Here is a 115343-nt window from a genome sequence, read left to right on the forward strand (position 1 = left end):
TTCAAGCCACTCTTGCGGCGTTGCACCTTGAAATTGAAGGCCATTTAACCCCAATTGAACATCAACACGGCTATTGGCGACAAATTTGCTGTCGGCTCTTATTAGGTGACGATATTCATCATAAACCGCAATATTGAAGTCAACTTTATCAGCATTTAAGTGACGTTGTAACACTTCACCTATTTGTATGCCACGATAAACAACAGGTTGCCCTTGGTTGACGCCAAAAGTGTCATGAGCCCATAAGGTTAAATTCAGTGGTGATTTGGTGTTTTGCTTCGCTTCACTTGCCACCGCAGCACTACTTTGTAAAACAAACGATTGACCTTCTTCTGCCTGAGGACTGCCTTCCGGGGAGTCAAATGCCACTGCGCCATTAATCACTGCAGAAAGGCTTTCCATTTTAACATTTGCGCCAGATTTTAGGTCGAAGCTACCTTGTAAACCTGAGACATTCCAAAACTGGCTGTCTTTGCGAACTAAATTCACATAGCGCTTTTGCACGATAGCTGAGATGGACACGCCTTGGTTATCAGGTAAAACGGTATAGCCGGAAATATGACCAACAGGGACTTTGCGATAATAAATAGGCGAATTTTCATTTAATGAGCCTAAATCAGGAGCCGCAAGGTGTATGAGCAACTCTCCTTGGTCAATATTTTGCTGCGGAGGCGTGTCTTGTGCGACAAAAGAAAACTGCTCAGCCCCAGTACTTGGTAGCATACCAATATAGTTCCCACCAACAAGGGCATCGAGCCCTGAAACGCCGGCGAGAGAGGCTTTGGGTGTTACCAACCAAAATTTAGTGCCTGAATTCAATGCAGAACGCATATCTTTGTTAATGCTGGCAGTGACAATGATATTTTTCATATCTTTGCTGATTGCCACTGATTGAACTAAACCAACCTCAACACCTTGGTAACGAATAGGGGTACGATTCGCTACCACACCGGGGGCCGACGTAAATTCAATCGTGATATCCGTGCCACGCTCGACCCAATGTTGGAATAATAACCACCCTGCGATAAAAATAGCGACCAAGGGTAACAACCAAAAAGGCGAAATACGCGCACGTCGGCGTTGTATGGCTTCTGCAGCATCATCAGAAGGCTCATTTTGCGGGTTTTGTTTTTCCATAAGAATCCCAAATTAAACGGCTGTCTAACCATTCAACGGCTAAAATTGTTAGAATCACGGCAGTGCCAAAATAAAGCGCGGCAGGCCCCATGGTAAAGGACATTAATTGTTCTCGGTTAACGAGCGTCATCATCAGTGCAATGACAAACAAATCTAACATTGACCAACGGCCAATCCATGAAACAAACTTCAGCAGTTTCATGCGTAAGACGGGGTCAGTATTGCTGTTAAGATGAATCGAAAACAGCAATAAAATCATGATAATAATTTTAATAAACGGGACTAAGATACTGGCAATGAAAACAATAATTGCAATTGGCCAGTTACCCGAGTCGATTAGTGAGACGACACCCGAGTAAATGGTGTCCTCTAGCCGTTGCCCATTTAAGTAAAAAATAGAAATTGGCATTAGGTTAGCAGGAAACAGCAACACCATGGCAGCAATCAGTGCGGCCCACGTTTTTTGTAAACTATAAGGATCCCGATATTGCACAGGGCGATGACAGCGTTGGCACTTACCGTGTTTATTTGGCGGTGCGCTGTAGTGGCAAGCTGTACAGGTAATTGCGTTGGCCTGCGAACCTTTTTCCTCGATGGGGTAAAAGTTTTTCCATAGCACATCAAGATTCATGTGGATGAGGATCAACAGGCTTAAAACAGACATTGTGATAAAGGCAATCAACCCGTGGCCGATAAATACGCTGGCATAATCTTGCATTTTGATCGCAGCGATACCCAGTGCAATTAGATAAACATCCAGCATAACCCATTCTTTAATATGGCTTAGTACCAATAAAATAGGCCGGAGGTTCAATCCGATTTTTTGGCCAATCAGTAACGATAAAATTAAAATAGGCAGCAGTAAAGGGGCGGCAATCGCACAAAAAGCCACTATACTGGCAGTAATGGGGTCACCTTGCTGATTAATTAAGCGGATACCTTCTATAACGTTGGCATTGATTTGACTGCCTAATAGATGAATCGATATCAGGGGTTGCCAAAATGCAATGGGTGCAAGCATTAACAAGGTAATAGCAAGAATAGACAGCCGACTTAATGACCATGAACGGCCGTCATTGAGTTGAGAGGTGCACCGTGGGCAAATAATCACCTGCCGCGGGCTAAATGGCGGCGCATGAATTTTTTGATTGCAGTGACTACAACGTTGCAAAATCAAGTCAGTATGATTAATGTGATTCATATTTGCTCATTTTTGGGTTTCGCCTAGATGTAATCTAGTGTAAAAAAATTTACCTCAAAGTGACAACTTGGTAACCTTAGCATTACTCTTACATATGTGTATTTTAATTACTTGATTATTACTAGAAATAATTATGGATAAAAAGAAGTATTATCTCGAACTTTCAGATAATCTCTCTGCATTATTGGCGGGAGAATATGATTTAATTGCGACCTTGGCAAATACCAGTGCGTTATTATATGAACGTTTAGATGGTGTTAACTGGGTGGGCTTTTACTTGAGCAATGGCCAAGAGCTTGTTTTAGGCCCATTCCAAGGAAAAGTTGCATGTGTTCGAATTCCGTTCAGCAAAGGGGTCTGTGGTACGGCATTTAGTGAAAACCAAGTTCAGCGTGTTGAAGATGTTCACGCTTTTCCTGGTCATATTGCTTGTGACGCTGCAAGTAATGCTGAAATTGTCTTTCCGTTGGTGGTAAATGGTCAAAATATCGGTGTTTTAGATATTGATAGTCCAAATATTAGCCAGTTCGACCAAGAAGATGAAAAAGGGTTACAACACCTTGTAAACCAGTTGTGTCAACATCTGGCAATGTGTTCTATGCCAAAATATTACTAAATATTGGGCTGTAAAATTAATAGTAACGTGGCAATTGTCAGCAACACGATTATAATGTCGGCTTGTTCATGCCCGTGAGGTTGGCAAAATCGTTGTTATCAGGAAATTTCATGGAAAATCAACCTAAGTTGAATAGTAGTAAAGAAGTTATCGCATTTCTAGCAGAGCGTTTTCCACGCTGTTTTATCGCTGAAGGCGAAGCACGTCCGTTAAAAGTCGGAATTTTTCAAGATATCGTAGGGTGCTTGACAGAAGAAGATGGTATTAGCAAAACGCAATTGCGTTCTGCGTTACGTATGTATACTTCAAGCTGGCGCTACCTTTACGGTGTTAAAGAAGGCGCAAAACGCGTTGACCTAAATGGCGAAGATTGTGGTGAGCTAGACGCAGAGCACATTGCTCATGCTCGTCAGCAATTAACTGAGGCGAAAGCGCGCGTTCAAGCACAGCGTGCTGAACAAAAAGCGCAAAAACGCCCAGCAGCAAAAAAAACGGGTGACAAACCTGCTCGTAATCCAGATGCTGCAAAAGACAAAGCACCACGTCGTCGCCCGTCAGACAATAAAGAACGCCCGCAAAATACATCAGCGAAAACTCCACGTCGTAACAATCCAGAACCTGAGCAAAATCTGAAATCAGTGACTGATATCAACGCACTTTCAATAGGTCAAACCTTGAAAGTGAAAGTCGGTAGCAGCTTGATGGACGCATCTGTTCTGGAAATTGCGAAAGACGGTGTGAGAGTTCAATTGCCAACTGGACTGGCAATGATTGTACGCGCGGAACATTTAAAGTTCTGATACGGAGGTCAATCAGGTCATGAACAAACTTCTTAAAGTTGCACTTGTCGTTAGTCTGGCGACTTTTGGTAGTGCAATCGCTAATACTCAAGCAGTGACTCCGGTCACTGCTGCTCAGTTACCTGTCTTAAAACAGAGCGCACAGCACGGCACAGTCAGTGAAAGGGTAACCTCACGGTTTACGCGTTCACATTACCGCCAATTTGATTTAGACAAAGCGTTTTCTGGGAAAATATTTGACCGTTATCTCAATATGTTAGATTTCGGCCATAATGTTTTGCTTCAATCCGATGTTGACCAATATACCAAAGATAAAGGAAAAGTGGGTCAATGGCTTGAAGATGGCAAATTAGATACGTTTTATGACCTGTATAACCTGTCTCAGGAAAGACGTTTCGAACGTTTTAAATATGCATTAGCGCGTTTAGAACAACCGATTGATTTAAATGCGACGGATTCGATTGAAGTTGACCGTTCAAAATCACCTTGGCCGAAAGACAAGCAAGAGCTTGACCATCTTTGGGATCAAAAAGTGCGTTATGATTGGTTAAATTTAAAGCTTTCAGGCAAAGATGACAAAGAAATCAAAGAAAAGCTCACTAAGCGCTATAATTTCGCGTTACGTCGCTTAACCCAAGCGCAAAGTGAAGACGTTTTTCAATTGATTGTGAACTCATTTGCGCGTGAAATCGATCCGCACACCAGTTATCTTTCCCCTCGTAATACAGAGCAATTTAATTCTGAAATGAGCCTTTCATTAGAAGGAATTGGTGCTGTTTTACAGCAAGATGACGAAAATACGGTGATTAACTCACTGGTAGCAGGCGGCCCAGCGGCTAAAAGTAAAGAGTTAAAAGTCGGTGATAAAATTATCGGAGTTGGTCAAACGGGTAAACCGATTGTTGACGTGGTTGGTTGGCGTCTGGATGATGTTGTTGCGTTGATCAAAGGGCCAAAAGGAAGTCAGGTTCGTTTGGAAGTCGTTTCTGATACTAAAGGGGCGAAGCCACATATCGTTACCATAGTTCGGGAGCAGATCCGACTGGAAGATCGCGCAGTAAAACTGACGATTAAACAGCAAGGTAAAGATAAAGTTGCTGTTTTAGATATCCCAGGTTTTTATGTGGGTCTAACCAATGACGTAAAAACTCAACTGCAAAACATGGTGAAAGACAATGTTTCTGCATTAATCATTGACCTTCGTGGCAATGGTGGTGGGGCACTGACAGAAGCCGTTTCATTATCAGGCTTGTTTATTCCAAAAGGGCCAATTGTTCAAGTTCGTGATAACAATGGTCAAGTGCGCCAAGATGTCGATGATGATGATGTGATTTACTATAAAGGGCCATTGGTCGTTTTAGTGGATCGTTTTAGTGCATCAGCGTCTGAAATTTTTGCCGCGGCAATGCAAGATTATGGTCGAGCGTTAATTGTAGGCGAACCAACTTTTGGTAAAGGAACTGTTCAGCAACACCGTAGCTTAAGTCGTGTGTATGACCAGATGCTGAAACCGGAATGGCCATCATTAGGTTCTGTGCAGTATACCATTCAGAAGTTTTATCGTGTAAACGGTGGCAGTACGCAACGTGAAGGGGTAACCCCTGATGTGGTGATGCCAACGGGGCAAGACCCTGCTGAAACAGGTGAAAGCTTTGAAGATAATGCGCTGCCGTGGGATAGCATTCCTGCTGCGAATTATAGCAAAGTTGGTGATATTTCACCTGATTTGTCTGCCATTAAAACTAAACACCTCGATAGAATCAGTCAGGATCGTGAATTCAATTATATCGATGAAGATATCGCGCGCTATAAAGTGAGTAAAGAAAGTAAAAATCTGATTTCATTAAATTATGCAGAGCGTAAGAAAGAAGATGATGAAATCGAAGCGACGAAACTAAAACGAATAAATGAACGTAATGCTAAAGAAGGTAAACCACTCCTCAAGAAGTTGGATGATTTACCAAAGGATTACGAAGCACCAGACCCATATTTGGATGAAACGGTGAAGATGGCGGTTGATTTGTCAAAACAAAACACCAAAATGCTATCAGGTAACCAGTAGTTTGAAATACATCAAAAAGCCAGCGTAAGCTGGCTTTTTTTTATGTATGTTGATATGGGGAAAAATGTATTGGTTTAGCTTAGCCTCTTGCTAATTAAATTTAATAAACACTTAACCCCATTGGGATCAGTTTGGTTATTCGATTTTTTGCCTATATCTACAGGAAAAAAATTACCTGAATTTATATCATAGAGAAAATTGTTTTCAGACAAATCAGTTGGTGGACAATCTTTTTCTTTCATTTGTTTTATGAGTTCTAATAATTTCAATGGCGCATCAGATTTGAAAGAAGAAACTTCAGATAAGGGAATACCCTCAATTTTTTTCATTAAAATGGCCCTATTTCCAATGACAATTGCTGATTTTTGGCCATAAAATCGGTTAAATGAGTCTGCTTGTTCATGTATTTCATGGATTTTTGATTCATCGAAGAATATTTTAAAAGCTAAATGTGGATTTTTTTTATCACTTACAACAATCGCCTCTCCACCTTGCCCTAAGATTTCGCCAATTCTTTGATAGTTAGCCTCAGTAAATTCTGTAAAGCTTGGTGAATTCTTTCTGGAAGTGTCTTTTAATTGGGCTCTAGGTAAAATTGGCATTTCGCATTGTTGGATCCAAGATTGTATTTTTGACTCAATAGCAGGAGATATTATCTGATAAGAAATTGCTTTTAGTTGATTTGCAAGATTATGTGATTTTTCACTAAACGCAATATTTTTATTATTAATCATTAGATTATGGAGTTCACCTTTACTAATACCTAGCTGCTTATTAGTTATAGCAATGAGCTTATGTAATGTTTTATTTGAAAAATCTTTATTGTGCGCCTTTTTCGTCAGAGCAGAAGACAAATTGTCATGAGTGACGCTGATACGATTAAAAATAGAAAACATATTCCCTCCTAAAAATATACAATGATTTTATATTGATTTAGCTTATGCTTTCTTGCAAAAAATGATTATTGAATATAATCGATATAATATTTCAATTAAAACTTCATCCTGTAGGCATTAGTTTTCTTTACCTTTGCTTAATTTATCCTAAACTTTTGGTGTAGCTCCCTTAAATATGAGGCAATACCATGCGTAAATTACTTTTAGGATTAATGGCTGTTAGTGTCATTATGGTGTCTGCGGTCAACAGCGCCAGTGCAAGAAATTACCCTTGCTCGGGCAGTAAAGGTGGGATAGACCGCTGTGAGGATGGTAAATTTATTTGTAACGATGGTTCAACAAGCCGTTCAGAGCAAGTGTGTACCATTGAATTAAAAAACGATATAAACAGCAAAGCGGGGGCAGCTGGTGCTGTAATCGGTGCGGGAGTTGCGAAACAATCCAGCAAGCCTTCTGTTTCTGATTCAATTAAATCGACAGGGGATAAAGCCAGTAAAACTGCGAGTGAAAAAGCCACTAAAGCGTCAGATACAGCAAAAACAGTCAAAGAGAAAGCCTCCAAAGCCGCAGATAAAGATGTTGTGAAGGAAACAAAGGAAAAAGCGTCCAAAGCAGCGGATAAAGAATCTGCAAAAGCAGTAAAAGAAAAAGCGTCTAAAGCGGCGGATAAAGATGTCGTGAAAGAGACAAAAGAAAAAGCTTCAAAAGCCGCAGATAAAAAAGATGCAGTGAAAGAAACAAAAGAAAAGGCAAGCAAAGCAGCAGATAAAGAAAAAGCAGTGAAAGAAAAAGCAACTAAGGCAACAGATAAAGAACCCGCTAAAGCTGCTAAAGAAAAAGCCACCAAAGCAGCAGATAAAGAATCAGCTAAAGCAACAAAAGAAAAAGCGGCAAAAGCCGCCAAAGAGAAAGCCAATTAGGACACGCGTTTTTCGCTGTTTTCCTATGATTATATTGTGATGATAATGCCACCGCTGTGTGGCATTATTTTTTGTAAACGAAACCTTAAATATTGCTTATCAGGCTAAGAAAGAGATCAAAAGAGCAGATAAATACATTATTAAGATTCATACCCTTCAATAATTAGCTTTCTCGATTCAATTAAAAAGAAGTTTAAATTGAAATAGTTATGAATTGACCCTTTTAAAACAAATATTTAAAAATTGGATGCTAAATAAAATGAAAGGCATAGGGAGTGCTTTCCCATTTTTTAACCTCTTAGTGTAAAGTTATGTTATTTTTTACTGTTTTCGTGTTAATTGACTTGAAATAGTGTGAAAAAACCTTATTTATAAAGTAAATTCTACGTGATCTTAGTTTTTACCAAGGAATACAAAAAAATGATGAGAATTGCTTTATTCTTGCTCACAAACTTAGCGGTTATGTTTGTGTTTGGAATAATATTGAGTTTAACCGGTATTCGCGGAAGCAGCGTTCAAGGCTTGTTAATTATGGCAGGCTTATTTGGTTTTGGTGGCGCCTTTATCTCACTGTTAATGTCTAAATGGATGGCACTAAAATCGGTGGGTGGTGAAGTTATCGAAAACCCACGTAACCAAACTGAACAGTGGCTAATGACAACAGTTCAGCGCCAAGCGCAGCAAGTGGGCATTCAAATGCCACAAGTGGCGATTTACCATGCGCCTGATATTAATGCTTTTGCAACGGGGGCTCGTCGTGATGCCTCTCTAGTCGCAGTGAGCACAGGGTTACTTGAAAACATGAGCCGCGATGAAGCAGAAGCGGTTATTGCCCATGAAATTAGCCATATCGCCAATGGTGATATGGTGACAATGACGTTACTGCAAGGCGTTGTGAATACCTTTGTTATCTTTATTTCTCGTATCATTGCCCAGTTAGCAGCAGGCTTTATGTCAAACAATGATAACGAAAGTGAAAGCAGCAACGGCAACCCAATGGTTTACTTTGCGGTTTCAATGGTATTGGAAATTGTATTTGGTATCTTAGCGAGTATTATTACCATGTGGTTCTCTCGCTACCGCGAGTTCCATGCTGATGCAGGCTCTGCAAAATTAGTGGGGCGTGAAAAAATGATCGCGGCGCTGCAAAGGCTGAAAACCAGTTATGAGCCGCAAGAAGAAGGGCGTTTGATGGCATTTTGTATTAATGGTCGTGGTAAGGCGTTCAGTGAATTATTCCTGTCTCACCCACCGTTAGACAAACGAATTGAAGCACTTCGCTCAGGTGAATATTTGAAATAGTACAGAAAGCCACTTCAAATGAAGTGGCTTTTTTTATGGAATAGTTATAGGGATAGCAATGAAACTTTCACAGAGTGTTAGTGGTGCGTTGAGAACCTTCGCATATTTTATGACCAGTGGTAGTCACTATATGTTAAGTGGGGTTGATTATGTTGAATTGTGTGCGGACAATCCCAGTTTGGTTGAGCAAGTGTATGCCATTTTACTCAATACCCTAGAGCTTGATGAAAATGGAGATGTCACTAACTTCAAGCACGCGCAAAAACGCGCTACCGACTATATTCGTTGGTATGATGACAATTCATATGCTATTGACCCGCCATATGAGGATTGGGAAACCGAGTTGCATTGTATGCCAGCAAATTAAAGCAAGGGATTGAACTTTTCAAAACTAGCCAAACTGACGTATTATTTTTTTCTTTGTTACGTAATAACACTAAGTTATTTGATAACAAGGCATGAATATATCCTAATATAAGCTATATTAACACTAACTATAGGTAATTTTGCCTGTGTTCAATTTCATATGGGAGCAGTTCATGGACATACTTGTTAAGACAATACTCTTTGGTAATTCATTTCAAACTGAGTCCAACCCTGCAAGGCTTATCCCCATTAAATTTGAAATTTATCAATCAAACCAAGGTTTTTACCATCGGATATACAAAGAAGTTGGGATGTCTGGGGCAAATCTAGGCCAGGTATTTCGAGTTTGGGCTTTTGAAGAGCAAAAAAGTTGGGATAAGCAAACGAAGAACACAACATTAGATGAGTATGCGAATTACTGTAATGACTTGTATGCGCAAGCAAGGTAATAATTAATGGCAAAAAAAAGCCCCCTTCATAGGGTTTTGAAGGGGGAGCTAAATGAATAAAGAATGGTTTAATTCGTAAATAAAGATAGATGATTTTGATAACAAAAACTTAGTTATTTGTGCAGTTAATCCATTCTTGAATGCTTTTATGCTTTAAATAGCATTTATCGCTAAATAATCTATTGGCGATAGCCTGTTTTAATTTGTTCTAAGATGCTTGTATAAGTTTCTGCTTGTTTTTCGTCTTCCATTTGAGCAACTTCACGTTGCATTTTGATCAAAATCTTACCTGCATCAGCTTGGCCAATTGCTTTAAGCATATGAGTGACTAAGTTTTTTAAGCAGGTCACTTCATCTGCAAGTGCGTTGACATCAGGCTCAGTAGGAAAATGGGTTTTCATTGAATCGATCCTTTAAGATAAAAAGTAATTTTATGGATTGTAGCATAGAAAAAATAATATGTGCTTTCAGATAAATAAGATGTATGCAATCGAATATAAAGCATGCAGGCTATGATCCATTTGATTAATTTTCAGAAAACATTGGTGATATTTGCATCGTAATGTTTTTTTGGGGAAAGATTAATTTTGGGGTTTAGTAGTTTGCTGTTGATTATCAATATCAAGAGCGAGCTTTAAAATAGCTAAATAGTTGTGATACAATTCACAAAAATACGGTGTGTAGAACAATAAAACACCGTTTAATCGTTCAGTTTAGTTCTAAACATATATTTCCCATGTGCCATCGTCATAAGTCGGTAACCGATTTATGTCATTAGCTTATGGAAAACTGAAGGCAAGATAAATAATGACACAAGTATCGAGAAAAACCGCTTGGATCCGCGTTTTAGCGCTAGCGGTTGCTGCATTTGTTTTTAATACAACAGAGTTCGTCCCTGTTGCATTATTAAGTGATATTGCGGCCAGTTTTGACATGACGGTAGCGCATACAGGGTTGATGATCACCATATATGCGTGGGTGGTAGCGTTGATGTCATTACCATTAATGTTATTAACCAGTAAAATAGAACGTCGTAAGTTACTGGGCTTCTTGTTTGTTATTTTTATTATTAGCCATATTGTTACAGGTTTTGCGTGGAACTTTGACGTGCTGATTATTGGACGTGTGGGTGTCGCGCTGTCTCATGCGGTCTTCTGGTCGATTACTGCTTCTTTGGCTATTCGTGTTGCCCCCGCAGGAAAAAAAGCACAGGCATTAGGGTTACTCGCAACGGGGACCGCATTAGCCACTGTTTTAGGTCTGCCAATTGGTCGCGTTATTGGCCAGTTTTTAGGCTGGCGAGTGACGTTTTTGTGTATTGGTGTCGTGGCGCTGTTCACGATGATTGCACTGATCCGCTTTTTACCTCGCTTACCCAGTGAACATTCAGGTTCTTTAAAAAGTCTCCCTGTGTTATTTAAACGCCCAGCACTAGTCGGGATGTTCGCATTGACGGTATTAGTGGTGACGGCACACTTTGCCGCCTACAGCTATATTGAGCCTTTTGTTCGTGATGTGGCGCATCAAAGCCAAAACTTTGCCACGGTATTGCTGCTAATTTTCGGCGCTGCGGGTATTATTGGCAGTATCATCTTTAGCCGTTATAGCACAAAACTTTCATTAATATTCCTGCCTTCAGCGATAGCTTTAATGACACTGTGCCTATTGTTGCTGTTACCGATGGGGGGCAATGCCTGGTCACTGATTATCTTGTCTGTGTTCTGGGGAATTGCGATGATGTGCATTAGTTTAGGCATGCAGGTGAAAGTGATTGATTTGGCACCTGATGCAACGGACTTAGCGATGGCTATTTTCTCCGGAATTTTTAATATTGGGATCGGCGGTGGTGCGTTGTTAGGGAATCAAGTGATTGTACATATGGGAATGACGCGAATTGGTTATGTGGGCGCAGTGATTGGTGTAATAGCGTTTGTTTTGTGCCTTTATTTATTTAGACGTTATAGCCAAACATTGAGTGATAAACTGACTCCAGCCGCACAACATTAAGACGTTAAATTAATAGGTTGTTAAATAAGCTCTGTAGTGCTTTTAAAGCATGCGGAGCTTTTTTCTGTTTTATCGTTATATTTTATCTTTTAATACAACAATAAGGATCACCCATGAAAGGCCTTAGCTTTCTCTTGATGTCTATTATTGCCGAAGTGATTGCAACTACCACGTTAAAAGCTTCCGATGGTTTTAGCCGTTTTTGGCCGTCTTTAATTGTGATTATTGGCTATGGGGTGTCTTTCTGGGGGTTATCACAGGTAGTGAAAGTGATGCCATTGGGGATCGCCTATGCTATCTGGTCTGGCTTAGGGATTGTGTTAGTTTCAGTCGCTGCAATTTTTATTTACAACCAAAAACTCGATTTACCTGCAATTATTGGTATGCTATTAATTATTATTGGTGTTTTAGTCATCAATTTATTTTCAAAAAGTAGCACGCATTAAGTGCAAAGGATGACAGCGGTTTTATAGGAGACAAAGAGCATGGGGCGTAAGGTCAGCCAGTTATTAAAACCTGTGATGGCTGTTGCTGTGGCGGGTGTAATGTCAGTGATGTTATCGGCTTGTGGAAGCTCAGAAGTGAATAAAACCGTTGATAACTCTGCAACTCAGTATGCGAAGCAAGTGGTTAATTTAGGGCCTGGGATCCAAGAAGCTTGTGTTTCTGCAGGGGGATTACCTGCATTAACACTTGAACTCAATGGCGATGAAACAGCAGTTTGTCAATTTGCGAATGGCAAACGCTGCGCCGCAAATGTGATTCAAAGCGGTGCTTGTATTTAATATTTATTCAAAATTCACAAAAGAAAAGCCCCTTCAAATAAGGGGCTTTTTGCATTGACTCAATTCATTTGTAATTAAAAGGATTTTTTAGCAGGGAAAAATTGGCTAATTAACACAATAACGGCTACTAAAATATAAGCAGCAAAAATACCAATCAACCACTGTGGCATATCAAGGCCTAAAAACGCCCACTGCCTAGCCGCACAGTCACCCGATGCTTCAAACATCGCAGGAACCCACTCTTGCAGTGGCAACCAGTCAGGGAAATTGACAAAGAAATCACAAGAAGCAAATGGCGAAGGGTAAAGTTGCAGCATGGTATGTTCCCATGCAAGATCCAAACCGCGCCACGCGGCGTAAATCCAGACAACAATGGCGACCCAACGAATGATGATATTGCGCGGGGCGATAGCACCAATTAAACCTGCAAACATAACACCCAGCAATGCGACGCGTTCATAAATACACATTACGCAGGGTTGTAGCTTCATAACATGTTGAAAATATAATGCCGCACACTCTAACATAAAGGCTGTAAAGGCCATCAATAGCCATGCGCCTCGTCCTTGTGAGCAGTAGTTAAAAAATCGGAACATACTTGAGATATCCTAATTGAGTGATGCGCACATTTTGCCCCTATCTGCCTGATAAAAAAAGCGCCTAAAGCAAAATAAATGCCATTTCGAGTTGGGTTTTACCTAACATTACAATCAGGCGATGACAAAAACGCCTGATTGATGTTGAGTATAATCCCTATCCAAACGTAATTAAACCGATGGACTCCATCCAATGGGTTATTGGTACGAGCCAGTATTCAACACCTAATAAGCCCACAATGGTCATGACAATGGTATAAGGCAGAGCCATCCAGACCATTCGACCATATGATAAACGAATTAATGGTGAGAGTGCGGAGGTGAGTAAGAACAAGAATGCCGCTTGACCATTCGGTGTTGCAACAGAAGGGAGGTTTGTCCCTGTATTGATAGCCACTGCTAAAAACTGGTATTGCTCAGATGAAATAAGCCCTTCATTCGCTGCCTTCATTGCTTCCGTGATGTACACAGTGCCCACAAAGACGTTATCTGATACTGCTGATAGCAAGCCGTTAAACAGGTAAAATAGCGATAACTGAGAAGATTCAGATGATTGCAAAACAAACTGAATAAAAGGCGTGAATAGCTGTTGATCAATAATAACGGCAACAATACTGAAAAAGACGGTTAACAATGCAGTGAATGGTAGCGCTTCTTCAAAGGCTTTACCCAGTGCGTGTTCTTCGGTGATACCGCAAAATGCGGTCGCTAACACAATCACAGATAAACCGATCAGCCCAACTTCTGCTAAATGGAACGCTAATGCAGTAATTAACCATACCCCAATCAGTCCTTGTACCCACAGCTGCGCTTGTTCCTTTTTTGTACGCTTAGCTGTCATTTTTTTGTCGTGGTCGGTTAAAATTTGGCGAACGCTGTCAGGAAGTTCTGCACCGTAGCCAAATAATTTGAATTTTTCAACGACAAAACAAACGATTAACCCACACAGAAAAACAGGGATAGTGACAGGCGCCATACGAATGTAGAAGGTGATGAAATCCCAATTAACATGTTTTGCAATGATTAAGTTTTGCGGTTCACCGACCATAGTCATCACGCCGCCTAGTGCCGTACCAATCCCTGCATGCATCATTAAGCTACGCAAAAACGCGCGAAATTGTTCTAAAGTTTGTTTTTGTTCGCAACTATCGATGAACCCATCATTTTGCAGGTCAATATCACTGTGCTGATTGGAGGCATATTGATGATAAATAGAATAGAAACCAATGGAAACGCTGATCACGACAGCTATAACGGTTAATGCATCTAAAAAAGCAGATAAAAACGCACTTGCTAAGCAAAAGGCTAATGACAGAATTCGTTTAGAACGGACGTTTATCAGTAATTTGGTGAAAACAAATAACAAAAGCTGCTTCATAAAGTAGATGCCTGCCACCATGAAGATCAGCAGTAAAACCACTTCAAGGTTGTTACTGATTTCATGGGAAATCTGTGCAGGGCTTGTCATGCCAATAATCACCGCTTCGAGAGCAAGTAGGCCACCAGGTTGTAATGGGTAGCACTTTAATGCCATTGCTAGAGTGAATATAAATTCAATCACCAAGAGCCATCCCGCAACGAATGGGCTGGCAAAATAGAAAACCAGTGGGTTGATTATCAGGAATATAATAATGGCAAGTTTGTACCAATCTGGTGAATTTCCCAGAAAGTTTTTCAAAAATGCGCTTTTTAAACTAAAATCCATTATGGTTCGTTATCCTCTTATTGGATGTTATGTCACGTTCTACAACATACTACTCTTATCTTTTAAGGATTTTAAGTCTATTTGCTAATTGATAATGTATGAATTATATGGAAATTCTATGATTTGCTTCACTCTTTATTTTGAGTCTAACTATATCAGGAGACGACAATCTGGTATGATTTCCTCAATATCCGTTTAAAAGGTTTGGAATAATAAAAATATGGTTATTAAAGCTCAAAGCCCGGCAGGTTTTGCGGAAGAGTACATTATTGAAAGTATATGGAACAACCGTTTTCCACCAGGTTCAATCTTGCCTGCTGAGCGCGAACTGTCTGAGTTAATTGGTGTGACACGCACCACGTTACGTGAGGTGTTACAGCGTTTGGCTCGTGATGGTTGGTTAACCATCCAACATGGTAAGCCAACTAAGGTGAATAACTATTGGGAAACGTCGGGATTAAATATTTTAGAAACACTCGCCCGTTTAGATCACGATAGGGTTCCACAACTGATTGATAATTTACTGGCGGTACGGACAAATATTGCCGCGATTTTTATCCGAACAGCATTTCGGAACAACCCAGAAAAGTCTTTAGAAGTATTAGCGGGCAGAGAAAAAGTGGAAGACAATTCAGATGCATTTAGCGATTTGGATTATAACATTTTCCGCGGCCTCGCTTTCGCGTCAGGTAACCCAATTTATGGGCTGATTATTAATGGGTTAAGGGGGTTATACACGCGTGTTGGGCGGTATTACTTTTCTAATCCTGAAGCAAGGCGCTTAGCGTTAAGCTTTTACCAGCAACTGAGCCACCTTTGTCGTGAGCAAGCCTATGACCGCATTATGGAATGTGTACGTAATTACGGTAAAGAAAGTGGCCTGATTTGGCATTCCATGCAAGGCAATATGCCATCTGATTTAGCGCATATCCGTTAATCAAAATTTCAATGATTAGAGCCAGCATTCAACGATGATAGCTGGCTTTTTTATTGCAAGTCATTCTAAGTCTCTCGTTTTATCAGTTATTACTGAAAATGTGCTATATAACAATCGACATGAAGTATTTGATAAGATAATAAACTGCTAATTTTATCTTTTGCAACGTATAACTTCATGGGGGTGAGGTTTGGTTAATATAAATGTAATTAAGGATAAGTTCTAGTTATTTGATAGATTCTACTGAAAAAGATTGTATTGATTTTCGAGATAGTTTCTTATTATTGGGTAATCTGTTGATAATTAAAGTTTAAATAAAATTAACCAATTTCACCCATTAGAATAAAAATCTATTTTGTAAATATATTGTGACAATAACTGAATTTTTTATCTGAATTGTTAAAAGTGTTAATTCACTGCATTGGCAAAAGAATACTAGAATATTATTCTAATGAATAAGTTATTATTTTTCGGCTGAGGGCCCTATGAAAATTCTAGTGTTAGGTGCAGGTGTTATTGGTGTGACAACCGCATGGTATTTGGCGCAAGAAGGCCATGAAGTTATTGTTGTGGATAGACAGCACGGTGTTGCTGAAGAAACCAGTGCAGGTAATGCAGGGCAAGTTTCACCCGGGTATGCAACGCCATGGGGTGCGCCGGGTATTCCCCTGAAAGCCGTGAAGTGGATGTTTGAAAAGCATGCACCACTGGCGATCCGCCCAGATGGCTCATTGTTCCAGCTGCGTTGGATGTGGCAAATGCTCAAAAACTGTGATATTCAGCATTACGCAATGAACAAAAGCCGTATGGTGCGTATTGCGGAATATAGTCGCGACTGCATGCGCGAACTTAGAAATGACATTGGCATTCACTATGAGGAGCGCCAAGGGGGCACTCTGCAACTGTTTCGTACCGCAAAGCAATTTGATAATGCCGCGAACGATATCGCAGTGCTGCAACAAGAAGGCGTGCCGTATGAGCTCTTAACCTCTGATGAATTGGTGAAAGCGGAGCCTGCGCTCGAATTTGTAAAGCACAAATTAACAGGTGGATTGCGTTTACCGAATGATGAAACGGGTGATTGCCAGCAATTCACCAAAAAACTGGCGCAGATGGCAAGAAATGCAGGGGTAAAATTCCAATTTGGTGTGCAAGTTGAACACATTTTAACGCAAGGGCGGCGTGTGAGTGGCGTACTTATTGATGGCCAAATTCTGCAAGCTGATCAATATGTGGTGGCTATGGGGTCTTATTCCACTGCCATATTACAAAAACTGGTTAAAATCCCGGTTTATCCACTTAAAGGCTACTCATTGACGATGCCAATTATTGACGCACAAAGAGCGCCAACCTCCACCATTTTAGATGAAACCTATAAAATTGCAGTGACACGCTTTGATGAACGTATACGTGTCGGTGGGATGGCAGAAGTGGTTGGTTTTAATTTAAATATCCTGAAAAAACGCTGTGAAACACTAAAAATGGTGGTACAAGACTTGTATCAAGGTGGTGGTGATATCGCTCAAGCACAATTTTGGACAGGGCTTAGACCAATGACGCCAGATGGCACGCCGATTGTCGGGCCAACAGCGTATAGCAATTTATATTTGAATACGGGTCACGGCACGTTAGGCTGGACGATGGCATGCGGAGCGGGGAAATTGCTGGCGGATTTAATTTCAGGAAATACACCTGATATTGCCTCCGATGATTTATCCGTATCACGGTATTTAGATGGGTTTAATACGAAATTAGTAGCTGGTGGGCATTTAAACCCCGCGCGTTAATTTATTTAGGTTAGATAACCGATGTGCTGACATAAAAATAGACATGTATTTAAGGAATTAAGATGCCACGCCCAATTAGTGCTGTTATTCATTTAGACAATTTACAACATAATTTATCGGTTGTGCGTCAGCACTCAGGGCAGGCAAAAATATGGTCAGTCATGAAGGCGGATGGTTATGGTCATGGTATCAAACACATTTGGCCCGCACTAAAAGCCACTGATGGCTTTGCGGTGTTAGATCTTCAAGAAGCTATTTTGTTGCGTGAGGAAGGCTGGAAAGGGCCAATCTTGCTGCTAGAAGGATTTTTTCAGCCACAAGATTTAGGCGCAATCGACCAGTATCATTTAACCACTAGCGTACACAGTGAATGGCAACTTTATGCGATTGAAAATGTACAGCTATCTTCGCCTATTTCTGTGTATGTAAAACTCAATAGTGGGATGAACCGCTTAGGTTTTTCTGCCTCGGAGTATCAAGTGGTTGTTCAACGATTGGTGAGTATGCCAAATGTTGCCTCCGTGACAATAATGAGCCACTTTGCTAATTCAGATTCGCATACAGGTGTTACTGAGCCATTTGCGCAAATTAAGCAATTTAGCCACTTGTCACTACAAACGTGTATTGCCAATTCGGGGGCAACACTTTGGCATAAAGATACGCAATATGATTGGATACGAACGGGAATATTACTGTATGGCGCATCGCCTAGTGGTAAATCAGCGGATATTCGTCAATATTCGCTAAAAGCCGCGATGACGCTGCAATCAGAAGTGATAGCGATACACAATATTGCGGCTGGAGAGTCGATTGGCTATGGTAGCCGATTCACTTCATCAAAACCTATGCGTATTGCGACAGTGGCTTGTGGCTATGCGGATGGTTATCCTCGCCATGCACCGAATGGTACGCCTGTTTGGTGCAACGGAACGCGTTGTGGTTTACTCGGTGCAGTTTCTATGGATATGTTAACGATTGATATTACCCACTGTGATGATGTGAAGTTAGGAACGAAAGTCGAATTGTGGGGGCAAAACTTACCGGTAGATGACGTAGCGCAAGCCGCGGGGACGATCGGCTATGAATTAATGTGCGCCCTTGCAAAAAGAGTTCCTGTTCGTTACGAAAACAGCGTAGAATAATTGTTAACCAATGCTGTTGATAAACTCACAAATTTAGCTTTAAATGTGATTTGGATTATGAATATTGGGAATCCTTTCATATTGATATAACATACAACGTTGATCCGTCTCTCATTATTTTTAGGTTTACGATATGTCTAAAACAATTAAATTAACCACACTTGCTGTGGCGTTGAGCGTGTTATCCAGTGCAGCTTTAGCTGGGACATGGTCTGTAGGTGGCTCAGTATTGGCGCAGTCTACTCCGTATAAAGGCATTAAGTCTCGTGACTATATTACGCCAGTACCGATTGTGAATTATGACAGTGAAAACTTTTACTTTCATACGTTAGCTGCGGGTTACTACCTGTGGAATGACACGCAAGATCAACTGTCTTTAGATGCGTTCTATTACCCTCAATTTTTCAAGCCTAAAGACAATGATGATAAAGCGATGCGCGAATTAAATCGCCGTCGTGATACCGTTATGACAGGTTTAACTTATCGTCATAAAGCGGATTGGGGAACACTACGTACCAATATTTCAGGGGATATCCTTGGAATTAGCAACGGTATTCGTGGTGAGTTTGCTTACCTATACGGCTTCGAAGGCGATAAGTGGTCTATCACTCCTGGCTTGGGTATCAAATGGGATAGCAAAAACCAAAACCGTTATGAGTACGGCGTTTCTTCAAAAGAATCCCGTAATAGCGGTTTGAAACGTTATAGCCCAGGCTCAAGCTGGACGCCGTATATGGAAGTCACGGGTAACTACCGTTTCGACGAAAATTGGACTGTATTTGCGATGGGGCGTGTTGACCGTCTGCCAAGTGAAGTCAAAGACAGCCCAATGGTTAACAAATCCGTTTCTGCAATTATGTGGACGGGTGTAACTTACACATTCTAATGTGTGGTTGAGAGTCATAAACCCCCAGTAGGGTCTCATCCTGCTGGGGGTTTATTTTGCGACACGATTAATCTTGCGGTTTATTATCGCGAGCCACCATTACTAAAGATAGACGAGCAGGGTGCTGTGCATCGCTTTTCATTGGCACATTAATACTGGCCGTTTCAACACAGACCATCTGTTTGTAACCATTATTTGGCATATCTTGCATGCTGCATGACAATTCCGCCCAAGGGTTCCAGCACACCACATCACTATTATGGTAATGATGCAGTTCAATCGTGCGGTTCCAGCCATCATCGCGCAGTAAGCTGTACTCTTCAGGTTCTGAATAGATGCGGTCAGTGTGTTTATTGAATTTCAACGGTTCAGATTCATACACTTCTTTATCGGCGACTTTATCGAAATAATGACCACCAAGGCCATAAACTGTCGCTTTGTGAATATCACTGATATTGAAATAGGTATGCAATGCCGCCGTCGTTTCAAAGTCGCCATAGCTTTCGAGCTCGAGCTCACAGGTTTCACCGAGTTTCATTCGTAAAATCAAGGTGAACTCATGGGGCCACAGTTTACGGGTATATTCAGTGTCGGTGAGTGTGAAGGTTAAAATCACACCATCATCATGTTCATTATGGGCCGTAAATTGCCAAGGCAAAATACGCGCAAAGCCATGACTAGGACTTGCAACTGGGCCAAACCATGGCCAACAGATAGGAACGCCACCACGGATAGCTACACCGTCTTTAAACGCACTTTCTGAACTCAGCCAAAGGCATGGTTTTTGCCCTGCGGGCTGCCAGTCAATAAGATGTGCACCTTGTAAGCTAACCGCACCACGCACTTTTGGGTGAGAAACCACAATCAGTGGAAGGTCACCTAATTGGCGTTGGGTGATATAGGCAGAGAGTTGTTTAATAACAGGTAAAGCAAAAATTTTTTCGTGCATGGTATCGGCCTGTGTTAGTGGAGACAGAGTAAATATGCATTATACGTTTTGCGAGTGGTTGATTTGTGCGATGAGTGGCACTTATCTTAAGTCTTACTTATACAGTATCGAATAATGGATTAAAGATAAATGAAGTGAGAGAAAATGTTAACGCAGTATTCGATATGATACAAAAGAGCCGCCAATAGGCGGCTCAGTCAGACTCATTACTTAGCAACTCTTATTTAGAGATGTGAGCAATCAGGTCTAATACTTTGTTTGAGTAACCAGTTTCGTTGTCATACCAAGAAACTAATTTAACAAAGTTATCGTTCAGTGCGATACCCGCTTTAGCATCAAACACAGAAGTCAGTTTTTCACCGTTGAAGTCAGTTGATACAACGTCATCTTCAGTGTAACCCAGAACACCTTTCAGCTCACCTGCTGCCGCATCTTTGATAGCGTCACAGATTTGTGCGTAAGTTGCTGGTTTTTCCAGACGAACAGTTAAGTCAACAACTGAAACGTTTGGAGTAGGAACACGGAAAGACATACCAGTCAGTTTACCGTTCAGCTCAGGAATAACTTTACCTACAGCTTTAGCAGCACCAGTTGATGATGGGATGATGTTTTGAGCAGCACCACGACCACCACGCCAGTCTTTGTGAGAAGGGCCATCAACAGTTTTCTGAGTTGCCGTTGTTGCGTGGACAGTAGTCATCAGACCTTCAACGATACCGAATTTATCGTTGATAACTTTAGCCAGTGGCGCTAAGCAGTTAGTTGTGCAAGATGCGTTAGAAACGATTTCTTGACCTGCGTAAGCTTTGTGGTTAACGCCCATAACGAACATTGGGGTGTCATCTTTAGAAGGACCCGTCAGGACAACTTTTTTCGCGCCTGCTTGGATGTGTTTACGTGCAGTTTCGTCAGTCAGGAAGATACCTGTAGCTTCAGCAACCACGTCAACACCGACTTCGTTCCATTTCAGGTTTGCAGGATCTTTTTCTGCAGTAACACGGATTTTTTTACCGTTTACAACCAGGTGACCATCTTTAACTTCAACAGTACCGTTGAAACGACCGTGAGTTGAATCGTATTTCAGCATGTAAGCCATGTATTCTGCATCGAGCAGGTCGTTGATAGCAACGATTTCGATATCAGAACGCTCTTGTGCAGCACGGAAAACGATACGGCCAATACGACCAAAACCATTAATACCTACTTTGATAGTCATAGTATTTCCACCAGCTATTTATTCGTGAATTAAGTTGTAGTTAAAGTTACCAAAACCTTGCCAGCCGTCAAGCGGAATCGTGTCAATTATTGAAAAAAATCAATTCTGATACCACTAACTGCTTATTTGTCCGCCATTTCAGCGGCAAATACAGCCGCACGTATTATCGGGATTGTACGGCATAATGAAACCATCTATCAGTGATATATGTGATACGCTTCACAAATCAAAACGGAAAGTAAGATGCTTCTTAGTTTAGAATAGTTTTATAAAAATTGTTGTTAATTTTTTGTTGCTAAAAATTGCGGTGTGATAGTCATCAACCGAACAAATTATTTAAATATGTGGGTAAGTTATGTCAGATAAAGATAAACAACACGTTGATATTTCAGACTTAAATGAGATGCAGCGCTATGTTACACAGCAAGCGGGCACTGAACCGCCATTCAGTGGTCAATTATTGCATAACCGTAAAGAGGGTGTGTATGAATGCCTGTGCTGTGGTACACCTTTATTTATGTCTGAGACTAAATTTGATGCAGGTTGCGGGTGGCCAAGTTTTTATGAAGCAGTGAACGACCATGCTATCAAATACATCGAAGATTTCTCTCATGGAATGCACCGTATTGAAGTTCGTTGCCAAAATTGCGATGCACACTTAGGGCATGTGTTTCCTGATGGCCCCATGCCAACAGGTCAACGTTACTGTATTAATTCAGCATCCTTAAGCTTTTTGGATGAAGGATCAGGTGAGAAGACGCGTGGATAGGCAGCTGAAAGGTGCTGAAGTTTATTTTTTACTTTCAGCTTTTGCGGGCAATAACGATTCAGCTAAAAATAAAAAAGTAGTTTAATTGAAAGTTAGTTTATATTTTCGAAGGAGCGTGCCGTGAACGTAGAAGTCGACCCAAAACATATTGAACAATTACTTGCCGTGATGACCCCTGAAATTTATGAACGCCTCGTCACAGCCGTTGAGTTAGGAAAATGGCCAGATGGCGTTCCTTTAACGGCAGAGCAGAAAGAACATAGCTTACAGATGGTAATGCTGTGGCAATCACGGAACAACCATAATCCTGAGCACATGACGGTGGGGACAAATGGTGAGATCACCATGAAGAGCAAACAAGAACTTAAAACGATGTTCCAAGGGGAAATGCTCGTCACACTCAAACCGCAAAATAACGATTGATATCAAACAGCAGTATTTTTAATGAGGTTTGAAAGGGCAATATTTTCTCACAGAATGTAAAACATGAGAAAATATTGCTGTAGGAAATAGGCGGTTAGCCAATATCATCTAATGTGATAAGTTTGGCACCTTGTTGTTCCATCTCGATTAACGCATTTTGGCTGTCATTGGCGGCTAAGTTAACCCCACGGCAGCCATCTACTAACACATCGACGCTGTAGCCCAAATTTAAGGCATCAAGCACCGTAAATTTAACACAATAATCGGTTGCAATTCCCATAATAATTAAGTGAGTGACCCCTTTAGCTTGTAGCCATGTATGTAAGCGTGTTTGGCTCACTTTATCGTTATCAAAGAAAGCACTATAGCTATCAACTTGCGGGTTTTCGCCTTTGGTAAACGCTTCTTGGATAGCTTGCATGTTTAATCGGGGATGAAAACTCGCACCTTGTTTGCCTTGAACACAATGGACTGGCCACCACACTTGTGGCAATCCATTAAGTTCACCGATATCGCCAATTTGTGTGCCTGAATTTTCAGCAAAACTTAAATGATCAGCAGGGTGCCAATCTTGACTTGCAATGACGGTGATATTTTTTTGTTGGCAGACCGTGATTGCCTTATTAGCTACGTCTATAACGTGTTCACTTTCATTCACGGCGAGCGTGCCGCCAGTACAGAAATCATTTTGTAAATCGACTAACAATAAGGCCGTTTTCATCATTTCCTCAGTTATTCATCAGCGTAGCTCAATTCACCACGTAAATTATTTTGCATTAATTCGCGGATCAGTGCAGGTGTGTAATCTTGACTTAGTAAGTAATGTAATTTACTCAAGGCCGCTTCAAAAGTCATGTCATAACCGCTAATTACCCCGGATTCTGCAAGGGCATGCCCTGTAGCGTAGCCTTCCATATTCACACGCCCAGAGATGCACTGCGTTAGGTTGACCACAATAATCCCACGATTTGTGGCTTCACGTAGGATACGCAGTAACTCAGGTTGCTGAGGTGCGTTTCCAACGCCATAAGAGCGCAGAATTAACGCTTTGACGGGCTGCTGAAGAATATTACGGACAATATCAATCGATAAACCAGGGTAGAGTGTGACAACGCCAATAGGCTGCGGGGTGATGTGATGGGTTTTAAACTCACCTACACCAATAGGTGCAGGGCAAGCATTGAAAGTGCGAATATGAATGCCAGCTTCCATCAACGGTGAGCAGTTCGGTGAGCTAAAAGCATCGAAACCATCGGCATGTGCTTTAACGGTGCGGTTACCGCGGTACAACTTATTATTGAAAAATAGCCCGACTTCATTAATCGGGTAATTCGCCGCTAAATACAACGCATTCAATAGGTTGGTTTGCCCATCAGAACGTAACGCTTCCAATGGTATTTGTGACCCTGTCACTATAACGGGCTTCTTTAGGTTTTCAAACATAAAAGAGAGTGCAGATGCTGTAAACGCCATGGTATCTGTGCCATGCAAGATGACAAAACCATCATATTGTTCATAGTGTTGGCGAATATCTTCTGCGATGATTTGCCAATCTTCAGGCGTAATATCAGAGGAATCAATTAGCGGTTGGTGCTCACGAATAGTGAACTCAGGCATTTCTGGACGGTGGAATTCAGGCATCTGAGCCAATTGCGCTTGTAAATGGCCTGAGACAGGAATGTAACCTTGTGGTGAGTGGCGCATGCCGATGGTACCGCCCGTATAGACAACATAAATAGATTTCTTCTGCATTTGGTTACCTAATTTATTCGCGCATGGAGAAGTGAAAATAATTATCTGAATTTTGACGTAATTACAGGTGTATTACTATCGTTAAATTGCGAATTGGCAGATTGAAATGAGGTAATTTGAGTATACTGTGAGAGAAATCCCCTCCCAAAAGTGAGAGGGGGATGTTGATTAATTAATTTCAGCGCAATTTAAGCAGAATGCATAACGATTTTGTGGGTCGTTCATTTTTAAGAAAAATTGAGCTTGCTGGCGAATATCGGTCGCCACAGCGGGTGGTAAAAATACTTGCAGAACATCTGGCATTGCCGCTTGAACATTGCTGGTTAACTCAAGCAGTAGTTGATCCATAAAGGATAATTCTGGCTTCATCCAATCTAGCTGTACATCGGACAGTTTAGCCAATTCTGCAGCTTTATCCACCGCATCATCAAAATCACCCAGTTGGTCGACAAGGCCATTTTTTAGCGCATCTTGACCTATCCAAACACGGCCTTGGGCAATCTTGTCAATTTGCTCTGGGGTTTTGTTTCGCGCTTTCGCAACAAGGTTAATAAAGGTGTCATAGCCATTTTCAATGGTAATCTGCATCATATCGGCAAATTGTGGGTTAATCCCTTTTGTGAGGGAAATATCAGCCAGTGGAGATGTAGAAACCCCATCAGTGTATACACCAATAGAATCCAATGATTTCTCAAAGGTATTAATCACGCCAAAGATACCAATTGAGCCAGTTAGTGTACTTGGGCTGGCAATAATATAATCCGCAGGCGTGGAAACCCAGTAACCACCCGATGCTGCCATGCCACCCATAGAAACAACAACAGGTTTGCCTGCTGCATGGGCAGAGGCCAATTCACTGCGAATAAGGTCAGACGCACTGACGCTGCCCCCTGGGCTATTCACGCGTAGAACAATCGCTTTAATGTTATCATCAAGGCGAGCATCACGTATTTGTGCTGCAATGGTGTCACCACCGGCAATTCCCGGTGTTTGCGGGCCATCCATAATCGCGCCTTGCACCACGATCACCGCAATATTGCCACCTTGGTTTGCTGTGGTGTCTGCAATTTTCGCGGAATAATCATAGATACTGATGTTATTGAATTGCTTAGCGTCTTTATTCCAACCAAAGTGCTTACTAAGGAGCTCTTCAACTTGCTCATTAGTATAGATTTTATCCACTAATTTTTGGTTTAATGCGTATTGGGCGCTATCCCCTTTGACAGCACGTAATTGGTTAAGAATGGCATCTGCACCTGGGAAAATTTGTGCAGTAGTCATTTTACGGTTAGCTGCTAATGTATCTAAGTAGTTGTTCCATAGTGCATTTAACCACTGTTGATTCGCTAGGCGCGCTTCAGGGGACATATCATCACGCATCATCGGTTCAACCGCAGATTTATACGTTCCGACACGGAAAATATGGCTACTAATTTTCAGTTTTTCTAGCAGGGACTTATAGTAAATACTGTTTGTCGCGAAACCATATAAGCCAACGGAGCCTTGCGGGGTGAGGTAAATATCATCCGCAAAACTTGCAAGGTAATATTGTGGCTGAGAAAAATGGCTGCCTACAGCGTAAACTTGTTTACCCTTGCTCTTAAATTGTGCAATCGCTTTACCTATGTACGCGAGGGAAGGTTGATCCGCGCCTACTAGGTTATCAAGGCGCAAAACCATTCCCGTAATGCGGTCATCATCGGCGGCAGTGCGTATGGTATCCACAATATCGAATAGGGAGTTTTCTTGCATACGGTTATTTGAGGTGCCTAATAATTCACGGCTCATACGCCCAAATGGGTCAGGGGCTGAAACTTGGTCAACGACCACCCCTTGCAAGTCCACATACAACGCACCATAGTAATTTTTTTCAGGCTCAGATTCTGACTGATAAAGGGCAAAAGACCCGATCACAATGAAGAACAGCACTAGGAAAATCGCGTTGAAAACAAATTCCCGAATAAAGTTAAGTGCCTTCCAACTGATTTTAAAGATGGTGGCGAGGATGTCCCATATTTGACGCATTTTTTCTCCTATCCTGCATATTTTGCACCACTGGTTGGCTTCGCTCGTCCGCCACTTTTGTGCCACAAATTATATTTGGATACTGCTTTCTAATTCATTCATTAGCAATACAGTTATTTGCTAATGAATCATTTTTTATGCATAACAAATCCGTTATGCGCGTTATACAATGTCACAATGATATTTTTCACTCATGACAAATGATATAATTCAATGAATTAATAATCTAATTAATACAACAGAGGTTAATCGTCAAGCAAAGTCACAGTTTAACGATAAGCTTACTATAACAATAGGTTGTATGGGTATAATTACCTGATTGAATGATTATCAAATCAGTCTACTCTTAATCGGAGACAAATATGGATGCTTTAACCCTTTTGTTGAACCGTCGTTCAGCTTCCAGACTCACTACACCTGCGCCACAAGGTGAAGAACTCAATACTATCCTTGCGGCAGGCATGAGAGCGCCAGATCACGGTGCATTGCGCCCATGGCATTTTGTTATCATGCAAGATGAGGGGATCAAACGCTTTAGCCAATTGCTAGAAAAAGCAGCAATTGAAGGCAAGCTAGGAACTGAAGTTGAAGAAAAAGCACGTAATGCACCTTTTCGGGCACCATTAATTATTACGGTGATCGCGAAAATTAAAGATCACCCTAAAATACCACAGTGGGAACAATTAGTTGCTGCAAGCTGTACGGTTCAAGCGATGCAAATGGCCGCGGTTGCACAAGGTTTTGGTGGAATTTGGCGTTCAGGTTCATGGACAGAGGATGAAATTGTACGTGCAGGGTTAGGCTGTGAAGAAAATGACCGTATCGTGGGTTTTCTCTATTTAGGCACGCCAGAACTTAAAGCACCAACAAAAGTTCAAATGCCAGATATGGACGGTTTTATCACACATTTTTAAGGGAACAATAATGACTGAGAAAATTAGACTAACGCAATACAGTCACGGTGCGGGTTGCGGCTGTAAAATAGCCCCAAAAGTATTAGAACAAATTTTGCACACAGAACACGCTAAATTTCATGACCCACATTTGCTGGTTGGGAATGAAACCAAAGATGATGCCGCCGTTTACGATCTAGGTAATGGTATTGGGATCATCAGTACCACAGATTTCTTTATGCCTATCGTTGACTCCCCATTTGAATTTGGGCGCATTGCGGCAACCAATGCCATTAGCGATATTTTTGCGATGGGTGGTAAGCCGATTATGGCGATTGCGATTTTAGGATGGCCGATCGCCAAATTACCGCCAGAGGTTGCTCGTGAAGTGATTGAAGGTGGTCGAGCTGCTTGTGCAGATGCGGGAATTTCCCTTGCTGGCGGCCACTCGATTGATGCGCCTGAGCCAATTTTTGGTTTAGCGGTCACTGGGGTGGTGAATACAGAATATGTGAAGAAAAACAGTGCTGCAACCGCGGACTGCGAGTTATTTTTGACTAAACCACTGGGTATTGGTGTGTTAACAACAGCAGAGAAAAAAGGTTTACTCAAAGAAGAGCACCAGCACCTTGCCGCAGAAACTATGTGCCAGCTGAATAAACTCGGGGCAGTGATTGCTCCAATTGAAGGTATTACCGCAATGACGGATGTGACGGGTTTTGGTCTGCTTGGCCACTTAAGCGAAATTTGCGAAGGGTCTGGCGTTCGTGCTCAAGTATCGTTCACAAAAGTACCTAAACTTGCTGATGTGGAAAAATACATTGAAGCAGGGTGTGTACCAGGTGGAACATCACGTAACTTTGATAGTTATGGTCATCTTATTGGCCCGATGAGTGATATGCAGCGCCAGTTATTGTGCGACCCGCAAACCTCGGGAGGATTATTGATTGCTGTAAAACCGTCTGAAGTGGCTAAAATTAAAGAGATTGCACAGCAGCAAGGTGTTTTGTTACAGTCTATCGGCAAATTGCTCCCCCATCAGGACAATGTCCCATTAGTTGAAGTGATAGATTAATTCATGCGTTTGTTTATTGCGGAAAAACCGAGTCTCGCTAGGGCGATTGCCGATGTATTGCCAAAACCTCATCAACGAGGGGATGGCTTTATAAAATGCGGTGATGGCCAAACGGTCACATGGTGCATTGGTCACCTTCTTGAACAGGCTGAGCCCGATGCTTATGAGCCTCGCTATGCGCGTTGGAATTTACAAGACTTGCCGATTATTCCTGAAAAATGGCAGTTAAAACCGCGTCCCTCAGTAACCAAACAGCTGAAAACCATCGAAGCACTGCTCAAACAAGCAACTGTCGTTATCCATGCAGGAGACCCTGATAGAGAAGGACAGTTGCTGGTGGATGAAGTGCTCGATTATCTAAAACTTGATGCAGAAAAACGAAAAACAGTAAAACGTTGCCTTATCAACGACCTTAATCCTCAAGCGGTAGAGCGTGCTATCGAGAGATTAAGGGAAAATCGTGAGTTTATCCCACTGTGTGTTTCGGCGCTTGCCAGAGCAAGAGCAGATTGGCTGTATGGCATTAATATGACACGCGCTTACACGTTGCTTGGTCAGCGTGGTGGCTATCAAGGCGTTCTTTCTGTGGGCCGCGTACAAACCCCAGTATTAGGGTTGGTGGTGAGGCGTGATGAAGAAATAGAACACTTTGTGCCGAAAGATTTTTTTGAAGTGAAAGCGCACATTGTTACCCCAAAAGATGAACGCTTTGTGGCGACTTGGCAACCGAGCGAGTCCTGCATTGATTATCAGGATGAAGAAGGGCGTTTATTTCATCGACCACTCGCTGAGCATGTGGTGTCCCGAATTGAAGGAAAACCCGCAATTGTCACGTTGTATCAAGATAAGCGTGAGTCTGAAATTGCACCACTGCCTTTTTCATTATCTGCACTGCAAATTGAAGCCGCCAAAAAATATGCCTTAAGTGCTCAAGAAGTGTTAGATATCTGCCAGCGCTTATATGAAACCCACAAATTGATCACTTATCCGCGTTCAGATAGCCGTTATTTACCAGATGAACATTTTGCGGGTCGACATAGCGTATTAAATGCGATTGCGGTTCATCAGCCGGATCTCACCGAATTTGAATTGCCTGAATTAGATAAGAAAAACCGTTGTTGGGATGACAAAAAAGTTGATGCTCACCACGCCATCATTCCTACAGCGAAAACGGCCTCTGTAAAATTAACGGAAAATGAAAGTAATATTTATCAGTTAATTGCACGCCAATATATTATCCAATTTATGTCTGATGCGGTTTTTCGTAAATGCACGATTGAGCTAGACATTGAAAATGGCAAATTTATTGCCAAAGCGCGATTCTTGGCTGAAGCAGGCTGGCGGGTTGTTTTAGGTGGCAAAGAGCGTGATGCTGAAAATGATGGTATGCCGTTACCTGTTGTTGCCAAAGATGATGAGCTTTTGTGTGAAAAAGGGGAAGTGGTTGAAAGGCAAACTCAGCCACCGAGGCCTTTTACCGATGCAACGTTATTATCAGCAATGACGGGTATTGCCCGATTTGTTCAAGACAAAGCATTAAAAAAAGTATTGCGAGAAACGGACGGTTTGGGCACAGAAGCAACCCGAGCTGGGATCATCGATTTATTGTTTAAACGCCAGTTTCTGTATAAAAAAGGGCGTTATATTCATTCATCACCTGCAGGAAGAGCCTTAATTCATGTATTACCTGATATGGCGACCTTGCCTGATATGACAGCGCACTGGGAGTCTGTTTTAACGCAAATCAGTGAAAAGCAAACTCGTTATGACGATTTTATGCATCCATTAAGCGAAACATTGATACAGCTTATCCACCATGCGCGCCAGTTTACTAATTTACGGGCTTTTAGAGAGTTACCGCCGCCACCAAGCAAAGGCGGCAAGAAAAATACTAAAACTGCAAAGAAAACTAAAAAGAAATCTGATTAATCAAACCGAAAAGGCACTCATGTGAGTGCCTTTTTATATAGGGGATATCAGCTATTTACTTAAGTTAAACTCAGACCAAACAGGGGCATGGTCAGACGGTTTTTCCATGCCACGGATTTCATAATCAATCCCTGTCGCAATACAGCGTTCAGCCAGCTTATTTGATGCTAGCAATAAATCGATGCGTAACCCGCGATTATCATCAAAACCTTTTGAGCGGTAATCAAACCATGAATAGCAGTCATCAACATCAGGGTTTTTTGCGCGGTAAGTATCAACTAAGCCCCAACCTAAAAGTTTATCTAGCCATTCGCGTTCTTCAGGCAAAAATGAACATTTGCCTGTTTTTAGCCAGCGCTTACGGTTGATATCGCCAATACCAATATCCAAGTCTGTTGGACTGATATTCATATCGCCCATAATTAGCAGTTGAGAATCTGCGGTTTGTGTTGAGGTAACATAACTTTGTAAGTCACGATAAAATTTTTCTTTTGCTGGAAATTTCGTTGGGTGGTCACGGCTTTCTCCTTGAGGGAAGTAGCCATTAACAACGGTTAGCGGCCCACGTTCAGTTTGAATATCAGCCATAATAATTCGACGTTGGGCATCTTCATCATCGGTCGGGAAGCCTTTTCGGACAGCGATAGGCTCATTTTTAGTGAGTAGAGCAACACCATAGTGTGCTTTTTGGCCGTGATAAAAAACATGATAACCGAGCTTGCTAACTTCTTCATACGGAAACATATCATCATGCACTTTGGTTTCTTGTAAGCCGATGACTTCAGGTTGATGTTTTTCGATGATGGCAGCAAGTTGATGTGGGCGAGCACGAAGACCATTAATGTTAAACGATATGAATTTCATGGATTTTTTATCACCTATTTTTAGTATTCTTACCGCTAATTCTAGCAGATGCAACCGCCACTGTAACCCATATGATACCGATTACTGGCTAATCCTCATACAAAATAGTCATTCATTAAAAAAATGCATCAAGATTGCAATACTAGATAGCTATAATAAAAATAAATAAGAATATATTTAATTATTTATAATCTATTTTGTCTGATTAAATTATTTGTAATATAAAATTATAGTTGATGATTAAAAAATGGTTATTAATTATTTAAAATAGCCATCGTTAATTCCATTTAAAGTCAATTGGTTATTTGTATTTTAATGTGATTTAATAGTGGTGGCATAAAAAATAATCAAAAGAAACAGTATAATATATTGCTTTGCTATGTTGGAAATTATAAAAATACTTTTATGAAATATTGTTACTCATTCAATAAAAAATTAAATTTTATTTTTTATTGAATGATTTTGGTTATGGGCTAATCAATCTATTATCTATGTGATAATAATTTTATTGATTAACATATTAATAAATAGAATGGGGTCATAGATATGTTCTTTTCAAGAAAATTAGAGGCGTTTATGGCGGTTGTTGAGAATGGCTCGTTAAGCAAAGCTGCGAGAGTGATGAACCGAACGACGCCTCCTATCGCTAAGTCTATCAAGGACTTCGAAACAAGCCTAGGTAAACGGCTTTTTAAACGAGAAAAATTTGGAATGACATTAACTAAGGATGGCCAGGAACTTTATAATGATCTTAGAGATCTTTATTTGCAGGAGAAGGAAATCACTAAAAAACATTTTTCGGGTTATATTGTCAATGAAGCGAATATTTATTATGACTGGGGGAAGGAAAATCATTTGATTAATCTTTATCAAGCAGCCCATCAAAATAATGTACAAGTAAATATATTAAGGTTTAACTATGATGAAGTGGATGAAATAGTTGATTATGATGGTAATACACTTATTTTAAGTTCTGAGCAAGTTATCAGTGAACGGTTTTCATTACAAAAGAAAATAGAGAATTCCCCTTTAGGTATTTATTGCCGTAAAGAGCTTTATGAAAAATTTAATCATGAACTTGTCGCACTATTACAAGAAAGTACGTGGCTTTGTGATCCTGCATTTTATAAAAGTTCATTGATGAGTGATTTACTTGAAAAAATTGAAACACTTGATAATAAAGTGAGCGTGCGGCAAATGGATAATATTGGTTGTTGCCAGAGTTTTATTCAAGATGGTGATTTTATTGGCATTATCGATCACTATCCTGAAGAAGAATTAATTGATAAGTCGTTAATATACATACCATTGAATAAATTGTTGGGGCAGAGTGAATGTTATGTTTATAAGTCAAAGGCACATTCAAGTGTATTAAATCGTTTTATGGGGGTCGTTGATAAACTGGATGCTGAGTGTCTTTAGATGGTGGTGGGAGAAGGATTCGAACCTTCGAAGTCTGTGACGGCAGATTTACAGTCTGCTCCCTTTGGCCGCTTGGGTATCCCACCAGATTTTGAATCGCTGTAATCGTTCACAGCGGGCGGCATCATATCAAATGACGCGCCGCTGTAAAGCATTAATTTTCAATAAAACATTCGTTTGCTGTTTTTTTGTTCTTAATGCTTGTAAATACAACAAATTACTGCTGAAAAAGGGCTTGCGTGTATTTGTTTATAAAATGATAGTACGGTTGCCATATACAAATACACGTTGCGCTAAGACCCAATACAGCGCATGGCTTAAGACATTTTTTTCGACGTCACGGCCTGCACGCATCATATCGTCAGCTGAAAATGTATGGTCAACGTTAATCACGTTCTGCGTGATAATCGGGCCTTCATCTAAGTTGTCATTCACAAAGTGCGCTGTGGCGCCAATAATTTTCACACCGCGCTCATAGGCTTGGTGATATGGGCGAGCACCAATAAAAGCAGGTAAAAATGAATGGTGAATATTAATGATTTGGTTAGGGTAATGCTGGACAAACTCAGGTGTTAAAACACGCATGTATTTTGCGAGTACCACATAATCAGGCTGATACTGATCAATCTGCGCCGTCATTTTCTCATCATGTTGTTCACGGGTTAAGCCTTCATGGCTAATATGATGGAATGGAATGCCAAACTGCTCAACTAAGTTTTTTAATGTGTCGTGATTACCAATAACGGCTGCAATTTCAACATCTAGTCCGTCATAAGCACTCTTCATTAATAAGTCACCTAAACAATGCGCTTCTTTAGTCACCATGATGACAATACGGCGGCGACCAGATACATTAAGCTCACGTTTTGAACCTGCTGGTAGTGCATCATCAAGGTCGGCTAGGAGGGTTTCATCATTAAAAATGCCCTCAAGCTCGGTACGCATAAAAAAACGGCCCGTATGGTGATCCACAAATTCATTATTTTGCACAATATTGAGTTGGTGCTTGTAACAAATATTAGTGATTTTTGCGATTAATCCTTTCGCGTCAGGGCAAATGGTCCTGAGGATTTTTTTTTGTACAATTTTGTGTTGCATGAAACTGTCTAATCCTTAACTAACAAAGCCTTTTTTTTAGGCTAATAACATACGGTGCAATGAGCTCGCGTAGGTAGATGGTGCTGATAACGAAAAGTATTAGTTTTGGTCACAGCATTTTTTATATTTTTTGCCAGAACCACAGGGGCACATATCGTTACGTCCAACTTTGGGCGTAATACCATCGAGATAATACCAACGCGAATTCAAACGAATGAAGCGGGAACGTTCATGAATAAGCTGTTTATGATCAGCTTTTTCATCAATAAAGCAAGCCGAAAATTCGACATAGCCCTCATCTGGATTTTTAGCATAAGAAGAACTAATAACACGAAGACCTAACCATTGTGTTTGTTCGAAGCTATTTATGATCTCTTGCTGCCAGTTTTGTGCATTGCAATCTGGGTGCCATGTTTCAATCAGATAACTGGCATTATGCTGTACATAGGCGCTATAACGTGAGCGCATAAGCTGCTCAGGCGTCTCGGGGGTAGATTCATTGCGTAAGAATGGAGCACAGCAATGTTCAAATTGTGCTCTGTTACCACAATGGCACTTACTTTCTTCTTGTTGATACATAATACTCTCGATAAAAATAAGTAGAAGGTTGAAAAATCACTATACTTGAATGATGGGTGAAAAATGATTTTATAATATGAATAATAATATTGTTAATTAAACAGGGTTATTGCGGTAGGTATCAAATGAAAAATAGAAAAATATTGATAATAGAAGACGAAATCACCTTCTGTACTATCTTGAAGACGTACTTAGAAAGTTTAGAGATAGAGATCTATACCGCAAGCAATGGTCAACAAGCTATGGAGATGTTGACGGTTGAGAAAATTGACCCTGATATTATTCTTTGTGATCTTAATATGCCTGTGATGAATGGGGAAGACTTCATGCGTGAATTAGTTGCTAGGAATATCACGACGCCTGTGATTGTTATTTCGGCAACGACAGATTTTACTCAGCTTGACCGTATGTTTCGTCTTGGCGCAAAGGATGCCCTGCTTAAGCCAATAAAAAATTTAGATGAAGTAAAAATTACAATTTTGTCTGCGCTTTACCCCGAAAAAGATGACATTAGTGCTCAAATTGGTGATGAAATACACCACATTTCCGCTCTGATGCAAAGTAATACGCAAGATATGTTAGCCGTTTTAAAGCAATTGCAGCCGCCAGTGCATCAAATTATTAATAGTTACCGAATTAATTATCGCCAATTAAATGAAGCCAATCGGTTCGGATTGTTGCTTGATTTAGCCCCAATTTCAGAAACCCAAATCGGTTTTTATTGTATTGATACAGAGCGTTCTGCACAAGAGGGGATCATGGCAGCGTTTTTGATCCGTGTTGTCTTCAATGATTTATTGAAAAATGCGGTGAGCTACCCAGATAAAAAATTACCTAATATTGATAAAATTATTAACCAAATAAATCATTTACTAGAAGACTCAGGGTTTACTGGTCATTTTCCTCTACTTCTTGGGTATTTTAATACCCAAAATAAAGCCATTATTATGGCAAGTGCAGGCTTAGAGGCGGAAGTGACTACAGAAGAATCTCATTATAAATTAGACCGGAGCATTCCATTGGGTGCGCTAAAATTCTACCATCCAAACCATTTAGAAATAAAAGGAACGGCTTGGCAGTGTTTAATTCGCAATAATAGCCAGAAAATAAAACTTATGTTTAATCCTGAAAATTAGCATTATCTTAAAAAGAGCTATTACCAAGGGTTAAATAAATTCAATCAGACTCATCGCTATTTATTCATTAACAATTCCTGATATACTCCTGCGCACTTAATAAGCCTCATTTACTTTTTTGAAAAATGAGGCAAAGGTGTATAGACATTTTCTGGAGTATAAAATGACACAACGTAAGGTGCGTAAAGCGGTGATCCCCGTTGCGGGATTAGGAACAAGGATGCTACCTGCAACGAAAGCGATCCCAAAAGAGATGCTGCCAATCGTTGATAAGCCGTTGATCCAATATGTTGTTAATGAATGTATTGCGGCGGGTATTAATGAGATAGTTCTTGTTACACACTCTTCTAAAAATTCAATTGAAAACCACTTTGATACAAGCTTTGAGTTAGAGGCTATTTTAGAAGCTCGTGTTAAACGCCAATTACTGGATGAAGTCCAATCTATTTGCCCAAGTCATGTCACGATTATGCAAACACGCCAAGGAATTGCAAAAGGGTTAGGCCATGCAATTTTATGTGCTAAGCCTCTGGTTGGCGAAGAACCATTTGCTGTTATTTTGCCTGATGTAATTTTAGACCGTTACAGTACAGATTTAAGCAAGTTTAATTTACGTGAGATGCTTGAACATTTTGAGGAAACAGGTGCCAGTCAAATTTTGGTTGAGCCTGTCCCTGAAGATGAGGTTTCTAATTACGGTATTGTGGACTGTAACGGTGAAAACCTTCAACCTGGTGACAGTAAAAAGATTTTACGTATGGTTGAAAAACCAAAGAAAGACGAAGCGCCATCTAATTTATCCATTGTTGGTCGTTATGTATTATCAGAGAAAATTTGGGATGCATTAGCAAAAACTGCCCCTGGTGCTGGCGATGAAATCCAATTAACTGATGCAATTGCATTAATGATGGAAAATAATGAACCCGTTGAAGCCTACCACTTATGTGGTAAAAGCCATGATTGCGGAAATAAATTAGGCTACATGAAAGCTTTTGTTGAATATGGAATGCAACACGACACATTGGGCGATGACTTTACTCACTGGGTGAAAGAATTATCATCAACATTAAATAAATCTAAATAGTCCCAATCTGTCAATTTTCATTAAAGGCTAACTTTATCTGTTAGCCTTTTTTATGTAAGTAAATCGGCTATATTAATGCGAGTGGCAGAGTGTTAAGTGGTATATCTGACATTGTAAATGAAACATTGTAGAACTTGATTTTTTGTGACTTAAGTATTGAAAATATGCTTACAGGGCAGGCCAATAAACACTTGTCTATACACCTGTTATTTCTAATTAAGATTACATTTCTTTACTATTATAATATTTTATTTAATTTTTTAGGTCGTTGAGTAACGAAGAATACACATTTTAAGCGAGTAGATGTGAAGTGATTGAAATAAAAATGCTGGTTTTATATGCATGAACGCATTTTTAACACTGGGCTAATATAAAATAATATATAGGGCTACAAACAAAAACACCCTTTTAAAAAGGGTGTTTAGAATTAGCTTTTAAGCGATTAGATTAAGAAATCGTCTAAAGATTTACCTGCATCAATAGCAACTTTGATCACAGCTGGTGTACGGCCTTGGCCTGTCCACGTTTTTGTTTCGCCGTTTTCATCAACATACTTATATTTAGCAGGGCGTGCAGCACGTTTAGCACGAGTGCTTGTCGTTTTACCTGAATCCATAGTTTGCAGAAGGTCGTTTAAATCTACGCCTTGCTCTAGGATCATTTCACGAACTTTTTCTAACTTACGGTTACGTTCTTCTAATTCAGCGCGTGCTTGGCTTTCTTCATCACGACGTTCATCAACAACGACCGTTAATTTTTCCAGCATTTCTTCTAAAGATTCTAAAGTAACTTCGCGAGCTTGAGCACGAAGAGTACGGATGTTATTTAACGCTTTTAATGATTCGCTCATTTTCCTGGTCTCAAATTATTTGTTGGCATGTGTACAGTAATAATAGAATGCTATTTTAAATTCTGCAATAGCTAAATTACACCCCTAGTTTAAAAGTAATCTTTAACGAATGCAATTTTTTTACAGAAGAAATATAAACTTTTCGTAGATATATATACCACTATTATCAATAACTGAACTAATGAAAAAAATAGCAATAAGAAAAAGTTTTACTAACTTAATATTCTGTAAAATGAGTAAAAAGTCTTTTTTACTTTTACTCAAAATGAACTGATGTCAGGGATTAACTTAAATTTTCTTTTTATGATGAGGTTTTTTGTCGTAATGTGCTTCAGTAAAAACGTTTATTGTTAATATCAGATTGGTTTTTATTGCATATAAGATAATCATTATAAGTATAAAATACAGATATGTTTACGTAAAAAGAGTTAAATTTTCAATAAGTAAAGTAAGGTGGAGTGGTTATTGTTAATCTGAGGATATGTTTTATGATAAAATTATTATGAATATAATTTTTGAGGAAACAGCGAGATGGCTCAGCTTTATTTTTATTATTCAGCGATGAATGCGGGTAAATCGACGTCTTTGTTACAGTCATCGTATAATTATAACGAAAGAGGGATGCAGACGTTGATATTCACAGCAGAAATTGATAATCGCTTTGCTTTGGGGAAGGTATCTTCACGCATCGGGCTATCAGCTGAAGCGTTATTATTCTCGCCATCAACCAATATGGCGGAGGTGATTAAACGTGAAAATAATGAACAAAAAGTACATTGTGTGCTTATTGATGAGTGTCAGTTTTTAACAAAAGAACAAGTAGAACAATTATGCGATGTCGTCGATAACTGTGATATTCCTGTTTTATGTTATGGGTTACGTACTGATTTTGCAGGTCAGTTATTTGAAGGAAGCCAATATTTACTTGCTTGGGCAGATAAGCTGGTTGAGCTTAAAACGGTTTGTTACTGCGGTCGTAAAGCGAATAAGGTCTTACGTGTAGGAAGTGATGGGATCCCTGTATACGAGGGCGCTCAAGTGGATATAGGCGGAAATGAGAAGTATATCTCCGTGTGCCGCAAGCATTATTCAGATGCGATTGAACAGGCTAAATTAATGAACTCAGGGAGTATTCCTAAAAAAGCGATTCACTTCAATTAAACAAAAAATAAGTAGGATGGTTAACGATACGCTATTTCTAGAATAGGTGAGTGACATTTTAATGAGTGCTTTGGTGTTTAGCGCTCATCTTATATATGATTGCTTCTAATATCATTATTTAACATGTAAAACATTAAAGGCACTGCATTAACAGTGCCTTTATTATTTAATCATCCAAAAAATTATTTTTTAGATGTTTTCTTCTCTGTCACTTTTTTAGTTGCTGCTTTTTTTTCAACAACTTTCTTTTCTACTTTAACTTCAGCAGATGGTGTGCCTGTGTGCTCTACAAAGTCACGACCATAATACGAATCCAGTAATAGCTGTTTAATTTCAGAAATTAAAGGATAACGTGGGTTAGCACCTGTACACTGGTCATCAAAAGCATCTTCTGACAGTTTATCTACGCGGGCTAAGAAGTCAGCTTCAGAAACCCCCGTTTCACGGATAGATTTAGGAATGCCTAAGTCAGCTTTAATTTCATCTAACCACGCTAATAATTTCTCAATTTTAACACCAGTACGGTCATCTGTATTTGTAAGACCCAAATGATCTGCAATCTCAGCATATTGACGACGTGCATGAGGGCGATCGTATTGGCTAAATGCTGTTTGCTTGGTTGGGTTATCATTCGCATTGAAACGAATAACATTACAAATTAACAGCGCATTTGCCAGACCATGAGGGATGTGGAACTCAGAGCCCAGTTTGTGTGCCATTGAGTGACAAACACCCAAGAAGGCGTTAGCAAAGGCAATACCTGCTAAGGTTGCACCATTGTGTACTCGCTCACGTGCCACTGGGTTTTTAGCCCCTTCATGATAACTTGCTGGCAGGTAATCTTTTAATAAGCTTAGCGCTTTTAAAGCTTGGCCATCGGTAAACTCATTGGCTAACACGGAGACATAAGCCTCTAATGCGTGAGTGACGGCATCTAAACCACCAAAAGCAGTTAACGATTTTGGCATGTTCATCACGAGGTTAGCATCGACAATTGCCATATTAGGCGTTAGTGCATAATCTGCTAATGGGTATTTTTGACCTGTTTTGTCATCAGTTACAACCGCAAAAGGTGTAACTTCAGAACCTGTACCTGATGTGGTTGTGATAGCCACTAATTTTGCTTTCACGCCCATTTTTGGGAAACGGTGAATACGTTTACGGATATCCATAAAACGTAATGCCAGTTCTTCAAAATGCGTTTCAGGGTGTTCGTACATGACCCACATGATCTTCGCGGCATCCATTGGGGAACCACCACCTAATGCGATAATGACATCAGGTTGGAAAGCTTGCATTTGTGCCGCACCTTTACGAACAACTGTTAACGTTGGGTCAGCTTCGACTTCAAAGAAAACATCAGTTTCAATATGGTGTTTTTTAAGGACATTAACTACTTCATCCACATAGCCGTTATTAAATAAGTAGCCATCGGTGACGATAAATGCACGTTTCGCACCATCAGTTGCAATCTCTTCAAGGGCAATAGGCAAACAGCCACGGCGGAAGTAGATTGAATTTGGAAGTTTATGCCACAACATATTTTCAGCTCTCTTCGCCACAGTTTTGGTGTTAATCAAATGTTTAGGACCAACGTTTTCAGAGATGGAGTTACCACCCCAAGAACCGCAGCCGAGTGTGAGAGATGGGGCTAATTTAAAGTTATACAAGTCACCAATCCCACCTTGTGAAGCAGGGGTGTTGATCAGAATACGTGCTGTTTTCATTTTTTGACCGAAATAATTTACACGTTCATGTTCATTATCTTGGTCTGTATATAAGCAAGAGGTGTGGCCAATACCACCCATCTCAACCAATTGTTCTGCTTTTGATACTGCATCTTCAAAGTTTTTGCCGCGGTACATCGCTAACAGTGGCGACAGTTTTTCATGGGCAAAAGGTTCTGATTCATCAATCAGTTTCACTTCACCAATTAAAATCTTTGTATTCATTGGTACGGTAATGCCAGCCATCTCTGCGATTTTATAGGCAGGCTGGCCGACGATGGCTGCATTTAAGTTACCATTTTTTAATATGATATCTTGAACGGCTTTGAGCTCTTTACCTTGCAGTAAGTAACCACCGTGATTTGCAAAACGTTCGCGTACTTGGTTATAAATTTCATCGACAACAACAACAGACTGCTCAGATGCACAGATAACGCCGTTATCAAAGGTTTTGGACATTAAAATAGAGGCTACAGCACGTTTAATATCAGCAGTTTCATCAATAACGACAGGGGTATTACCTGCACCCACACCAATAGCCGGTTTGCCTGAGCTGTAAGCGGCTTTTACCATACCTGGGCCACCTGTCGCTAAGATCAGGTTAACATCAGGGTGGTGCATTAATGCGTTAGATAATTCAACGGATGGGGAATCAATCCAGCCAATAATATCTTTTGGTGCACCCGCAGCGATAGCAGCATTAAGAACAATTTCTGCTGCACGGTTAGTTGCTACTTTTGCACGTGGGTGCGGAGAAAAGATAATGGCATTACGGGTTTTTAAGCTAATCAGTGACTTAAAGATAGCCGTTGATGTTGGGTTTGTGGTTGGTACGATACCGCAGATAATTCCAATAGGTTCGGCGATTGTAATTGTGCCGAATGTTGGGTCTTCAGAAAGTACACCGCAGGTCTTTTCGTCTTTGTATGCATTATAGATATATTCCGAAGCAAAGTGGTTTTTGATCACTTTATCTTCAATAATACCCATTCCAGACTCTTCTACAGCGAGTTTTGCCAGAGGGATACGTGCATCAGCAGCAGCAAGGGCAGCAGCGCGGAAGATTTCATCTACTTTTTCTTGCGAAAAACTAGCAAATTCGCGTTGAGCTTTTTTGACACGAGCAACGAGTTCATTGAGTTCGGTAACGTTAGTTACGGACATATAGATTACTCCTGATAAATGTTAAACTTTTTAAGCCAATGAGCAATGTATCTATAAATAGGTTTAAAAAAGACCACCTAAAAAAGAAAGTATAGATAATATTAATAATAACGTAGCTCATCATCGCCTATTGGCTTAAAAACCTTGTTAAAACGTGAATTATTGATGAATAGTTTATCAATAGCTCGGTCTATCAGTTAAGGATAGATTAACAAAACAGGAATTAAATAAAGTGATCTAAGTCACGAAAACTGCAAGCTGACACCTTTCAGCATGACTATTTTTGTTCTGTTTGAAAAAGTGTTGGTGCGGTATTAATTAATGTTTACATAAGTAAGCTAAATAAGTCGAAATTGAAAATAAAGCTAACAAAAAATGGGGTAAAAAGAGACATTGATAGAAAATAGTGCTTTGCTCAAGGAAATTTGCTACATCAGTGATAAAATTATAAAAGACATCAATACATCTCTAACTAGAGTTATTTAAGGAAATGAATGAGTGAGCGCCGCATTACTTGATTTATCGGGCTATATTAAATTTTTTATTGGTTTGTTTGCATTGGTAAACCCTGTGGGTATTTTACCTGTATTTATCAGTATGACTAACTATCAAAGTAATGCAGGGAGGAATAAAACCAATACCATTGCGAACACTTCCGTTGCTATTATTTTATGTACCTCATTATTAATTGGCGATTCAATCTTACAGCTATTTGGGATTTCTATTGATTCGTTCCGTATCGCAGGGGGGATATTGATTGTCACCATTGCGATGTCGATGATTAGCGGGAAAATTGGTGAAGATAAACAGAATAAACAAGAAAAAACGGAAACGGCGGTTCGTGACAGTATCGGTGTTGTGCCTTTAGCATTACCACTGATGGCGGGGCCGGGGGCAATAAGTTCTTGTATTGTTTGGTCTTCAAGATGGCATGGTTGGCAGAATTTTTTAGGTTTAGCCCTAACCAGTATTTTCTTTGCTTTTTGCTGTTGGTTATTGTTTCGTTCTGCTTCGTTACTCGTGCGTTATTTAGGACAAACAGGGATCAACGTTGTTACACGGATCATGGGCTTATTATTGATGTCATTGGGCATCGAATTTATCGTCACTGGTGTGAAAGCACTCTTCCCTGGTTTACTCTAAATCATTTCTTCCCAATGTCGCTGCCATGCAGCGGCATTGAGATGAATTAGCGCCTTTCAAATACAGTCTCAAGGTATCCAACAGCAGGATATGTCGTAAATTCACTCCTTTTTCAATAAACAATCAGCAATAACAAAAGTCATATCTGTAATTAAATGTCGCATTTTTTGCTAAATCAGGGATAAAAAGTAAGGAATTGTGAGCTGCGTAAATTTATTCACTATTTTAATTGATGTTTGTTAATGATATGTTTGGAAGTGTGAAGCGGAGTTGTTCTGGGTTATATAACGAAAATATCTTTATCTCGTTGATTTTAATGTTTTAACTGTCATTATCGTAAGTTTATTTTAAAATTAACATAAAATTTTTAACTAACAAATGTTAATTAATTGTTTTGATTATTTGTATTCAACGGATAAATTTGGCTATGTTTGGCCAGCGAAAAGATTTAATTAATCACGGTGAAGTTTGCTAATCATGAGGGATAAAATGATAAGAACGACAATGGGCTTGGGAGCACTGTCATTGTTTCTTACTGCATCATCAATGAGTGCCAATCTCGTTAAACCTGTACAGTCAATTGTGATTAACAATGGTTCAGAAGTGGCTTCCCTTGACCCCCACAAAGTAGAGGGCGTTCCCGAAAGTAATATCATTTTAAATCTGTTAGAAGGTTTGGTTTATACCGATGTCGATGGGAAAGTGGCACCGGGAGTGGCAAAAAGCTGGGAAAATAATAATTACATAACTTGGATTTTTACGCTCAGAGATGATGTGAAATGGAGTGATGGAACGCCTGTCACCGCAGGCGATTTTGTGTATAGCTGGCAACGCCTTGCTGACCCTGCAACAGGCTCACCTTATTCAAGTTACCTACAAAATGCTTATATTTTAAATGCTGATGAGATCCTTGCAGGCAAAAAGCCTGTCAATGAACTTGGTGTAAAAGCCTTAGACTCTCATCATTTACAAGTCACACTAAGCCACCCAGTACCTTACCTTGTTGATATGTTATCCCATACCGCCATGAAACCTGTTCATAAACAAACGGTTGAAAAATATGGCGACAAATGGACTCAACCACAAAATTTTGTAGGCAATGGGGCATATGTACTCGATAAATGGGTGGTTAATGAACGCATTATTATAAAACGTAACCCGTTATATTGGAATAACGCACAAAGCCAGATAGACCAAGCGACATTCCTTTCTATTACGTCAGAAGTTAGTGATATCAACCGATACCGCAGTGGTGAAACCGATATCAGCAATTCCGCTATTCCGCCTGCGCTTTATCAAAAAATGAAGCAAGAAAAGCCCAATGAGTTATATGTAAGACCCTATTTGTGTACTTTTTATTATGAAATCAATAATAAACGCCCACCGTTTAATGACTCGCGAGTCAGGGAAGCTATCAAATTAGGGTTAGATAGGGAAACCATTACGAATAAAATTATCAACCAAGGGCAAACTGTGGCTTACGGTTTTACACCAATATATATTAATAATGGGAATTTTGTTCCGCCGCAATGGGCTAGTTTACCTGCTGAACAGCGTTATCAACGAGCGAGAGAACTGTTGGCACAAGCAGGCTACACCAAAGAGAACCCCCTGAAATTTTCGTTGTTATACAACACGTCAGATCAAAATAAACAGCAAGCTATTGTCGCGGCTTCTATGTGGCAAAAAAATATCGGTGCTAAAGTTACATTGCAAAACCAGGAATGGAAAACGTCCCTACAAAGCCGCCATGAAGGGCAATACGATGTTGCAAGGGCAACTTGGTGTGCCGATTACAATGAACCAACCGCATTTTTAAATATGATGCTAACGGACAATAGCAATAATACGGGTTTCTATTCAAATACCGCGTTTGATGCATTACTTATGCAAGCATTAACTGCGCCAAATGAACAAGCGCGCCATCAGATTTATCAACAAGCTGAAGCCTTGCTAGACAAGGACTCTGCATTAGTTCCTGTCTATTATCGCGTCAGCGCACGTATGGTAAAACCCACCGTTGGTGGATTTAAAGGTAAAGACCCCCTTGATTATACGGATATTAAGCGGTTATATATAAGTGAACCTAATAAATAATATCCAAATAATTATAAAAAGTGTTTATCTCTCAGATAAACCTGCATCGACACACAATCATAATAAATATGTATGGGAGTAACCGATAAGATGAGTAAACTAATCAATAAATCGATTATTGCACTTAGCGTAACCGCTGGGTTAGCGATGGGGTCAATGGCAAGCAGTTTTGCTGCGACGGTTCCAGCAGGTGTTGAACTTGCTGAAAAACAAGTGATGGTGAGAAATAATGGCTCAGAGCCACAATCTTTAGATCCACACAAAATCGAAGGGGTACCTGAATCTGCTTTAGCGAGGGATCTGTTTGAAGGTATCACCATTGTTGGGCCAGACGGGGACATTTTACCCGGCTCAGCAACCAGCTGGGAAAATAAAGGTTTTACCGAATGGACGTTTAAAATTCGCGATGGGGCAAAATGGTCAAATGGTGACCCTGTCACGGCAGATGACTTTGTTTACAGCTGGCAGCGCTTAGCGGATCCAGATACCGCATCCCCATATGCAAGCTACCTACAATATGCCCATATCAAAAATGTTGACGATATTATCGCTGGCAAGAAAAAACCAGAAGAACTGGGTGTTAAAGCCCTTGATGATAAAACATTAGTGATTTCTCTCAGTGAAGCTGTGCCTTATATTCCTAAATTATTAGCGCACTCATCCATGTCGCCAGTAAACAAAAAAGTAATTGAAAAAAATGGTGCGAAATGGACACAACCGCAAAATTTTGTTGGTAACGGTGCGTATAAACTGAAAGATTGGACTGTTAATGAGCGTATTGTATTAGAGCGCAGCCCAACCTACTGGGACAATGCAAATACAGTTATTGATCAAGTGACTTTCCTGCCAATTTCCTCTGAAGTGACTGATGTAAACCGCTACCGAAGTGGTGAAATTGATATGACATACAGTAACTTACCGATTGAGCAGTTTAAAAGCTTACAACAAAATATGCCCAATGAGTTACGCGTAAATCCTTATCTGTGTATTTACTACTATGAAATTAATAACGAAAAACCGCCATTTAACGACCCGCGTGTTCGTGAAGCGTTAAAACTGTCGATGGACAGAGACACAATTACCTATAAAGTGAAAGCGCAGGGGGATATCCCCGCTTATGGTTTTACTCCACCATTCACCAGTGGTATGAAAACTGAGAAACCAGATTGGTACGCCAATATGACTCAGGAACAGCGCAATGAAAAAGCCAAACAATTGCTGGAAGAGGCGGGATACAACAAAGCAAACCCATTAAAATTCAATTTACTGTATAACACTTCAGACTTACATAAGCGCATTGCGATTGCCGCGTCTTCTATGTGGAAGAAAAACATTGGTGCAGACGTTAAACTCGAAAACCAAGAGTGGAAAACCTTCTTGGATAGCCGACATCAAGGTAACTATGATGTTGCCCGTGCAGGCTGGTGCGCAGACTATAACGAACCTTCCTCGTTCCTGAACATGCTGCTTTCTTACAGCAGTAATAATACTGTTCACTATAAAAACACCGACTTTGACGCAGTAATGAAGAAAACATTACAAGTGAAAACGGACGAAGAACGTGCGGCCTTATATCAACAAGCTGAAAAATTACTCGATAAAGACTCAGGAATTGTTCCGCTTTACTACTACGTTAATACCCGTTTGGTGAAACCGTATGTGGGTGGTTATAGCGGTAAAGACCCATTAGATAATTTACATACTAAAGATTTGTATATTATCAAACACTAATAACAATGCTCTGGCTCCGAAAGGGGCCAGATATTAGCCTAATGGGCAATAGAAGTAGGAACGAGCAATGCTGAAATTCATTTTGCGTCGGGTGCTTGAGGCTATCCCGACTCTTTTAATTCTCATTACCATCTCATTTTTTATGATGCGCTTAGCGCCGGGTAGCCCGTTTACCGGTGAACGTAAGCTACCACCTGAGGTCATGGCAAATATTGAAGCCAAATACCATTTAAATGACCCAATGTATAAGCAGTACTTCAACTACCTTATTCAACTCTCACAAGGTGATTTTGGACCTTCATTTAAGTATAAAGACTATAGCGTCAATGACTTAGTGGCGAAAGCGTTCCCAGTTTCCGCAAAACTAGGGGCAACCGCCTTTGTGGTCGCTGTTTTATTTGGTGTGACGGCAGGGGTTATCGCCGCCCTTAACCAAAATACAAAATGGGATTTTACAGTCATGGGGTTTGCCATGACAGGGGTTGTCATCCCAAGCTTTGTTGTGGCACCACTTTTGGTGCTGATATTTGCCATTCATTTGAAATGGCTCCCCGGCGGTGGCTGGGATGGTGGTAATTTGAAACATATGATCTTGCCGATGGTGGCACTGTCATTAGCCTATATTGCCAGTATTTCCCGTATTACTCGCGGTTCAATGATAGAAATTATGCATTCCAACTTTATCCGTACCGCACGTGCTAAAGGCTTACCGCTAAGAACTATCATTCTACGCCATGCATTAAAACCGGCGTTGCTCCCAGTGCTTTCCTATATGGGGCCAGCATTTGTGGGGATTATTACTGGCTCGATGGTAATTGAAACCATTTTTGGTTTACCAGGAATTGGCCAGCTATTCGTTAATGGTGCGCTTAACCGTGATTATTCCTTGGTGCTGAGCTTAACCATTTTAGTTGGGATATTAACCATTACGTTTAATGCCATTGTCGATGTGCTGTATGCTGTCATCGACCCGAAAATTCGCTACTAATCGGAGAAACGCTATGATTTCGAATCAAAAAAATAGTGAAGCTCTGGCGAATTTTTCAGAGCAACTGGATATTGAAGGGCGCAGTTTATGGCAGGATGCTCGTCGCCGTTTTATGCATAACCGCGCCGCGATTTTTAGCCTATGTGTATTGTTTTTAATCACGTTATTTGTGATTTTTGCACCGATGCTATCACCATTTTTATATGACGATACCGACTGGGAGATGATGTCTATGCCGCCAGATATGGCGACAGGCCATTATTTTGGTACCGATGCTTCAGGGCGTGACTTGCTAGTGCGTGTTGCAATTGGTGGTCGCATTTCGCTGATGGTCGGTGTTGCTGCTGCGCTGGTGGCAGTAGTGGTTGGGACGTTATATGGCTCACTGGCAGGCTATGTCGGTGGCAAAGTCGACTCAATCATGATGCGCTTATTGGAAATTCTAAATTCATTTCCATTTATGTTCTTCGTTATCCTCTTAGTGACCTTATTTGGTACTAATATCTTATTGATTTTCGTCGCAATTGGTATGGTGTCTTGGTTGGATATGGCACGTATTGTACGTGGTCAAACACTGGGGTTAAAACGTAAAGAGTTTATTGAAGCGGCATTAGTTTGCGGTGTCAGCACACGGCATATTATTTTACGTCATATCGTGCCAAACGTATTGGGTGTGGTGGTGGTGTATGCATCGTTATTAGTACCAAGCATGATCTTGTTTGAATCATTCCTGAGCTTTCTGGGATTGGGCACACAAGAGCCACTTAGTAGCTGGGGCGCTTTACTCAGCGATGGGGCAAACTCAATGGAAGTGACACCGTGGTTATTATTGATCCCAGCTGGCTTTCTGGTTATCACGTTGTTTTGTTTTAATTTTATCGGCGATGGCTTACGTGATGCCCTCGACCCGAAAGACCGATAGGGGGAAATGTTATGTCAATGAATTCAACCAAAAGCCCTCTATTATCGGTTAAAGATTTGAGTGTGACGTTTTCCACTCAAGATGGTGATGTTACGGCGGTCAATAAACTAAATTTTGACTTACGAGCTGGCGAAACCTTGGGAATTGTAGGGGAGTCGGGTTCAGGGAAGTCACAAACGGCATTTGCTTTAATGGGGCTACTGGCCAAAAATGGTCGAATTAATGGCTCGACGATGTTTAATGGCCGTGAAATTCTTAATTTAAAAGAAAAAGAATTAAACCGGATGCGGGCGGAAGAAATTTCGATGATCTTCCAAGACCCAATGACGTCATTAAACCCTTACTTAAAAATAGGCACGCAGCTATCTGAAGTGTTGATGCTCCATAAGGGCATGGGGAAAAGTGAGGCATTTGAAGCTTCAGTGAAAATGTTGGATGCAGTCAAAATGCCAGAAGCGCGTAAGCGCATGAATATGTATCCCCATGAATTTTCAGGTGGAATGCGTCAACGGGTGATGATTGCCATGGCACTATTGTGCCAACCAAAATTACTGATTGCGGATGAACCGACAACGGCGTTAGATGTGACGGTACAAGCGCAAATCATGACGTTGCTGAATGAATTGAAAGATGAGTTTGATACGGCGATTATTTTGATCACCCATGACTTGGGTGTTGTAGCGGGTGTCTGTGATAAAGTACTGGTGATGTATGCGGGACGTACCATGGAATATGGTACCGCAAAAGATATCTTTTATCAGCCATCCCATCCCTATTCTCTGGGATTGTTAGCAGCGGTTCCACGGCTTGATGGGGACGATGAAAGCCTTGCAACCATACCAGGTAATCCACCAAATTTATTAAGATTACCAAAAGGTTGCCCATTTTCACCGCGCTGCCAATATGCAACCCAACAATGTGTAGAGAGTGAACCTGCCTTATCCTCTTTCGCACAAACCCGTCTGCGTGCCTGCTTTAAGCCTATGGAGGAATTAGTATGACCACTCATGAAAATAGGCCTGTTTTATTGGAAGTGAATGACTTAAAAGTGCATTTTTCCATTAGGGATAAAAAACAGTGGTTTTGGCAACCCGATAAAAGTTTAAAAGCGGTGGATGGGGTGACACTTCGTTTATACGAAGGGGAAACCTTAGGTGTGGTTGGGGAGTCTGGCTGTGGTAAATCCACCTTTGCTCGTGCCTTAATTGGCTTAGTCAAAGCAACAGATGGTACGGTCAGCTGGTTAGGTCAAAATCTATTAGGTAAAAGCGATAAAGAATGGCGCAGTGTGCGCAGTGATATCCAAATGATTTTCCAAGATCCTTTGGCATCATTGAACCCTCGAATGACCATTGGCGACATTATTGCTGAACCGTTAAAAACCTATCACCCAAAAATGCCACAATCGCAAATCACCGAAAAAGTGAAAGCGATGATGATGCGTGTGGGGTTATTACCGAACTTGATTAACCGCTATCCCCATGAGTTTTCTGGGGGACAGTGCCAGCGAATTGGTATTGCTAGGGCGTTGATATTAGAGCCAAAACTGGTTATTTGTGATGAGCCGGTTTCTGCTCTGGACGTATCTATTCAGGCGCAAGTTGTGAATTTACTGCAAGAATTACAGCGCGAAATGAAATTATCGCTGATATTTATTGCCCATGACTTAGCAGTGGTTAAGCATATTTCGGACCGAGTATTAGTGATGTACTTAGGGCATGCCGTGGAATTAGGGACTTATGATGAGGTCTATAATAACCCGTTACACCCGTATACTCGGGCGCTCATGTCAGCTGTTCCTGTGCCAGACCCTGACAAGGAAAAAAATAAAACCATTGAATTACTAGAGGGGGAATTGCCATCACCGATTAACCCGCCTTCAGGTTGTGTTTTCAGAACTCGCTGCCCATTGGCAGATGAAGGGTGTGCCAAAACACGCCCACTATTAGAGGGCAGTTTTAAACATGCGGTATCTTGTTTGAAAATCGATCCACTATAATGTTTTTAAAGCACAATTAACTTAAAAAGCAGAGTCGATTGGCTCTGCTTTTTTGTTATTAATCTTAAAAATAACGTTTTTAGCCGTGTTCAGATAATTGTTAATGAACAATGGATGTAAAATATGTTAATAAATTAGTTATTCATATAAATAATTAAATAAGGGCTTAAAAATCAATGGTGACTGATTTTTCTCAGGACGAAGAGGCGATTTTACGCCAATGGCAGCAGATTAATGAACAGTATCCGGACGACGTATTAGCTCGAATTCGAGAAAAAATCCCACTGGTTAAACAAGTGGATAGCGAGTTAGACCTATTTGGTGCAGACAGTCATGAATATGAACTAAACCCTGTCATTGCTTTAGCTGATATTGAAAAATGGCAAAAGCGAACAGGGGCGACATTACCACAAGATTTTGTGCAGTTTTTAACACAAATTGGTAATGGGGGGCTAGGGCCTTATTACGGCATTGTCCGTTTTGAAGACAGTGAAAGCCGCTTTGATCAAACAGCGGCTTTACCTTCTATTTTAAGCCCTGATATGAGTGAAGAGGAATGGCAAAAACTGACTTTCCTTGATGAGGATTGCAGTGATGAAGAATTCGATGAAAGAGAAAATTATATTCACCAAGGTATTTTTTACCTTGGAACCTGTGGATGTGAATATGATTTATTATTAGTGATTACTGGGGAATATGCAGGGCGAGTGATATACACAAATGGTTGGTGTGACTCACCAAAGCCTTATATTTTCTCTCATGAAAAGAGTTTTACGCAATGGTATGAACGTTGGTTAGATGAAGTTATTCAAGGCTATGAAACCAGTTGGTTTGGTCATCGATTGGGAGGTAATGAACAAACACTTCTTGCTTTATATTCGCAAGGGGATAGTGATATTAAAAATATTGATGTTCTCAATGGATTAACCAAGTTGCCTCGATTATCAAATGATGGTGCTTTATTTTTAGAATCAATCATTAAGAGTGGAAATGGTGAATTAAGCCAAAAAGCATTAAGCGTGCTGGCGAAGTTTTCTTTTGATGTATCAAAACCCTATTTAATGGATGCATTGAAGAGTGAGGATCGTGAACTTAATAAGCTCGCTGTTCAATCTATCTTTTGGTACCAAAAAAACCAATTTACAGGTTATCAATCACTGATATTATCACGGTTAGCACAGACTGACTGTGCTGATTTTGTGAGTTTCTCAGGGTATATTCTCAAAGAAATCAAGGATGTAAAAGTCGAGAGCTTTCAACATCTTTTTTGCCATAATAACCCAGATATTACGGTTGCTGCACTTTATGCCGCCGCCGCAGACACTCAATTGGCGACAAAAATAAGTCAGTATTTTTCCGCAATGATTTCTGATAACCCTCGAGTAGCGTTAATCGCAGTCCAAGCTTTTATTCGTACTGAGACCGTAACCCCAGAGGGGATTGCTTATTTAGAAATGGCGTGGCAGAAATACCCGAAAGAAAAAGATGAATATATTCGAAATAACATTTTTCGATTTGTTAAGAAATTTGCTATTGAAGGTGATTTTACTTAGCAATAAAAGAGGGGCGAATGCCCCTCAATTGCTTGCTATTTTTTCCACAGAATATGATGGAAAGGCTCTGTGGGATGGCGGCTAATTAAGACACGAGCAAAAATATCGTCAAGTTCGTCATCGGGACTTTTTGCTAACCCAATAATCACTTCACTGAACTGGGATAAATTTACGTCATTCGCCAGAATACCTTGCCAACTATCCGTTAAATCCACAATTTCAGCCGCACCCAACTCTTCAAACTGTAAGGCAAAAATCAGTTGGTCAGCAGGCTCTAGGTTATCCATTGCACCATCGAGGAAAAGGTCATAAGCCATTTCAATGATATCGTCTTCATCGATTAAATGTGTATTGTGTTTCTCAGTCATGACCTTTCCTAATTCATTTACGCTATAACAATGGGCTAAAGAAATAACAAACACGCTCAACCACACGGTTCCAGAATGGGCGTTGTTCCCATTCTTCAATTTCTAAACGTGTCGAGCGAGCCATATAATCATACTGAACTAACGTCAGATCGCTACCAAAACTTTTATCATCGATAACGACAGTGATTTCAAAGTTGAGCCATAAACTGCGCATATCGAGGTTAACAGAGCCCACTAAACTGAGTTCGCCATCAACTAAAACACTTTTGGTGTGCAATAAGCCATCTTCAAATTGATAAATTTTTACGCCAGCTTCGAGTAATTCACTGTAAAATGAACGGCTTGCCCAGCGAACGAGGAACGAATCATTCTGCCTTGGCATGATAATACTGACATCCACACCTCGCATGGCAGCGGTACAAATCGCATGCAGTAAATCATCGCTAGGGACAAAATAAGGCGTCGTCATGATCAGCTGCTTACGAGCAGAAAACATGGCGGTCATCAGCGATTGTTGAATGAGTTCATCAGGGAAGCCAGGGCCAGATGCGATAGTTTGAGTTGTGTGCCCATTGGCTTGCTCAAACGGCATAATATTGCTGTCAGGCGGCGGTGGCAAAATACGTTGGCCTGTTTCCATTTCCCAGTCAAAGGCATATACAATCCCTAATGTAGTACTCACAGGGCCTTCCATACGCACTAAAATATCAATCCACTCGCCGACGCCAGAGTCTTGTTTAAAATAGCGAGGATCGACCATATTCATACTTCCCGTGTATGAAATATAGTTATCTATAATGACGATTTTGCGGTGTTGACGTAAATCCATTCGGCGTAAAAAGAAACGCATTAAATTGACTTTTAGCGACTCGACAAACTCAATACCTGCTGCACGCATTTTTGCAGGGTAATCACTGCGAAAAAAGTGCCAACTCCCTGCAGAGTCAACCATAATACGACACTTAACACCTCGTTTAGCCGCATTTAACAGAGCTTCCGTCACGCCATCGACTAAACCACCAGGTTGCCAAATATAGAACACCATTTCGATAGAATGTTGTGCATTATTAATGTCATTTACAATGGCTTTTAATGAATCTTCGCAAGTGGTTAATAGCTGGATGCGATTTCCTTTAACCCCAGCGATGCCTTGGCGTTTTTCGATAAGTTGAAAAAGTGGTTCTGCTACTGAACTGTTTTCACTAGAAAAAATATGTTTTGAATGACGTAAGTTTTCGAGCCATGTCGCGACAGAGGGCCACATATGGTGGGCTTTATCAACACGGCGTTTCCCTAAATGAAGTTCACCAAAGGCGACATAGGCAATGATCCCAACTAAAGGAAGGATATAAATAATCAACAGCCATGTCATTGCGGAGGTCACCGGCCTTCTTTTTACTAAAATGCGAACAGTGATCGCTGCAATAAGTAGCCAGTAAAGGAAAAATAGAAGCCAACTCATAAGGGTATAAACAGTTGCCATAATGGATTAAATGCCTCTCGCTAATAGGGAAATACCATCAAAAAAAGAAGTTTTACCTGAAAAAATAGTGAGCAATATATTAACTTAATAGAATTTAGCAAAATTTTGCAGTAAAAGCTTTGTGTAATAGACAATTCATAAGGAAATAATAGTTTCGTTCATTAATAGTTCATGATTGAGACTAAGCTGCGGTCCTGAAAGGGCTATCTACAAGTTCTTCTTGGCTCTTTTTTTCAAAGGAATATAATATTTTTCTCGCATGATTTTTTCATAAAAAAGGGCAAAAAAAAAATGAGACGTAGTAGGCATGAAGTCGGTCGCTGGAGAATGTTAAGGCAAGTGCAACGTCGTCGCCGACGCTGGCTAGAAGGGCATTCAAGACGCAATATGCACATTTATGCGATGCGCAAAATCGACATTTATCGCCGTCGACACTCACTGCTTTTTACTCAATGGGTTGAGTAAGGTTATTAAGGCGCACATTCACATTTTTCACTTTGTATGACAAACCTTATTGAATATGATTGCTATTTGCATTTAAACTAGCGACTATATTCTTTTAGGTAGACAGGTGTAGGGTAGAAATTGCATATGCGTTGGATCCGTTGGAGTTTAATAATCGTCATCTCGTTATCTATTCATGCTGGCCTTGCGATGGCATGGATTTTTAATCAACCTAATTTGGCGAGGGACCCTGAGCCAATGACGATTGCGATGGTTGCTTTTGCTGCCCCTGAACCTGCTTCAGAGCCTGTTCAGGAAGTTGAAACGCCTGCCGAGCCTGAGCCAGAGCCGATTATCGAACCTGAACCCGAACCTGTGGTTGAACCGGCAATTGTATTACCAAAGAAAAAACCTGAAGTGAAGAAAAAGCCAAAACCAAAACAGGAAGAAAAGAAAAAAATTAAAGAAGATGTGAAGCCAGTTGAAAAACAACTTGCGATGAATAACATCAAATCAGATGCAACGGCACCGAAAACCAACAATAACCCTGTCACGACGGCGAAAAATACCGGGGCGAGCAATAGCCAGTCTACTGCGAAAAGTGGCCCAAGGGCGTTACATAAACAAGCTCCTGTTTATCCTGAACGCGCGCGCCGCTTAGGGAAAGAAGGCTATGTTAAAGTGCGTTATGATATTGATGATGGTGGTCGTGTGACGAATATTGAGTTTGTTGAAGTGTCACCTAAAGGCTTGTTTGAGCGAGATGTTAAACGTGCAATGAACCGTTGGACATTCGAAAAACAACCAGCAAAAGGCTATGTCACAGAAATTTACTTCAAACTTGATGGTACGGTTAGTCAAGTATAATTTACTGATTAAGATAATAAAAAAGCACCTTATATTAGGTGCTTTTTTATTTGAGAATGAATAAGATGATTATTCAGTGATTTGTTCAGAACTGGCTAATTGAAAATGCTGTTTTTCGGTTGGTAACTCGCGCGGAGTATTGTCATCATTAACCGCCACATAGGTAAAGACCGCATCGGTAGCGCGGTAACGCTGGCCTACAGGTTGAGTTGCCACTTTTTTCACCCACACTTCAATATTAATCGTAATTGAGCTTTTACCCGTTTTTAAGCAACGCGCATAGCAACAGACAACATCGCCAACGGCGACAGGTTTTTGAAATTTTATGCCATTCACTGCGACGGTAACAACACGGCCGAGCGCAATTTCTTTTGCAAGAATAGCACCGCCAATATCCATTTGTGACATTAACCAGCCACCAAAAATATCACCATTGGCATTTGTGTCTGCTGGCATGGCTAGGGTTCGTAAAACCAATTCACCGTTTGGTAATTGCATATTTGACTCTTATTAAAAAAGGGAATAAAAACGTCTAGTTAGCTTTATAGCAAATTACCGATACTCAAGTAAACTCTAAGTACTGACTTATTACTCAAGTATTATCAATAAAACGTATTTAGCCAGTAAAACACAATAAATAGAGCAAAACATCGGCGTGCAGTGTTTAATTTCGACTGAAAGTTAGAGTTATGCAAAGAAAACGCTAGAAGTGTTTTTTATATTTAGTCAATTGATTAGATTACCTATACTTAAACCATAAACCTTTGATGAGTATTTGAGGAGAATTTATGAGACTCATTTTGGCAATATTATTACCGTGGTTGCAATTTTTTACGATTGGACGTCCGTTTGCCGGAATAATTTGTTTGATTTTACAACTGACGTTAATTGGTTGGTTACCCGCTGCTATCTGGTCTGTATATGCATTATCACAGTACAGTACGGATAAGAAGATTGAAAAAGCGTTTGGACAAAACCGAGATTAGTTTAAAAACAAAAAAACCTGCTAATCAGATTAAGCAGGTTTTTTAATTCAACGAAATGATTATTCTTCGTGCTTTTCAACCGCTTCTTTGGTCATATTTTTGAAAATATACACCACACTTAATACAGTAAAAATCAGCGTACCCGCTGTTAGCCCAAACACCTTGAAATTGACCCAAATGTCTTGTGCCATCCAAAAGGCGACATAGATATTTAATACCGCACAAAAAATAAAGAAGATAGCCCAAGCACTATTTAGTTTGTTCCAGTAACTGTCAGCTAATTTAATTTCTTGGTTACTTCCCAGCATGCGTTGAATTAAGGGTTTTTCAGTAAACCACTGGCTAAATAATAACGCGATTGCGAATGCACCATAAATAATAGTGACTTTCCATTTAATGAATGCATCACTGTGGAAAATCAGCGTTAAGGCAGCAAACCCCATCACAATAGCACAGGTAATTTTAGCGACTTTTTCGACTTTTTTATAAATAAGATAAGTAGCTAACAACGCGAGTGGCGTCGTGACCATTAAGGCCCCACTGGCGTAAAAAATGTCATATCGCTTATACACGATGAAAAAGATAATCAGAGGGATAAAATCAATAAGTTGTTTCATAACAGTGAATACAGCGCCTCAACGTCAAGATAATAGAGTAGTTTAACCGATATTGGCATTAATTGTTAAAAGTTTGCACCTTTTTACCAATAAACATGCCTTGTTACCAATCATATTTGCACAATTTTACTATTATTTGACTTACTTCTAGATAAACTTTATTAGTTCGGATATAAATAAGGTTTTGGATAATTTAACTTACTAATTTATAGGTGTTTTTCCTCGATGATAAAGGCGAAGCTATTTGTCTGGATGCCCGGTTTAGAAACGCTGTTTAACTATCAGCTTTCAGACTTAGGCCCTGATGTGAAAGCAGGATTGTCTGTTGCGGCAGTGGCATTACCTGTTGCGATTGCTTATGCCGAATTAATGGGGGTAAACGCCATTGTTGGCTTGTATGCTTGTATCCTTCCGATGTTTTTTTATGCACTGTTTGGTACATCGAAGCAACTAATCATCGGCCCCGACGCGGCGACCTGTGCGGTGATAGCAGCTGCGGTTGCGCCGCTTGCGATGGGGGATGAGAATGTTCGCTGGCAGTTAATCATCGTCATGAGTTTGATGACAGGCATTTGGTGCTTAATTGCCGCGCGATTTCGCTTAGGAACCTTTGCCGATTTTCTCTCTCGCCCGATACTACAGGGCTTGCTAAATGGTGTAGCACTAACCATCGTGGTGAGCCAAATGGGTAAAATTTTTGGTATTACCACATTACCTGCGGGTTTTATTGAGCGCCTTATTGCGTTTCCTCAATCGATAACACAAACACATATACCAACTTTATTGGTTGCAGCGGCAACATTAGCAATCACATTAGTTATCAAACGAGTGCGCAGTAAGTGGCCATCATTATTGATAGCGATGGTTCTCGCAACGCTTGCCAGTATTGTTTTTAATCTTGAGCAGTATGGTATTAGCATTGTTGGGGATCTCGGCGAAGGGCTACCTTCTATACCCATGCCTGAGTTTCCTCCGGGGCTGTTACGAGACTTAGTTATCCCCTCAATGAACTTGGCGGTCATTAGCTTTGTGAGTTTCATGATGACGGCGCGTAGTTTCGCCAGTAAAAATGGCTATGCCATTGATGCGGATCAGGAACTTCGCGCGTTAGGGATAGCCAATATTGCCTCTGCATTCTCCCAAGGTTTTGCGGTGAGCGCGGCAAGTAGCCGTACTGCGGTTAACGATATGATGGGCGGTAAAACACAGCTAGTCTCTATTGTTGCGGCCTTAACGATTTTAGCTGTATTGTTATTTTCTATGGATTTATTGGAATATATTCCGATGCCTGCATTGGGAATGGTACTGGTTGTTTCGACTTTCTCTCTAATTAGTTTTCGCAGCATTTTATCCATGCGTAAGCGTAATAGAGAAGCTTTCTTCTTATGTGTCTTTACGTTAGTGGCTGTACTGCTCGTTGGGCTAATTAGTGGAGTGGGCTTAGCGGTATTATTAGGTTTATTGCAGTTTATCCGAGTGATATTTAGGCCGACTGACCAACAACTTGGTGTGGATGAGCAAGGAATGCTACATTCGATAACATCAGATAATGATATTCAACCAATTGAAGGCGTATTAATTTACCGTTTTAACTCTCCGCTGACCTACTTTAATGTGAATTACTTTAAAGAACGGCTGAATAAGCATTTAGATAACCAATTAAAGAGGCCTGCTTGGGTTATCGTCGATGCCGCGGTGAGCTTTACCCATAATGATGTAAGCGTATTTTCAACCCTTAATGACATTGTCACGTCTTTGAAAGCGAAAGGCGTCACATTGGTGTTGGCAGGTCGCCGTACCTCAATTAAACGTTGGCTAGAACAAAATAAAATTAGACGCTCAGATGATGACTTATTAGTTGTTCCTGATATTTATTTTGCAATTCGCTTGATTCAAAGTAAGCAACAAATTCAAATCAAATGTGTCGAAGACAGAAAAATGCAAGAAGAGAAGTGTAATGTAGAACAACAAGGGGATGGTGAAGATGTAGCTGAGTCGCTTACCTAAAAATAAAGCCACATTGAGACATATCCGAATTAATTAAATTGGAAATTAAAAGGGAGCCATTTGGCTCCCTTTTAAAATAGACATTATTAAGCGTTTTTATTGACTAGCATGTATAAGCGATAGAAATAAATTAAGGCGAAGGCAGCAACGATATTATTTAGGAGGAATGAAATACCGTTAAGGACAATGTGGTTCATTTGTAAGCTGCTTAATAACACACTCACCAGCATCTGTGTCGCCATCCAAATTAAAATCATTGGCAGGGCAACACGCCAGTTTGCATAAGCCATTTTCCAGCTTTTGCCCATCGCGCTAAACGGGTTTGTACGCTCATTAATTAAGATTGCTGGGGCTAAAGAAAAACCAATTGCGAGGACAATACCAGGAAGCACCATAATCGTGATGCCGAGTTGAACGAGGAGAGAGCAAACAACCAGTAGCAAAAGCATCGAAGGGGCTTTGCCTAATGAAGCGCTAAGTGCTTGTGTCGCATTCATCGCTTCACCGCGGGACATTCCTGCAATATAGGATAAAGTACCACAGATAAGCACTAAGCTGCCTAGCGTGACAGATAGAATTAACCCAAAGGAAACACGCAGGATGCTGCTTTTGTCTTGTTCTGAAAGGCCTAATATCCAATCTTGTAAACCTGCATTCCCTGACTCAATCATTTGGTTCTGTGCTTGAGCAAGCACACCAATCATTTGTTCATTCGGGATCATCATTGCGTAAATCACGAGGCTCACCGCCGTTGCTAATACAACAATGGTGAAAAGGCCACTCAGTTGATTTTTGAAAAAATTAACGCTGTCACTGATGAGTGAGTTGGCCGAAATGGACATTTAACTGCTCCTATCTACAAACGGGATCAAAATTTTAATGCAATTGTAACCGAGTATCAGACATAGAGGTAGAGAAAGATAAGAAAATTCGGGAAGTTAACGTCAGTATGTAAAGTGAATCATTCTCAATATTTAACCAAATTAATTGAAAGGGCTAATTAAAATTACTTAAATTGCATTTTAAATATATGTTTAATGTATGGAGAAAATATATAAATTTAAGGATCAAGTTTTTATTTTATTAGTTATTTTCCAAAAATTGATTTAAATCAAAATTAAAAAAAGAATAGATGGAATAATAAAACCATATTTATTGGATTACCTATAAATTGGTAAAAGATGTGATCTTGATTTGAACATCAATTTATATAATGCGATATATTTTACTAAAATAAAAACACAGGAATGGGATTGATAATGAAAAAACTCACTGCGCTTGTATTAGCGGCTGCAACTTTAGCTCCAGCTGCTTCTATTGCTCATGAAGCTGGCGATTTTATTTTCCGTACGGGGACAGCTACAGTTCGCCCAAATGCGGGATCTGAAAACGTATTAGGCTTAGGTTCATTTGATGTTAATAATAATACGCAATTAGGTTTAACCTTTGGGTATATGATTACTGATAATATCGGTGTGGAATTATTAGCGGCAACGCCATTTGAACATAAGGTAGGCGTTGGCCCATTAGGTAATATTGCAACTGTTAAACATTTACCACCGACATTAATGGCACAATATTATTTTGGTAGCAAACAAGATAAACTGCGTCCTTATTTAGGTGCAGGTGTTAACTATACCTTCTTCTTTGATGAAAAATTTAACTCAACAGGCAAAGCTAATGGCTTGTCTGACTTAGATTTATCAAGCTCATGGGGCTTTGCGGCACAAGCAGGTATGGACTATATGTTGACTGATAACTGGATGTTGAACGCATCAGTTTGGTGGATGAATATAGAGACTGATGTGAAATTTAAGCATGAAACATTAGGCCAGCAAAAAATTGACACTCGTTTAGACCCATTTGTATTTATGTTTGGGGCAGGTTATCGCTTCTAATAAATTTGATAGGATGCAATACAGGTTAATACCTGAATTCTGATGGAATAGAGTGCAGTAGGAAATCCGGGGATATTTATATTCCCGGATTTTTCGTTTTTTCATTTTATTAAAAATTAAAACACACAATTCTGTAACAATTAAGTCACATAAGTGGGTTTTAAACTAAGTTTGAATTATTCTTATTTAAGAAATTAATCTAATAAAATTGTAAAGAGCGAAATGATAAGTCTATTTAATAAAGTGCGGTAACAGTCACGAAATTAAATAGAAAACCAAATGCGAAGTAAGCAGCATTTGGTTTTAAGTATCAGAGTTTAATTATTTTTTACCAAAACCATTGAACATTTAACCCTGCGTTGACGCTATTGGTTTCATATTCGTCAGGCTTATACAGAGGGGCGCCTAAAAATAAGTCATAACTGAAGATATTCACATTTCCACGCATACCAATTGCCGTTCCTAATAGTTGGTCATCGGAATAAAGACCAAGAGGGTATACACCGCCAAATACACGGCCATAGTCGAGCGCATAATAAGGATAGAAAGAAAAACCTGGAATATAAAAGTTAAATTCATTTCTTAAATAGAAGCCTTTATCGCCAATGAGCGAATACTCTTCATCAAAACCACGCACTGTCCAGCGATTACCCAACGAAAACTGATCTTGAATGGTTAACCTATCCTTAGTGTATTGTAAAAAGAATTGCGGGTTGTAGCTCATCACGAAATCATCAAAAACGATTGGGATCATACCTGAAACATCGAGCGTATATACACGAGCCATATGGCTTGCGTCTCCATATTTCATATCCCAACTTTGCTCGGCGCCTAGCCAAGGAACATTTAGCTGATAATTAAGGGAAGCATCCAACGTGGCGTTATCAATGTTTTGTCGATGGTTTACGCCAGCCTTAAACGTGGTTAAGTTACGCTCTTGAGATAAGAGTTTAACATCTTCCAGCTTGTATTCTGATTTTCGCTTAATTAACTGAATTGATGCGGTATCTTTGAATGTTTGCCCACGTAGGAAAACATTACTGGCGGTGGCATTGTAATATTTGCTGTCACCGTAATATTTATAACTAACGACGTCTTTAATAGTTTGCTTGTAATCACTTTTGCTGGCATAGAGAGAAAAAAGCCAATAATTGTAGGGAACAGCATAGTAAATTGCAGCATTACTTGTACTGTATCGCTCTTGGTTTTTCAGGTTTTTTCCTGCGGAGATATATACGGTGTCATTCAGACTGGTCAGATTATTACCATAGATTGTCACACCGACTTGGTCTTTACCCGTTTGGCGGCTGCCTGAGTTATTGTAATAACCCCCGACGTTAACATGGGGGGATTTTTCCCTTTGGATAGTAATATCGGATGTTGAAAACTCTTTGCCCGGAGATAATTCAATATTTGCTTTAGCGCCAGGGATACGTTCCAAGTTTTCCAAACCCTGTTCAATATCGCGAATATTCAGAATATCGCCTTCTTTTGCTGGCATGATAGCACCCAGCGTAATATAGGTATCACTATCTTCAGATAATTTTACGTTAGCAACTTTGCCCGGAATAATTTCTAACGTCAAAATACCTTCGCTGATATTTTGCTCGGGGATATTCACTCGGGTGGTGACATAACCTGATTTAATGATGTTATCTTGCAAGCCTTTAGCGAGTATTTCGACACCTTTAATGCCAATGCAGACACCGACCACTTGGTTTGCATAAGCTTCAAGAGGGCGCATTGATGGTAATTTTGGTTCAGAGACGAGAATAACTTTTTTCATATCAAAACAGTGTTCTTCATCGTCAAACAACAAAATATTGTTTGCCCGTTCTTGTTTTTTTCCTAAGACATCTTTAGCGTCTAACTGAGTTTGTTGTTGACGAGATTTATCTTGGCTAATCTGGTTATTAATTTGCTGATTAACAGCCTGTGAGGGATCGCCTGCAACATAAAATGGAAATGTGAGCAGAGTACCGGATAAAAAAAGAAAACGAAAATTCATGTTCACCACTTTTATTCTTGAATGAAAACTAAAAAATGAAATTAATAATATTTCTTAGATAAAAACATATTATTTATTAAATGAGATTTTTCTTATTTCATCTATTCTGACTGAAAAGGCCTTTCATCTACATATCCCTATGTTGTTTTTTTTAATTAAAATAAAAAGCCCATTAAATTATTAACTGCTAAATTATGCGATAAAATAGATCTTAATAAAAATTAATTATATTTATTAAGGTTGAAGGCTAAATAAAAGCGCTTAGTGTTGATTAAATTAAAATAGCAACGCAATCTTTTGTTTTTAAATTAATATGTGATTATATCAAAGGGTTAAGTAAAATCCTAAAATGGAGTAATTAGGTGTTTTTACTTGATTTTATTTTTTTAAATAGTGATTTTAAATGGTGAGTGTTAAATGAATTTAACTAAATATCATTTTCACTGACTACTTTTTAGTTATTTTTTGTTATTTTAAATAACTCTGAGTTAGGATGGAAAAGAGGCCGATTTAGGCCTCTTTAGGTTGATGATTAGTAATAATTAGGCGTATTCAAAATAATAGTCGAACCCAAAATCTGTCCAGATGGGCTATTATAAATTACAGGGCTTGTGATTTTAGTCGTTCCATTGGAACTTAAGCGACCACCATTATTATCAACGCGAGAGAATGCATCAATAATTAAGTCTTTACCTGCGGTAACTAAACCAGAACAGATGTTATTTAATTTGTTAACATCCAATTTCACCGTATTTGCACCTTGAATTTTACCATAACGGTTGTCTAAATCATTTCTCAGTTTAATATTGATATTACCTTTAGTACCTGTTCTTTCGCTCAGGTTTGCAGTGATAACACCAGAATAGTTATTTAAGCTATTTGCATTAATGGTCACTGCACCATCTTCCGCATTAATACCACCTGTTTTACCTGCGACACCGAATTTACTTGCATAGCCGTTAAAGCCGCTTGCATAGCTATTATCGAGTGAGTTTGTGTTGATAACAACATTGTTGTCAGCGGTAATCAAACCACGGTTGTTTGTAACATTAGTTGCTTTAATATCTAAGTTAGTTCCTTTGATATAGCCGTATTGGTTGACTAAGCTATAAACATCAAATTTAGATTTACCAGCACGGGAGACTAAAGAACCTTGGTTATTAACGATATTGGCTTTAATATTTAACGCTTTCCCACTATCTATTGCTGCATAAGCATTGTTCATTAGAGTATGAGATAGCGTGATATTTGTTTGGCCATTAGTGGTTTTGATGAGTGAATTCGTGTTTTGTAATGTTTCAGCATCCATATCAATACGGCGTTTTGCCGCAATTTCACTGCCTCCATCATTAACAATTGCGGTACGTGCATTAATTGCAATATCACGACCTGAAATTGTTGAGTTACTGTTTACAACTTTACCCGCATTGATGGTTACGTTATTGCCTGAACGGATCCCTCGGTTATCTGTATTAATAACGTTATTACGTAAGTTGTAATAGTTCTCAATGGTACCCGTTGCACGAACATCAATATCGCCACGGTTAGTTTTGATTGAGCCGTTGGTATTATACAGGTTAGCGGACACAAGCTTGATATCTTGTTGTGCTTCAACAATAGCACTTCGGTTATCAATATTTGCCCCTGTTGTTAACGCAATACTGCCGCCATTGGATTTAATCTGGCCATTAACATTACTTAAAATGCTATTGTTAGTGTTGATATCAATATCACTGTTACTCACGATTTGTGAGTTGTTGTATAACCCTGAGTTAGTTTTGATATTGATTTTACCGTTAGCATTCATTTTGGCATTTTGATTATAAACAAGGCCTTTTGAATCGATATTAATCCCGCCAGTACCTGCAACCATGGTGCCATAGTTGGATACGCCAGTACCACTTTCAGTTGAAACTAACGTGATTTTATCCGCATACATACCACCTAATGCGGACACATCAATTCCAATACGTGCTGCAGAACCTATACCTTGAACGTTGGTGACATAATTGCCTTTTGCATCAACAAAGTTATTACCTGCAACAATGTTGATTTCTTTAGCATTGATGTCGCCACGGATCACTGCTGAACGCGCAATGATATCGGTTGGTGAATCTGATTGCAGGCGACTATTGATGATGATCTGGCCTTTTTCTACGTTATAACCAAGCACATCACCACCCGCGACAATCGTTTTACCTGTTGTCAGAGTGACGCGGTCTGTATTAATAAAACCACAGTTATTACACGTAATACCTGATGCGTTAGCGACAATAACTTGGGCTTTCTGACCTGCAACTTCAACCATGCCGTTGAGGGTACTTGCTTGGTTAGAGTTAACTTCATTGAGAATAACTTTAGCAGGGCCGTTACCGTTATTTAGATTGAGGTTACCATTGATTTGACCACCTAGAGTGGTATTCGTATTGTTAGCACTGTTATTCAGAATAACGCCTTTCTGATCAACATCAAATTGGCTATAGATGTTATGAGAAACGCCTTTATCGCTTGCACCTTTGATATGAACGATGGTAGGGCCGTTATTTTGGTTCATCACACCCGCACCATTAATATTGGTGATAGCAGCTTGGGCGACTGAAACTGATCCTAAAATAACACATACACTTAAAAACAGAGGTTTAATCTTCAGCGCAGGTTGGCTGATAGCTTCATAATTAAGTTGTTTCATAAATATCCCTAAAATTGACTATAGATAAAATTAAAAATAGCTAATTAAAATTCCATTAAAGCGTAAGGATTATGCGTTATTATTATTTGTAATAAAATTTAATTGTACTTAAGTTGATTGGGGTGAATATTAAAAGAATAAAGTGGTCTTATGTATGGCATGAAAGTTTTTTATATTAAAATAAATTGAAATTTATTATAATTCAATGAGTTGAGGTTACTCTGAAACGGACGCTATAAGGGTTGTTACTCGGGTATTAACACGTAATCATGATGTTGGTTAATAAACCAATAATTCAATGTTATTTATGTTTATTAAGAAAAAGTGCGTAAATTTATAATTGAAATTAATAATGTTGATGTTTGTAAAAATTAATTATAAAAAATACTGTAATAAATAAAAACAATTTAGATAAATAAATGAACAATCAATCCGAATATAGAGTATTAAATAATTAAAAAAGCCATCCAGTAAATTGGATGGCTAAAGTTTTAAATATATTATTTTTGAGTGGCTGCTTTCATTTTAATCACAAACTCCGTCAATGTTTTAAGCATGACATCTGGCCTATCAAGGTTATTTTCAATGATTTTAACCACCGCCGAACCTGAAATCGCACCCGCTGCGCCATTTCTGATTGCTTCAGCGACTTGAGGGGGCTCTGAAATACCAAAACCTTGTAGCGCAGGCGCAGCTTGATATTGTTTCAGTTTATCGACCAAATGTGTTAATGGCATCTGAGCGCGTTGTTCAGTACCCGTCACGCCTGCTCTTGATAACAAATAGGTATAGCCACGGCTATGTTCGCCAATTCGTTGTAATAACGCATCGTCGCCGTTAGGAGGGCAGATAAAAATAGGCGCAATATTATGGGAGAGGGCAGCATCACGAAAGGGTTTGGATTCACTCATCGGAACATCTGCAACTAAAACGGAATCAACACCCGCTTTTTGGCAACGAATATAAAAGTTTTCGATGCCATTTGTGAACACAAGGTTTGCATACACTAATAAACCAATCGGTATGGTCGGGTGTTTTGCGCGAATACGGCTGAGTAATTCAAAGCAAATTGTCGGTGTAATTTCGCTTTTAAATGCGCGTAAATTTGCATTTTGAATAGTCGGGCCATCCGCCAACGGGTCTGAGAATGGAATACCAATCTCCAATGCATCAGCGCCACCTTCAATTAAAGCATCAACAATTTTTAGCGAGAGTTCAGCATCGGGGTCACCTAAAGTGACAAAGGGAACGAAAGCACCCTGATTTAGGCTATTTAGACGTTCAAAAAGTTGGTTGTAACGTTCCATTAGATTTCCCCTTTGCTAGCTAAAATATCATGCACAGTAAAAATATCTTTATCGCCGCGGCCCGATAAATTGACAATTAATAATTGCTCTTTATTGGGTTCTTGCTCTGCCATTTTTAACGCATAAGCCAAAGCGTGTGAGGATTCTAATGCAGGGATAATGCCTTCTTTACGAGACAATAGCTTAAATGCATTTAACGCTTCATCATCCGTAATAGAGACATATTCTGCGCGACCAATACTGTTTAAATGTGCGTGCTGTGGCCCAACAGAAGGAAAATCTAAACCTGCTGAAATTGAATACGATTCTTCTATTTGCCCCTCGCTGGTTTGCATCATTGGAGACTTCATTCCAAAGTAGATGCCAACGCGACCGTGTTTTAACGGCGCGCCATGCTGACCTGATTCAATCCCTAAACCCGCAGGTTCAACGCCAATGAGATTGACATTTTCTTCAGGGATAAAAGACGCAAACATACCAATTGCATTAGAACCACCACCAATGCATGCAATGACGGCATCGGGTAAACGGCCTTCTTTTTCAATAATTTGCTGCTTTGCTTCATCCCCAATCATGCGTTGGAATTCGCGCACGATGGTTGGGTAAGGGTGCGGGCCTGCTGCGGTGCCCAGTAGGTAGTGCGCTTTATCGTAGCTACCAGACCAGTCTCTCAGCGCTTCGTTACAGGCATCTTTCAGAGTGGCGGAACCACTGTGGACAGGAATAACCTCTGCGCCCATCAGTTTCATACGAAATACGTTAGGAGATTGACGTTCAACGTCTTTAGCCCCCATGTAAATACGGCATTTCATGTTGAGAAGTGCACAGGCTAAGGCTGTTGCAACACCGTGTTGGCCAGCACCTGTTTCAGCGATAATTTCTGTTTTACCCATGCGTTTAGCCAGTAGTGCTTGGCCTAATACTTGATTCGTTTTATGTGCGCCGCCATGAAGAAGGTCTTCACGCTTTAAATACAACTTCGTTTTGGTGCCAACGGTGAGGTTTTTGCACAGAGTCAATGCTGTCGGGCGACCGGCGTAATTTTTAAGGAGATCGTGGAACTCTTTGATAAATTCGGCGTCATTTTGTGCGGTAATAAAGGCATCTTCTAATTGATTGAGTGCAGGGATTAAAATCTCTGGCACATATTGCCCACCAAACTCACCGAAATACGGATCTAATTTGCTCATTATTTGTTATCCATCTCATCAGTTAAAACGTTATTTATTGGTTTAGTCTTATCTTTTCACTTTATTGGACTGTAGATTCAGCCTGTAACGTTGATAACACTAACTTAATTTTTTGCTCACTCTTAATGCCTGGTTCAATTTCGACACCAGAGTTAAAATCGAGGCCATTGCACAGCAATTTAGCGGCTTGAAGGCAGTTTTGAGGATTTAATCCGCCCGCTATCATTAGTTTTTGTTTTGCTGTTGTTGGAATCGCTGACCAATCGAAGCTTTTCCCCGTTCCACCTTGGCCGTTATCAAGTAACAGCACATCGATGCCTTGAGTCTCATATTCAGCGAGGTTAGTTTGCGACATATCCAGCGCTTTCCATACCTCACAATAACTTGGTAGGTGGGTGCGAATTTCCTGAATATATTGCAGATCTTCATTGCCGTGTAATTGCACGGCTGACAGAGCTAACTTTTTCGCAATGTGGGCGACAAAATCGACGGATTGGTTACGGAATACGCCAACATATTTTAATGGTGCCGAATGAACGATACGCTCAGCCTGTGACAGCGTCACTTTTCGGGGGGAAGATTCAGCAAAGATCAACCCGCCAAAACAAGCGCCGGCTTCAAAAGCTGTTTTGGCATCTTGCTCACGCGTTAAACCACACACTTTATGTTCACCAACCAGCAATTTTTGTAACGCTTTTGTGAGATCGTCTTGTTCCATCAACGCGCTACCAATCAAAAAACCGTTAGCATATTGGCTAAGGGATTGAATATGCTGATGTAAATGAATGCCAGACTCACTGATAACAATGGTTTCTGGCGCTAAACGCGGCGCTAATTCCCGAGTGCGATTTAAATCAATGGATAAATCGCGTAAGTCACGGTTATTAATTCCCACCACTTTAGATTTTAATTTGATGGCGCGTTCTAGCTCTTCTTCATTGCTCACTTCGGTTAATACCCCCATATTTAATTGGTGGGCAACATCCGCTAAAGCAACATATTCTTCATCATTTAATACCGATAACATCAATAAGATAGCATCGGCCTGATAATGGCGAGCAAGGTAAATTTGGTATGGGTCGATAATAAAATCTTTGCATAAAACAGGTTGCTTAACGGTATTACTGACAATCGTTAGGTATTCCATATTACCCTGAAAATATTTTTCGTCAGTGAGAACCGAAATCGCAGATGCATAGGGTGCATAGGTTTTTGCAATCACTTCAGGGTCGAAATCTTCACGAATTAACCCTTTTGATGGAGACGCCTTTTTACATTCCAAAATAAAGACAGGGCGTTTAGCGCTTAAAGCCTCATAAAAACGACGTTGGCTTGGCTGTAATGTGGAAAAAAAGCTGTTTAAGGGTTGTTTTGCTTTGCGTTCAACAAGGTAAACGGCTTTATCATCAACAATTTTCTGTAATACTGTCGCTTTCATTTTATGGGTTCCTTGCTGCGAGCGCAGTGACTCGGCCGAATGATTTACCACTGCGAATAATCGCAAGCGCGTGTTCGCTATTTTGTTTTAAATCTTCATGACCATTAATTCGCATTAACATTGCCACATTAGCCGCAACCGCAGCTTCGTGAGCAGCTTTACCATGGCCTTGTAGTAACTGAGTCAATAGAACACGATTTTCATCCGGTGTGCCACCTTCTAAATCGCGTAATTGATAAGGCGTTAAGCCAAAATCATCAGCCGTTAATTGGTAATGATATAGCACACCGTCTTTTAATTCAGCAACTTGGGTTGTAGCATGAAGTGAAACTTCATCCATCCCTCCACTGTGTACCACAGCTGCACGAGTAAAACCAAGCATATCTAGAGTTTCTGCCACCGGTTTGACGAGTGATTCTTGATAAACACCAATTAACGCGATAGGTGGGCGAGCTGGGTTGATCAACGGCCCAAGGACGTTAAATAATGTCCGTGTTTTCAGTTGTGAGCGAACAGGTGCGGCATGGCGAAAACCACTGTGGTACTGCGGTGCGAATAAAAAACACACACCTAAATCGTCTAAGGTATCGCGAGCACTCTGGGCGCTTAAATCCAGCGCGATACCAAAAGCGGCTAATAAATCTGATGACCCAGAGCGGCTGGATACGCTGCGGTTACCATGCTTAGCGACTTTAATTCCAGCTTCAGCAGCAACAAATGCGCTCGCTGTTGAGATATTAATACTGTTTGCACCATCACCACCGGTACCCACGATATCACTGAACTGATAGTCAGGGCGCGGGAATGGCTGAGCATTTTCTAAGCAGGCAAGGGCAGCACCTGCAATTTCTTGTGGTTGTTCACCGCGCATTTTCATGCTGATGAGTACGGCAGCAAGTTGTGGCTCAGTTAATTCACCTTGAATAATGGCATTAAATAAATACTGGCTTTCTTGTTGTGTCAGTGGCTGCGCTTTGAATAATTTATCATAAATGTTTTGCATAATTGGCTCTCTATATCCCGTTAGTGCGAATGAGTAGTGGTGCTTGCATTGGGTGTAGAAAGAGCCCACGCCACGGTGTTTTCTAACAACTGTTTACCTAGCGTTGTTAAAATAGATTCAGGGTGAAATTGGAACCCACATACTCTGTCTTGCTCATTTCGCACGGCCATGACCATTCCGTTGGATTGCGCATTAATTATCAGTGTTTCAGGAATTTGGCTCCCGACTAAAGAGTGGTAACGCGCGACTGAAACGGGGTTTTCGAGATCAGCAAACATCGCTTGCCCGTCATGGGTGGCGAGGGATGCCTTACCATGTAGAATTTCACCTGCGGAAGAAACAACCCCACCGTATGCTTCAACAATGGCTTGATGACCTAAGCAAATCCCAATCACAGGAATTTTGCCGATAACCTGTTTTAAAACGTCAGGCATAGAGCCTGCTTCGCTCGGTTTTCCAGGTCCTGGTGATAATACTAAAATCGGCGAGCTCATCTGGTTTAATACGGATAAAATATGTTCTGAGCTCACGGTATTACGGTAAATAACCACTTGGTGGCCACTCGCCCGCAGCTGATCGACCAAGTTGTAAGTGAAAGAATCCACATTATCGAGCAGTAAGATATTCGCCATTAGAATAACTCCTTCACTTGGTGGGCTTGGGCAATTGCGCGGATCACTGCGCGGGCTTTATTGCGTGTTTCATCGGCTTCTGCTTGAGGCGATGAATCCAATACGACACCACCACCTGCTTGTACAGTCGCAATGCCGTTTTCGACATATGCAGAACGGATGACGATACAGGTATCGAAATCACCTCTGCCGTTGAAATAACCCACCGCACCACCATAGGAGCCACGACGCTGTTGTTCATATTGCGCAATTAATTGCATGGCTTTCACTTTTGGTGCTCCCGTTAATGTGCCCATATTCATACAGGCTTGATAAGCATGAAAAACGTCTAAATCGTGGCGCAGCGTCCCGACGACATGGGAAACTAAATGCATCACAAAGGAATAACGATCCACCTTGGTTAAGTCTGCGACGTAGCGACTACCTGCCTCACAGATACGGGCGAGGTCATTGCGAGCAAGGTCAACTAGCATGATGTGCTCAGCGAGCTCTTTCACATCGGTACGCATTGAAAGTTCGATACGGCTGTCTAAATCGAGGTCGATATCGCCTTGAGTATTACGACCGCGAGGGCGAGTACCAGCGATAGGGTAAATTTCCACTTTTCGGTCGCTGGTGGCATATTTTAATGCACTTTCTGGCGATGCACCAAACAGCGTAAAATCCTGATCTTGCATATAAAACATATAAGGGCTTGGGTTTTGCGCCTTAAGTTTTTGATACGCAATCAGCGGGTGTGAACATGGCATAGTGAATTTACGAGATGGCACCACTTGGAAGATATCCCCACAATAAATCGCTTCTTTTAGAGAGGTGACAATGGCGCAATATTCTTGGTCATTTTTGCTCAAGGTAACTTGGAAGTTTGGTTCACTTTGCAAAGGCAGCGCAGGTAAAAATGGGCGGCAAGATGCAATAATTTCATTGTGACGATGTTTAACCACATCCAGCGTTTGCTCGTCTTGGCTGAAAACACAGCTTTTAATACGAGCAGCTTGGTTTTGATGGTCGATCACTAAATAGTGTTCTGCCACAAAGAAACAGTAGTCAGGGCACTGATTGACCGCCTTAACGTCAGGAATAGATTCAAAGTTGGCCACGAGGTCATAGGCAAACAACCCACCCACAAATACTGTTTCTGGCTTCGTAGAATAAGTTTGCGCTAAGGCAGGTAATGCACGTAACACGTCTAAGCATGATGCTGCTTTTAAACGATTATCTTCATCTAAAGCCGCGTTAGGTTGTTCAAAAGTGACAACCAATAACGTGGTTTCAATCGTGTGGGTGGATATCAATCCAGAAAGCTGTTCTAACATCAAGGGTAATAAGGCTTGGCCGTTTAATGTTAACGCTTCAACTTCGACGCGTTGGCCAAAAGCGCGAATACGCAGTGCGCTATTAACAATTAATAAACTTTGCAAGTTAGCTTTATTGTTGATTTCTGCAGACTCCAACAACATCGTTGACGGAACCGCATGGCATAAGTGGTTGAATAACAGTGTAGGATCTGGTTGGTAGTTAATTGGGCTATCCAGATACGTAAAATGTGCTAATGTGGTGTTTTGTTTGTTCATTTTGTTGCCTTAAGCTAATTTTAGACATTAAAAAACCCGCCGTATGAAGGGCGGGTTTGGCACTGAGGCATGATTTAACTATGCACGTGCGGCTTCCGCCCAATTTGGGAAGTCACGCCACCAACGATTTGTTAAGTTAATTAAAGCCATAGTGCGCCTCACTGGATAAACTGAATAATTTTGGCTACAAGCCATCTTGCGTACTAGTAAACTGGATCACCTTGAAAGTGTCAAGTACTTTGTTAATTTTTTAGGAAAAAATAGCTATTTATGGAAATTGGAGACGATATCACCTTGCAACCTGCGTCTACACCGTTACTGACTCGCTACGACTTACATAGCCATACGACCGCTTCTGATGGGGAGTTAACGCCAGAGGCGTTAATTGAGCGTGCGATTGAAAGAGGTGTCAACGTATTAGCTATCACTGATCACGATACGTGTGAGGGTTTGCTGCAAGCGAGGCAATATTTACGCGATAACGAAAAGCCGATTGAGCTGGTTAATGGTGTTGAGATTTCAACACTATGGGAAAACATTGAAATCCATATTGTGGGTTTAAACTTTTCCCCTGAACATCCAGCCATGCTTGCGTTACTTGCTGAGCAATCAGCGCTGCGTGAAGAGCGTGGTATTGAGATGGGGCGGCGCTTGCAAAAAGCAGGTATTGAAGACGCATGGGAAAACGCTCGAAGCATATCAGGTGGTGGGCAGGTGACACGTGCTCATTTTGCGCAATATATCGTGAAAATCGGCAAAGAAAAAACTATCAATAATGTATTTAAACGCTATTTATCTAAAGGCAAAACCGGTTATGTGCCTGCAACATGGTGCAGTATTGAGGCTGCCATTGAGGCTGTCCACGCCGCTGGTGGCGTGGCAGTGTTAGCACACCCGTCTAAATACCAGCTTTCAAACAAATGGTTAAAACGTGTCATTGCCTATTTCAAAGAACATGGAGGCGATGCGATGGAAGTTTCCCACTGTCAGCAACCGCCGAATGAAAAACAATATTTAGCGGAATTGGCAAAAGTCGCCGATTTGCGAACATCTGTTGGATCTGACTTTCACCGTCCTTGTTCTTGGATTGAATTGGGTCGAAACCTGTGGTTACCAAATGACGACCAAGCGGTTTGGACATTGTGGGATGAGGTAAAAAACAGCTAATTCGTTGATGTATTAGCAGGTCGGTGTAAAATAATAGGATACAGAGAGTGATTAGCTTAAAACTAACCATTCCATTGAACAAAGAGATAGTGCCATTTTTAGGTGTTTTGCCGGGTGATGCTGTCGATACCAAATTGTTGAGGTATATATGAGCCAGTTTTTTTATGTCCATCCGGATAACCCGCAAGCTCGGTTAATCAGCCAAAGTGTTGAGATCCTAAATAAAGGCGGTGTGGTGGTTTATCCTACAGATTCAGGGTATGCCATCGGCTGTCGTTTAGAAGAAAAAGACGCATTGCAGCGAATTTGCCGTATCCGCCAGTTAGATGCTAACCACAATTTTACGTTAATGTGCCGTGATCTTTCTGAGCTTTCTAACTATGCACACGTGGATAATACGGTATTTCGTTTAATTAAGAATAATACCCCAGGTAATTACACGTTTATCTTAAAAGCGACCAAAGAAGTGCCTCGCCGTTTGATGAATGAAAAACGTAAAACAATCGGTTTGCGTGTCCCATCAAACCCGATTGCACGAGACCTATTGGAAGCCGTTGGTGAGCCACTGATGTCAACGAGTTTGATTATGCCAGGTGATGATTTTACTCAGTCGGATCCAGAAGAAATTCGTGATTTATTAGATAAACAAGTGGACTTAGTGATCCACGGTGGCTATATCGGCCAGAAACCGACCACAGTCATTGATTTCACTGATGACACGCCTGTTGTTGCACGTGTTGGCACTGGCGATCCATCGCCATTTGAATAAAACAGGCCGTTTAGGCATCGAAAGTGCGATAACGTGATAAATGGTAGGGGTTCAGGGGAAACCTGTGTATAATGCGCGGGTTTTCAAATTCATGACTTTTTGCACACGTTTTTGTACTTGGCAGAAAGTTATTTGACGCCTGTGAAGGCGACAGTAGAGGGTTACATGAGCGCTAAACCGCAAAATACAGAGAAATTACAAAAAATCCTTGCTCGTTCTGGGCATGGTTCACGTCGTGAAATCGAAACCTTCCTGCAAGCAGGTCGGATCAGCGTAGACGGTAAAATCGCCACATTGGGTGACCGTGTCGAAGTCAAAGCATCAACCAAAATTCGCTTAGATGGCCGTTTATTGGCTATCAAAGAAGCTGAAAAAGAAATTTGCCGTGTAATGGCCTATTACAAGCCTGAAGGTGAGTTGTGTACTCGTCACGACCCTGAAGGGCGCCCAACGGTCTTTACGCGTTTGCCAAAATTGACAGGGGCAAGATGGATTGCTGTTGGTCGTCTTGATGTGAATACCAGTGGATTGCTGTTATTTACCACTGACGGTGAGTTAGCGAACCGTTTAATGCACCCAAGCCGTGAAGTTGAGCGTGAATACGCAGTACGTATTTTTGGTGAAGTTAACGATGCTAAAATCCGTCAGTTGACTCAAGGTGTTCAACTTGAAGATGGCCCAGCATCCTTTAAAACTGTCTCTTACCGCGGCGGTGAAGGGATAAACCAATGGTTCAATGTTACTTTGACAGAAGGGCGTAACCGTGAGGTTCGTCGTTTATGGGAGTCGGTTGGTGTACAAGTTAGCCGTTTGATCCGTGTGCGTTACGGTGACATCGATTTACCAAAAGGATTACCGCGTGGTGGATGGACTGAGTTAGGTTTAGAGCAAACTAACTACCTGCGTGAATTAGTTGAATTGCCAGTTGAAACCGAAAGTAAAGTGGCAGTTGAGCGTGACCAACGTAGAATCAAAGCGAACCAAATTCGTCGAGCGGTGAAACGTCACACGCAAGTGGCTTCACGCCCTGCATCTAAGCGCCAATCTTCAGGCCCGACGGCGAAGCGCCGTACACGCATCTAATTTACTGCGTTGTAATTTGTCATTATTTAAGAAGCGATGGTATAACTCCATCGCTTTTTTTTATCTCTAAAAATAATGAGTTACCTTTTGTGTTTATGCGTAAATTGCTGGCTCAGTTCACAGAATCACGATGCCTGCCTGTAATAGATAATTAAAATGAGACGTGTATCTCATTTTAATGTAACAAAAAAACTTAACATCAAGCCCAGTGTGAGATTTAACTCACATAATTGCTGCAAAACGTACTTATAAACTCCTGAACACTATAAGCAGCAACGTCTATTACTTACACGTATAAATGTGGTTTATCCAAATAAATAAAGAATGGTTTTTACGTGGATAAACTCGATAAGGATAAAAGATGAAAAAAATAACACTGACGCTGAGTGCGGTTGCATTAGCTTTAACGTTTACGGCAACATCTCAAGCCAAAATTCCAATGCCAGAAACCGTCAGCCCGGGCGTTACTGTTGTTGAACTAGCACAACAGCAACCTGTTCATTGGGTTTCTATTGAACAAATTAAGCAAAGCCTAGAAGGCAAAGCGCCAATGGCCGTTGGTTTTGATATCGACGATACAGTGTTATTTTCTAGCCCTGGGTTTTACCGTGGTAAAATTGAGTTCTCCCCAAATGATTTCAGCTATCTGAAAAATCAACAGTTTTGGGAAAAAATGAATAATGAGTGGGACAAATTCAGTATGCCAAAACAAGTGGGTATTGATTTAGTCAAAATGCACTTAGACCGTGGTGATACCGTTTATTTCATTACAGGGCGTACTAAGACGAAAACTGAAACTGTCACTAAATATGTTCAAGAAGGTTTAGCTATCCCTGCGGATAAAATGCAACCAGTTATTTTTGCTGGCGATGAACCAGGTCAAAATAATAAAGTCAGTTGGATGCGTGACCATAAACTGACCATTTATTATGGTGATGCAGATGCGGATATTGCAGCGGCTCATGAGCTAGGCATTCGTGGCGTTCGTATTTTACGTGCAGCAAACTCATCTTACCAGCCGCTGCCAAAAGCAGGGCGTTTTGGTGAAGAAGTGGTGATTAATTCAGAATTTTAATTAAGTTTTGAATATGGAAAAGGCGACTTAAGTGTCGCCTTTTTAATACAAAAATAAGTATTAGTTATTTACAATTGCATCAATAACAACACGGTTACCTGTGATAGTTCCTGTTGTACCACTTGTCACAATTGGGCTCGTGACTTTCGTTGTACCGTTAGAACTGATGGTTCCAGACTGGTTATTCACACGATTTTTTGAATTAATTGTCATATTTTTGCCAGCAACCATTTTTCCTGCATAGTTTTCTAGCGTACCCACATCTACTTTTTGGCTATTGATACCTGTGATTTGGCCATAGTTATTATTCAGTGATGCTTTTAATTTAATATCAACATCATTACGTGCAGCTGCATTGTTGTTCACGTTAGCGGCAATTGAACCATATACGTTATAAAGGTTATCACCTTTAATTTTGATGGTGCCGTCATTGGTTTGTAAACCGCCATTTTGATCTGTTAAGCCAAACTGAGCGTTGACGTTTTTAAAATCACCACTGTAGTTATTGTTTAAATGGCTAGTTTCAATATCAAGGTTATTTTCTACATTGATTAAACCCGCTTGGTTATCAATGGTGTGTGCAGTTACTGTTAAGTTTTTACCTTTGATATACCCGGAGCGGTTACTCAGCGTATTGGTTTTGATTTCCGTTTTACCGTTATCAGAAACAATTGAGCCTGAGTTAGTCAGTTGGTTGGCATTGATGTTCATTAATCGACCACTGTGGATCTTAGATGATGCATCATTGGTTAGAGTCATGGATGCATCAATATCCATACGGCCATTAATTGCATTCAGTTCGGAGTTTGATTGCGTTAAATACATGGTATTCACGTCAGCGCGACGCTGCGCCACAATCTTACTGTTTGCCATATTTTCAATTGAATTTTGTACGTTTAAGGTAACATCACGGCCCGCAGTAATATTGGAGTTTTCATTCACTATACGAACGGCATCAATCGTGACATCTTGGCCTGCAACAAAGCCTTTCGATGGGTTATTTGGATTACCCGTATTGTCGCGGTTATAAATTACATTGGTGGAGTGAACGTTGAGATTACCTTTGGCCGCTCTAAATGTCCCATTATCATTGATGATGGTATCAGATAAGGTGGTCACATTTTGTTGGGCTCCAATGGTTCCACTGTTATTAGATAGTGTTCCTAATGTGGTTAAATTCACATCGTTATTCAAGGATGAAATGCGTCCTCGGTCATTATTTATTGCACCAGTACCTGCGGCTTGAATGTTAACGCTTTTTTCTGCCGAAATCGTACCGCTATTTGTTAACCCAGCCGCATTAATTGTGAGGGTATTTGCTGAATTAATATTACCGTTAATATTATTGACAGTTCCAGCACTATTAATCGTCATGGCACCATTACGTGAAACGATATCGCCAGCGTTAGAAACACCCACGCCAGTTTCAGTTGCTGTCAACGAAATTTTATTCGCATACATGCCACCTAATGCAGAAACATCAATACCGATACTGGGTTTTGCTCCAATAGCAGTTGTCGTGCCCACAACATTGCCAGCAGCATTCACTCGGTTATTCCCTGCAACAATATTTAAACGTTGGGCGTTTACAGCACCGTTGATTGCAACAGAGCGTGCAATGATGTCAGTAGGTGAGTTGGCATTGAAGCTACCATTGATGGCTATTTGTCCTTGTTGCACATTGTAGTCATTGACTAATCCATTGCCATCTAAGGAAACTTTACCTGTGGTTAATGTGGCGCGATTGGTATTAATAAACCCGCAATTATTACAGGTGATACCAGATGCATTCGCGACAATAACTTGTGCTTTACCGCCAGCGACTTCAATCATACCGTTTAAGGTTGTTGCTGTATTTGAGTTAACCTCATTTAAGATCACTTTAGCGCGTTTACCTGCAACGTTCCCATTACCGCCAATTTTGCCGCCTAGCGTAGTATTAGAAAGCCCAGCACTGTTATTTAAAATAACGCCTTTTTGGTCGACATCAAATTGGCTATAAATATTGTGAGATACACCATTTTCAGAAGGTCGATTAATATAAACAACAGTTGGGCCATTTCCTTGGACCATAACACCGGCACCATTTGTTGGGGTAATTGCGGCTTGAGCAATTGTTGTTGAGCCGATAATCATTGATACACACAGAAATAAAGGTTTGAACTTCAATGTGGGTACATTGAAGTTATTAATTGAAACGTTTTGCATATATATCCCTTAAATTAAAATAGACAATATCTAAGATAACTATCAATCCATTATTGCAATTTAATTATGCAGAAATATAAATTTAAATAAATTTAATAATATTAACATGAGTCCAAATGTTATTGGATGTTGAATAATGTCTGAATACGAATAAAGCTAGAGTAAATGTGTGGAGTATTAATTAAACTCAATTAAATCAATTAATTATTTTATTGTTGACATTGCGATTTACAGTGAATTCACTCAAGTGGTAACACGTAGTAATTTATATTAAAGAGAAGAGATCTAGGCATAAACGTTAGGAAAACTGATGATGTAATTAATTTTATAAAATAATTTATATAATTTAACACTGAAATCGGAATAAATGTGAATTATAAAATTTATCATGCGAAAATGGTAAACTTAGCAATCGCTTTATTTAAGCTTATTATTGCTAAGTTAATTTTAATCGCTTACCAATCAATGCCTTTTTGCGCTTTAATTCCAACATCAAACGCATGTTTGATAGGGCGCATTTCAGTGACTGTATCCGCTAAATCAATTAAATCACGGTGGCATCCTCTACCAGTAATAATAACCGATTGATTGGTTGGGCGGCTCTGTAATGCTTGCATAACCTCGTCTAGCCCAAGGTAGTGATAGCTAAGCATATAGGTTAGCTCATCTAACACAACCAAATCATATTGAGGATCACTTAGCAGCCGCTTGGCATGATGCCAGGTTTCAAGACAGGCAAGGGTGTCGGTTTCTTTATTTTGCGTTTCCCACGTAAAACCCGTGGACATGACAAAAAAAGGTGCGCCGAGTGGTTCTAAGAGTTCCCGTTCACCGTTATCCCAGCCCCCTTTAATGAATTGAACCACCGCGGCTTTTTTACCATGGCCGATGGCGCGACAGACGGTACCAAATGCGGCGGTGGTTTTACCTTTACCATTGCCAGTGAAGACAATGATAATCCCGCGTTCAATTTGGGCTGCTTCAATACGCGCATCCACTTTTTCTTTTAAGCGTTGTTGGCGTTCTTCATGCCGGCTTTGTGACATAGTCGATTACTCCGCTGCGCCCGGTTTACGACCCGGCTGTGCATCATAGCTGCTTCCTGTTTTTCGGATACTGTCATCGCCCATTAAGTAAACATAAATCGGCATAATATCCGCAGGGGTTTTGAGTTTTTGTGGGTCTTCTTCAGGGAATGCACTAGCACGCATACTGGTTCGAGTGCCTCCCGGATTAATGCAGTTTACGCGCAAATGGCTATTTTTATATTCTTCAGCAAGTACTTGCATTAGGCCTTCTGTCGCGAATTTAGAGACAGCGTAAGCTCCCCAACCCGTGCGACCTTGTTTTCCAACACTTGAACTGGTGAAAACTAATGACGCATTTGGCGCTTTCAATAATAAAGGGAGTAGGGATTGCGTGAGCATAAAGGTCGCATTCACGTTGATTTGCATGACATCATGCCAAAGCTGGGTTGGTTGTTCTGAAATTGGTGCGATAACGCCAAGGATCCCCGCATTGTGCAAAACACCATCTAGATAAGGGGCACTCTTAGATATTTGCGTCGCTAATGATTGGCAATTTTCTTCGGTTGCCGTTAATAAATCCAAAACATAGCATGGGGATTTTTTGCCAGAAATCGCGGTGATTTCAAGGCTGACGGTATCTAATTTATGTTGTGTTCTTCCGACAAGGATCAATGATGCACCGAATCGGGCATAGGTCAGGGCGGCTTCACGACCTATGCCATCACCTGCGCCAGTGATGAGTATCGTTTTGCCTTTCAATAGGTCTTGTCTAGGCTGATATTGAAGCATATTCTTTCCTATATTTGTGAAGTAAATGTAACAGTATCATCGCACTGATTCGAGTTTTTGGCTAATCTAACATAGATATCTACGTAGTTTATGGCGTCAAATACGTTTTTTTCTGGTTGTTTAGCCATAATCGTGAGATTATTTTTGCGTTGAAGATAAATATCAGAAGGATCATGTTGTGGAGTATTTCTCTTTGTATGGATTATTTTTAGCAAAAGTTGTCACTATCGTGGTGGCGATTATTTTGCTAGCTGTTTTTGTTTTTGGTGTAGGCATGCGTCGTCAAGGTGCTAAAGGTTCACTAAAACTCACTGATTTAGGTGAAAATTATCGTGAACGTCAACGTCAAATGCAGCAAGTAAAAATGAATGAATCTGAGCACAAAGCTTGGCTCAAGGCATTCAAAAAGCAGCAAAAAGCAAAATCAAAAAGTGAGAAATCTGGGGCAAAACTTGGGCAAACTTCCGTTAAAAAGCCTTGTTTATATGTCTTAGACTTTAAAGGTAGTATGGATGCGCGTGAAGTTGCGTCTTTAAGAGAAGAAATCAGTGCAGTTCTAGCGGTTGCTGATACGCAAGATGAAGTTTTACTTCGTTTGGAAAGCCCAGGTGGCATGGTTCATGGTTATGGGCTTGCTGCATCACAGTTACGTCGCTTAAAAGAAAAAAATATTCCGCTCACGGTTGCGGTTGATAAAGTGGCTGCAAGTGGTGGCTATATGATGGCTTGTATTGCGGATAAAATTATTGCTGCACCATTTTCGATTATCGGCTCAATAGGGGTTGTGGCACAAATCCCCAACATTCATCGACTATTAAAGAAACACGATGTGGATGTTGAACTTCATACCGCGGGTGAATATAAAAGAACGCTTACCTTGTTAGGTGAAAATACCGAGCAAGGCCGTAAAAAGTTTGTAGAAGACTTAAATTCAACGCATGATCTTTTCAAACAGTTTGTTCACCAAAATCGGCCTTCATTAGATATTGATAAGGTTGCAACGGGTGAATACTGGTATGGGGCACAGGCGCTGGAAAAAGGGCTAGTGGATAGCATTGGCGTGAGTGATGACATTATTATTGATGCCATTGACACGAAAGAAATTGTCAGTGTTCGTTATGTTCTAAGTAAAAAAATGATGGACAAAGTTATGGGCAGTGCCGCAAACAGTGTCGATAACCTTTTATTACGTTGGTGGCAGCGTGGTCAAAAACCAATGTTATAAATGAATAGTCGCCTCGCAAATATTCTGTTTTAATTCTACTATTAATTACCGGCACAAAGGCCGGTAATTTTTTATCAATTATTGAAGATCAATTAGTTATTTTCACGTAATTGGTATTGTTCAGACAGAACATGCGCAAGATGTTTGTACATATTAAAAGCAGCGGTACTTTTTAATGTTGGGATACCATTTTCATCGAGAAAAAACTCCCCTTTAAAAACCAAAGTGCCACGATGCTGCTCGACGGTGTCGACAAACATCCCGTGAATATATTCATCATGTTTCTTTATGATATCGTTAGCTTTTTCAAGTAACTCTGTTTTTGTAATGTACTGAAGATTGTCTTGCATAATAGGGCTCCCTTGAAAAAATAATTGGTTGCTTCTAGCATTTTATCAGGTAGAGTGTGTGGTTTTCAATTATGGCTTAATGCCTTTATATGGTTAAAATCAGTCAGCTAGAAGACTTTTATAGCTTGTAGAATAACGTGACTGAGATTATAAGTTTTGTTTCAACACAAATAATTGATTGAAAATATATTGATATATTGTGATTGTATCGCAATATAAAAAAACAGATTCTCATTTTGCGCATTTTTATGTAAAAGTGCGTCATAGTTGATATTTAGGTAAAGGTAAATATGGGTAAAGCTCTTGTTATCGTGGAGTCCCCGGCAAAAGCCAAGACAATTAACAAGTATCTTGGCAGTGGCTACGTTGTAAAAAGCAGCGTCGGCCATATTCGTGATCTGCCGAAAAGCGGCTCTGGTTCACAAACCGGCTCACAAAAGAGTACAGGCTCATCTACCGAGAAAACAAAGAAAGTTAAAAAAGACCCACGTGATGCATTAGTGAATCGCATGGGTATCGACCCTTATCACGGTTGGAAGGCGAATTATCAAATTCTACCGGGTAAGGAAAAGGTGGTTTCGGAGCTTAAATCTTTGGCTGCGGATGCCGATCATATCTATCTCGCAACGGACTTGGACCGCGAGGGAGAAGCGATCGCATGGCATTTGCGTGAAGTGATTGGCGGTGATGATTCGCGTTTTAGTCGTGTAGTGTTTAACGAAATCACGAAAAATGCCATCACCCAAGCATTTGATAGTCCTGGTGAGCTAAATATTGACCGGGTTAACGCCCAGCAAGCGCGTCGCTTTATGGACCGTGTTGTGGGGTATATGGTATCCCCATTATTGTGGAAAAAAGTGGCGAGAGGTTTGTCTGCGGGACGTGTTCAATCTGTTGCCGTAAAACTAATTGTCGAGCGCGAACGAGAAATCAAAGCGTTTGTTCCTGAAGAATATTGGGAATTGCATGCAGATTTAGCAGACAAAGACATTGCTAATTTACGCATGGAAGTGACATCACAAGCCGGTAAATCGTTCAAGCCTGTCAATAAGGCGCAAACGACTGCGGCAGTGAAGCTACTTGAAAAAGCGCGCTTTGAGGTCATTGACCGCGAAGATAGACCAACATCAAGTAAACCAAGTGCACCTTATATCACTTCAACATTGCAACAAGCGGCAAGTACACGTTTAGGTTTTGGAGTGAAGAAAACCATGATGATGGCTCAGCGTCTATATGAAGCGGGTTACATCACGTATATGCGTACTGACTCAACGAACTTGAGCCAAGATGCGTTAGACATGGTTCGCGGCTATATTAATGACAATTTTGGGGCGAAATACCTGCCGAAAGATGTCAATGTATATAGCAGTAAAGATAACTCTCAAGAGGCCCATGAGGCCATCCGTCCTTCTAGTGTTGATGTCTTACCTGATTCACTAAAAGATATGGAAAATGACGCAAAACGATTGTACCAATTAATTTGGAACCAGTTTGTTGCGTGTCAGATGACGCCTGCGAAATATGACTCGACGACCTTAACCGTGAAAGCGGGAGACTTTGAACTGAAAGCCAAAGGGCGCACGTTGCGTTTCGATGGTTGGACGAAAGTGATGCCTGCGCTGCGCAAAAACGATGAAGATAAGACCTTGCCACCGATCCAAGTAGGCACGGAGTTATCATTAATCGAATTATTGCCAAGTCAGCACTTTACTAAGCCGCCAGCGCGTTTTAGTGAAGCGTCACTGGTTAAAGAACTCGAAAAACGTGGCATTGGCCGTCCTTCAACTTATGCAGCCATTATTTCGACTATCCAAGATAGAGGGTATGTCAAAGTTGAAAATCGCCGTTTCTATGCAGAAAAAATGGGTGAAATCGTTACAGATCGTCTAGAAGAAAACTTCAACGACTTGATGAACTACGATTTTACTGCACGAATGGAAAACCAACTCGACCATGTCGCAAACCATGATGCCGAGTGGAAAGCGGTTCTCGATGAATTCTTCTCTGATTTTAGTACCCAACTTGATGTTGCGGAAAAAGACCCTGAAGAAGGTGGGATGCGCACCAATCCAATGGTTATTACTTCAATAACCTGTCCTGATTGTGAGCGCCATATGGGTATCCGTACGGCATCTACAGGGGTATTCTTGGGTTGTAGCGGCTATGCATTACCACCGAAAGAACGCTGTAAGAAAACCATCAATCTGATCCCTGAAGATGAAGTACTTAACGTACTGGAAGGGGATGATGCGGAAACTAACGCGCTGAGAGCGAAACGTCGTTGCCCGAAATGTGGTACAGCGATGGATAGCTACTTGATTGATAACCAACGTAAATTACATGTATGTGGTAATAACCCTGCGTGTGAAGGTTATGAGATCGAAGAAGGCGAATTCCGTATTAAGGGTTATGATGGCCCTGTCATTGAATGTGACAAATGTGGCTCTGAAATGCACCTGAAAATGGGGCGTTTTGGTAAATACATGGGTTGCACCAATGAAGAGTGTAAAAACACACGTAAGATCTTAAGAAGTGGCGAAGTTGCGCCACCGAAAGAAGATCCCGTTCCGCTACCTGAATTACCGTGTGAAAAATCTGACGCTTACTTTGTATTGCGTGATGGTGCAGCTGGGGTGTTCCTTGCAGCCAATACCTTCCCGAAATCCAGAGAAACACGTGCGCCATTAGTGGCTGAGTTACAACGCTTTAAGGATAGACTACCTGAAAAGCTTGCTTATTTAGCTGAAGCGCCAGCGGAAGACGGTGAAGGTAACCCGACCGTCGTTCGTTTTAGCCGTAAAACTAAGCAACAATATGTTTCTTCGGAAAAAGACGGTAAAGCAACAGGTTGGAGCGCTTTTTACGTAGATGGTAAGTGGGAAGTGAAAGAGAAGTAATTCGTTAAGGTTACTTTTTAGATTAAAAATAGAAATGCCAATCAATTATTGATTGGCATTTTTTTATGTATTAAGCAGATTGTAATTGATTCAGTTTAATCGTTTTCTTTGCTAAATCTTTATCAATAAAATCAAAAATTAAGATGCCTTTTGGCGTGGGCTGATCTAACGTAGTTAATTCATCGCGAATAATCGGGTTAATGATATCTGCATACGCCATGGGGCTGCCCAGCTGACCATTCGTCGCACTGATATGATTGAGTCTGAGTTGCTGCCTATTGATATCATCATCACTATGAATCAACGCCAAGATGTCATCAATTTTTTCCTGAACCTCAGGACCATTCCAGTTATCTTGCAATGAAATTAGGGGGTTTTGGTGCCAATTATGTGCCCAACGAGTGCCATTCCCTAACGTTGAAACATGTAACTCAGGAGGCGCACATTCAATTACTAAAATTTTACCCCTTAGTTGCTTTACGCATGGCCACTTGAATGTGTTTTCATCAATTTGTTCAGGTAACAAAAGGTGTTTTAGGTAAGGCTCAATAAATGGGATAAGAGCCTGTTTATAGGCATCAAAATCATCTTTTTTCTCATTGGCATTTTGAATGCGTAAAATAACAAATTCAGTGGGGTGTGTCTCAAGGAAAGAAATAAAGCAGTGAAGAAGGTCTTTTGCCATGATGTCACTATGCCATTCACGGTGCGCAATATTCAGGTTGCGAGTTAGTCTTAAGTCAAAAAAACGAACGCCGCAGCTAAGCTGCTCAGCGAGCGATAATGTCTGGGTTTGATAATAGGGCTGATCACAGGTTGATGTGATGGCATCGTGAGTCCCTGGGATCAATAAATCCGTTATGGATAATTCATCCGCAACATATTTGAGCCAATCAATATCATTATTATTTTGCATAGTGCTTACCTAGTCCATTTCCTAAATAGACAGTGAGCCGTTATTGTAACGGCTCATGTCATTATAATATCAATGTGTTATTGCGCTTTTTTCATTTTGATCACGGTCCAAGATAGTAAAGCGGCGATTAGCGTTAAGACAGATAACCCAATAAAAACATGACCAATAATATTTGTTGGTGTGAGAATTTCTTTGACGACTTGCCCTTGTTCATTTAATTGTGGGCTAAAAATGATTTTACCTAAAATTAATGGTGCCAGTAGTGCAGGGAGGTAGCCAATTGTGATAGCCAAAGACATTGCTGCAGAAGCATGCTTTTTATCAATCCCAAACTCACCGATTGGGGCATAGTAGACGCCTCGGATCATAAAGCAGCATGCAGAGGCACATAACATTAGGATCATTATGGAGTTACGAACCGCTGGGCTAATGATATTGTCAGGTGCTTGACCCGCCATAAACTCCGTGATTGAGGCGGGGTTCATGTAGAACAAAATACCAATAGCGGCGAGTAAAATCACCAGAACAAACGACATGAAACGCATAAAATGGGCGGTAGATTTAAACGCTAAAGTGACCAGCAATGTGGATAATAACGGTAACATTCGCAGCGCAATTACCACGGATACAAATACCGCAGCGACGGTTGCGGATGCACCATAGCCTGCTTGTAAGAAACGGGCAAAGTAAGTGCCAGCTGCCACAAAGGTGCCGTAAATACAAAAAACGTTAAGGCCAGTTACCCAAACAATCGGCAACTTAATGACTTTTAATACACCAAGCAGGGCTTCTTTTACTGAGCTTACGGTATCCGCATCTTCACTGACTCGGGCATCTTTCGGTACAGCCAAGAAAATGAGTATCGCAGTAGCGAGCACAATAATCGATGACGTGATCATCATGGTGCGGCTACTGGCTTCGTAGTAAACCATAGCAGCCCATAATAGACTCATCAAAAATGCCAATAAACCACGACCAAACTCAAACATACCAAAAGCAACGCCTTGGTGTTCTTTGGTGGTTGATAAGCTGACGGCTTTAAAGTTGGCGGGTTTAAATAATACTTCGCTGAGTAATAACATAGAGAAAAAGCACAATAATAAAGTTGGCATGCTTAAACCTGGCGAGTTTAAGGCGATGAAGAGAGAAATAAAGCCAACGCCGAGTGTAGTGATTAACATAATCATACGGACTTTAAACCTGTCACCGACCCAACCGAGTGCCAGTGTGCCCAGTAAAATAACTAATCCTTGCATTGAATAGAGTTGGCCTGCTTGTGCGTCAGAAATTCCCATTGCAACAGGGAAGCCAAGAGGTAAGGAATTACGTAAATCCCAAAAGGCGTATAGCAGTTGGGCATTTGCGGTAATAAAAATAAGCTGAATAATGGTGTGTGCTGAAAAACCAAATTTTTTGGCAAGAGTATTCATAATCTATTTTCCACTTATTATAAAAGTTTAAGAAAACATAGTGTTATTTTTTGATAGCTCGTTTTATTTGTAAGGCACAACTCTTCTTTTTTATTTAAGTTGCTTTTAATTTGGTGGGGTTTTATGAAATTTTTGTTTCCTATTTATTTCATGTGAAATGAATAATCTGAAATGTAGGCGAAATAAAAATAATATACTGTGATCGTTTTCACAGCATGTTAACATTTTTTATCAAAGGGTTATTTTACGTAAATATACTGAAATAAAATTTTTACTATAAAGTCATATTGACACAATTGTTTCTACTAGCGGTGTGGTGAAGAATAATATGGCACTCCTGATTGTGATATAACCACCATTTCTTAACTAAAGCTAAATGCAGCACCAAAGTGATAACAAATTTATGTTAGTTTAAGTACAGTTGTTGACACTAATCTAGCAACAGTAACAGTTCTTGCTTTGATTAACTTAAGGTAAGTCGATGGAATGATTATAAATGTTATCTACTGGAGGCAATATGAAGTTAAAAATGTGTTTACTCGCCGCTTTACTGACTGCGGGCACAGCTTATGCGGCTCAATCCACAGTGGTATTAAAAGAAGCAACGCCAACCGGTGAAGGTAAAACAATTGGTGAGGTGGTTATATCTGAAACTGAGTATGGATTACTGTTCACACCAAAACTTTCAGGTTTACAATCCGGTATTCATGGTTTCCATATTCACGAAAATCCAAGCTGTGAGCCAGGGGAAAAAGACGGTAAACCCGTTCCGGCACTTAAAGCTGGCGGGCATTTAGACCCAGCAAAAACAGGTGTCCACAAAGGGCCATATGATAATTCAGGGCACTTGGGGGATTTACCGGGTCTGGTTGCCGATAGCCAAGGTAATGCTGATTATGCGGTTTTAGCGCCACGCTTAAAAACATTGAAAGATGTGCAAGACCGCGCGCTAATGGTGCATGTGGGTGGCGATAATTATTCAGATAATCCAGAAGCGTTAGGTGGTGGTGGGGCTAGGATGGCCTGTGGCGTCATCAAATAACTTTGCTCGTCATATTTTACGCTGTGGCGTTGTTGGCTGCGCTTGCTAACCCTAGTCACATACTGGTGTATGCTCCTAGGGCTTAGCTTCACTTGCCGCCTAGCCACAACGCAAACTATTTAGAGCAAGGTCTAAACTGTTAAGGGGAAGTCCTTAACTGACCATATTTTACGCTTTGGTGTTGTTGGCTGCGCTTGCTAACCCTAGTCACATACTGGTGTATGCTCCTAGGGCTTAGCTTCACTTGCCGCCTAGCCACAACGCAAACTATTTAGAGCAAGGTCTAAACTGTTAAGGGGAAGTCCTTAACTGACCTACACGGTTTAAAAGCTCGGAAAATATACCGAGCTTTTTTTCACCCATCACCAAATACGAATACGTTTTTCAGGTTCTAAGTAGAGGGCGTTGTCTTTATCGACACCAAAGGTTTGGTACCAATCATCGATATTACGTACAACGCCATTGGCGCGGAATTGGTTTGGACTGTGCGGGTCAGTCATAATTTTATTACGCTCAGACTCTTTATTCGACAGCTCTTGCCATGTACGTGCCCATGCGATGAAAAAGCGCTGTAAGCCAGTTGTGCCGTCAATAATTGGTGGTTCGCCATTAGGGTAATTCTCTTTAGCAAACTGCTTATAAGCACTCAATGCGATATTTAGCCCGCCTAAGTCCCCAATATTTTCGCCTAGAGTTAATTGCCCATTAACTTTCAGACCATCGACGTCAAACGCATTGTATTGTTCGACCAACTTCTCAGTTTTTTCTTTGAAGTGCGTTTTGGCGCTTTCACTCCACCAATTGCGTAGCTGGCCTGTACCGTCGTATAAACTGCCTTGGTCATCAAAGCCATGGCCCATTTCATGACCAATAACGGCACCGATAGCGCCATAGTTATAAGCAGGGTCAACATTTGGGTCGAAGAATGGCGCTTGTAAAATGGCAGCTGGGAAGACTATTTCATTTTGTACAGGGTTGAAATAGGCATTCACCGTTTGCGGTGTCATTCCCCATTCCCACTTGCGTACAGGTTGCCCCATTTTGCTCAACATATCATTGTACGACCATGCAACGACTTGTTTGTAGTTATCCAGAAGGGAATCTGGTTTTAAATTAATGCGACTGAAATCATTCCATTGGTCTGGATAGCCCACTTTTACGGTGAATTGTTCCAATTTTTTCAGGGCTTCTTGGCGGGTGTTTTCATCCATCCAATCGTTATCTTTCAAACGTGAATTAAATGTTCCTCGAACATAACTGACTAAATCTTTTATTTTTTCTTTGGATTGTGGGTCAAAATATTTTTCGACATAGATTTGCCCCAATGCTTCGCCCTGAAGGGAGTTTACCGTTTGTAATGCGCGTTCTTGACGAGTTCGTTGTTTCTCTACACCGTTGAGTTTTTTCGAATAAAAATCAAAATTCGCATCAGAAACGGCTTTGTTTAAATAGCGTGCATGGTCGCTAATATATTGAAACGTTAAATAATCCTTTAAGGTTGAAACGGGGGTTTTCGCGAAAATTTTTGCAGTTTGCTCAACGGCGCTATCTGTTTCTACCACCACTTTTTCAAGTTGTTTGTCGGTAAGATTGTAGCGATTAATAAAGCCATTCCAATCAAAACCTTGAGTGAAGTTTTTCATTTCAGGCAGTGACATCGCATGGTAGTTTTTGATAGTGTCACGGCGTGCTTCAGGGCTCCAATGCACTGTTGCAATGGCTTTTTCTAACTCGAAGATTTGTTGCGCTTTTTGTTCAACGTCTTTCTCGCCCGCCAGTTTCAACATTGTTGCGATATAGGCGATATAACTTTTTCGTATATCTTGCATCTGCGGGGTGTCATCGAGGTAATAAGTTCGATTTGGTAACCCTAAGCCCCCTTGGCCAACATACAAAACATACGTTTCAGGGGCTTTTGCATCTAAATCGACCCAGTAAGAAATCAATGAATTGAAATCTGGGTCAGTCATTAGCTGGCTGATATCCTGATGGTTTTTTGCTTTTGCAATCTCAGCTAAATCCTGTTTGATAGGGGAAAGGCCTGCTTTCTCTATGGCGTCTTCGTTTAGGAAGCTTTGGTATAAGTTACGGATATTTTGTTGATTATGGTTTAATTCATTTTTAGGTTTTTTTTGCAGTTCATCAATGATGGCTTGAGTTTGTTTTTCGGTATTTAAGTATAAATCAACGAAAGAGTTAATGCGGAGCATGCCCGTTGGGATTTTTGCTTTGCTTATCCAGTCTTCATTTACATAACGGTAGAAATCATTTCCAGGATTAATCGTATCGGATAACACAATTTTTTGTTGCCCGTAAGCCACTTCTTTAGCTAGTAATTGCGGGGCAAATGAAACCGTTGACATACCAATCAGCAGTGCTAAAACATTTATACGCATGTAAAAACCTCTCTTCGTTGAGAATCTATAACTCCACTTTATTCAGTTTATCTTGAAGTGGAAATCCTTCAAATTACGTTTATTCATTGAAACATATCACGAATTAAAGATAACCCGTCTTTGCAATATCTTACGTCATTGTATTGTGAATAGCTGACCTTAGATGAAATTTTGTCATCATGCTGTTTATTCTCGTTAGAATAATGTTATATTGGTTATATCGATTCTATTGTATATAATTTTTAGTTATAACTAATGTTTTTTAGCTATAGCGATTATCTCGTGATCCAGTAAGGGGTAGGCAGAAATATGAAATTGCAGCAATTACGTTATATTGTTGAAGTCGTTAACCATGACTTAAATGTCTCCTCTACGGCGGAGGGGCTTTTTACTTCGCAACCGGGTATCAGTAAGCAAGTGCGGATGTTGGAAGATGAGCTAGGCATCCAAATTTTTGCTCGTAGTGGTAAGCACCTAACGCATGTCACACCTGCGGGGGAAGAGGTTGTCCGTATTTCAAGAGAAGTACTGTCGAAAATTGAAGCGATACGCTCAGTCGCAGGGGAGCATACTTACCCAGATCGCGGTACCTTGAATATTGCAACTACTCATACGCAAGCTCGTTATGCGTTACCCCCGGTCATTAAAGGCTTTATTGAGCGCTACCCTCATGTGTCTTTGCATATGCAGCAAGGTACGCCAACCCAAATCGCAGAAGAGGTATGCAAGGGTAACAGTGATTTTGCTATAGCCACTGAAGCGCTTCATCTGTATAGCGACTTGATTATGTTGCCTTGCTACCATTGGAACCGCTGTGTGGTCGTGCAAAAGGACCATCCGCTAGCGACGAAAAAGAATGTGACCATTGAAGATCTCGCGGAATATCAAATTGTGACTTATACCCATGGGTTTACAGGCCGCTCAGAACTGGATGTCGCTTTCCAAAAAATAGGCTTAGAGCCGAAAATTATTTTTACAGCGACAGACGCGGATGTCATTAAAACTTACGTTAGACTGGGGCTGGGTATTGGTATCATCGCCAGTATGGCGGTCGATGCGGTAAATGATTCTGACCTTGTTGTCATTGATATGCGTGATAAGTTCAGCTATAGCACCACCAAAATTGGCTTTAAACGCACCAGTTTCTTGCGTAGCTATATGTATGATTTCTTATGGCGTTTTGCCCCACATTTAACTCGTGATGTGGTGGATAAGGCGATTGCCATTCGTAACAATGATGAAATTGAAGCATTTTTTAAAGATATTCAGTTACCGATTATTTGATTTTTGTATTATTGCCTGCTTATCTTTTGGTAGCCACATTATTAACAGTGGCTACCATTAATAACTTAATTATTTGTAATATTGAATTTTTTACCCTTATTCACGCTTATCCTTTCCCTTCTTATCTTAAATTTCCTATGATTAATAGGTCTAAACTGCAAATTTGGCACAAAAGCTATAAATCAAATTTATAAAGCAACTATGATTACAATTGGTTAACAAAAAATAATGGTGGTAAATAAACATTATTGCCATAGCCATAAAAACCAAGGAGGAGTTATGTCGTTGAGTCTAAAAACAACGAGTGCCTCAACACTCGCTGTCGGAAACAAGCAGTATAATTACTTCAGTTTGGCGCTTGCCGCGAAAAAAATCGGTGACGGTTCAAAGCTGCCAAAATCCCTCAAAGTGTTACTCGAAAATTTGTTACGCCATGTCGATGGCACATCTGTTGTTGAACAAGACCTACAAGCCATTATTGATTGGCAAAAAAATGCCCATGCAGATAGGGAAATTGCCTATCGACCCGCCCGTGTACTGATGCAAGATTTTACAGGTGTTCCTGCTGTTGTTGACCTTGCAGCAATGCGTGAAGCAGTGAAATCATTAGGGGGGAATGTCAATCAAGTTAATCCATTATCGCCTGTTGATTTGGTTATTGACCATTCGGTGATGGTGGATGAATTTGCCACACAATCTGCATTTGGTGAAAACGTCGAAATTGAAATGGCGCGTAACCACGAGCGTTATTTATTTCTGCGTTGGGGGCAAAAAGCCTTTAACCGTTTTCAAGTTGTGCCACCAGGCACAGGGATTTGCCATCAGGTTAACTTAGAATACCTCGGTAAAGCGGTTTGGCATGAGGAAATTGACGGAAAGCTATATGCTTACCCAGATACCCTTGTCGGTACTGACTCCCATACCACTATGATCAACGGGCTCGGCGTGTTGGGTTGGGGAGTGGGGGGAATTGAAGCTGAGGCTGCAATGTTAGGCCAGCCAGTCTCCATGCTGATCCCTGATGTGGTTGGGTTTAAGTTAACGGGTAAATTATCGGAAGGTATTACGGCAACTGACCTTGTTTTAACCGTTACTCAAATGTTACGTAAACATGGTGTTGTCGGTAAATTTGTGGAATTCTACGGTGATGGTTTGGCGGATTTGCCCTTAGCTGACCGTGCAACCATTGCAAATATGTCACCAGAATATGGTGCAACCTGTGGTTTCTTCCCAATCGATGACATTACGTTGTCTTATATGCGATTAACAGGGCGCAGTGACGATGAAGTGTCGCTGGTGGAAGCGTATAGTAAAGAGCAGGGGTTATGGCGCCATGCAGGCGATGAACCTATCTTTACCAGTACCCTTGAATTGGATATGTCGACCGTTGAATCCAGCCTTGCTGGCCCGAAACGTCCACAAGATAGAGTAGAACTGAGCCAAGTGCCAAAAGCATTCCGTGGTGCCGTTGAGCTTGAAGTGAACAAACAAGATAAAAACGCGCACCCAGAAGTGAAATACCAAAATAAAACGTTTGAACTCACCGATGGCGCAGTCGTGATTGCTGCGATTACATCTTGTACCAATACCTCAAACCCGAGTGTCCTGATGGCGGCGGGGCTGTTAGCGAAAAAAGCCGTTGAAAAAGGATTATCTCGCCAACCATGGGTTAAATCATCCCTTGCTCCGGGTTCTAAAGTGGTCACGGATTACTTGGCTGTAGCGGGGTTAACGCCTTATTTAGATAAACTCGGTTTTAACCTTGTCGGGTATGGATGTACTACCTGTATCGGTAACTCAGGCCCATTACCAGAACCAATTGAAACGGCGATTAAACAAACCGATTTAACTGTGGGTGCTGTGCTTTCGGGGAACCGAAACTTTGAAGGGCGGATCCATCCTCTGGTAAAAACCAACTGGCTGGCGTCACCACCGCTCGTTGTAGCATATGCCCTTGCGGGTAATATGAATATTAATTTGAAAAATGAACCACTGGGCGTGGATAAACAAGGTAATGATGTTTATCTGAAAGACATTTGGCCGACCAGTGCTGAAATTGCTCAAGCAGTGCAGCAAGTTAAAACGGATATGTTCCGCAAAGAATACAATGCCGTATTTGAAGGTGATGATGCGTGGCGAGCGCTCGAAGTTGAAAGCTCGTCAACCTATCATTGGCAGGGGGACTCAACTTATATTCGTCATCCACCATTTTTTGAAGGTATGAACGCTCAACCTGCGCCAGTTAAAGATATTCACGGTGCCAATATTTTGGCCATTCTTGGTGATTCGGTGACCACTGACCATATTTCTCCTGCGGGGAATATTAAGAAAGATAGCCCAGCGGGGCGCTACCTTCAAGAGCACGGTGTCGCGGTTGCAGATTTTAACTCTTACGGTTCACGTCGGGGTAACCATGAAGTGATGATGCGCGGGACGTTTGCCAATATTCGCATTCGTAATGAAATGGTACCAGGTGTTGAAGGCGGCTATACCTTGCATATTCCTACAGGACAGCAAATGGCGATTTACGATGCTGCTATGTTGTACCAGCAAGAAAAACGCACATTAGCTATTATTGCAGGTAAGGAATATGGTTCAGGCTCAAGCCGTGACTGGGCGGCAAAAGGAACCAATTTATTAGGCGTTCGTGTGGTGATTGCAGAATCCTATGAGCGTATTCACCGTTCAAACTTAATCGGTATGGGCGTCGTGCCTCTGGAGTTTAAAGAGGGTATGTCCCGTAAAACCCTTGGGTTAAAAGGGGATGAGCGCATTGATGTAGTTGGCTTACAATCACTGACTCCGGGGCAAGACTTAAAAGTGAAAATCACGTTTGGAAACGGTGAAGTGAAAGAGATTACTACGCGCTGTCGTATCGACACAGGCACCGAAATGGAGTATTACCGCCATGGCGGTATCTTGCATTATGTCATCCGACAAATGCTTCACTAACTCGCACTAACGAAAAACGTCTGTTTGGTTAATCCTACAGGCGTTTTTTTATTTCTGTCTTATTTCTTAATCTTGTTTTTTCTCAATATTTTCGATGTTGATCTACGTTATGGTGTGAGGTAGATGGTTAAATATGAGGGAGAAAACCATTCTTTATCCAATCAGCACTGGGTGAAGTTCGCCATAAATCAGTTTCTTTGTTTGAATTAATATCCATGTAATGGATTCGGAACCGCTAAATTTATCGAAAACAACGTAAAGGAAATATATATGGCAGATATCAATGAAACCGATTTCTATAAAGGGGCATTGTGGGCAGCAGATATCTTATTAACAACTTCTCATTTTGATGGTTCGAATGAAGAAGTTCGCGATATTTTAGAACATATTCCTAATTTGTATTCTATTGTGATGAGAACACCTGAAACGGAAGTTCATGACTTACGTCTCTATGCGGACAAAGAATTCCCACTTGGCTTAAATGCAGATTACACTGCAATTACTATCGCACCATTAAAAGAGTATTTTGATATTGTTCCAATGCCGGATCAAAACCCGGAGAGTATTACTTTCGAGGTGGAGTTTTGGGGCGTTGTCGCTAAAACAACAGCGGGTAAAGACGATTTATTGATTGCGGGCTTACCTTCGGCAGAAGTCGCTCAGCATTATGCGAAAACGTTAACCCATCAGCTTGATATTCAGCGTGGAAAATAACTGGTTGGTTTGTTTTTAGTCTTTTTTGGGTTATTTTTCAATCACAAATGCCAAAAAACCGTGATACTGTGTTTATATCCAGTATCACGGTTTTGTTATAAGCTTAAAGACTATAAGACCTTACTTTCAGCCAGTTGTAAGGCAAAATAAGTGAAGATTAGGTCAGCACCTGCACGTTTAATTGAGCCTAATGTTTCCAGTGCCACACGTGTTTCATCAATCGCGCCTGCTTGCGCTGCAAATTTGATTTGTGCGTATTCACCACTGACTTGATAGGCCCCAATAGGTAATTGCGTGTGCTCACGTAAGTCGCGGATAATATCGAGATAAGCCCCAGCGGGTTTGATCATCAGTGCATCGGCACCTTCACGTTCGTCAATCAACGACTCATGCAGGGCTTCACGACGGTTCATTGGGTTCATTTGGTAGGTTTTACGGTCACCTTTTAAACAGGAACCCGCTGCATCGCGGAATGGGCCATACAGTGCGGATGCGAATTTTGTGGAATAGGACATAATGGCGGTATCCGTAAATCCAGCTTCATCCAGTGCATGACGAATAGCAGCAACTTGGCCATCCATTGCCGCAGAAGGGGCAATAAAGTCTGCACCAGCACGAGCAGCTGCAACTGCTTGTAAACCTAAATTGTGAATAGTGGCATCATTATCAACGACATGATTGTGCATTACACCACAATGGCCGTGAGAGGTGTATTCGCAAAAACAGGTATCAGACATGACAATCATTTCAGGAACAGTGTCTTTACAGATACGGGACATACGGGCAACTAAGCCATTCTCCTGCCACGCATCACTGCCGTTATCATCAAGGTGATGGGAAACACCAAAGGTCATAACGGATTTAATCCCTGCGTTTGCGATACGCTCAATTTCATACGCCAAACGTTTTTCAGGAATACGCATCACACCGGGCATGCTATTGATTGGCATGTAGTCGTCGAGCTCTTCCTCAACGAAAATTGGCAAACAAAGGTCATTTACTGACAGATGAGTTTCTTGGAATAAAGTGCGGAGTTTTTCAGTTTTACGCAGCCTTCTCATGCGTTGAATAGAATGCAGGTTGTTCACAATATCTCCTTGTAGTTTGATGAATAAGCAAAAAATTTGGGGCTATTCATCAAGGTAATAATATTGAGAACAGTATAAACCTTATAGAAAGAAAGTGAATATAGCCATTAAGAAATGGCACACATTGAACGAAGATGAGTGGAGAAAAGGGAAGAGCGCAGGCACTCTTCCTTTGCAACGAGCTTACTGGTGCTTAAATAGCAGATGGCCCATTTTTTGAGCTTTAACATCAAGATAGTGTTCATTACTCGGGTTTCGACCCACAATCAGTGGCACACGTTCAACCACATTAATACCTGCTTCTCGCATGATATCGATTTTTTTCGGGTTATTTGTCAACAAGCGAACTTCGTTGATCCCCAGTAATTTATACATATCTGAGCACAGCGTAAAGTCACGTTCATCCGCTTTAAAACCTAATTTTAGATTGGCTTCAACGGTGTCTAAACCTTGATCTTGCAAAGCATACGCACGAATTTTATTGAGCAAGCCAATATTTCGGCCTTCTTGGCGATGGTATAGGAGTACCCCACGACCTTCTTGACTAATTTGAGAAAGCGCCGCTTCTAATTGGAAACCACAATCGCAACGTAAGCTAAATAGCGCATCACCTGTTAAACATTCAGAGTGAATACGGCTGAGAACGGGGGTATCCCCAGAGATGTCACCAAAGATTAAAGCGACATGGTCGTGACCAGTTGCAATTTCTTCAAAACCCACCATCAGAAACTCACCGAAAGGTGTTGGGAGTTTTGCTTGAGCAACACGTTTTAGCTGCATATTTTCATTCATTAGTTAAAGTAACTCTTGCTTAATGTAGTAACGTAAATCGATATAAGGGACATTGAGTATAATATATCGATGCTATATGACGTTTTGCATATAGGGGGCTGGCAATCTTTGCACACGACCAACACTGTATTACTATAACAGAGTTACTCATAAGTGAATGGAATATTTATTTATAAGACCAAATTAATATTTATGGAATGCATTGAATGAGAAAGACTATTTTAGTTGTTGGCCTGTTTGCTATTTTATTGGTATTACCACCAATGATAATGTTGATTTTAGGGTGGCAATGGGCGCCAGAAAGCCAATTTAAATCAATGAAATGGTTGCTATGGCTAACCGATACGGCGGGGGCACCATACAGTATTATTACGTCATTAGCACTTATGGTTATTATCATCTTCAGATTACGTGCAGAAAAAGGCATTGTATTGAAAATCGTGATTATTATTGCTAGTGCTTTGCTACTTCAACAAGGTACTAAAACATTACTTAAAAACCATTTTCAAGAGCCACGGCCTTATGTAGCTTGGCTTGAACAGCAATATGATGTGACGCATTCGGATTTTTATGAATTAACACGAGCTGCTCGGGCCAAGCTGATTAAAACCGTGGTTAAACAACATGAAGATATCGCTAAGTGGCAACGAAAGCATTGGCAAGCTGAAACGGGGTACTCATTTCCATCAGGGCATATGTTATTTGCCGCAGGTTGGGCATTGTTGTTTATTGCCTTTTTTTGGCAAAGAGGCGATTACGGCCTGTCAATTGGGTTAGCGCTATGGGCCGAAGGGATCGCATTTAGCCGCATGCTATTAGGGATGCATTGGCCAATTGATGTCATCACGTCTGTATTTATCAGCGCGTTTTTTGCCATATTGGCTTATGGTGTATTTCTGTTGTTAAAACGAAAGAAAAAGTCGGTCAATCTTTCATCGATAGGGTGATTATTGTGTCAAATCGTATGAAATTTCGGATTTGTATAAAATAAATTGCTTTGTCTGGATGCGTGGGAAATGCTACCTTATCAGGTAGATATTATTGAATGGATAAGAACTGATAACGGGAACAAATGTGAAATACTTTCTGATTTTATTACTGGCGGTCGCGTTTTTTATTATCTCGATTACGCTAGGTTCAAGCAATGATCAGGTTATTACATTTAACTACCTGATAGCAAAAGGGGATTTTTCTTTATCAACCCTTCTTGCATCACTTTTTGGTGTCGGTTTTGTGCTGGGATGGCTGGTATGTGCGGCATTTTATTTACGTACAATTGTTAGCCTGAAAAATGCACGTCGTAAAATTAGACGTTTAGAATCACAATTAGGTGCTGGGGAAAGTAATCTTTCTGACTCTACCTCATTAGTGACGACTCAGAACAAGGAATAATCCTGTATGTTCGAGTTGCTGTTTCTGTTGCTTCCTGTGGCTGCCGCTTATGGTTGGTATATGGGGCGCAGAAGTGCTCAACAAGATAAGCAACTGCATGCTAACCGCTTGTCTCGCGATTATGTGACAGGTGTGAATTTCTTGTTGTCAAATCAACAAGATAAAGCTGTCGATTTATTTTTAGATATGCTTAAAAATTATGACAGCTCTGCATTTGAAGCGCATTTAACCTTAGGGAATTTATTTCGTTCTCGTGGTGAGGTTGAACGCGCCATCCGTATCCACCAATCGCTGGTGGAAAGTGCATCGTTATCCTTCGAACAACGCCTACTCGCAACTCAACAGCTTGGTCGTGATTATATGACCGCAGGGGTGTACGACCGCGCCGAAAATATGTTCCAACAACTCACGGATGAAGTGGACTTCAAGCAAAGTGCTTTGCAATCTTTGCTGAATATTTACCAGTTAACCAGTGAATGGACGAAAGCTATCGATGTTGCGGGTAAGTTGGTTAAACTTGGTCATCACGAATTACGCGAGCAAATTGCCCATTTTTATTGCGAGCTCGCGACCCAACAATTGGCAAGTGATGACCTTGATGATGCTCAAACCTTACTAAATAAGGCTGAACAAGCCGATAAAAACTGTGCGCGGGTTTCGATTATGAAAGGCCGTATTTTTATTGAGCAAGCCGCGTATGAAAAGGCCATTCATGTTTTAAAACAAGTGTATGAGCAAGATAGGGAATTGGTTACGGAAACACTGCCACTGCTCCATGATTGCTATCAACGCACTGGCCAATTGGATGCATGGGAAGATTACTTACGTCAATGTGTAGCGGGTAATTCGGGCGCGATTGCCGAGCTGTATCTAGCAGATATTATTGTTGAAAAACAAAATCATGAAGCTGCTGCAAATTATATTAATGACCAAATTCAACGTCATCCAACCATGCGTCTGTTTTATCGTTTAATGGATTATCACCTTGAAGAAGCGGAAGAAGGCCGAGCAAAAGAAAGTTTGATTTTGCTAAGAAAAATGGTGGGTGAGCAAATCCGTACAAAACCTGATTACCGTTGCCATAAATGTGGCTTTACTTCTCGTTCATTATATTGGCATTGCCCATCATGTCGTTCTTGGGATACGATCAAACCCATTCGCGGGTTAGATGGTCAGTGACAGCGTCACTTTTTAACCTCATAACAACTCACTAAAGGCTATGAAATGATTTCCTCAACTGAGAACCAGACACACTCGCCAATCATTGTGGCACTTGATTACGAAGATGCTAATGATGCACTGGCGTTTGTTGACCGTATTGACCCGCGTGATTGTCGCCTTAAAGTGGGCAAGGAAATGTTCACGTTCAATGGTCCTCAATTTGTCAAATCGCTCCATGACCGTGGCTTCGATATCTTCTTAGATTTAAAATTTCACGATATTCCAAATACCGTTGCCCGCGCTGTTGCTGCCTCCGCTGAAATGGGCGTATGGATGGTCAACGTGCATGCAGGCGGTGGGGCTCGAATGATGGAAGCTGCTCGCCAAGCGCTTGAAGCTTACGGTAAAGATGCGCCTTTATTAACCGCAGTAACAGTTTTGACTAGTATGGATGAAACCGATTTAGTGGGCGTGGGGATCCACGATTCACCTGCAGTTCATGCTGAGCGTCTTGCGTTGCTGACTAAGCAATGCGGCCTTGATGGTGTTGTGTGCTCGGCGCATGAAGCACTGCGCTTAAAAAGCTTATGTGGTAAAGATTTTAAATTAGTCACACCAGGCATTCGCCCTGAAGGCAGTGATGTTGGCGATCAGCGCCGTATCATGACACCACAAGATGCCGTTAAAGCGGGGGTAGATTATATGGTCATTGGTCGCCCGATCACCCGTAGCGAAAACCCAGCGTTAACCTTGCAACAAATCAATCAATCTATTAAAGGCCTCGTATGAGTGATTCAAATAGCCGTCTCGTGTATAGCACAGACATTGGCCGTATTGATGAAGAAAAACCGACGGTAGAAAGGCCAAAAGGTGACGGTATCGTCCGAATTCGCCGGGAAACATCAGGCCGTAAAGGCAAGGGAGTTTGTGTTGTTACAGGGCTTGACCTCGATGATGCTGAACTCACAAAACTTGCGGCTGAACTGAAAAAGAAATGTGGTTGTGGCGGTGCAGTGAAGGATGGAAATATTGAAATTCAAGGGGATAAGCGAGATGTCATTAAGCAACTTCTTGAAGTAAAAGGCATGCAAGTTAAATTAGCTGGTGGCTGATTAAAATAATTAAAGAAAAAACGGTGATTGCAGATGTAATCACCGTTTTTTTATGGTTTAAATTGCAGCGAGTTCTTTGAATAATTCAGGGTTTCTTTTTATCGCCACTAACACTTTTGCCGCTAGCCCAGTTGGGTTACGTCGCTTTAATTCCCAGCTTTTAATGGTATCAACGCTAGTCCCTAATGCGTTAGCCAATTCGCTTTGTGAAACATTGAGTTGTTCTCTAATCGCTTTGACATCAGCCACTTCATAACGGGTGATCTTAGCGGCTTTTTTTGTGCCGTTTTTGATTTCAACCGCTTCTTCTAAAGAGGCTTTTAATTCATTGAAAATACTCATGTTATACCTCTCCTTTAAGTATTGTTGTGAGTTTTTTTAATTCTGCTTTTTCTTTGTCAGTGAGTGTGTCTTTTTCACTTTTAGGATAAGCCATTATAAAATATATAATTTCTTTAGTCGCTAAAAAATAAATGCCCCTTGCACTGCCACTTTTTCCTTGATTACCCAGCGTCATTCTAATTTTGCGTAGCCCACCCGTTCCTTGGGTGAGGTCGCCTTTATCTGGCCATGCAATAAGTTGATTTTGTCGTGCTCTAAGTTCTTCTGTTGTGGCAATGGTTTGTATTTGTTTGGTGAAAAAAGTGGTTTCAATAAATTCAATAGCATGGCTCATAGGGCTCCCTCCCTAAAATAGATTTGATAAGCGTACAGTGTACACCTCTAGTGGTCAAGTATTATCTCTGATAAGACTAGTTTTAGGTAACTTAAGATAAAATAGCGCCAAAAGAATGGCGCTATTTAGAGAATGTGGGGAGAGTTTATTGTGAGTTATTTGCCAACTTGGTGACCTATGATCCCACCAATGGCAGCACCGCCTACCGTACCAATTGAACTGCCCCCTGTAAGCACAGCACCACCGACGGCACCGACACCAGCACCAATGGCCGTATTTTTATCGCGCTTAGACATGTTGGAACACGCACTTACGCTTACAGCGACGGTTGCAATAACCATAAATGATAAAATGCGTTTGCTGACAGTATTCATTTTTCAATCCTTAACACGTATTAAACAAATCATAAATTAGCATGATAGGTAAATTTACGAATAAGAATAATCAGGAAAAAATAGCGAATAAGGGTTCAAGTTTAACGTTAAATGCGAATTAATCGCTACTGATTAGATTACAAGCAAAGAAAAGACCATAAGCATTCACTTATGGCCTTTTAAAGATAGCATAGAAAGTATTATTCTGCTGGGCGTGCAACGATATTACGTGTTTCCATACGAACTTCCGCAATGGTGACATTAATAATATCATTGAGTTGATATGCTTTTTCACCTTTAACCAGAACGCTACCAGTTTCTTGGCTACACTGAATTTCATCACGAACACTGTGAATAAATGGTGCTGGGACGAACGCGACAGCACCGTTATCGACTAAGCGAACACGTATACCACCGCGGGTGATATCAATAATTTCCGCTGGGAATTTTGTATCTGTACCTTCAAATGGTTTTAGGTAGCGAGAATAGAGCCAGTCACCCACATCACGTTCAGCCATTCGGTTTGCACGGCGGCGTTCTGCCAATTTAATGGAAAGCTCTTCAGTAGGTTTATCCGTTGAAGGCTTGCCAGCAATAATGGATTTTAATAACCGATGGTTAACGATATCGGTGTATTTACGAATTGGTGATGTCCATGTTGCGTAGGCATCAAAACCGAGACCAAAGTGGGGGCCTGGATCGGCTTTAACTTCCGCAAAAGTTTGGTAACGGCGAATTCGACTATCTAAGAACTGAGTAGGCTGTGCATCAAGCTTACGGCGTAACTGACGGAAACCTTCCAGCGATAACAACGATTCTGCGGTAGTTTCAATACCATTGTCTTTTAAGGTTTGAACAACTTGTTCAATCTGCAGTGGCTCAAAGCCCATATGCACGTTGAAAACCCCGAAACCTAATTTTTCTTTTAATACGCTGGCAGCGCAAAGGTTAGCGGTGATCATCGCTTCTTCAACTATGCGGTTAGAACTGCGACGGCTTTCTGAGACGATATCAATGACATTACCTTTATCATCGAGCACAAAGCGGTAATCAGGGCGGTCTTTAAAGACTAACGCATTGGTTTCGCGCCAGTGTAAGCGTCTATCCGCCATTTCTTTTAACAGCAATATTTGCTGTTTGTCTGTGTCATTGGCGGGTTGCCAGTTTCCAGTTTCTTCAAGCCAATCAGAAACTTCGTCATACACTAATTTAGTTTTTGACTCGACCCAAGCACTGAAGAACTCAATATTGTCATCAATACGGCCATCAGCATGAATTTGAGTTACACACACTAAAGCAGGGCGGCGTTCATTCGGGCGCAAAGAACATAAATCATCTGACAATTGACGCGGTAACATTGGAATATTGAAACCGGGTAAATAGTTGGTATAAGAACGAGCAAGGGCCAGTTTGTCTAATTCACTGCCTTCGCGGATATAACTGGTAGGGTCTGCGATAGCGATAAATAACTTAAGATTACCATCAGCGGTTTTTTCAGCATACAGAGCATCATCCATATCTTCAGTGCTAGCGCTGTCGATAGTCACAAAATGTAAGTCAGTTAAATCAACGCGTTCAATGCCTTGATCATCCCGCTCACTTTCCACCATTTGCGGTTCATCACGGTCTAATTGGTGACGGCGTAACGTTACCCACCATGGCGCAAAGTGGTCATCGCCTTCAGTGATGTATTCAGTGATATCTGCGTAAAAGCTTTTATCCCCTTTTAAGGGGTGACGGCGCATTTGAGCAACGACCCAATCATTTTGCTTAAATTCGTGGGTAATACCATTTACAGGACGACATAAAATCATGTCTTTGAGTAACGGGTGATCGGGGATAACAAATAAACGATTGTCGTTTTCTTTTTTCTGAATTTTACCAACAAACCTATCTAAAAAAGGCTCGACAAGTTCTTCTGGCTCAGCAAATTCACGGTCTTTATCTGTATGAACTGCAGCGATGACACGGTCACCATGCATCACTTTTTTCATTTGCGGAGGCGGAATAAAATAGCTTTTTTGGCCATCAACTTCTAAAAAGCCAAAACCTTTTTCAGTGCTTTTTACCAACCCTTCAACACGAGGTGTTTGGGCGTGTAATGTCTGTTTAAGTTGTGCGAGCAGTGGGTTGTCTTGAAACATACTTACCGTTTTATTAAGTTTGAGTTTGGCTCTATTGTTACGTAAGACAAAGTCTTAGAGCAAGGAAAAAATGCGTTGTGCTTATGATTAGCACGATGACCTATCTTTTTCGTTAGCGAAAGCACGATATCGTTAATCTTCTGGGTAGACTTTATCTTTAAATTCACAGAGGTCTTCGATAATACATGAGCCACAGCGCGGCTTGCGTGCGATACAAGTATAACGCCCATGGAGAATAAACCAGTGATGGCAATCAACTTTAAATTCAGCAGGGACGACTTTGATTAATTTTTCTTCAACGGCTACAACGTCTTTACCTGGGGCAAAGTTGGTACGGTTGCACACGCGAAATATGTGGGTATCAACGGCGATGGTTGGCCAGCCAAAGGCCGTATTAAGAACGACATTGGCAGTTTTACGACCAACACCAGGAAGGGCTTCAAGGGCTTCACGGTTTTCGGGGACTTGGCTATTGTGTTTTTCAATCAGTATCTTACAGGTTTTGTAGACACTTTCGGCTTTGGTATTAAATAGGCCAATGGTTTTAATGTATTCTTTGATGCCATCAACACCGAGCGCCATGATTGTTTCTGGGGTATTTGCCACAGGATAAAGCTTGGCGGTCGCTTTATTAACACTGACATCCGTCGCTTGGGCGGATAACAACACAGAGATCAATAGCTCAAACGGGGAGCTAAATTCTAGCTCCGTCGTTGGGTGCGGGTTGTTGTCCCGTAAGCGAGTTAAAATTTCAATACGTTTTGATTTATTCATTGCTCACATTAATTTGTTGATTAAGAAAGATGACCGCCACAACCTTGTTGTTTTTCATATTCACGTGCGGGCTGATGATCGGCTTGCAACGCCGCTCTTTTTTTCATTTTTTCATCAATTAAATATTTTGCTGCTAACAATAGGGCAAGGCCAATAAAGGCACCTGGTGGTAGCATAGCGAGTAAAAATGGAGAATCAAGGTGAATAACTTCAATGCGTAATGAGGTTGCCCATGAGCCTAACAGTAAATCAGCCCCATCAAATAAGGTTCCGTTACCTAAAATCTCACGGATTGACCCTAAAACAAACAAGGTTGCAGTTGCCCCTAAGCCCATCGCAAAGCCATCAATTGCAGATAACGAAACGGGATTGCGGGATGCATAAGCTTCCGCACGGCCAATAACAATACAGTTAGTCACAATCAACGGAATAAAAATCCCCAGTGATTCATATAATCCAAAGGCATAAGCATTGATTAACATCTGCACAGCACTCACGACTGAGGCTATGATCATCACATAAATTGGGATGCGAATTTCGGAGGGTACCCAGCGTCGCAGGGCTGAAACCGCCACATTAGTACATATCAGCACCAATGTGGTTGCAAGGCCAAGCCCGAGCGCATTGGTTGCTGTTGATGAAACCGCTAATAGTGGGCAGAGCCCTAATAGTTGTACCAATGCAGAGTTATTTTTCCATAACCCTTGGACTAATAAATCTTTAGATTCACTCATTATTCTTCCCCACAAGTTGGGTAAGTTGCTAATTCTTGCGGAATAGTTTGCATAAAGACCGCAGTTCGTTTAGTGGCATTGACCACTGCTCTTGGTGTGATGGTGGCGCCAGTGAATTGGTCAAACTCACCTCCATCTTTTTTGACTGCCCATTTCGGGTCATTTGGTGATTCGATTTTCTTCCCGCTTAAATGTGTGATCCAATCTGAAATACGTGTTTCAATTTTATCACCAAGCCCTGGCGTTTCATGGTGTTCAGTCACACGGACACCTAAAACGGTACCGTTAAAATCGGCACCTACCAACAAGTGAATGGCGCCTGAATAACCATCCAATGCCGTGGTTTCTAACGCTGCGGCAACAGGCTCACCATTTTTACGGGCAATGTACAAACGCCGTGGCTGTTTATTGCCTAATATCGCTTCATTAGTGACTAGATAACATTCTTTTGTTAAATCATTATCATAGAGGTCACTGGGGACGACTTGGTCAAGCAATTTTTTCTGCACAATCGCCGCTTGTTCAGCAATAATATCTTTCGTTAAAGTATAGACCGCTGCACTTAATGCCGTGGTTCCTGCGGCAAATATAGCAAGGATTGTTCCGTGACGTCGCATTGTATTTAACATGTTGGCTCCTTATTTATGCCCATATGCACGCGGTTGAGTGTAATAATCAATTAACGGCACGGTGATGTTGGCCAACAATACAGCGAAGGCAACGGCATCAGGGTAACCTCCATAAACGCGGATCACCCACACTAAGAAACCAATAATTACACCAAAAATAATCCGTCCTTTTGGTGTTGTCGAGGCAGTAACTGGGTCGGTTGCGATAAAGAACGCACCCAACATGGTGGCACCTGACAATAAATGAACGAGTGGTGGCGCATAACGGCTATCATCAATTAGATAACTGATTACTGCGAAAACAGCCAGTGTGCCTAAGAATGATAGCGGAATATGCCAGCTAATAATACGGCGGTTAATCATGATCAAACCACCAATAAGATACGCAATATTTACCCACTGCCAGCCAATACCCGCTAATGAACCTTGCAATATAGGTTGTTGCAATACGTCAGAAATAGGGTGTGTTAGCAAACCCGTTTTAAAGCTATCCAACGGTGTGGCTTGGCTCATGCCATCTATGCCTGTTCGCAACTGATCAAGCGTTACTCCCGAAGCGGTGTGTCCACTGAAGATAACGGACAAGCTATCAATAGCGGAGATATGCATGTTTTGCAATTCTTGCGGTGGTAGCCAGTTGGTCATATGCACGGGGAATGATATCAATAATACAACATAACCAACCATAGCTGGGTTGAATGGGTTCTGTCCCAATCCCCCATAACATTGCTTGGCGATGGTAATTGCAAAGAATGTCCCTAATACAATTAACCACCAAGGTGATAATGGCGGTAGGCTGATCCCCAGCAATAGGGCGGTGACAATGGCAGAATTATCTTTAAGCACCGGAACAACAGGCTGTTTGCGTAAGCGTATGGAAACAGCTTCAGTCACAACCGCCGTGAGCATCGCTAAAACAATTTGATAGAGTGTACCGATACCAAAAAAGTAAATTTGTGCCGCAATTCCCGGAATGGCGGCAAGAAGTACCCAAAACATCACTAAGCTGGTGCTTTGGTTATTATGAGTAAATGGTGCGCTTGCAATTTTTAGTCGGCGATTTTTCGCATCAATTGGCCTAAATTTCATTTCGTTATCACTTACTCTGTTATCGTTTGTTCATTGTGCTTTTCAGCTTGTTTCGCTTTGACGCGAGCAATCGCAGCTGCAACCGCAATTTTGCGAGGGTCGGTCTCTTCCTCAATAGGTTGCTCAGCTGCAGGCGATAATTCATCAACTGCCGCTTGCGCCTGCGCCGCTTTTTTGGCTTTCGCACGGGCAATTGCCGCCGCAACAGCCGCTTTGTGTGGGTCAACTTCGGTTTCGACTGGAGCTTCAACCGCAGGCGCAGTTTGCTCCTGTGCGGCTTTTTTGGCTTTTGCACGGGCAATGGCAGCAGCTACAGCCGCTTTGCGCGGGTCGACATCGGTTTCGATTGGAGTTTCAACCGCAGGCTCAGTTTGCGCCTGCGCCGCTTTTTTAGCTTTCGCACGGGCAATTGCAGCAGCTACAGCCGCTTTGCGCGGGTCAACTTCGGTTTCGATTGGAGCTTCAACCACAGGCGCAGTTTGCTCCTGCGCCGCTTTTTTAGCTTTCGCACGGGCAATTGCCGCCGCAACAGCGGCTTTGCGCGGGTCAACTTCGGTTTCGATTGGAGTTTCAACCGCAGGCGCAGTTTGCTGCTGCGCGGCTTTTTTAGCTTTCGCACGGGCAATTGCAGCAGCTACAGCCGCTTTGCGCGGGTCAACTTCGGTTTCGATTGGAGCTTCAACCGCAGGCGCAGTTTGCTCCTGTGCGGCTTTTTTGGCTTTCGCACGGGCAATTGCTGCCGCTACAGCCGCTTTGCGCGGGTCAACTTCGGTTTCGATTGGAGCTTCAACCGCAGGCGCAGTTTGCTCCTGCGTGGCCTTTTTGGCTTTCGCACGGGCAATTGCCGCCGCAACAGCCGCTTTGCGTGGGTCATCATTAGGTTCACTAACTGGAGCATTAACTTGCTCATCAGCCAGTTTTTCAGCCTGTTTGGCTCGAGCTTGTGCTTTTCGCGCTTCACGAGCGGCAATAACTGCACTGTTATCTGGTAATTCGCCAGAAACAATTTTGATTGGCTCTTGGCTGGCTGTTTGTTTTGCTTTGACTCGTGCTAATGCCGCATTTACAGCGTCTTTATCTGCACTTTCAACTTGAACCGCTGCTTTCTTATGGCGTTCTTCGCGGGCAAGTTTGTCACGTTCCATTCGTTGTTGTTTGGCTTCAAAGCGTAACTTCGCTTCTGCCGCACGGCGCTCTTCTTGTGCGATTTCACGAATTTCTGCTTTTTCTTGGCGATAGTACTGGACTAGCGGAATATTACTTGGGCAAACATAGGCGCAAGCACCACACTCAATGCAATCGAACAAATTATGTTTTTGCGCTTTTTCATGCTCATCACCTTTGCTGAACCAGTATAATTGCTGGGGTAATAAAGCCGCAGGGCAGGCATCAACACATAACCCACAACGGATACAGGCCTCTTCAAGGGCTTTTGGCCCCATTTCTTCCATTGTTGGCACTAAAAGGCAATTACAAATTTTGACTACGGGGACATTGAGGTCGGGTAGGGTAAAGCCCATCAATGGGCCACCCATGATCACCATTTGTTCCGGTTCAGGGTTAAATCCCGACTGTTGCAGTAAGTGTTTCACTGGCGTACCTAAACGCGCCCAGAAATTACCCGGTTGGGAAATGGCTTCACCCGTCACTGTCACAACACGCTCAATTAATGGCTGACCATCAATCACGGCCCGTTTAATGGCGACAACTGTCCCCACGTTTTGCATCAATACCCCAATTTGGGATGAACGAGCGCCAGATGGCACTTCTTTACCCGTTAAAATTTTCGTTAGCTGTTTAGCACCCCCTGAAGGGTATTTCGTGGGGATCACGCGAACAAAAATTTTGGCGTCTTGCCTTGTAATGGCCTTATTTAGAGCTTGGATAGCTTCTGGTTTATTATCTTCAATACCAATCAAGACTTGGTCTGGGTTCAACAAATGCTGTAAGACACGGCAGCCTTCAATCACCTCATGGGCATGCTCTTGCATTAACCTATCATCAGCGGTGATATAAGGCTCACATTCAGCGGCATTGATAATTAATGTTTTAATTGCATCTTTACCGCCGGCTAATTTAGATGCCGTCGGGAAGCCCGCACCACCTAAACCCGCAATCCCAGCTTGCTCAATTTTATGCAGCAATTCTGGTTTGGTTAACTGTTGGTAATTTGGAACTGGTGTTAATGGGCACCAAGCATCTTGGCCATCAGATTTAATGCGTACACATAATTCTTTTAAGCCTGAAGGGTGTGCTGTCACCATTGGTTCAATTGCGGTAATCGTTCCTGAGGTTGAAGCGTGAACAGGTACCGTACGGCCAAGGCCGCGTGTTAACGGCTGGCCTTTAAGCACGGTATCACCCACTTGCACAATAAGCTCGCCTTCAGGGCCTAAATGCTGTTGCAACGGGATAATCAGCTCATTAGGTACGGTTGCAATACGCATAGGGGTACGGCTAGATTGCAGCTTCATTTCAGGCGGGTGAATACCCCCGTCAAAATCCCAGATATTGTCTTTTTTCAACCAGTTGAATAATTTACGCATGGGAATTCTCCCTTGCTGGCATCACAGGTTGCTCAATAGGGTCAACCGAAATATTCTTCACCGGAATGGTATTTAAGTCCCACTTCCAATTTGCAGTCGTTGTTTTCACGGGCACAAGTTCAATACAGTCAGTTGGGCAGGGCGCGACACACAAATCGCACCCTGTACATAAATCTTCAATTACGGTATGCATGGCGCGTGTGGCACCAACAATGGCGTCAACAGGGCAGGCTTGGATGCATTTTGTGCAGCCGATACAATTTTCTTCATCGATAATGGCGACTTTACGCACAGGGTTCTGTGCTGCTTCATCACCATCAATAGGCTGCGGGTCGACATTCAGCAATTCTGCTATTTTTAGCATAACTTGCTCGCCACCAGGGGCACACTTGTTGATCATTTCACCATTGTTCGCTACCGCTTCCGCGTAAGGGCGGCAACCAGGGTAGCTACATTGACCACATTGGCTTTGAGGTAAAATGGCTTCAACTTGCTCGACAATAGGGTCGGCTTCCACTTTAAAACGTAATGAAGCATAGCCTAAAATTAGACCAAAAATTAAGCCAAATACGGCCAATATACCGATGGCAATCCAGACAGACATCATTAGAATTTCACCAAACCACTAAAGCCCATGAAGGCGAGTGACATCAGCCCAGCAGTGATCAGGCCAATGGAAGAACCACGGAATGGGGCAGGGACGTTGGCAACAGCAAGTCGCTCACGGATAGCGGCAAACAGGACCATAACAAGAGAGAAGCCCACAGAAGCACCAAACCCATACACCGCAGATTGCAAGAAGCTATGGGACATATTGATGTTTAACAGTGCGACACCTAATACCGCGCAGTTTGTTGTGATCAAGGGTAAGAAAATACCTAATAACCGGTATAAGGTAGGGCTTGTTTTTCGCACAACCATTTCTGTAAATTGCACCACGACAGCAATCGCAAGGATAAAGCTCAGTGTGCGCAAATAGAGAAGGTCAAGAGGAACAAGGATTAACGTATCAATTAACCATGAGCTTATGGAAGCCAGCGTCATAACAAACGCAGTTGCAAGCCCCATGCCAATGGCAGGTTCTAATTTTTTTGATACACCCATAAATGGGCATAACCCAAGAAATTTAACAAGGACGAAGTTGTTAACCAGCACCGTACCAATAAAGAGTAATAGATAATCAGTCATGCTATTGCCTGAAATGAAAATATAAAGAACAAAAACTGGCCGAAGCCAGTTAAACTGCCATTATGATATCAAGCAATTTTTGTGATGCTTATCGATCTTGTGTGAAAGTCATTTTAACTCGTTGAGAACGCTTTAAATAAGGAACAAAAAAACCTGCGCCCAATAGAGGCCAAGCAAGGACCTGCAAAGCTGTGTTGTCATCAATCGGTGAAAAGGCAAATGTTTTCAGGCCTAATAACAATAAGATAAGCAGCCAAATCGTGAAGCGGCGAGGGAAGTGCTTTGAGCGAGAAAACATTAGCTGAAGCACATGAACACTAAAGATTGTCATACCAATCGAGATGGCAAATGACAAATACCACGCGGCAGGAATAAAACTTGTCCAACCATCGACTGTGGTAATGATTTCATACAGCTTGATGCAATACATTACCGTCATGCTACAAACAGCTAAGAAGGTTAGCAGTAAGTAGATTGCAGGAACCAAAAGCCAACCCGTTAGGCGGTTAGCGTCATAAACTGAACTCATAAATAATTATCCATTTTTAGCCAATCGCAATAGATTTCACAATTCTATCATAGATTTATTTGCCAACTCATTCCTTCTAATGCTACTTTTCGATGTTTATTTATATCTACAGCGATGAAAAACTAAGCCATGACGAAGATTTACCGATGATCGATAGGGATCTAGTGAGGATCTTCATAAAAAATGGCTGTTTTACACTGAAAATGTGCTTTTCTTGAGAACATACTAAATTGACGTTGTTACATTGCGAAAGGTATGTGACGCTGTCACTTTTATGGGTTCAGGGATGCTGAGATTTTTTCCATTGAAAAATGAATTATTACAGCTATCTTTTAAGGCTAAAACCGATTTTAAGGCCAACTAAAAACGCTGGCTTTTGTAATGGATAAACACATGAACTTACTTGCAAAACTGAGAATTGACCCTTTTTTACTGATCATGATTTGCGTTGTGGTTGTGGCAAGCCTATTTCCTTGTGAAGGTGATATTAAAACGGGCTTCCAATACCTCACAACTGCGGCGATAGCCTTACTGTTTTTTATGCATGGTGCCAAGTTATCACGCGAATCAATCATGGCAGGGATAGGGCACTGGCGCTTACATCTACTGGTATTTGCAAGTACCTTTATTTTATTCCCCATTATTGGTCTCGGTTTAGCGGTTATTGTACCTGCATGGATGTCGCCAACGGTTTATATGGGTTTCCTTTACTTGTGCGCATTACCCGCAACTGTTCAATCCGCTATCGCATTCACTTCTGTTGCAGGTGGTAATATCGCCGCGGCGATTTGTAGTGCTTCCGCATCAAGTATTTTGGGGGTCTTCCTTTCACCTATCTTGGTTGGTCTTTTGATGGATGCAGACGGCAGCCAAGCGATGGATACACTCAATGCTATTGGCTCTATTCTCATGCAGTTAATGCTGCCTTTCGTTGTAGGGCATTTATCACGTCCATTAATTGCTAATTGGATTAATCGCCATCGTAAGTTAGTGAATATGACTGACCGATCTTCCATATTACTTGTCGTCTATGTGGCATTTAGCGAAGCTGTGGTAGAGGGGATTTGGCAGAAAATTGATGCATACTCGTTGCTGATGATTGTTGTCGTGACATGTATTATTTTATTTGTTGTCATAGTGGTGAATACGTTAGCAGCGCGTTTGTTTGGCTTTAGCAAAGAAGATGAGATTACAATTGTTTTCTGTGGGTCGAAAAAGAGTTTGGCGAACGGTGTTCCGATGGCTAATGTGCTATTTCCAGCGGCAACGGTAGGGGTAATTTTGCTGCCGTTGATGATATTCCACCAAGTCCAATTAATGGTAAGCGCGGTATTAGCACAGCGTTATGCTAAACGTTTATCTAAGTAAAGAAATGATCAGATGTCATGGGCAACGTCCTTGTTCAGGTTGCCGTTTTCACGAGACAGATAATGACACTCTATAAGCCTTGAGGTTAAAGGCTTATAGATGATAACTTAAGATCTGATAGCTTAAATGAGCGCGAGGTTTTATTCACGCTCCTCTTTTAAACGAAAGTAAAGGTTAACTGCACTAAACAAAGATACGGCTAAAATTCCCAAGGCAATTAACGGAAATGTGTAGATATCACCATGTTCCAGTAGTATCCCTCCGCTAATCCCACCGACTGAAATGGCACAATTCCAGCTTGTGGTGTAAACAGCTTGCGCTAAGTCGACATTTTTTCCAGATAAACGCGCTAAAATCATTTGTGTTATTGCTGCGAAACCGCCAATGCCTATTCCCCAAATAACGACGGAGTTATAAATTCCTAGTGAATTATTTGCATAATATCTCATCAAATATGATGCAAAGGTAAAAAATAGAATACTTAATATCAGCATAAAGACAGGTTTTTTATCAACAAGCATTCCAGTAAACCATAAACTCAACAACGAACCGATGCCAAAAACAAACAAAACTTGGTCAACTTGAGGGGCTAATCCTGAAATGCTTAGAAAAGGTTCGATATAAATATATAACAGGTTATGTGCGACAATTAATGTGAAAACAATAAATAGCAGAGAAAGAATATTTTTATTGGCTAATGCACTCATTGTGCTTAATGCTGTGCTTTCTTTTTGTCCAGGGAAATCAGGTACTTTATGTATAATCCAAAAGGTTAGGATAATACAAAGCAAACTGATCAATATAAAAGTCCCTTGCCAAGTGATAAAATTGCTAATGAACGAACCCAGAGGTACTCCCAGTACAAGAGCCAAAGTTGCCCCTGAACCTGATATAGCGATAGCCTTTCCACTTAAGTGTGGTGGGGACATTCTGACAGCATACCCTGCAAGCAAAGACCAAATTAACCCGCCGAGCATACCTGCAATAAAACGCGCAATAAGTGACAGCGTTACATTATGCGAGAACGCAGTCACTAAATTTACCGCCGCAAACCCAGTAACAGCAAATAACAATAGAGGACGTCTACGCAGTTTATGGGTAAGTAGGGTGATAGGAATTGCAGCTATCATAGCCCCCAATGCATAAGTGGTAATAAATTGCCCTACAATGCTTTCATTCGTCTCTAAACTTAATGCAATCTTCGATAACAACCCAGCAGGTACAATCTCTGTCAGTAATGTAATAAATGCTGCTGATGCTAGAGCCAATAGCCCACCAATTTGTAGCTTATTGTTTTCTCTCACACAATCACCTTGAAATGTATTTATTTAAGGATGAAGAGTGCCATTTTATGACTAAAAGAAAAATACGCTGGAATGCATAATACTTATGACTTTAATGTCATTAATTAGGTGATAAATGGATAATTTAAGCGCTTTGAATATCTTTGTTGTCGTTAACAATGCAGGTAGCTTTACTCAAGCAGGGAAACATCTTGGAATATCCGCCTCTGCGGTTAGCAAGTCGATTTCACGTTTTGAACAACGACTTGGTGTCCGTTTGTTTCATCGTTCAACGCGTACATTAATGTTAACCACTGAAGGTGTTGTTTTTTTACGCCGCTGCCGACAGATACTCAATGAAATTGAATCTGCTGAAATGGAACTTGTCGAGTTAAAATCCATACCGAAAGGGCGACTTCGTATTAGCCTTCCTTCAGTTGGTACAAAATTCATGTCCGTTTTAGGTGAATTCGCTCGCCAATATC

At 41.1% G+C, this 115343-nt stretch carries 102 protein-coding genes, 1 tRNA gene, 2 pseudogenes and 1 other annotated feature (2 of these 106 cut by a window edge); of the genes and pseudogenes, 53 read left to right on the plus strand and 52 right to left on the minus strand.

Annotated elements, in window-relative coordinates:
* Together ABWP91_RS00550 and yebS are read right to left on the minus strand one after the other, a co-directional pair.
* On the minus strand, positions 1-1137 hold the beginning of the coding sequence (locus tag ABWP91_RS00550; protein ID WP_353241523.1) for a PqiB family protein. 1203 nt of this gene lie to the left of the window's left edge; the window shows 1137 of its 2340 coding nt (coding positions 1-1137); it begins with the start codon at positions 1135-1137; its stop codon lies beyond the left edge, outside the window.
* Positions 1112-2338 (minus strand): membrane integrity lipid transport subunit YebS, encoded by a 1227-nt coding sequence (gene yebS / locus ABWP91_RS00555; protein WP_353241524.1) that lies wholly within the window; start codon positions 2336-2338, stop codon positions 1112-1114. The genes ABWP91_RS00550 and yebS overlap by 26 nt, the downstream gene beginning before the upstream one ends.
* Before the next feature lie 133 nt (positions 2339-2471).
* Here yebS and msrC point away from each other — a divergent pair, with 133 nt between their 5' ends.
* The 3 genes from msrC to prc all read left to right on the plus strand — a co-directional run bounded on the left by msrC (position 2472) and on the right by prc (position 5816).
* A complete protein-coding gene (gene msrC, locus ABWP91_RS00560) occupies positions 2472-2954 on the plus strand; it encodes a free L-methionine (R)-S-oxide reductase MsrC (RefSeq protein WP_353241525.1) in 483 nt (160 codons plus the stop codon).
* 110 nt (positions 2955-3064) lie between these two features.
* Positions 3065-3754: an RNA chaperone ProQ gene (gene proQ / locus ABWP91_RS00565; RefSeq protein WP_353241526.1), complete on the plus strand. Its 690-nt coding sequence runs from the start codon at positions 3065-3067 to the stop codon at positions 3752-3754.
* Between the two features lie 19 nt (positions 3755-3773).
* Positions 3774-5816 (plus strand): carboxy terminal-processing peptidase, encoded by a 2043-nt coding sequence (gene prc / locus ABWP91_RS00570; RefSeq protein ID WP_353241527.1) that lies wholly within the window; start codon positions 3774-3776, stop codon positions 5814-5816.
* A 74-nt stretch (positions 5817-5890) separates the two neighbouring features.
* On the opposite strand, the gene ABWP91_RS00575 is transcribed toward prc, so the two are convergent.
* Positions 5891-6712 (minus strand): OspG family effector kinase, encoded by an 822-nt coding sequence (locus tag ABWP91_RS00575; RefSeq protein ID WP_353241528.1) that lies wholly within the window; start codon positions 6710-6712, stop codon positions 5891-5893.
* Between the two features lie 188 nt (positions 6713-6900).
* Between ABWP91_RS00575 and ABWP91_RS00580 the strand changes: the two genes are divergently transcribed.
* The 4 genes from ABWP91_RS00580 (at position 6901) to ABWP91_RS00595 (ending at position 9749) form a co-directional block, all read left to right on the plus strand.
* Complete coding sequence (locus ABWP91_RS00580; RefSeq protein WP_353241529.1) at positions 6901-7632, plus strand: cell envelope biogenesis protein TolA; 732 nt, start codon at positions 6901-6903, stop codon at positions 7630-7632.
* A 420-nt stretch (positions 7633-8052) separates the two neighbouring features.
* Entirely contained in the window at positions 8053-8934 is an 882-nt protein-coding gene (gene htpX / locus ABWP91_RS00585; RefSeq protein WP_206086163.1) for a protease HtpX, read from the plus strand.
* A gap of 58 nt (positions 8935-8992) precedes the next feature.
* Positions 8993-9301 (plus strand): DUF7677 family protein, encoded by a 309-nt coding sequence (locus tag ABWP91_RS00590; RefSeq protein WP_353241530.1) that lies wholly within the window; start codon positions 8993-8995, stop codon positions 9299-9301.
* 172 nt (positions 9302-9473) lie between these two features.
* The gene (locus tag ABWP91_RS00595) at positions 9474-9749 is read left to right on the plus strand and encodes a hypothetical protein (RefSeq protein WP_353241531.1); all 276 of its coding nucleotides are present in this window, start codon (positions 9474-9476) and stop codon (positions 9747-9749) included.
* Positions 9750-9928: 179 nt separating this feature from the next.
* Here the strand turns inward: ABWP91_RS00595 and ABWP91_RS00600 are convergent, their stop codons facing one another.
* Complete coding sequence (locus ABWP91_RS00600; RefSeq protein ID WP_353241532.1) at positions 9929-10150, minus strand: DUF2594 family protein; 222 nt, start codon at positions 10148-10150, stop codon at positions 9929-9931.
* Positions 10151-10556: 406 nt separating this feature from the next.
* On the opposite strand from ABWP91_RS00600, the gene ABWP91_RS00605 reads away from it, so the two are divergent.
* The 3 genes from ABWP91_RS00605 to ABWP91_RS00615 all read left to right on the plus strand — a co-directional run bounded on the left by ABWP91_RS00605 (position 10557) and on the right by ABWP91_RS00615 (position 12541).
* Positions 10557-11756, plus strand: a complete 1200-nt coding sequence (locus ABWP91_RS00605; RefSeq protein ID WP_353241533.1) for a sugar transporter — start codon at positions 10557-10559, stop codon at positions 11754-11756.
* Positions 11757-11869: 113 nt separating this feature from the next.
* Positions 11870-12202 carry a DMT family transporter gene (locus ABWP91_RS00610; RefSeq protein ID WP_353241534.1) on the plus strand — a complete coding sequence of 111 codons (333 nt, stop codon included), beginning with the start codon at positions 11870-11872 and terminating at the stop codon, positions 12200-12202.
* A gap of 39 nt (positions 12203-12241) precedes the next feature.
* Complete coding sequence (locus ABWP91_RS00615; RefSeq protein WP_353241535.1) at positions 12242-12541, plus strand: DUF333 domain-containing protein; 300 nt, start codon at positions 12242-12244, stop codon at positions 12539-12541.
* Between the two features lie 74 nt (positions 12542-12615).
* Here the strand turns inward: ABWP91_RS00615 and dsbB are convergent, their stop codons facing one another.
* Complete coding sequence (dsbB, locus tag ABWP91_RS00620; protein WP_353241536.1) at positions 12616-13137, minus strand: disulfide bond formation protein DsbB; 522 nt, start codon at positions 13135-13137, stop codon at positions 12616-12618.
* Positions 13138-13294: 157 nt separating this feature from the next.
* Positions 13295-14842 carry a sodium/proton antiporter NhaB gene (nhaB, locus tag ABWP91_RS00625; RefSeq protein WP_353241537.1) on the minus strand — a complete coding sequence of 516 codons (1548 nt, stop codon included), beginning with the start codon at positions 14840-14842 and terminating at the stop codon, positions 13295-13297.
* 220 nt (positions 14843-15062) lie between these two features.
* On the opposite strand from nhaB, the gene fadR reads away from it, so the two are divergent.
* The 4 genes from fadR to ABWP91_RS00645 all read left to right on the plus strand — a co-directional run bounded on the left by fadR (position 15063) and on the right by ABWP91_RS00645 (position 19594).
* A complete protein-coding gene (gene fadR / locus ABWP91_RS00630; protein ID WP_047756875.1) occupies positions 15063-15779 on the plus strand; it encodes a fatty acid metabolism transcriptional regulator FadR in 717 nt (238 codons plus the stop codon).
* A 485-nt stretch (positions 15780-16264) separates the two neighbouring features.
* On the plus strand, positions 16265-17566 hold the full coding sequence (locus ABWP91_RS00635; RefSeq protein ID WP_353241538.1) for a D-amino acid dehydrogenase: 1302 nt from the start codon (positions 16265-16267) through the stop codon (positions 17564-17566).
* Between the two features lie 62 nt (positions 17567-17628).
* Positions 17629-18708, plus strand: a complete 1080-nt coding sequence (alr, locus tag ABWP91_RS00640; protein WP_353241539.1) for an alanine racemase — start codon at positions 17629-17631, stop codon at positions 18706-18708.
* Positions 18709-18841: 133 nt separating this feature from the next.
* Positions 18842-19594: a MipA/OmpV family protein gene (locus tag ABWP91_RS00645; RefSeq protein WP_353241540.1), complete on the plus strand. Its 753-nt coding sequence runs from the start codon at positions 18842-18844 to the stop codon at positions 19592-19594.
* 67 nt (positions 19595-19661) lie between these two features.
* Here ABWP91_RS00645 and ABWP91_RS00650 read toward each other — a convergent pair whose 3' ends face one another.
* Positions 19662-20543, minus strand: a complete 882-nt coding sequence (locus ABWP91_RS00650) for a D-hexose-6-phosphate mutarotase (protein WP_353241541.1) — start codon at positions 20541-20543, stop codon at positions 19662-19664.
* A 220-nt stretch (positions 20544-20763) separates the two neighbouring features.
* Complete coding sequence (gapA, locus tag ABWP91_RS00655) at positions 20764-21759, minus strand: glyceraldehyde-3-phosphate dehydrogenase (protein ID WP_273803150.1); 996 nt, start codon at positions 21757-21759, stop codon at positions 20764-20766.
* A 355-nt stretch (positions 21760-22114) separates the two neighbouring features.
* Here gapA and msrB point away from each other — a divergent pair, with 355 nt between their 5' ends.
* Positions 22115-22528, plus strand: a complete 414-nt coding sequence (gene msrB, locus ABWP91_RS00660) for a peptide-methionine (R)-S-oxide reductase MsrB (RefSeq protein WP_353241542.1) — start codon at positions 22115-22117, stop codon at positions 22526-22528.
* Positions 22529-22648: 120 nt separating this feature from the next.
* The gene (locus ABWP91_RS00665; protein ID WP_353241543.1) at positions 22649-22951 is read left to right on the plus strand and encodes a YeaC family protein; all 303 of its coding nucleotides are present in this window, start codon (positions 22649-22651) and stop codon (positions 22949-22951) included.
* A gap of 94 nt (positions 22952-23045) precedes the next feature.
* Here the strand turns inward: ABWP91_RS00665 and pncA are convergent, their stop codons facing one another.
* The 3 genes from pncA to sppA all read right to left on the minus strand — a co-directional run bounded on the left by pncA (position 23046) and on the right by sppA (position 26728).
* Positions 23046-23672 carry a bifunctional nicotinamidase/pyrazinamidase gene (pncA, locus tag ABWP91_RS00670; protein WP_353241544.1) on the minus strand — a complete coding sequence of 209 codons (627 nt, stop codon included), beginning with the start codon at positions 23670-23672 and terminating at the stop codon, positions 23046-23048.
* A gap of 11 nt (positions 23673-23683) precedes the next feature.
* On the minus strand, positions 23684-24703 hold the full coding sequence (gene ansA / locus ABWP91_RS00675) for an asparaginase (protein WP_353241545.1): 1020 nt from the start codon (positions 24701-24703) through the stop codon (positions 23684-23686).
* 168 nt (positions 24704-24871) lie between these two features.
* On the minus strand, positions 24872-26728 hold the full coding sequence (gene sppA / locus ABWP91_RS00680; protein WP_353241546.1) for a signal peptide peptidase SppA: 1857 nt from the start codon (positions 26726-26728) through the stop codon (positions 24872-24874).
* Between the two features lie 362 nt (positions 26729-27090).
* Between sppA and ABWP91_RS00685 the strand changes: the two genes are divergently transcribed.
* The 3 genes from ABWP91_RS00685 to ABWP91_RS00695 are packed head-to-tail and all read left to right on the plus strand — an operon-like array spanning position 27091 to position 30625.
* On the plus strand, positions 27091-27642 hold the full coding sequence (locus ABWP91_RS00685) for an NAD(P)H nitroreductase (RefSeq protein ID WP_353241547.1): 552 nt from the start codon (positions 27091-27093) through the stop codon (positions 27640-27642).
* A gap of 10 nt (positions 27643-27652) precedes the next feature.
* Positions 27653-28696 (plus strand): selenide, water dikinase SelD, encoded by a 1044-nt coding sequence (selD, locus tag ABWP91_RS00690; protein ID WP_353241548.1) that lies wholly within the window; start codon positions 27653-27655, stop codon positions 28694-28696.
* Between the two features lie 3 nt (positions 28697-28699).
* A complete protein-coding gene (locus ABWP91_RS00695; RefSeq protein WP_353241549.1) occupies positions 28700-30625 on the plus strand; it encodes a DNA topoisomerase III in 1926 nt (641 codons plus the stop codon).
* A gap of 51 nt (positions 30626-30676) precedes the next feature.
* Here ABWP91_RS00695 and xthA read toward each other — a convergent pair whose 3' ends face one another.
* Complete coding sequence (gene xthA / locus ABWP91_RS00700) at positions 30677-31489, minus strand: exodeoxyribonuclease III (protein ID WP_353241550.1); 813 nt, start codon at positions 31487-31489, stop codon at positions 30677-30679.
* 546 nt (positions 31490-32035) lie between these two features.
* On the opposite strand from xthA, the gene ABWP91_RS00705 reads away from it, so the two are divergent.
* Entirely contained in the window at positions 32036-32911 is an 876-nt protein-coding gene (locus ABWP91_RS00705) for a LysR family transcriptional regulator (protein ID WP_353241551.1), read from the plus strand.
* A gap of 1 nt (position 32912) precedes the next feature.
* Here ABWP91_RS00705 and ABWP91_RS00710 read toward each other — a convergent pair.
* The 3 genes from ABWP91_RS00710 to ABWP91_RS00720 form a co-directional block, all read right to left on the minus strand.
* A tRNA-Tyr gene (locus tag ABWP91_RS00710) sits at positions 32913-32997 on the minus strand.
* Positions 32998-33160: 163 nt separating this feature from the next.
* Positions 33161-34009 carry a formyltetrahydrofolate deformylase gene (gene purU, locus ABWP91_RS00715; RefSeq protein WP_353241552.1) on the minus strand — a complete coding sequence of 283 codons (849 nt, stop codon included), beginning with the start codon at positions 34007-34009 and terminating at the stop codon, positions 33161-33163.
* Positions 34010-34108: 99 nt separating this feature from the next.
* Complete coding sequence (locus ABWP91_RS00720) at positions 34109-34588, minus strand: YchJ family protein (protein WP_353241553.1); 480 nt, start codon at positions 34586-34588, stop codon at positions 34109-34111.
* A 125-nt stretch (positions 34589-34713) separates the two neighbouring features.
* Between ABWP91_RS00720 and rssB the strand changes: the two genes are divergently transcribed.
* Positions 34714-35724, plus strand: a complete 1011-nt coding sequence (rssB, locus tag ABWP91_RS00725) for a two-component system response regulator RssB (protein ID WP_353241554.1) — start codon at positions 34714-34716, stop codon at positions 35722-35724.
* 163 nt (positions 35725-35887) lie between these two features.
* The gene (gene galU / locus ABWP91_RS00730; RefSeq protein WP_353241555.1) at positions 35888-36808 is read left to right on the plus strand and encodes a UTP--glucose-1-phosphate uridylyltransferase GalU; all 921 of its coding nucleotides are present in this window, start codon (positions 35888-35890) and stop codon (positions 36806-36808) included.
* A gap of 442 nt (positions 36809-37250) precedes the next feature.
* Here the strand turns inward: galU and hns are convergent, their stop codons facing one another.
* Positions 37251-37658 carry a histone-like nucleoid-structuring protein H-NS gene (gene hns / locus ABWP91_RS00735; protein ID WP_219247732.1) on the minus strand — a complete coding sequence of 136 codons (408 nt, stop codon included), beginning with the start codon at positions 37656-37658 and terminating at the stop codon, positions 37251-37253.
* Positions 37659-38189: 531 nt separating this feature from the next.
* Between hns and ABWP91_RS00740 the strand changes: the two genes are divergently transcribed.
* Complete coding sequence (locus tag ABWP91_RS00740; protein ID WP_353241556.1) at positions 38190-38819, plus strand: thymidine kinase; 630 nt, start codon at positions 38190-38192, stop codon at positions 38817-38819.
* Between the two features lie 182 nt (positions 38820-39001).
* Here ABWP91_RS00740 and adhE read toward each other — a convergent pair whose 3' ends face one another.
* A complete protein-coding gene (adhE, locus tag ABWP91_RS00745) occupies positions 39002-41710 on the minus strand; it encodes a bifunctional acetaldehyde-CoA/alcohol dehydrogenase (protein ID WP_353241557.1) in 2709 nt (902 codons plus the stop codon).
* Positions 41711-42208: 498 nt separating this feature from the next.
* Between adhE and ABWP91_RS00750 the strand changes: the two genes are divergently transcribed.
* The 8 genes from ABWP91_RS00750 (at position 42209) to ABWP91_RS00785 (ending at position 52143) form a co-directional block, all read left to right on the plus strand.
* Entirely contained in the window at positions 42209-42853 is a 645-nt protein-coding gene (locus tag ABWP91_RS00750; RefSeq protein WP_206086132.1) for a YchE family NAAT transporter, read from the plus strand.
* Positions 42854-43342: 489 nt separating this feature from the next.
* Positions 43343-44950, plus strand: a complete 1608-nt coding sequence (locus tag ABWP91_RS00755; RefSeq protein ID WP_502935773.1) for an ABC transporter substrate-binding protein — start codon at positions 43343-43345, stop codon at positions 44948-44950.
* A 90-nt stretch (positions 44951-45040) separates the two neighbouring features.
* Positions 45041-46681 carry an oligopeptide ABC transporter substrate-binding protein OppA gene (gene oppA, locus ABWP91_RS00760; RefSeq protein WP_353241559.1) on the plus strand — a complete coding sequence of 547 codons (1641 nt, stop codon included), beginning with the start codon at positions 45041-45043 and terminating at the stop codon, positions 46679-46681.
* 67 nt (positions 46682-46748) lie between these two features.
* A complete protein-coding gene (oppB, locus tag ABWP91_RS00765) occupies positions 46749-47669 on the plus strand; it encodes an oligopeptide ABC transporter permease OppB (RefSeq protein ID WP_219247737.1) in 921 nt (306 codons plus the stop codon).
* Between the two features lie 13 nt (positions 47670-47682).
* Complete coding sequence (oppC, locus tag ABWP91_RS00770) at positions 47683-48591, plus strand: oligopeptide ABC transporter permease OppC (RefSeq protein ID WP_206086128.1); 909 nt, start codon at positions 47683-47685, stop codon at positions 48589-48591.
* Positions 48592-48602: 11 nt separating this feature from the next.
* Positions 48603-49592, plus strand: a complete 990-nt coding sequence (locus ABWP91_RS00775) for an ABC transporter ATP-binding protein (protein WP_353241560.1) — start codon at positions 48603-48605, stop codon at positions 49590-49592.
* Positions 49589-50590, plus strand: coding sequence for a murein tripeptide/oligopeptide ABC transporter ATP binding protein OppF (oppF, locus tag ABWP91_RS00780; protein WP_219247739.1), 1002 nt, complete (start codon positions 49589-49591; stop codon positions 50588-50590). Before ABWP91_RS00775 ends, oppF begins: the two co-directional genes overlap by 4 nt.
* A 176-nt stretch (positions 50591-50766) precedes the next feature.
* A complete protein-coding gene (locus ABWP91_RS00785) occupies positions 50767-52143 on the plus strand; it encodes an SMI1/KNR4 family protein (protein WP_353241561.1) in 1377 nt (458 codons plus the stop codon).
* 35 nt (positions 52144-52178) lie between these two features.
* Here the strand turns inward: ABWP91_RS00785 and ABWP91_RS00790 are convergent, their stop codons facing one another.
* Together ABWP91_RS00790 and cls are read right to left on the minus strand one after the other, a co-directional pair.
* Positions 52179-52511 (minus strand): HI1450 family dsDNA-mimic protein, encoded by a 333-nt coding sequence (locus ABWP91_RS00790; RefSeq protein WP_353241562.1) that lies wholly within the window; start codon positions 52509-52511, stop codon positions 52179-52181.
* A 22-nt stretch (positions 52512-52533) separates the two neighbouring features.
* Positions 52534-53994, minus strand: coding sequence for a cardiolipin synthase (cls, locus tag ABWP91_RS00795; protein WP_353241563.1), 1461 nt, complete (start codon positions 53992-53994; stop codon positions 52534-52536).
* Positions 53995-54285: 291 nt separating this feature from the next.
* Between cls and ABWP91_RS00800 the strand changes: the two genes are divergently transcribed.
* Together ABWP91_RS00800 and ABWP91_RS00805 are read left to right on the plus strand one after the other, a co-directional pair.
* Entirely contained in the window at positions 54286-54459 is a 174-nt protein-coding gene (locus ABWP91_RS00800) for a YciY family protein (RefSeq protein ID WP_206086122.1), read from the plus strand.
* Positions 54460-54585: 126 nt separating this feature from the next.
* Positions 54586-55305 carry a TonB family protein gene (locus tag ABWP91_RS00805; RefSeq protein WP_353241564.1) on the plus strand — a complete coding sequence of 240 codons (720 nt, stop codon included), beginning with the start codon at positions 54586-54588 and terminating at the stop codon, positions 55303-55305.
* Between the two features lie 69 nt (positions 55306-55374).
* Here ABWP91_RS00805 and yciA read toward each other — a convergent pair whose 3' ends face one another.
* A complete protein-coding gene (yciA, locus tag ABWP91_RS00810) occupies positions 55375-55803 on the minus strand; it encodes an acyl-CoA thioester hydrolase YciA (protein WP_353241565.1) in 429 nt (142 codons plus the stop codon).
* A 290-nt stretch (positions 55804-56093) separates the two neighbouring features.
* On the opposite strand from yciA, the gene ABWP91_RS00815 reads away from it, so the two are divergent.
* Entirely contained in the window at positions 56094-56291 is a 198-nt protein-coding gene (locus tag ABWP91_RS00815) for a YqaE/Pmp3 family membrane protein (RefSeq protein ID WP_353241566.1), read from the plus strand.
* 59 nt (positions 56292-56350) lie between these two features.
* Here the strand turns inward: ABWP91_RS00815 and ABWP91_RS00820 are convergent, their stop codons facing one another.
* Positions 56351-56908 (minus strand): septation protein A, encoded by a 558-nt coding sequence (locus ABWP91_RS00820; RefSeq protein ID WP_353241567.1) that lies wholly within the window; start codon positions 56906-56908, stop codon positions 56351-56353.
* 225 nt (positions 56909-57133) lie between these two features.
* On the opposite strand from ABWP91_RS00820, the gene ABWP91_RS00825 reads away from it, so the two are divergent.
* Positions 57134-58915: a SulP family inorganic anion transporter gene (locus ABWP91_RS00825; RefSeq protein WP_353241568.1), complete on the plus strand. Its 1782-nt coding sequence runs from the start codon at positions 57134-57136 to the stop codon at positions 58913-58915.
* 86 nt (positions 58916-59001) lie between these two features.
* Here ABWP91_RS00825 and ABWP91_RS00830 read toward each other — a convergent pair whose 3' ends face one another.
* The gene (locus ABWP91_RS00830; RefSeq protein ID WP_353241569.1) at positions 59002-59757 is read right to left on the minus strand and encodes a YciC family protein; all 756 of its coding nucleotides are present in this window, start codon (positions 59755-59757) and stop codon (positions 59002-59004) included.
* A 417-nt stretch (positions 59758-60174) separates the two neighbouring features.
* On the opposite strand from ABWP91_RS00830, the gene ompW reads away from it, so the two are divergent.
* Complete coding sequence (gene ompW / locus ABWP91_RS00835; RefSeq protein ID WP_272539867.1) at positions 60175-60813, plus strand: outer membrane protein OmpW; 639 nt, start codon at positions 60175-60177, stop codon at positions 60811-60813.
* Positions 60814-61141: 328 nt separating this feature from the next.
* On the opposite strand, the gene ABWP91_RS00840 is transcribed toward ompW, so the two are convergent.
* The 8 genes and pseudogenes from ABWP91_RS00840 to ABWP91_RS00875 form a co-directional block, all read right to left on the minus strand.
* Positions 61142-62821 carry a ShlB/FhaC/HecB family hemolysin secretion/activation protein gene (locus tag ABWP91_RS00840; RefSeq protein WP_353241570.1) on the minus strand — a complete coding sequence of 560 codons (1680 nt, stop codon included), beginning with the start codon at positions 62819-62821 and terminating at the stop codon, positions 61142-61144.
* A 532-nt stretch (positions 62822-63353) separates the two neighbouring features.
* A complete protein-coding gene (locus ABWP91_RS00845; RefSeq protein ID WP_353241571.1) occupies positions 63354-65510 on the minus strand; it encodes a two-partner secretion domain-containing protein in 2157 nt (718 codons plus the stop codon).
* A 500-nt stretch (positions 65511-66010) separates the two neighbouring features.
* Positions 66011-66817 carry a tryptophan synthase subunit alpha gene (trpA, locus tag ABWP91_RS00850; RefSeq protein WP_353241572.1) on the minus strand — a complete coding sequence of 269 codons (807 nt, stop codon included), beginning with the start codon at positions 66815-66817 and terminating at the stop codon, positions 66011-66013.
* Positions 66817-68007: a tryptophan synthase subunit beta gene (gene trpB / locus ABWP91_RS00855; protein WP_353241573.1), complete on the minus strand. Its 1191-nt coding sequence runs from the start codon at positions 68005-68007 to the stop codon at positions 66817-66819. The genes trpA and trpB overlap by 1 nt, the downstream gene beginning before the upstream one ends.
* Positions 68008-68068: 61 nt before the next feature.
* A complete protein-coding gene (gene trpCF, locus ABWP91_RS00860; protein WP_353241574.1) occupies positions 68069-69445 on the minus strand; it encodes a bifunctional indole-3-glycerol-phosphate synthase TrpC/phosphoribosylanthranilate isomerase TrpF in 1377 nt (458 codons plus the stop codon).
* Position 69446: 1 nt separating this feature from the next.
* Positions 69447-70439 (minus strand): annotated as a pseudogene (gene trpD, locus ABWP91_RS00865) (anthranilate phosphoribosyltransferase); the annotation flags it as partial.
* A gap of 67 nt (positions 70440-70506) precedes the next feature.
* Positions 70507-71080: pseudogene (locus tag ABWP91_RS00870) on the minus strand (glutamine amidotransferase-related protein); the annotation flags it as partial.
* Positions 71080-72654 carry an anthranilate synthase component 1 gene (locus tag ABWP91_RS00875; protein ID WP_353241577.1) on the minus strand — a complete coding sequence of 525 codons (1575 nt, stop codon included), beginning with the start codon at positions 72652-72654 and terminating at the stop codon, positions 71080-71082. The pseudogene ABWP91_RS00870 and the gene ABWP91_RS00875, both read right to left, overlap by 1 nt.
* Positions 72655-72680: 26 nt before the next feature.
* Positions 72681-72783 (minus strand) — a sequence feature (Trp leader region).
* A gap of 141 nt (positions 72784-72924) precedes the next feature.
* Between ABWP91_RS00875 and rnm the strand changes: the two genes are divergently transcribed.
* The 4 genes from rnm (at position 72925) to aphA (ending at position 76748) form a co-directional block, all read left to right on the plus strand.
* A complete protein-coding gene (rnm, locus tag ABWP91_RS00880; RefSeq protein WP_353241578.1) occupies positions 72925-73821 on the plus strand; it encodes an RNase RNM in 897 nt (298 codons plus the stop codon).
* 148 nt (positions 73822-73969) lie between these two features.
* Complete coding sequence (locus ABWP91_RS00885; RefSeq protein ID WP_353241579.1) at positions 73970-74590, plus strand: L-threonylcarbamoyladenylate synthase; 621 nt, start codon at positions 73970-73972, stop codon at positions 74588-74590.
* A gap of 165 nt (positions 74591-74755) precedes the next feature.
* The gene (gene rluB, locus ABWP91_RS00890) at positions 74756-75673 is read left to right on the plus strand and encodes a 23S rRNA pseudouridine(2605) synthase RluB (protein ID WP_353241580.1); all 918 of its coding nucleotides are present in this window, start codon (positions 74756-74758) and stop codon (positions 75671-75673) included.
* A 361-nt stretch (positions 75674-76034) separates the two neighbouring features.
* Positions 76035-76748 carry an acid phosphatase AphA gene (aphA, locus tag ABWP91_RS00895; protein WP_353241581.1) on the plus strand — a complete coding sequence of 238 codons (714 nt, stop codon included), beginning with the start codon at positions 76035-76037 and terminating at the stop codon, positions 76746-76748.
* A 60-nt stretch (positions 76749-76808) separates the two neighbouring features.
* On the opposite strand, the gene ABWP91_RS00900 is transcribed toward aphA, so the two are convergent.
* The 3 genes from ABWP91_RS00900 to ABWP91_RS00910 all read right to left on the minus strand — a co-directional run bounded on the left by ABWP91_RS00900 (position 76809) and on the right by ABWP91_RS00910 (position 80773).
* Positions 76809-78956: a two-partner secretion domain-containing protein gene (locus tag ABWP91_RS00900; RefSeq protein ID WP_353241582.1), complete on the minus strand. Its 2148-nt coding sequence runs from the start codon at positions 78954-78956 to the stop codon at positions 76809-76811.
* Between the two features lie 455 nt (positions 78957-79411).
* Positions 79412-80002, minus strand: a complete 591-nt coding sequence (gene cobO / locus ABWP91_RS00905; protein WP_353241583.1) for a cob(I)yrinic acid a,c-diamide adenosyltransferase — start codon at positions 80000-80002, stop codon at positions 79412-79414.
* Between the two features lie 6 nt (positions 80003-80008).
* Entirely contained in the window at positions 80009-80773 is a 765-nt protein-coding gene (locus ABWP91_RS00910; RefSeq protein ID WP_353241584.1) for a YciK family oxidoreductase, read from the minus strand.
* Positions 80774-80951: 178 nt separating this feature from the next.
* On the opposite strand from ABWP91_RS00910, the gene sohB reads away from it, so the two are divergent.
* The gene (gene sohB / locus ABWP91_RS00915) at positions 80952-81998 is read left to right on the plus strand and encodes a protease SohB (protein ID WP_353241585.1); all 1047 of its coding nucleotides are present in this window, start codon (positions 80952-80954) and stop codon (positions 81996-81998) included.
* A 92-nt stretch (positions 81999-82090) separates the two neighbouring features.
* Here sohB and ABWP91_RS00920 read toward each other — a convergent pair whose 3' ends face one another.
* Positions 82091-82348, minus strand: coding sequence for a DUF2498 family protein (locus tag ABWP91_RS00920; protein ID WP_353241586.1), 258 nt, complete (start codon positions 82346-82348; stop codon positions 82091-82093).
* 290 nt (positions 82349-82638) lie between these two features.
* Here ABWP91_RS00920 and topA point away from each other — a divergent pair, with 290 nt between their 5' ends.
* Entirely contained in the window at positions 82639-85245 is a 2607-nt protein-coding gene (gene topA, locus ABWP91_RS00925; RefSeq protein ID WP_353241587.1) for a type I DNA topoisomerase, read from the plus strand.
* 70 nt (positions 85246-85315) lie between these two features.
* On the opposite strand, the gene ABWP91_RS00930 is transcribed toward topA, so the two are convergent.
* Together ABWP91_RS00930 and ABWP91_RS00935 are read right to left on the minus strand one after the other, a co-directional pair.
* Positions 85316-86161, minus strand: coding sequence for a phosphatidylinositol-specific phospholipase C domain-containing protein (locus ABWP91_RS00930; protein ID WP_353241588.1), 846 nt, complete (start codon positions 86159-86161; stop codon positions 85316-85318).
* 77 nt (positions 86162-86238) lie between these two features.
* Positions 86239-87591 carry an MFS transporter gene (locus tag ABWP91_RS00935; RefSeq protein WP_353241589.1) on the minus strand — a complete coding sequence of 451 codons (1353 nt, stop codon included), beginning with the start codon at positions 87589-87591 and terminating at the stop codon, positions 86239-86241.
* Between the two features lie 517 nt (positions 87592-88108).
* Here ABWP91_RS00935 and sodC point away from each other — a divergent pair.
* Positions 88109-88633, plus strand: a complete 525-nt coding sequence (gene sodC / locus ABWP91_RS00940; RefSeq protein WP_353241590.1) for a superoxide dismutase [Cu-Zn] SodC — start codon at positions 88109-88111, stop codon at positions 88631-88633.
* 362 nt (positions 88634-88995) lie between these two features.
* Here the strand turns inward: sodC and ABWP91_RS00945 are convergent, their stop codons facing one another.
* Positions 88996-91029 carry a M13 family metallopeptidase gene (locus tag ABWP91_RS00945; protein ID WP_353241591.1) on the minus strand — a complete coding sequence of 678 codons (2034 nt, stop codon included), beginning with the start codon at positions 91027-91029 and terminating at the stop codon, positions 88996-88998.
* Positions 91030-91338: 309 nt separating this feature from the next.
* Between ABWP91_RS00945 and cysB the strand changes: the two genes are divergently transcribed.
* The 3 genes from cysB (at position 91339) to ABWP91_RS00960 (ending at position 95979) form a co-directional block, all read left to right on the plus strand.
* A complete protein-coding gene (gene cysB, locus ABWP91_RS00950) occupies positions 91339-92313 on the plus strand; it encodes an HTH-type transcriptional regulator CysB (RefSeq protein ID WP_353241592.1) in 975 nt (324 codons plus the stop codon).
* Positions 92314-92592: 279 nt separating this feature from the next.
* The gene (acnA, locus tag ABWP91_RS00955) at positions 92593-95265 is read left to right on the plus strand and encodes an aconitate hydratase AcnA (RefSeq protein WP_353241593.1); all 2673 of its coding nucleotides are present in this window, start codon (positions 92593-92595) and stop codon (positions 95263-95265) included.
* A 270-nt stretch (positions 95266-95535) separates the two neighbouring features.
* Positions 95536-95979, plus strand: coding sequence for a hypothetical protein (locus ABWP91_RS00960; protein WP_353241594.1), 444 nt, complete (start codon positions 95536-95538; stop codon positions 95977-95979).
* Positions 95980-96089: 110 nt separating this feature from the next.
* Here ABWP91_RS00960 and hemB read toward each other — a convergent pair whose 3' ends face one another.
* Together hemB and ribA are read right to left on the minus strand one after the other, a co-directional pair.
* Positions 96090-97067 (minus strand): porphobilinogen synthase, encoded by a 978-nt coding sequence (gene hemB, locus ABWP91_RS00965; protein ID WP_219247803.1) that lies wholly within the window; start codon positions 97065-97067, stop codon positions 96090-96092.
* A gap of 183 nt (positions 97068-97250) precedes the next feature.
* A complete protein-coding gene (ribA, locus tag ABWP91_RS00970; protein WP_353241879.1) occupies positions 97251-97847 on the minus strand; it encodes a GTP cyclohydrolase II in 597 nt (198 codons plus the stop codon).
* 218 nt (positions 97848-98065) lie between these two features.
* On the opposite strand from ribA, the gene ABWP91_RS00975 reads away from it, so the two are divergent.
* From ABWP91_RS00975 to yciH, 5 genes are all read left to right on the plus strand, one after another.
* The gene (locus tag ABWP91_RS00975) at positions 98066-98806 is read left to right on the plus strand and encodes a phosphatase PAP2 family protein (RefSeq protein ID WP_353241595.1); all 741 of its coding nucleotides are present in this window, start codon (positions 98066-98068) and stop codon (positions 98804-98806) included.
* Between the two features lie 127 nt (positions 98807-98933).
* A complete protein-coding gene (locus ABWP91_RS00980; protein WP_353241596.1) occupies positions 98934-99251 on the plus strand; it encodes a LapA family protein in 318 nt (105 codons plus the stop codon).
* Positions 99252-99257: 6 nt separating this feature from the next.
* Positions 99258-100430 (plus strand): lipopolysaccharide assembly protein LapB, encoded by a 1173-nt coding sequence (gene lapB / locus ABWP91_RS00985; RefSeq protein ID WP_353241597.1) that lies wholly within the window; start codon positions 99258-99260, stop codon positions 100428-100430.
* Positions 100431-100475: 45 nt separating this feature from the next.
* The gene (pyrF, locus tag ABWP91_RS00990; protein ID WP_353241598.1) at positions 100476-101201 is read left to right on the plus strand and encodes an orotidine-5'-phosphate decarboxylase; all 726 of its coding nucleotides are present in this window, start codon (positions 100476-100478) and stop codon (positions 101199-101201) included.
* On the plus strand, positions 101198-101524 hold the full coding sequence (gene yciH, locus ABWP91_RS00995) for a stress response translation initiation inhibitor YciH (RefSeq protein WP_353241599.1): 327 nt from the start codon (positions 101198-101200) through the stop codon (positions 101522-101524). Before pyrF ends, yciH begins: the two co-directional genes overlap by 4 nt.
* 57 nt (positions 101525-101581) lie before the next feature.
* Here yciH and nadS read toward each other — a convergent pair whose 3' ends face one another.
* The 12 genes from nadS to ABWP91_RS01055 form a co-directional block, all read right to left on the minus strand.
* Positions 101582-101866: a NadS family protein gene (nadS, locus tag ABWP91_RS01000; protein ID WP_349424545.1), complete on the minus strand. Its 285-nt coding sequence runs from the start codon at positions 101864-101866 to the stop codon at positions 101582-101584.
* A gap of 1 nt (position 101867) precedes the next feature.
* Entirely contained in the window at positions 101868-102200 is a 333-nt protein-coding gene (locus ABWP91_RS01005) for a type II toxin-antitoxin system RelE/ParE family toxin (RefSeq protein ID WP_353241600.1), read from the minus strand.
* 155 nt (positions 102201-102355) lie between these two features.
* Positions 102356-102574, minus strand: coding sequence for an osmotically-inducible lipoprotein OsmB (gene osmB / locus ABWP91_RS01010; protein ID WP_353241601.1), 219 nt, complete (start codon positions 102572-102574; stop codon positions 102356-102358).
* Positions 102575-102774: 200 nt separating this feature from the next.
* Positions 102775-104718, minus strand: a complete 1944-nt coding sequence (locus ABWP91_RS01015; RefSeq protein WP_353241602.1) for an exoribonuclease II — start codon at positions 104716-104718, stop codon at positions 102775-102777.
* Between the two features lie 132 nt (positions 104719-104850).
* The gene (gene nth / locus ABWP91_RS01020; RefSeq protein ID WP_353241603.1) at positions 104851-105492 is read right to left on the minus strand and encodes an endonuclease III; all 642 of its coding nucleotides are present in this window, start codon (positions 105490-105492) and stop codon (positions 104851-104853) included.
* 20 nt (positions 105493-105512) lie between these two features.
* Positions 105513-106226, minus strand: a complete 714-nt coding sequence (locus tag ABWP91_RS01025; RefSeq protein ID WP_353241604.1) for an electron transport complex subunit E — start codon at positions 106224-106226, stop codon at positions 105513-105515.
* Positions 106226-106855, minus strand: a complete 630-nt coding sequence (rsxG, locus tag ABWP91_RS01030; RefSeq protein WP_353241605.1) for an electron transport complex subunit RsxG — start codon at positions 106853-106855, stop codon at positions 106226-106228. Before rsxG ends, ABWP91_RS01025 begins: the two co-directional genes overlap by 1 nt.
* A 9-nt stretch (positions 106856-106864) precedes the next feature.
* Entirely contained in the window at positions 106865-107944 is a 1080-nt protein-coding gene (gene rsxD, locus ABWP91_RS01035) for an electron transport complex subunit RsxD (protein WP_353241606.1), read from the minus strand.
* Between the two features lie 11 nt (positions 107945-107955).
* The gene (gene rsxC / locus ABWP91_RS01040) at positions 107956-110490 is read right to left on the minus strand and encodes an electron transport complex subunit RsxC (RefSeq protein WP_353241607.1); all 2535 of its coding nucleotides are present in this window, start codon (positions 110488-110490) and stop codon (positions 107956-107958) included.
* Positions 110483-111097, minus strand: a complete 615-nt coding sequence (rsxB, locus tag ABWP91_RS01045) for an electron transport complex subunit RsxB (RefSeq protein WP_273804840.1) — start codon at positions 111095-111097, stop codon at positions 110483-110485. The genes rsxC and rsxB overlap by 8 nt, the downstream gene beginning before the upstream one ends.
* The gene (gene rsxA / locus ABWP91_RS01050; protein WP_219247833.1) at positions 111097-111678 is read right to left on the minus strand and encodes an electron transport complex subunit RsxA; all 582 of its coding nucleotides are present in this window, start codon (positions 111676-111678) and stop codon (positions 111097-111099) included. Before rsxA ends, rsxB begins: the two co-directional genes overlap by 1 nt.
* Positions 111679-111766: 88 nt before the next feature.
* Positions 111767-112207 carry a DUF2569 domain-containing protein gene (locus tag ABWP91_RS01055; protein ID WP_353241608.1) on the minus strand — a complete coding sequence of 147 codons (441 nt, stop codon included), beginning with the start codon at positions 112205-112207 and terminating at the stop codon, positions 111767-111769.
* 393 nt (positions 112208-112600) lie between these two features.
* Here ABWP91_RS01055 and ABWP91_RS01060 point away from each other — a divergent pair, with 393 nt between their 5' ends.
* Entirely contained in the window at positions 112601-113575 is a 975-nt protein-coding gene (locus ABWP91_RS01060; RefSeq protein WP_353241609.1) for a bile acid:sodium symporter family protein, read from the plus strand.
* Positions 113576-113715: 140 nt separating this feature from the next.
* Here the strand turns inward: ABWP91_RS01060 and ABWP91_RS01065 are convergent, their stop codons facing one another.
* Positions 113716-114879 carry an MFS transporter gene (locus tag ABWP91_RS01065; RefSeq protein WP_353241610.1) on the minus strand — a complete coding sequence of 388 codons (1164 nt, stop codon included), beginning with the start codon at positions 114877-114879 and terminating at the stop codon, positions 113716-113718.
* 115 nt (positions 114880-114994) lie between these two features.
* On the opposite strand from ABWP91_RS01065, the gene ABWP91_RS01070 reads away from it, so the two are divergent.
* Positions 114995-115343: the beginning of a LysR family transcriptional regulator gene (locus ABWP91_RS01070; protein WP_353241611.1), read on the plus strand. It continues 554 nt past the right edge of the window; only the first 349 of its 903 coding nucleotides appear in the window; its start codon is at positions 114995-114997; the stop codon falls past the right edge of the window.

Origin of the sequence: Providencia sp. (assembly GCF_040396775.1) — a bacterium.
Taxonomy (GTDB): domain Bacteria; phylum Pseudomonadota; class Gammaproteobacteria; order Enterobacterales; family Enterobacteriaceae; genus Providencia.

Bases quoted from the DNA above. Each gene is read 5' to 3' on its own strand.
- yebS (WP_353241524.1), bottom strand. From the start codon at position 2,338: ATGAATCACATTAATCATACTGACTTGATTTTGCAACGTTGTAGTCAC.
- msrC (WP_353241525.1), top strand. From the start codon at position 2,472: ATGGATAAAAAGAAGTATTATCTCGAACTTTCAGATAATCTCTCTGCA.
- proQ (WP_353241526.1), top strand. From the start codon at position 3,065: ATGGAAAATCAACCTAAGTTGAATAGTAGTAAAGAAGTTATCGCATTT.
- prc (WP_353241527.1), top strand. From the start codon at position 3,774: ATGAACAAACTTCTTAAAGTTGCACTTGTCGTTAGTCTGGCGACTTTT.
- ABWP91_RS00575 (WP_353241528.1), bottom strand. From the start codon at position 6,712: ATGTTTTCTATTTTTAATCGTATCAGCGTCACTCATGACAATTTGTCT.
- ABWP91_RS00580 (WP_353241529.1), top strand. From the start codon at position 6,901: ATGCGTAAATTACTTTTAGGATTAATGGCTGTTAGTGTCATTATGGTG.
- htpX (WP_206086163.1), top strand. From the start codon at position 8,053: ATGATGAGAATTGCTTTATTCTTGCTCACAAACTTAGCGGTTATGTTT.
- ABWP91_RS00590 (WP_353241530.1), top strand. From the start codon at position 8,993: ATGAAACTTTCACAGAGTGTTAGTGGTGCGTTGAGAACCTTCGCATAT.
- ABWP91_RS00595 (WP_353241531.1), top strand. From the start codon at position 9,474: ATGGACATACTTGTTAAGACAATACTCTTTGGTAATTCATTTCAAACT.
- ABWP91_RS00600 (WP_353241532.1), bottom strand. From the start codon at position 10,150: ATGAAAACCCATTTTCCTACTGAGCCTGATGTCAACGCACTTGCAGAT.
- ABWP91_RS00605 (WP_353241533.1), top strand. From the start codon at position 10,557: ATGACACAAGTATCGAGAAAAACCGCTTGGATCCGCGTTTTAGCGCTA.
- ABWP91_RS00610 (WP_353241534.1), top strand. From the start codon at position 11,870: ATGAAAGGCCTTAGCTTTCTCTTGATGTCTATTATTGCCGAAGTGATT.
- ABWP91_RS00615 (WP_353241535.1), top strand. From the start codon at position 12,242: ATGGGGCGTAAGGTCAGCCAGTTATTAAAACCTGTGATGGCTGTTGCT.
- dsbB (WP_353241536.1), bottom strand. From the start codon at position 13,137: ATGTTCCGATTTTTTAACTACTGCTCACAAGGACGAGGCGCATGGCTA.
- nhaB (WP_353241537.1), bottom strand. From the start codon at position 14,842: ATGGATTTTAGTTTAAAAAGCGCATTTTTGAAAAACTTTCTGGGAAAT.
- fadR (WP_047756875.1), top strand. From the start codon at position 15,063: ATGGTTATTAAAGCTCAAAGCCCGGCAGGTTTTGCGGAAGAGTACATT.
- ABWP91_RS00635 (WP_353241538.1), top strand. From the start codon at position 16,265: ATGAAAATTCTAGTGTTAGGTGCAGGTGTTATTGGTGTGACAACCGCA.
- alr (WP_353241539.1), top strand. From the start codon at position 17,629: ATGCCACGCCCAATTAGTGCTGTTATTCATTTAGACAATTTACAACAT.
- ABWP91_RS00645 (WP_353241540.1), top strand. From the start codon at position 18,842: ATGTCTAAAACAATTAAATTAACCACACTTGCTGTGGCGTTGAGCGTG.
- ABWP91_RS00650 (WP_353241541.1), bottom strand. From the start codon at position 20,543: ATGCACGAAAAAATTTTTGCTTTACCTGTTATTAAACAACTCTCTGCC.
- gapA (WP_273803150.1), bottom strand. From the start codon at position 21,759: ATGACTATCAAAGTAGGTATTAATGGTTTTGGTCGTATTGGCCGTATC.
- msrB (WP_353241542.1), top strand. From the start codon at position 22,115: ATGTCAGATAAAGATAAACAACACGTTGATATTTCAGACTTAAATGAG.
- pncA (WP_353241544.1), bottom strand. From the start codon at position 23,672: ATGAAAACGGCCTTATTGTTAGTCGATTTACAAAATGATTTCTGTACT.
- ansA (WP_353241545.1), bottom strand. From the start codon at position 24,703: ATGCAGAAGAAATCTATTTATGTTGTCTATACGGGCGGTACCATCGGC.
- sppA (WP_353241546.1), bottom strand. From the start codon at position 26,728: ATGCGTCAAATATGGGACATCCTCGCCACCATCTTTAAAATCAGTTGG.
- ABWP91_RS00685 (WP_353241547.1), top strand. From the start codon at position 27,091: ATGGATGCTTTAACCCTTTTGTTGAACCGTCGTTCAGCTTCCAGACTC.
- selD (WP_353241548.1), top strand. From the start codon at position 27,653: ATGACTGAGAAAATTAGACTAACGCAATACAGTCACGGTGCGGGTTGC.
- ABWP91_RS00695 (WP_353241549.1), top strand. From the start codon at position 28,700: ATGCGTTTGTTTATTGCGGAAAAACCGAGTCTCGCTAGGGCGATTGCC.
- xthA (WP_353241550.1), bottom strand. From the start codon at position 31,489: ATGAAATTCATATCGTTTAACATTAATGGTCTTCGTGCTCGCCCACAT.
- ABWP91_RS00705 (WP_353241551.1), top strand. From the start codon at position 32,036: ATGTTCTTTTCAAGAAAATTAGAGGCGTTTATGGCGGTTGTTGAGAAT.
- purU (WP_353241552.1), bottom strand. From the start codon at position 34,009: ATGCAACACAAAATTGTACAAAAAAAAATCCTCAGGACCATTTGCCCT.
- ABWP91_RS00720 (WP_353241553.1), bottom strand. From the start codon at position 34,588: ATGTATCAACAAGAAGAAAGTAAGTGCCATTGTGGTAACAGAGCACAA.
- rssB (WP_353241554.1), top strand. From the start codon at position 34,714: ATGAAAAATAGAAAAATATTGATAATAGAAGACGAAATCACCTTCTGT.
- galU (WP_353241555.1), top strand. From the start codon at position 35,888: ATGACACAACGTAAGGTGCGTAAAGCGGTGATCCCCGTTGCGGGATTA.
- hns (WP_219247732.1), bottom strand. From the start codon at position 37,658: ATGAGCGAATCATTAAAAGCGTTAAATAACATCCGTACTCTTCGTGCT.
- ABWP91_RS00740 (WP_353241556.1), top strand. From the start codon at position 38,190: ATGGCTCAGCTTTATTTTTATTATTCAGCGATGAATGCGGGTAAATCG.
- adhE (WP_353241557.1), bottom strand. From the start codon at position 41,710: ATGTCCGTAACTAACGTTACCGAACTCAATGAACTCGTTGCTCGTGTC.
- ABWP91_RS00755 (WP_502935773.1), top strand. From the start codon at position 43,343: ATGATAAGAACGACAATGGGCTTGGGAGCACTGTCATTGTTTCTTACT.
- oppA (WP_353241559.1), top strand. From the start codon at position 45,041: ATGAGTAAACTAATCAATAAATCGATTATTGCACTTAGCGTAACCGCT.
- oppB (WP_219247737.1), top strand. From the start codon at position 46,749: ATGCTGAAATTCATTTTGCGTCGGGTGCTTGAGGCTATCCCGACTCTT.
- oppC (WP_206086128.1), top strand. From the start codon at position 47,683: ATGATTTCGAATCAAAAAAATAGTGAAGCTCTGGCGAATTTTTCAGAG.
- ABWP91_RS00775 (WP_353241560.1), top strand. From the start codon at position 48,603: ATGTCAATGAATTCAACCAAAAGCCCTCTATTATCGGTTAAAGATTTG.
- oppF (WP_219247739.1), top strand. From the start codon at position 49,589: ATGACCACTCATGAAAATAGGCCTGTTTTATTGGAAGTGAATGACTTA.
- ABWP91_RS00785 (WP_353241561.1), top strand. From the start codon at position 50,767: ATGGTGACTGATTTTTCTCAGGACGAAGAGGCGATTTTACGCCAATGG.
- ABWP91_RS00790 (WP_353241562.1), bottom strand. From the start codon at position 52,511: ATGACTGAGAAACACAATACACATTTAATCGATGAAGACGATATCATT.
- cls (WP_353241563.1), bottom strand. From the start codon at position 53,994: ATGGCAACTGTTTATACCCTTATGAGTTGGCTTCTATTTTTCCTTTAC.
- ABWP91_RS00800 (WP_206086122.1), top strand. From the start codon at position 54,286: ATGAGACGTAGTAGGCATGAAGTCGGTCGCTGGAGAATGTTAAGGCAA.
- ABWP91_RS00805 (WP_353241564.1), top strand. From the start codon at position 54,586: ATGCGTTGGATCCGTTGGAGTTTAATAATCGTCATCTCGTTATCTATT.
- yciA (WP_353241565.1), bottom strand. From the start codon at position 55,803: ATGCAATTACCAAACGGTGAATTGGTTTTACGAACCCTAGCCATGCCA.
- ABWP91_RS00815 (WP_353241566.1), top strand. From the start codon at position 56,094: ATGAGACTCATTTTGGCAATATTATTACCGTGGTTGCAATTTTTTACG.
- ABWP91_RS00820 (WP_353241567.1), bottom strand. From the start codon at position 56,908: ATGAAACAACTTATTGATTTTATCCCTCTGATTATCTTTTTCATCGTG.
- ABWP91_RS00825 (WP_353241568.1), top strand. From the start codon at position 57,134: ATGATAAAGGCGAAGCTATTTGTCTGGATGCCCGGTTTAGAAACGCTG.
- ABWP91_RS00830 (WP_353241569.1), bottom strand. From the start codon at position 59,757: ATGTCCATTTCGGCCAACTCACTCATCAGTGACAGCGTTAATTTTTTC.
- ompW (WP_272539867.1), top strand. From the start codon at position 60,175: ATGAAAAAACTCACTGCGCTTGTATTAGCGGCTGCAACTTTAGCTCCA.
- ABWP91_RS00840 (WP_353241570.1), bottom strand. From the start codon at position 62,821: ATGAATTTTCGTTTTCTTTTTTTATCCGGTACTCTGCTCACATTTCCA.
- ABWP91_RS00845 (WP_353241571.1), bottom strand. From the start codon at position 65,510: ATGAAACAACTTAATTATGAAGCTATCAGCCAACCTGCGCTGAAGATT.
- trpA (WP_353241572.1), bottom strand. From the start codon at position 66,817: ATGGAACGTTACAACCAACTTTTTGAACGTCTAAATAGCCTAAATCAG.
- trpB (WP_353241573.1), bottom strand. From the start codon at position 68,007: ATGAGCAAATTAGATCCGTATTTCGGTGAGTTTGGTGGGCAATATGTG.
- trpCF (WP_353241574.1), bottom strand. From the start codon at position 69,445: ATGAAAGCGACAGTATTACAGAAAATTGTTGATGATAAAGCCGTTTAC.
- ABWP91_RS00875 (WP_353241577.1), bottom strand. From the start codon at position 72,654: ATGAACAAACAAAACACCACATTAGCACATTTTACGTATCTGGATAGC.
- rnm (WP_353241578.1), top strand. From the start codon at position 72,925: ATGGAAATTGGAGACGATATCACCTTGCAACCTGCGTCTACACCGTTA.
- ABWP91_RS00885 (WP_353241579.1), top strand. From the start codon at position 73,970: ATGAGCCAGTTTTTTTATGTCCATCCGGATAACCCGCAAGCTCGGTTA.
- rluB (WP_353241580.1), top strand. From the start codon at position 74,756: ATGAGCGCTAAACCGCAAAATACAGAGAAATTACAAAAAATCCTTGCT.
- aphA (WP_353241581.1), top strand. From the start codon at position 76,035: ATGAAAAAAATAACACTGACGCTGAGTGCGGTTGCATTAGCTTTAACG.
- ABWP91_RS00900 (WP_353241582.1), bottom strand. From the start codon at position 78,956: ATGCAAAACGTTTCAATTAATAACTTCAATGTACCCACATTGAAGTTC.
- cobO (WP_353241583.1), bottom strand. From the start codon at position 80,002: ATGTCACAAAGCCGGCATGAAGAACGCCAACAACGCTTAAAAGAAAAA.
- ABWP91_RS00910 (WP_353241584.1), bottom strand. From the start codon at position 80,773: ATGCTTCAATATCAGCCTAGACAAGACCTATTGAAAGGCAAAACGATA.
- ABWP91_RS00920 (WP_353241586.1), bottom strand. From the start codon at position 82,348: ATGCAAGACAATCTTCAGTACATTACAAAAACAGAGTTACTTGAAAAA.
- topA (WP_353241587.1), top strand. From the start codon at position 82,639: ATGGGTAAAGCTCTTGTTATCGTGGAGTCCCCGGCAAAAGCCAAGACA.
- ABWP91_RS00930 (WP_353241588.1), bottom strand. From the start codon at position 86,161: ATGCAAAATAATAATGATATTGATTGGCTCAAATATGTTGCGGATGAA.
- ABWP91_RS00935 (WP_353241589.1), bottom strand. From the start codon at position 87,591: ATGAATACTCTTGCCAAAAAATTTGGTTTTTCAGCACACACCATTATT.
- sodC (WP_353241590.1), top strand. From the start codon at position 88,109: ATGAAGTTAAAAATGTGTTTACTCGCCGCTTTACTGACTGCGGGCACA.
- ABWP91_RS00945 (WP_353241591.1), bottom strand. From the start codon at position 91,029: ATGCGTATAAATGTTTTAGCACTGCTGATTGGTATGTCAACGGTTTCA.
- cysB (WP_353241592.1), top strand. From the start codon at position 91,339: ATGAAATTGCAGCAATTACGTTATATTGTTGAAGTCGTTAACCATGAC.
- acnA (WP_353241593.1), top strand. From the start codon at position 92,593: ATGTCGTTGAGTCTAAAAACAACGAGTGCCTCAACACTCGCTGTCGGA.
- ABWP91_RS00960 (WP_353241594.1), top strand. From the start codon at position 95,536: ATGGCAGATATCAATGAAACCGATTTCTATAAAGGGGCATTGTGGGCA.
- ribA (WP_353241879.1), bottom strand. From the start codon at position 97,847: ATGCAGCTAAAACGTGTTGCTCAAGCAAAACTCCCAACACCTTTCGGT.
- ABWP91_RS00975 (WP_353241595.1), top strand. From the start codon at position 98,066: ATGAGAAAGACTATTTTAGTTGTTGGCCTGTTTGCTATTTTATTGGTA.
- lapB (WP_353241597.1), top strand. From the start codon at position 99,258: ATGTTCGAGTTGCTGTTTCTGTTGCTTCCTGTGGCTGCCGCTTATGGT.
- pyrF (WP_353241598.1), top strand. From the start codon at position 100,476: ATGATTTCCTCAACTGAGAACCAGACACACTCGCCAATCATTGTGGCA.
- yciH (WP_353241599.1), top strand. From the start codon at position 101,198: ATGAGTGATTCAAATAGCCGTCTCGTGTATAGCACAGACATTGGCCGT.
- nadS (WP_349424545.1), bottom strand. From the start codon at position 101,866: ATGAGTATTTTCAATGAATTAAAAGCCTCTTTAGAAGAAGCGGTTGAA.
- ABWP91_RS01005 (WP_353241600.1), bottom strand. From the start codon at position 102,200: ATGAGCCATGCTATTGAATTTATTGAAACCACTTTTTTCACCAAACAA.
- osmB (WP_353241601.1), bottom strand. From the start codon at position 102,574: ATGAATACTGTCAGCAAACGCATTTTATCATTTATGGTTATTGCAACC.
- ABWP91_RS01015 (WP_353241602.1), bottom strand. From the start codon at position 104,718: ATGTTTCAAGACAACCCACTGCTCGCACAACTTAAACAGACATTACAC.
- nth (WP_353241603.1), bottom strand. From the start codon at position 105,492: ATGAATAAATCAAAACGTATTGAAATTTTAACTCGCTTACGGGACAAC.
- ABWP91_RS01025 (WP_353241604.1), bottom strand. From the start codon at position 106,226: ATGAGTGAATCTAAAGATTTATTAGTCCAAGGGTTATGGAAAAATAAC.
- rsxG (WP_353241605.1), bottom strand. From the start codon at position 106,855: ATGTTAAATACAATGCGACGTCACGGAACAATCCTTGCTATATTTGCC.
- rsxD (WP_353241606.1), bottom strand. From the start codon at position 107,944: ATGAAATTTAGGCCAATTGATGCGAAAAATCGCCGACTAAAAATTGCA.
- rsxC (WP_353241607.1), bottom strand. From the start codon at position 110,490: ATGCGTAAATTATTCAACTGGTTGAAAAAAGACAATATCTGGGATTTT.
- rsxB (WP_273804840.1), bottom strand. From the start codon at position 111,097: ATGATGTCTGTCTGGATTGCCATCGGTATATTGGCCGTATTTGGCTTA.
- rsxA (WP_219247833.1), bottom strand. From the start codon at position 111,678: ATGACTGATTATCTATTACTCTTTATTGGTACGGTGCTGGTTAACAAC.
- ABWP91_RS01055 (WP_353241608.1), bottom strand. From the start codon at position 112,207: ATGAGTTCAGTTTATGACGCTAACCGCCTAACGGGTTGGCTTTTGGTT.
- ABWP91_RS01060 (WP_353241609.1), top strand. From the start codon at position 112,601: ATGAACTTACTTGCAAAACTGAGAATTGACCCTTTTTTACTGATCATG.